94 protein-coding genes and 1 tRNA gene (2 of these 95 running past the window's edge) are annotated in these 115,343 nt (G+C 59.3%); 54 read left to right on the plus strand and 41 right to left on the minus strand.

Annotated features, from left to right (window positions below; translation table 11 throughout):
• A protein-coding gene (locus QRN60_RS18085) for a tetratricopeptide repeat protein (RefSeq protein ID WP_080864741.1) crosses the window boundary here: on the plus strand, window positions 1–124 show its 3' portion. It extends 497 nt beyond the left edge of the window; the window shows 124 of its 621 coding nt (coding positions 498–621); its start codon lies off the left edge, out of view; its stop codon occupies window positions 122–124.
• Window positions 125–192: 68 nt separating this feature from the next.
• Here the strand turns inward: QRN60_RS18085 and QRN60_RS18090 are convergent, their stop codons facing one another.
• The 3 genes from QRN60_RS18090 to QRN60_RS18100 form a co-directional block, all read right to left on the minus strand.
• A complete protein-coding gene (locus tag QRN60_RS18090) occupies window positions 193–450 on the minus strand; it encodes a DUF2312 domain-containing protein (protein WP_020812069.1) in 258 nt (85 codons plus the stop codon).
• Window positions 451–597: 147 nt separating this feature from the next.
• Window positions 598–903, minus strand: coding sequence for a DUF1244 domain-containing protein (locus QRN60_RS18095; RefSeq protein WP_003506151.1), 306 nt, complete (start codon window positions 901–903; stop codon window positions 598–600).
• A 15-nt stretch (window positions 904–918) separates the two neighbouring features.
• Window positions 919–1,707: an N-formylglutamate amidohydrolase gene (locus QRN60_RS18100; RefSeq protein ID WP_003506149.1), complete on the minus strand. Its 789-nt coding sequence runs from the start codon at window positions 1,705–1,707 to the stop codon at window positions 919–921.
• Window positions 1,708–1,998: 291 nt separating this feature from the next.
• On the opposite strand from QRN60_RS18100, the gene QRN60_RS18105 reads away from it, so the two are divergent.
• Both QRN60_RS18105 and pyk read left to right on the plus strand, forming a co-directional pair.
• The gene (locus QRN60_RS18105) at window positions 1,999–2,385 is read left to right on the plus strand and encodes a DUF1036 domain-containing protein (RefSeq protein ID WP_020012242.1); all 387 of its coding nucleotides are present in this window, start codon (window positions 1,999–2,001) and stop codon (window positions 2,383–2,385) included.
• Window positions 2,385–3,824 carry a pyruvate kinase gene (pyk, locus tag QRN60_RS18110; protein WP_003506145.1) on the plus strand — a complete coding sequence of 480 codons (1,440 nt, stop codon included), beginning with the start codon at window positions 2,385–2,387 and terminating at the stop codon, window positions 3,822–3,824. Before QRN60_RS18105 ends, pyk begins: the two co-directional genes overlap by 1 nt.
• A 74-nt stretch (window positions 3,825–3,898) precedes the next feature.
• Here the strand turns inward: pyk and QRN60_RS18115 are convergent, their stop codons facing one another.
• Both QRN60_RS18115 and QRN60_RS18120 read right to left on the minus strand, forming a co-directional pair.
• The gene (locus tag QRN60_RS18115) at window positions 3,899–5,803 is read right to left on the minus strand and encodes a peptidoglycan L,D-endopeptidase MepK (protein WP_035212958.1); all 1,905 of its coding nucleotides are present in this window, start codon (window positions 5,801–5,803) and stop codon (window positions 3,899–3,901) included.
• Between the two features lie 175 nt (window positions 5,804–5,978).
• Window positions 5,979–7,526 carry a sigma-54-dependent transcriptional regulator gene (locus tag QRN60_RS18120; protein WP_099087334.1) on the minus strand — a complete coding sequence of 516 codons (1,548 nt, stop codon included), beginning with the start codon at window positions 7,524–7,526 and terminating at the stop codon, window positions 5,979–5,981.
• A 169-nt stretch (window positions 7,527–7,695) separates the two neighbouring features.
• On the opposite strand from QRN60_RS18120, the gene QRN60_RS18125 reads away from it, so the two are divergent.
• A complete protein-coding gene (locus tag QRN60_RS18125) occupies window positions 7,696–9,546 on the plus strand; it encodes a M3 family oligoendopeptidase (RefSeq protein ID WP_129564710.1) in 1,851 nt (616 codons plus the stop codon).
• Between the two features lie 100 nt (window positions 9,547–9,646).
• Window positions 9,647–10,282: an aminotransferase class IV family protein gene (locus tag QRN60_RS18130; protein ID WP_020809348.1), complete on the plus strand. Its 636-nt coding sequence runs from the start codon at window positions 9,647–9,649 to the stop codon at window positions 10,280–10,282.
• On the opposite strand, the gene QRN60_RS18135 is transcribed toward QRN60_RS18130, so the two are convergent.
• Entirely contained in the window at window positions 10,279–11,187 is a 909-nt protein-coding gene (locus tag QRN60_RS18135; protein WP_129564709.1) for a sensor domain-containing diguanylate cyclase, read from the minus strand. The two genes, QRN60_RS18130 and QRN60_RS18135, sit on opposite strands and share 4 nt — an antisense overlap.
• Before the next feature lie 258 nt (window positions 11,188–11,445).
• Between QRN60_RS18135 and QRN60_RS18140 the strand changes: the two genes are divergently transcribed.
• From QRN60_RS18140 to QRN60_RS18165, 6 genes are all read left to right on the plus strand, one after another.
• A complete protein-coding gene (locus tag QRN60_RS18140; RefSeq protein WP_129564708.1) occupies window positions 11,446–12,891 on the plus strand; it encodes a homospermidine synthase in 1,446 nt (481 codons plus the stop codon).
• Window positions 12,892–13,040: 149 nt separating this feature from the next.
• Window positions 13,041–13,415: an outer membrane lipoprotein Omp10 gene (gene omp10 / locus QRN60_RS18145; RefSeq protein ID WP_003506132.1), complete on the plus strand. Its 375-nt coding sequence runs from the start codon at window positions 13,041–13,043 to the stop codon at window positions 13,413–13,415.
• A 217-nt stretch (window positions 13,416–13,632) separates the two neighbouring features.
• The gene (locus tag QRN60_RS18150) at window positions 13,633–15,549 is read left to right on the plus strand and encodes a 5'-nucleotidase C-terminal domain-containing protein (protein WP_080864736.1); all 1,917 of its coding nucleotides are present in this window, start codon (window positions 13,633–13,635) and stop codon (window positions 15,547–15,549) included.
• Between the two features lie 351 nt (window positions 15,550–15,900).
• The gene (hemH, locus tag QRN60_RS18155) at window positions 15,901–16,935 is read left to right on the plus strand and encodes a ferrochelatase (RefSeq protein WP_112488851.1); all 1,035 of its coding nucleotides are present in this window, start codon (window positions 15,901–15,903) and stop codon (window positions 16,933–16,935) included.
• A 57-nt stretch (window positions 16,936–16,992) separates the two neighbouring features.
• Window positions 16,993–18,042: an SPFH domain-containing protein gene (locus QRN60_RS18160; RefSeq protein WP_111780728.1), complete on the plus strand. Its 1,050-nt coding sequence runs from the start codon at window positions 16,993–16,995 to the stop codon at window positions 18,040–18,042.
• Between the two features lie 2 nt (window positions 18,043–18,044).
• A complete protein-coding gene (locus tag QRN60_RS18165) occupies window positions 18,045–18,509 on the plus strand; it encodes an NfeD family protein (RefSeq protein WP_003506125.1) in 465 nt (154 codons plus the stop codon).
• Between the two features lie 22 nt (window positions 18,510–18,531).
• Here the strand turns inward: QRN60_RS18165 and QRN60_RS18170 are convergent, their stop codons facing one another.
• Together QRN60_RS18170 and QRN60_RS18175 are read right to left on the minus strand one after the other, a co-directional pair.
• Window positions 18,532–19,527 carry a KpsF/GutQ family sugar-phosphate isomerase gene (locus QRN60_RS18170; RefSeq protein ID WP_003506123.1) on the minus strand — a complete coding sequence of 332 codons (996 nt, stop codon included), beginning with the start codon at window positions 19,525–19,527 and terminating at the stop codon, window positions 18,532–18,534.
• A 112-nt stretch (window positions 19,528–19,639) separates the two neighbouring features.
• Complete coding sequence (locus QRN60_RS18175) at window positions 19,640–20,005, minus strand: PAS domain-containing protein (RefSeq protein WP_020809342.1); 366 nt, start codon at window positions 20,003–20,005, stop codon at window positions 19,640–19,642.
• Between the two features lie 92 nt (window positions 20,006–20,097).
• Between QRN60_RS18175 and QRN60_RS18180 the strand changes: the two genes are divergently transcribed.
• Together QRN60_RS18180 and uppP are read left to right on the plus strand one after the other, a co-directional pair.
• Window positions 20,098–20,418: a hypothetical protein gene (locus QRN60_RS18180; RefSeq protein ID WP_153315100.1), complete on the plus strand. Its 321-nt coding sequence runs from the start codon at window positions 20,098–20,100 to the stop codon at window positions 20,416–20,418.
• A gap of 6 nt (window positions 20,419–20,424) precedes the next feature.
• Window positions 20,425–21,918: a polysaccharide biosynthesis protein UppP gene (gene uppP, locus QRN60_RS18185; protein WP_129564707.1), complete on the plus strand. Its 1,494-nt coding sequence runs from the start codon at window positions 20,425–20,427 to the stop codon at window positions 21,916–21,918.
• 57 nt (window positions 21,919–21,975) lie between these two features.
• Here the strand turns inward: uppP and galU are convergent, their stop codons facing one another.
• Entirely contained in the window at window positions 21,976–22,863 is an 888-nt protein-coding gene (gene galU / locus QRN60_RS18190) for a UTP--glucose-1-phosphate uridylyltransferase GalU (RefSeq protein ID WP_003506117.1), read from the minus strand.
• 195 nt (window positions 22,864–23,058) lie between these two features.
• Between galU and QRN60_RS18195 the strand changes: the two genes are divergently transcribed.
• From QRN60_RS18195 to QRN60_RS18210, 4 genes are all read left to right on the plus strand, one after another.
• On the plus strand, window positions 23,059–24,282 hold the full coding sequence (locus QRN60_RS18195) for a lytic murein transglycosylase (protein ID WP_003506115.1): 1,224 nt from the start codon (window positions 23,059–23,061) through the stop codon (window positions 24,280–24,282).
• A gap of 63 nt (window positions 24,283–24,345) precedes the next feature.
• The gene (locus tag QRN60_RS18200; RefSeq protein ID WP_129564706.1) at window positions 24,346–25,581 is read left to right on the plus strand and encodes an SGNH/GDSL hydrolase family protein; all 1,236 of its coding nucleotides are present in this window, start codon (window positions 24,346–24,348) and stop codon (window positions 25,579–25,581) included.
• Window positions 25,582–25,832: 251 nt separating this feature from the next.
• Complete coding sequence (locus QRN60_RS18205; RefSeq protein WP_129564705.1) at window positions 25,833–26,507, plus strand: response regulator transcription factor; 675 nt, start codon at window positions 25,833–25,835, stop codon at window positions 26,505–26,507.
• Entirely contained in the window at window positions 26,504–27,859 is a 1,356-nt protein-coding gene (locus tag QRN60_RS18210) for a sensor histidine kinase (RefSeq protein WP_129564704.1), read from the plus strand. Before QRN60_RS18205 ends, QRN60_RS18210 begins: the two co-directional genes overlap by 4 nt.
• A gap of 85 nt (window positions 27,860–27,944) precedes the next feature.
• Here the strand turns inward: QRN60_RS18210 and QRN60_RS18215 are convergent, their stop codons facing one another.
• Genes QRN60_RS18215 through gltB form a run of 3 tightly spaced genes read right to left on the minus strand, consistent with a single transcriptional unit; the run spans window position 27,945 to window position 34,327 of the window.
• On the minus strand, window positions 27,945–29,399 hold the full coding sequence (locus QRN60_RS18215; protein ID WP_020809064.1) for a glutamate synthase subunit beta: 1,455 nt from the start codon (window positions 29,397–29,399) through the stop codon (window positions 27,945–27,947).
• A gap of 15 nt (window positions 29,400–29,414) precedes the next feature.
• Window positions 29,415–29,573: a hypothetical protein gene (locus QRN60_RS18220; protein ID WP_020809065.1), complete on the minus strand. Its 159-nt coding sequence runs from the start codon at window positions 29,571–29,573 to the stop codon at window positions 29,415–29,417.
• Between the two features lie 8 nt (window positions 29,574–29,581).
• The gene (gltB, locus tag QRN60_RS18225) at window positions 29,582–34,327 is read right to left on the minus strand and encodes a glutamate synthase large subunit (RefSeq protein ID WP_129564703.1); all 4,746 of its coding nucleotides are present in this window, start codon (window positions 34,325–34,327) and stop codon (window positions 29,582–29,584) included.
• Between the two features lie 369 nt (window positions 34,328–34,696).
• On the opposite strand from gltB, the gene QRN60_RS18230 reads away from it, so the two are divergent.
• Window positions 34,697–35,749 (plus strand): threonine aldolase family protein, encoded by a 1,053-nt coding sequence (locus QRN60_RS18230; RefSeq protein ID WP_003506102.1) that lies wholly within the window; start codon window positions 34,697–34,699, stop codon window positions 35,747–35,749.
• 31 nt (window positions 35,750–35,780) lie between these two features.
• On the opposite strand, the gene QRN60_RS18235 is transcribed toward QRN60_RS18230, so the two are convergent.
• From QRN60_RS18235 to QRN60_RS18275, 9 genes are all read right to left on the minus strand, one after another.
• The gene (locus QRN60_RS18235; RefSeq protein ID WP_129564702.1) at window positions 35,781–36,470 is read right to left on the minus strand and encodes a response regulator transcription factor; all 690 of its coding nucleotides are present in this window, start codon (window positions 36,468–36,470) and stop codon (window positions 35,781–35,783) included.
• Window positions 36,471–36,518: 48 nt separating this feature from the next.
• Window positions 36,519–39,221 carry a DUF4118 domain-containing protein gene (locus QRN60_RS18240; RefSeq protein WP_003506098.1) on the minus strand — a complete coding sequence of 901 codons (2,703 nt, stop codon included), beginning with the start codon at window positions 39,219–39,221 and terminating at the stop codon, window positions 36,519–36,521.
• 55 nt (window positions 39,222–39,276) lie between these two features.
• A complete protein-coding gene (kdpC, locus tag QRN60_RS18245; protein WP_003506097.1) occupies window positions 39,277–39,843 on the minus strand; it encodes a potassium-transporting ATPase subunit KdpC in 567 nt (188 codons plus the stop codon).
• A gap of 12 nt (window positions 39,844–39,855) precedes the next feature.
• Window positions 39,856–41,940: a potassium-transporting ATPase subunit KdpB gene (gene kdpB, locus QRN60_RS18250; RefSeq protein WP_003506095.1), complete on the minus strand. Its 2,085-nt coding sequence runs from the start codon at window positions 41,938–41,940 to the stop codon at window positions 39,856–39,858.
• A gap of 44 nt (window positions 41,941–41,984) precedes the next feature.
• Window positions 41,985–42,149: a hypothetical protein gene (locus QRN60_RS18255; RefSeq protein ID WP_020012266.1), complete on the minus strand. Its 165-nt coding sequence runs from the start codon at window positions 42,147–42,149 to the stop codon at window positions 41,985–41,987.
• A gap of 9 nt (window positions 42,150–42,158) precedes the next feature.
• Entirely contained in the window at window positions 42,159–43,862 is a 1,704-nt protein-coding gene (gene kdpA / locus QRN60_RS18260) for a potassium-transporting ATPase subunit KdpA (protein WP_060723125.1), read from the minus strand.
• 33 nt (window positions 43,863–43,895) lie between these two features.
• A complete protein-coding gene (gene kdpF, locus QRN60_RS18265; RefSeq protein WP_003506089.1) occupies window positions 43,896–43,985 on the minus strand; it encodes a K(+)-transporting ATPase subunit F in 90 nt (29 codons plus the stop codon).
• Window positions 43,986–44,303: 318 nt separating this feature from the next.
• Window positions 44,304–45,257 carry an asparaginase gene (locus tag QRN60_RS18270; protein WP_112293153.1) on the minus strand — a complete coding sequence of 318 codons (954 nt, stop codon included), beginning with the start codon at window positions 45,255–45,257 and terminating at the stop codon, window positions 44,304–44,306.
• Window positions 45,254–46,711, minus strand: a complete 1,458-nt coding sequence (locus tag QRN60_RS18275; RefSeq protein WP_003506083.1) for an amino acid permease — start codon at window positions 46,709–46,711, stop codon at window positions 45,254–45,256. The genes QRN60_RS18270 and QRN60_RS18275 overlap by 4 nt, the downstream gene beginning before the upstream one ends.
• Before the next feature lie 270 nt (window positions 46,712–46,981).
• Here QRN60_RS18275 and QRN60_RS18280 point away from each other — a divergent pair, with 270 nt between their 5' ends.
• Complete coding sequence (locus QRN60_RS18280) at window positions 46,982–48,409, plus strand: aspartate ammonia-lyase (RefSeq protein WP_223569055.1); 1,428 nt, start codon at window positions 46,982–46,984, stop codon at window positions 48,407–48,409.
• Here the strand turns inward: QRN60_RS18280 and QRN60_RS18285 are convergent.
• From QRN60_RS18285 to QRN60_RS18300, 4 genes are all read right to left on the minus strand, one after another.
• On the minus strand, window positions 48,378–49,094 hold the full coding sequence (locus tag QRN60_RS18285) for a FadR/GntR family transcriptional regulator (RefSeq protein ID WP_003506080.1): 717 nt from the start codon (window positions 49,092–49,094) through the stop codon (window positions 48,378–48,380). The two genes, QRN60_RS18280 and QRN60_RS18285, sit on opposite strands and share 32 nt — an antisense overlap.
• Before the next feature lie 197 nt (window positions 49,095–49,291).
• Window positions 49,292–52,363: an efflux RND transporter permease subunit gene (locus QRN60_RS18290; protein WP_020808555.1), complete on the minus strand. Its 3,072-nt coding sequence runs from the start codon at window positions 52,361–52,363 to the stop codon at window positions 49,292–49,294.
• Complete coding sequence (locus QRN60_RS18295; protein WP_020808556.1) at window positions 52,360–53,445, minus strand: efflux RND transporter periplasmic adaptor subunit; 1,086 nt, start codon at window positions 53,443–53,445, stop codon at window positions 52,360–52,362. Before QRN60_RS18295 ends, QRN60_RS18290 begins: the two co-directional genes overlap by 4 nt.
• Window positions 53,445–54,521 carry an efflux RND transporter periplasmic adaptor subunit gene (locus tag QRN60_RS18300; RefSeq protein WP_003506077.1) on the minus strand — a complete coding sequence of 359 codons (1,077 nt, stop codon included), beginning with the start codon at window positions 54,519–54,521 and terminating at the stop codon, window positions 53,445–53,447. The genes QRN60_RS18295 and QRN60_RS18300 overlap by 1 nt, the downstream gene beginning before the upstream one ends.
• 301 nt (window positions 54,522–54,822) lie before the next feature.
• On the opposite strand from QRN60_RS18300, the gene QRN60_RS18305 reads away from it, so the two are divergent.
• A complete protein-coding gene (locus QRN60_RS18305; protein ID WP_003506076.1) occupies window positions 54,823–55,437 on the plus strand; it encodes a TetR/AcrR family transcriptional regulator in 615 nt (204 codons plus the stop codon).
• 26 nt (window positions 55,438–55,463) lie between these two features.
• On the opposite strand, the gene hutC is transcribed toward QRN60_RS18305, so the two are convergent.
• A complete protein-coding gene (hutC, locus tag QRN60_RS18310) occupies window positions 55,464–56,204 on the minus strand; it encodes a histidine utilization transcriptional repressor HutC (protein ID WP_020012277.1) in 741 nt (246 codons plus the stop codon).
• Between hutC and QRN60_RS18315 the strand changes: the two genes are divergently transcribed.
• The 5 genes from QRN60_RS18315 to QRN60_RS18335 all read left to right on the plus strand — a co-directional run bounded on the left by QRN60_RS18315 (window position 56,191) and on the right by QRN60_RS18335 (window position 61,083).
• Window positions 56,191–56,676 (plus strand): hypothetical protein, encoded by a 486-nt coding sequence (locus tag QRN60_RS18315; RefSeq protein ID WP_236734553.1) that lies wholly within the window; start codon window positions 56,191–56,193, stop codon window positions 56,674–56,676. The two genes, hutC and QRN60_RS18315, sit on opposite strands and share 14 nt — an antisense overlap.
• A gap of 91 nt (window positions 56,677–56,767) precedes the next feature.
• Window positions 56,768–57,805, plus strand: coding sequence for an ABC transporter substrate-binding protein (locus QRN60_RS18320; RefSeq protein ID WP_060723120.1), 1,038 nt, complete (start codon window positions 56,768–56,770; stop codon window positions 57,803–57,805).
• 96 nt (window positions 57,806–57,901) lie between these two features.
• Window positions 57,902–58,759, plus strand: coding sequence for an ABC transporter permease (locus QRN60_RS18325; protein WP_060723119.1), 858 nt, complete (start codon window positions 57,902–57,904; stop codon window positions 58,757–58,759).
• The gene (locus QRN60_RS18330; protein WP_003506071.1) at window positions 58,752–59,582 is read left to right on the plus strand and encodes a quaternary amine ABC transporter ATP-binding protein; all 831 of its coding nucleotides are present in this window, start codon (window positions 58,752–58,754) and stop codon (window positions 59,580–59,582) included. Before QRN60_RS18325 ends, QRN60_RS18330 begins: the two co-directional genes overlap by 8 nt.
• Window positions 59,575–61,083 carry an HAL/PAL/TAL family ammonia-lyase gene (locus QRN60_RS18335; protein WP_129565488.1) on the plus strand — a complete coding sequence of 503 codons (1,509 nt, stop codon included), beginning with the start codon at window positions 59,575–59,577 and terminating at the stop codon, window positions 61,081–61,083. The genes QRN60_RS18330 and QRN60_RS18335 overlap by 8 nt, the downstream gene beginning before the upstream one ends.
• A gap of 216 nt (window positions 61,084–61,299) precedes the next feature.
• Here QRN60_RS18335 and QRN60_RS18340 read toward each other — a convergent pair whose 3' ends face one another.
• A complete protein-coding gene (locus QRN60_RS18340; protein ID WP_284766188.1) occupies window positions 61,300–62,340 on the minus strand; it encodes a LacI family DNA-binding transcriptional regulator in 1,041 nt (346 codons plus the stop codon).
• A 148-nt stretch (window positions 62,341–62,488) separates the two neighbouring features.
• On the opposite strand from QRN60_RS18340, the gene QRN60_RS18345 reads away from it, so the two are divergent.
• From QRN60_RS18345 to QRN60_RS18380, 8 genes are all read left to right on the plus strand, one after another.
• Entirely contained in the window at window positions 62,489–63,454 is a 966-nt protein-coding gene (locus tag QRN60_RS18345) for a substrate-binding domain-containing protein (RefSeq protein ID WP_060723116.1), read from the plus strand.
• A 104-nt stretch (window positions 63,455–63,558) separates the two neighbouring features.
• On the plus strand, window positions 63,559–64,563 hold the full coding sequence (locus QRN60_RS18350) for an ABC transporter permease (RefSeq protein WP_165001486.1): 1,005 nt from the start codon (window positions 63,559–63,561) through the stop codon (window positions 64,561–64,563).
• Between the two features lie 9 nt (window positions 64,564–64,572).
• Window positions 64,573–65,391, plus strand: a complete 819-nt coding sequence (locus QRN60_RS18355; protein WP_284766190.1) for an ATP-binding cassette domain-containing protein — start codon at window positions 64,573–64,575, stop codon at window positions 65,389–65,391.
• 23 nt (window positions 65,392–65,414) lie between these two features.
• Window positions 65,415–66,317 carry a sugar phosphate isomerase/epimerase family protein gene (locus QRN60_RS18360; RefSeq protein WP_131860935.1) on the plus strand — a complete coding sequence of 301 codons (903 nt, stop codon included), beginning with the start codon at window positions 65,415–65,417 and terminating at the stop codon, window positions 66,315–66,317.
• Window positions 66,318–66,400: 83 nt separating this feature from the next.
• Window positions 66,401–67,573, plus strand: coding sequence for a Gfo/Idh/MocA family protein (locus QRN60_RS18365; RefSeq protein WP_080864716.1), 1,173 nt, complete (start codon window positions 66,401–66,403; stop codon window positions 67,571–67,573).
• A gap of 78 nt (window positions 67,574–67,651) precedes the next feature.
• Complete coding sequence (locus tag QRN60_RS18370; RefSeq protein ID WP_129565452.1) at window positions 67,652–68,593, plus strand: sugar phosphate isomerase/epimerase family protein; 942 nt, start codon at window positions 67,652–67,654, stop codon at window positions 68,591–68,593.
• Between the two features lie 55 nt (window positions 68,594–68,648).
• Window positions 68,649–69,578 (plus strand): sugar phosphate isomerase/epimerase family protein, encoded by a 930-nt coding sequence (locus QRN60_RS18375; protein ID WP_129565245.1) that lies wholly within the window; start codon window positions 68,649–68,651, stop codon window positions 69,576–69,578.
• 153 nt (window positions 69,579–69,731) lie between these two features.
• Window positions 69,732–71,462 (plus strand): AIPR family protein, encoded by a 1,731-nt coding sequence (locus tag QRN60_RS18380; RefSeq protein WP_284766197.1) that lies wholly within the window; start codon window positions 69,732–69,734, stop codon window positions 71,460–71,462.
• Window positions 71,463–71,558: 96 nt separating this feature from the next.
• Here the strand turns inward: QRN60_RS18380 and QRN60_RS18385 are convergent.
• The 6 genes from QRN60_RS18385 to QRN60_RS18410 all read right to left on the minus strand — a co-directional run bounded on the left by QRN60_RS18385 (window position 71,559) and on the right by QRN60_RS18410 (window position 77,798).
• Window positions 71,559–71,648: transfer RNA gene (locus QRN60_RS18385), tRNA-Ser, on the minus strand.
• 197 nt (window positions 71,649–71,845) lie between these two features.
• Entirely contained in the window at window positions 71,846–72,727 is an 882-nt protein-coding gene (locus tag QRN60_RS18390) for a dihydrodipicolinate synthase family protein (protein WP_060723112.1), read from the minus strand.
• Window positions 72,724–74,367, minus strand: a complete 1,644-nt coding sequence (locus QRN60_RS18395; RefSeq protein WP_129565244.1) for an ABC transporter ATP-binding protein — start codon at window positions 74,365–74,367, stop codon at window positions 72,724–72,726. Before QRN60_RS18395 ends, QRN60_RS18390 begins: the two co-directional genes overlap by 4 nt.
• Entirely contained in the window at window positions 74,360–75,283 is a 924-nt protein-coding gene (locus QRN60_RS18400; protein ID WP_060723110.1) for an ABC transporter permease, read from the minus strand. The genes QRN60_RS18395 and QRN60_RS18400 overlap by 8 nt, the downstream gene beginning before the upstream one ends.
• A 15-nt stretch (window positions 75,284–75,298) precedes the next feature.
• A complete protein-coding gene (locus tag QRN60_RS18405) occupies window positions 75,299–76,213 on the minus strand; it encodes an ABC transporter permease (protein WP_129565243.1) in 915 nt (304 codons plus the stop codon).
• Window positions 76,214–76,289: 76 nt separating this feature from the next.
• Window positions 76,290–77,798: an ABC transporter substrate-binding protein gene (locus QRN60_RS18410; protein WP_129565242.1), complete on the minus strand. Its 1,509-nt coding sequence runs from the start codon at window positions 77,796–77,798 to the stop codon at window positions 76,290–76,292.
• Between the two features lie 321 nt (window positions 77,799–78,119).
• Here QRN60_RS18410 and QRN60_RS18415 point away from each other — a divergent pair, with 321 nt between their 5' ends.
• The 3 genes from QRN60_RS18415 to QRN60_RS18425 are packed head-to-tail and all read left to right on the plus strand — an operon-like array spanning window position 78,120 to window position 81,393.
• Window positions 78,120–79,316 (plus strand): sialidase family protein, encoded by a 1,197-nt coding sequence (locus tag QRN60_RS18415; protein ID WP_080864710.1) that lies wholly within the window; start codon window positions 78,120–78,122, stop codon window positions 79,314–79,316.
• Window positions 79,313–80,269 (plus strand): 4-hydroxythreonine-4-phosphate dehydrogenase PdxA, encoded by a 957-nt coding sequence (gene pdxA, locus QRN60_RS18420; RefSeq protein WP_129565241.1) that lies wholly within the window; start codon window positions 79,313–79,315, stop codon window positions 80,267–80,269. The genes QRN60_RS18415 and pdxA overlap by 4 nt, the downstream gene beginning before the upstream one ends.
• On the plus strand, window positions 80,266–81,393 hold the full coding sequence (locus QRN60_RS18425; RefSeq protein WP_129567361.1) for an iron-containing alcohol dehydrogenase: 1,128 nt from the start codon (window positions 80,266–80,268) through the stop codon (window positions 81,391–81,393). The genes pdxA and QRN60_RS18425 overlap by 4 nt, the downstream gene beginning before the upstream one ends.
• A 40-nt stretch (window positions 81,394–81,433) precedes the next feature.
• Here QRN60_RS18425 and QRN60_RS18430 read toward each other — a convergent pair whose 3' ends face one another.
• The 4 genes from QRN60_RS18430 to QRN60_RS18445 all read right to left on the minus strand — a co-directional run bounded on the left by QRN60_RS18430 (window position 81,434) and on the right by QRN60_RS18445 (window position 86,222).
• Entirely contained in the window at window positions 81,434–82,141 is a 708-nt protein-coding gene (locus QRN60_RS18430; protein WP_003506041.1) for a FadR/GntR family transcriptional regulator, read from the minus strand.
• Between the two features lie 4 nt (window positions 82,142–82,145).
• The gene (locus QRN60_RS18435; RefSeq protein WP_113083058.1) at window positions 82,146–83,186 is read right to left on the minus strand and encodes a four-carbon acid sugar kinase family protein; all 1,041 of its coding nucleotides are present in this window, start codon (window positions 83,184–83,186) and stop codon (window positions 82,146–82,148) included.
• Window positions 83,187–83,419: 233 nt separating this feature from the next.
• On the minus strand, window positions 83,420–85,663 hold the full coding sequence (locus QRN60_RS18440; RefSeq protein WP_129565239.1) for a polysaccharide deacetylase family protein: 2,244 nt from the start codon (window positions 85,661–85,663) through the stop codon (window positions 83,420–83,422).
• A 169-nt stretch (window positions 85,664–85,832) separates the two neighbouring features.
• On the minus strand, window positions 85,833–86,222 hold the full coding sequence (locus QRN60_RS18445) for an acyl-CoA thioesterase (RefSeq protein WP_003506036.1): 390 nt from the start codon (window positions 86,220–86,222) through the stop codon (window positions 85,833–85,835).
• 134 nt (window positions 86,223–86,356) lie between these two features.
• Here QRN60_RS18445 and QRN60_RS18450 point away from each other — a divergent pair, with 134 nt between their 5' ends.
• Window positions 86,357–86,590 (plus strand): hypothetical protein, encoded by a 234-nt coding sequence (locus tag QRN60_RS18450; protein WP_080570294.1) that lies wholly within the window; start codon window positions 86,357–86,359, stop codon window positions 86,588–86,590.
• A 31-nt stretch (window positions 86,591–86,621) separates the two neighbouring features.
• On the opposite strand, the gene QRN60_RS18455 is transcribed toward QRN60_RS18450, so the two are convergent.
• Entirely contained in the window at window positions 86,622–88,430 is a 1,809-nt protein-coding gene (locus QRN60_RS18455) for an ABC transporter ATP-binding protein/permease (RefSeq protein ID WP_111834220.1), read from the minus strand.
• A gap of 293 nt (window positions 88,431–88,723) precedes the next feature.
• Between QRN60_RS18455 and QRN60_RS18460 the strand changes: the two genes are divergently transcribed.
• From QRN60_RS18460 to QRN60_RS18490, 7 genes are all read left to right on the plus strand, one after another.
• Window positions 88,724–92,050 carry a transglutaminase family protein gene (locus QRN60_RS18460; RefSeq protein WP_003506029.1) on the plus strand — a complete coding sequence of 1,109 codons (3,327 nt, stop codon included), beginning with the start codon at window positions 88,724–88,726 and terminating at the stop codon, window positions 92,048–92,050.
• A 1-nt stretch (window position 92,051) separates the two neighbouring features.
• Window positions 92,052–94,457, plus strand: a complete 2,406-nt coding sequence (locus QRN60_RS18465; RefSeq protein WP_129565238.1) for a circularly permuted type 2 ATP-grasp protein — start codon at window positions 92,052–92,054, stop codon at window positions 94,455–94,457.
• A gap of 4 nt (window positions 94,458–94,461) precedes the next feature.
• Window positions 94,462–95,340 carry a transglutaminase family protein gene (locus QRN60_RS18470; RefSeq protein WP_060723102.1) on the plus strand — a complete coding sequence of 293 codons (879 nt, stop codon included), beginning with the start codon at window positions 94,462–94,464 and terminating at the stop codon, window positions 95,338–95,340.
• A 169-nt stretch (window positions 95,341–95,509) separates the two neighbouring features.
• The gene (locus QRN60_RS18475) at window positions 95,510–96,748 is read left to right on the plus strand and encodes a vWA domain-containing protein (RefSeq protein WP_112294043.1); all 1,239 of its coding nucleotides are present in this window, start codon (window positions 95,510–95,512) and stop codon (window positions 96,746–96,748) included.
• A 141-nt stretch (window positions 96,749–96,889) separates the two neighbouring features.
• Complete coding sequence (locus QRN60_RS18480) at window positions 96,890–98,512, plus strand: ABC-F family ATP-binding cassette domain-containing protein (RefSeq protein WP_003506023.1); 1,623 nt, start codon at window positions 96,890–96,892, stop codon at window positions 98,510–98,512.
• 60 nt (window positions 98,513–98,572) lie between these two features.
• Window positions 98,573–99,583 (plus strand): 2-hydroxyacid dehydrogenase, encoded by a 1,011-nt coding sequence (locus tag QRN60_RS18485; protein ID WP_003506021.1) that lies wholly within the window; start codon window positions 98,573–98,575, stop codon window positions 99,581–99,583.
• A 144-nt stretch (window positions 99,584–99,727) separates the two neighbouring features.
• Window positions 99,728–100,480, plus strand: coding sequence for a FadR/GntR family transcriptional regulator (locus tag QRN60_RS18490; protein ID WP_020810734.1), 753 nt, complete (start codon window positions 99,728–99,730; stop codon window positions 100,478–100,480).
• 55 nt (window positions 100,481–100,535) lie between these two features.
• On the opposite strand, the gene QRN60_RS18495 is transcribed toward QRN60_RS18490, so the two are convergent.
• Both QRN60_RS18495 and QRN60_RS18500 read right to left on the minus strand, forming a co-directional pair.
• A complete protein-coding gene (locus tag QRN60_RS18495; RefSeq protein WP_060723098.1) occupies window positions 100,536–101,333 on the minus strand; it encodes a hypothetical protein in 798 nt (265 codons plus the stop codon).
• A gap of 10 nt (window positions 101,334–101,343) precedes the next feature.
• Entirely contained in the window at window positions 101,344–103,131 is a 1,788-nt protein-coding gene (locus QRN60_RS18500; protein WP_129565237.1) for a heparinase II/III domain-containing protein, read from the minus strand.
• A gap of 245 nt (window positions 103,132–103,376) precedes the next feature.
• On the opposite strand from QRN60_RS18500, the gene QRN60_RS18505 reads away from it, so the two are divergent.
• The 9 genes from QRN60_RS18505 (at window position 103,377) to QRN60_RS18545 (ending at window position 114,310) form a co-directional block, all read left to right on the plus strand.
• Complete coding sequence (locus tag QRN60_RS18505; RefSeq protein ID WP_236773383.1) at window positions 103,377–104,306, plus strand: carbohydrate ABC transporter permease; 930 nt, start codon at window positions 103,377–103,379, stop codon at window positions 104,304–104,306.
• 3 nt (window positions 104,307–104,309) lie between these two features.
• Entirely contained in the window at window positions 104,310–105,146 is an 837-nt protein-coding gene (locus QRN60_RS18510) for a carbohydrate ABC transporter permease (RefSeq protein WP_003506013.1), read from the plus strand.
• Window positions 105,147–105,150: 4 nt separating this feature from the next.
• Window positions 105,151–106,329 (plus strand): glycoside hydrolase family 88 protein, encoded by a 1,179-nt coding sequence (locus QRN60_RS18515; RefSeq protein WP_129565235.1) that lies wholly within the window; start codon window positions 105,151–105,153, stop codon window positions 106,327–106,329.
• Between the two features lie 13 nt (window positions 106,330–106,342).
• A complete protein-coding gene (locus QRN60_RS18520; RefSeq protein ID WP_112294047.1) occupies window positions 106,343–107,452 on the plus strand; it encodes an ABC transporter ATP-binding protein in 1,110 nt (369 codons plus the stop codon).
• Window positions 107,453–107,471: 19 nt separating this feature from the next.
• Window positions 107,472–108,176, plus strand: coding sequence for a YesL family protein (locus tag QRN60_RS18525; RefSeq protein WP_129565234.1), 705 nt, complete (start codon window positions 107,472–107,474; stop codon window positions 108,174–108,176).
• Window positions 108,177–108,290: 114 nt separating this feature from the next.
• Window positions 108,291–109,505 (plus strand): ABC transporter substrate-binding protein, encoded by a 1,215-nt coding sequence (locus QRN60_RS18530; protein ID WP_404977917.1) that lies wholly within the window; start codon window positions 108,291–108,293, stop codon window positions 109,503–109,505.
• A 70-nt stretch (window positions 109,506–109,575) separates the two neighbouring features.
• Entirely contained in the window at window positions 109,576–111,441 is a 1,866-nt protein-coding gene (locus tag QRN60_RS18535) for a DUF2264 domain-containing protein (protein WP_129565232.1), read from the plus strand.
• Window positions 111,442–111,446: 5 nt separating this feature from the next.
• Entirely contained in the window at window positions 111,447–113,114 is a 1,668-nt protein-coding gene (locus QRN60_RS18540; protein WP_113083047.1) for an acyltransferase, read from the plus strand.
• A 50-nt stretch (window positions 113,115–113,164) separates the two neighbouring features.
• Window positions 113,165–114,310, plus strand: coding sequence for an alpha-hydroxy acid oxidase (locus QRN60_RS18545; RefSeq protein ID WP_003519654.1), 1,146 nt, complete (start codon window positions 113,165–113,167; stop codon window positions 114,308–114,310).
• 40 nt (window positions 114,311–114,350) lie between these two features.
• Here QRN60_RS18545 and QRN60_RS18550 read toward each other — a convergent pair whose 3' ends face one another.
• Window positions 114,351–114,695, minus strand: coding sequence for a hypothetical protein (locus QRN60_RS18550; RefSeq protein ID WP_129565231.1), 345 nt, complete (start codon window positions 114,693–114,695; stop codon window positions 114,351–114,353).
• 234 nt (window positions 114,696–114,929) lie between these two features.
• On the opposite strand from QRN60_RS18550, the gene QRN60_RS18555 reads away from it, so the two are divergent.
• Window positions 114,930–115,343: the start of a bifunctional helix-turn-helix transcriptional regulator/GNAT family N-acetyltransferase gene (locus QRN60_RS18555; protein WP_087746153.1), read on the plus strand. 528 nt of this gene lie beyond the right edge of the window; 414 of the gene's 942 nt are visible here — the first part of the coding sequence; its start codon is at window positions 114,930–114,932; its stop codon lies off the right edge, out of view.

The raw sequence follows: 115,343 nt of genomic DNA on the forward strand, positions 1-115,343 counted from the left end.
CTCGGGCCGCGACGAGTTGGCGCTGAAGGCCTGGGAGCGTTATCTGGCGCTTTATCCTGCGGACAAGGACGCCCGCAAGGAAGCTGCCGACCTTTCGGAAAAGCTCGCCGGCACGCGCGGCTGAATTGGGCAGAGGCCCAAACAAAAATCGCCGCAGAAGCGGCGATTTTTCATTGAGACGTTCTCAACCGATCATTCCATACCGAGCGCGGCCATATAGGTCTGGAGAATCGTTTCTTCTTCGATGCGCTCATTGGCATCCTTCTTGCGCAGACGGATGATGGTGCGGATCGCCTTGGTGTCGTAACCACGACCCTTGGCCTCGCCCATGACATCCTTGATATCGCCCTGAATGGCGGCCTTTTCCTCTTCAAGGCGCTCAACGCGCTCGATGAACTGACGCAGTTCTGCGGCGGCGACGGTTTCGGTGGTGCTGGTATCGTCCATCATATCATCCTTTATTGGCGGCCCGCATGGGAGCCTTGTTCATCATTCCGGACGAAGCCTTCGCCGGCCGCTGCCAGCGGGCAGCAAAATTCAGGCCTGTGAACTGCCCACTGAAAGGCGTCCCGTCAAGTCGTTTCCGTCGATCAGAGGTTATTCCCTCGGCCGGTTCTGTTCAAAGGCGGCTTTCTGGGTATCACTCGCCTCCGCCTGATATTTCTCTTTCCAATCCTCATATGGCATGCCGTAGACGATTTCGCGGGATTCATCCTTGCTGAGCGGAACGCCAGCCTCTTCGGCCGCTTCCCGATACCAGTTGGAAAGGCAGTTGCGGCAAAAGCCCGCGAGATTCATCAGGTCGATATTCTGCACGTCGTGACGTTCACGAAGGTGCCTGACGAGGCGGCGGAAGGCGGCCGCTTCAAACTCGATCTGCCTGTTGTCGTTCTCTTTCGTCATGGCAAAACTCCAGGCTCAATAGGGACCGGTGCGGGAGGAGAACATCTGATATTCATGCAAAACGGGATCGTCATTCATTGCGGCGAAAATGGGAGCGAGCCGATCCGACCATTCGGCGATCCCCTTCTCATCCGCGATCAGGTCCTGCCGAACCTCGAGAAGCGCATGCGGCAGGCCCTTCATCATGCAATGACGATACATGGTGTCGCCCTTCAGCGCCCCGTCATAGGGTTCGTTGTCACCCACAAGGATATCGCCGGTGGCACGCAGATGCGCCAGAAGCGGATCGACCGCACGATGATCCGTGTCCCACAGAACCGCCGCATGCCATGGCCGCGGCGTTTCCTTCCAGAACGGCGTGTAGGAATGCAGCGACAGGACGAGCGGCGCTTCTTCCGAGGCCTCGGCCACGCCGGTCAGCACACGGTCCACGGCATTGTGATAGGGCCGGTGAAAAATCTCGATTCGCCTTTGCCATTCCTCGTCCGAAATCGGATGGTTACCGGGGATGATCGCCCCGTCCGAGATCTTCATGATGAGAGTGGGATCATCCTCGCCGCGATTCGGATCGATCAGGAGCCGCGAAAACCGCCCGAGCACCGCCGGTACGCCCAGGCGCACGGCAAGCGAGCGCGTCAACCCCTCTATACCGATATCAAATGCGATATGGCGATGAAAAGCGGTTTGCGGAAGGCCAAGTTTGCCGTAGTGTGCCGGCAGGAGGTTCATGGCATGGTCCGCCAGAAGAACCATGCCTTTGTCATATTCGCCTTCTATGATTTCATAGGGTATGAAGTCGTTCATCGATGATTTTCTGGGGCAGGATTGAGGAGAGAAGCTTGATGGCATGGCTTGAGGCCGGGCGCAAGTTACGGCGAAAGAACAGCCATCTACCTTATCGCACTCATGATCCCACGAACAATATAATCGATTAAACTCGCGTTGACTTTCTTGGGCGGCCACGCCAAGAAGTGTGTTCATTATAACCATGGAATCCGGATGGAAGCCGTGACTCAGTCATCTCTCGCTCTTCCTCGCCACTTCAGGCATATCGCCCGTCTTTTTTCCGCAGCGGCATTGTTTTTGACCCCGTTCATGATCGCGGCACCCGCGCATGCGGATTTTCGCGTGTGCAACAGCACGCAGAACCTCGTGGGGGTCGCAATCGGCTACCGGGCACAGGAGGGCTGGGTCAGCGAAGGCTGGTGGCAGGTCCCCTCTTCGACCTGCGCGACGCTGATCGAGGGCGAGCTGCAGTCACGTTATTATTATCTCTATGCCGAAGATGCCGCTCATGGCGGCCGCTGGACCGGTGACGTCAACATGTGCGTGGCGGAGAACGAGTTCAAGATCAACGGCGTGGACGATTGTTTTGCCCGCAGCTTCCAGAGAATGGGTTTCAAGGAATATGACACGGGCAGACAGGGCAGCTGGATGGTCCAGCTTTCCGATACGCCAGGCACACAGGGAAATCAAAACTGATGAAGCGTAACCGCAAAGTCAAAATTCTTGCAACTCTCGGCCCGGCCTCTTCCGAAGAGGCCATGATCGAGAAGCTGCATCTTGCTGGCGCTGATCTTTTCCGGATCAACATGAGCCATGCGAGCCACGACGTGATGCGGACGCTCATTCAGCGCATCCGCTCCGTCGAGAGCCGTACCGGTCGTCCCATCGGCATTCTGGCCGACCTGCAGGGTCCCAAGCTGCGCGTCGGAAAATTCGCCGAGACGAAGGTCGATCTGGTTCCGGGCCAGACCTTCACGCTTGATAACAACGACACCCCCGGCGACAACACCCGTGTTTTCCTGCCGCACCCTGAAATTCTTGAAGCGGTCAAGCCCGGCCACCGCCTGCTGATCGATGACGGCAAGCTGCATCTGCGCGCTGAAAAGAGCGACGGCAAGAGCATCGTCACGACAGTCATTTCCGGCACCCGCATTTCCGACCGCAAGGGCATCAGCCTGCCGGATACGCTGCTCGGCGTCGGCGTTCTGACCGACAAGGACCGCGTCGACCTCGATGCAGTCCTCGAAACCGGTGAAGTCGACTGGGTGGCGCTTTCCTTCGTCCAGCGTCCGGAAGACCTGGCGGAAGTGCGCAAGATCGCACGCGGCCGCGTCGGCCTGATGTCCAAGATCGAAAAGCCGCAGGCTGTCGAGCGCATCGAGGAAATCATCGAGCTTTCCGACGCGCTGATGGTTGCCCGCGGCGACCTGGGTGTCGAAATGCCGCTGGAAGCCGTTCCCGGCATCCAGAAGCAGTTGACCCGCGCCTGCCGCCGCGCCGGCAAGCCGGTCGTGGTCGCCACGCAGATGCTGGAATCGATGATCACTGCACCTGTACCGACACGCGCCGAAGTCTCCGACGTCGCGACCGCCGTCTTCGAAGGCGCAGACGCCATCATGCTGTCGGCTGAATCCGCCTCCGGCGACTACCCGGTCGAAGCGGTTTCCACCATGGCCTCCATCGCCAGCACGGTGGAGCAAGACCCCTATTATTCCAATATCATCTATGCGCAGCGCGCCCAGCCGGAACCGACTGGCGCCGACGCCATTTCGCTTGCCGCCCGCCAGATCGCCGAAACGCTGAAGCTTGCGGCGATCGTCACCTATACGTCCTCGGGCACGACCGGCCTGCGCGCCGCGCGCGAACGGCCGCAGGTGCCGATCATTGCGCTGTCGCCGATTATCCAGACTGCACGCCGCCTGTCGGTCGTCTGGGGCCTGCACTGCGTCGTCACCGGCGATGCCAGCGACCTCGACGACATGGTGAACCGCGCTTGTCGCATCGTGGTTTCCGAAGGCTTCGGCAAGCCGGGCGATCGCATCATCATCTCCGCAGGTGTGCCGCTCGGCACCCCCGGCGCGACCAATATGGTGCGCATTGCCTATATCGGCTCGGACGGCCAGAGCGGCGTCTGACGCCGCGCAATATACAGCATGAAAAAACCCGCCGTCGCCGGCGGGTTTTTTATTGGTCATCTGATAGAACTGGCTCAGTGCATCTTCACCGGCGTGCTGAAGCGGCTGGATTCGATGGCCACGGCACCCGGCTTGAAGCTCGCCGAAGTGGCGGAAGCCGACATGTCGTTGCTGAGCATGCGGTTGGCGACAACACGCGGTGCCTTTACCGAGCGTCCGGTCGTGCCCTTGTTCTGGTTGAGCGCCCAGTCCGAAATAAGGTCCTGCGTGAGGCGTCCACCACCCACCATGGCCTGCTGGGAAACGGCGGCATCCTGCCTGCTTGGACGCGAACCCTTGGTCGGCATGCCGGCGCTGAGGCCGCCATTGATGGCGGGCTTCAGGTCAAAAGCATCACCGAAGCCAGCCTGCGGTTCGGCCTTGGCCGTTTCGGCGGGTGCGACGGTAACCTTGTGGTTGACGGCAGCCGGGAATGGCGCGGCTGTCGGCATGGCAGCCGACTGGACCTGCGACCGGGCAGCCTGACCGCTCTGTTCAAGAGCGGCAACCACCGTCGGCGAAAGCGTATCCTGCTGCGCCTCGGCGAGATCGTCTTCACCTTCCGGATCGGCATTTGCAGCCGCGAGCAGGGCTTCTGCCACGGCCGGACGGTTGGCGGGAACCGGAACGGAAGCAAGCTCGCCGGTCGCAGCCGGTGTCGCACCGTCGGCGGAAGCCGTCAGGATAGACCCTTCCGCATCACCCTTCATGCCACGCGGGCCGAGAAGTGTGGGCACGGGCACGGAAACCTCAGCGAGATCGGCAAATTGCTGGCGCTCGGTCGGAGCTGACGTCGGCGTCGGCGTGGTCGCTGCCTGCAGAGCATCCTGCGCAGCATTGCGGGCCGGAGAATAAAGGGCCGTCGCAAGGCCGGTATTGGCAGGCGGCTGGTTGCCGAATGCGGGACGAGCCGTCGGCAGCGGCGCATCATTCACGCCGGGAAGTGCCTGTGCCGAAGCAACTGCAATGGTGGGTTCAGGCTCGGGAGCTGCCTGCTGCGGAGCCGCCGGGCGAGCGACAGCCGGGCGTTCTGCGGGCTCCGGCGCTGCGATGCTATCGGGATCTTCATCCTCGTCGCCACCGCCAAAGAGGGCCTGCAACAGGGTCTTGCGCTTGCCGCCGCCGGAAGAGGCAGGGCCGGCACCGGCGCTGGAAGCAACCTGAACGGAGGAGGAGTTGACGCGCTTCTTGTAATCGGCGAGCGCCTGCTCATAACCGGGAAGCGGCTTGCCGTCGGACGGAAGGTGCAGCGTATTGCCGTTCGGGAAGATGCGGACGAGTTCCTGGCGGCTCATGCGCGGCCAGGCGCGAACGCCACCGACATCCATGTGCACGAAGGGAGACCCCGAGGTCGGATAGAAGCCGACGCCGCCGATCTGCATCTGCATGCCGATTTCACGAAGGCGGGAAAGCTTCACGCCGGGGATATAAAAGTCCATGGCCTTGCCGAGCATATGCTGGCTTTTTTCGGCGACGCCTTTGGTGCGCGTCCGCAAGAGACCGTTGGTCTCCGGCGAGCGGAAGGCCGAAACGACGTTGATGTAATCGGTCGCGCCACTGCGGCGATAAACTTCCCAGACGAGATCGAAAAGGCGCGGGTCCATGCGTGTCGGCTGGTTGCGACGCCAGTCGCGCAGGAATCGATTCAGCTCCTGCAGGCCCTTCTGGTCATATTTTCCATTGCGCTTGAAGGTGATGACCGCCTTCTCGCGTGTATGGATATAATACAGTTTGAGGCTGCGCGTCTCGGCGGCGGCTTCCGTCGCCGAAACACCTACGAAGGGCATTGCGGCGAGCATCAGGCAGGCAAAGGTGACAGCGCGCGCCGACAGCTTCGTGCATATATCCTTGATCAAGCCGCGCGCGATCCTGGTCGAAAGCGCGTTATTCCGATGCAGATATGGCAATTCGATCCCCGCCTGGAAGACAATTTCTGTCACATTGCCTCAAATGAACGTCAAATACGGTGACACGATGGCAAAATTGCCACACACATACAACCTTCCTCTACATAGTGAATCAGCCACTAACAAGAGGTTTATAGACGGTAAGCGGATATCCTTGCTCAGAAGTTAACGAATTTGCGATCTGCCTTCGAATACGCGGTCTCTGCCTTCAGGCTGCATCTCGAAGGGGATCGTCGGGATCAATGCCATAATCCTTCAGCTTGCGATAAAGCGTCGAGCGGCCGATGCCGAGCTTTCTGGCGACCTGGCTCATCTGCCCGCGATAGAAGCGCAAAGCGAAACGGATGAGTTCTTCCTCGATTTCTGCCAGTTTGCGGATATTGCCCGACTCATCCATGCTGGAGATCAGGTTTCCGCCCCGATAGATGGTGGTGGAAATATCCGACGGCTCCTCGATGACGGCATGGCTTTCGGCAGCCGCCGGCGGGGGCGGTGAATAGGCCGCTAGCTTCAGCGACGCCCCTGAAGGCGCACGGATGAGATCATCCGCATCATCGCCGGTCGAAAATTCCGGCAGCTGCAGCGCGATCTGCGGAAAATCGGAATCTGACAGTTCCTCGCCCTGCGACAACACCACGGCGCGGAAAACGGCATTTTCAAGCTGGCGGATATTGCCCGGCCAGTCATAGGCCGTCAGCAGTGCCAGCGCGCTGGCATTGAGGCCGACGGGATTGGGCAATTTCTGCTCCGCCGAAAAGCGCTCGGCGAAAACCCGTGCCAGATGGGGAATGTCTTCCTTGCGGCGGCGCAGCGCCGGAATGGTGATCGGAAAGACGTTGAGGCGATAATAAAGGTCTTCGCGGAAGCGGCCTTCCTTCACCTCCTCGATGAGGTTCTTGTTGGTGGCGGAGATCAGCCGGACATTCACCTTCTGCACCCGTGCGGAGCCGACGGTTTCGATTTCGCCCTGCTGGACCGCGCGGAGCAGCTTTACCTGCACGTCGAGCGGCAGATCGCCGATTTCATCGAGGAACAGCGTGCCGCCATCCGCCTCCATGAACTTGCCTACATGTTTTTCCGTAGCACCCGTGAAGGCTCCCTTCTCATGGCCGAAGAGAATGCTTTCCACCAGATTATGGGGAATGGCGCCGCAATTGACTGTTATGAAGGGCTTGTTCGCCCTGTCGCCGGCAGACTGGATGGCCCGGGCGACCATTTCCTTGCCCACGCCGGATTCACCTTCCAGCACCACGGGGATGCTGGACTGGGCGGCACGCTGCGCGAGCTCAATGACCCTCAGCATTGCGGGGCTTGCGGAAACGATATCGGTAAAATTCACTGCATTGCTCCGTCCGCGCCTTCCCGTGCGGGCTTTTGCCTCTCTCCTGTCAAGCTTGAGCGCATTGGAGATGGCGGCGCCGATCCTTTCCGGCGAGACCGGCTTCACAACGAAATCGAAGGCGCCGGCGCGCATGGCCTGCACGACGGTATCGATGCCGCCCTGCCCCGTCTGTACAATGACGGGAACGTCTGTGCCGAGTTCGCCGACGGCTTTGAGAAAGGTAAGCCCGTCCATTTCCGGCATCATCAGATCAAGGACGACGACATTGATCTCGCCACTATATTGCTTGAGCAGTTCCAGCCCCGCCTTGCCGTTTTCGGCAAGCAAGGCGAGATGCCCATAACGTTCCACCGCATTTTTGAGCAGGCGGCGCTGGACGGGATCATCGTCTATCACGAGAACATGCGCGGTCATTTTTAGCTCCGGTTTCCGGTTTATGGACCTGCTTCATGCGGTCCGTTATTCCGCACTCTGGCATGGGAGACTTGAACATCCAGTTTTGAGAATTGCTTGCATTTTATCCATTGCCGCGGGAAACAAGGTCCCCATATGCTTCGCACGCATAATCAGAAGGACACGTTGGATGACCCTCAACCGCGCTACCCCGCAACCCGTATTCTCCCTTGCCGAAACCTCCGGCCCGGCGCTTGGCGATCTGCCCGGCTGGAAGCTCTCGGATCTCTATCCGTCGGGGGATTCACCGGAATATAAGGGTGATCTCGAGAAGGCGGCATCGATGGCGGCGGCTTTCGAGGAGAAGTGGAAGGGAAAGCTCGAAGCCGCCGCGAAGGCCACGGGCGAAAAGGGCATCGGGGCCGCGCTGAAGGAATATGAAGCGCTGGACGATCTGATCGGCCGCATCGGCTCCTTTGCCGGGCTCACATATTTTTCCGATACGTCGAACCCGGCAAACGGCAAGCTTTATGGTGACGCCCAGGCAAAGCTGACGGATATTTCGGCGCATCTCCTGTTTTTCACGCTTGAACTCAATCGCATCGACGACGCCACAATGGACGCCTGCATGGTCAATGATGCCGCGGCAGGCCATTACCGTCCCTGGCTGGTGGATTTGCGCAAGGACAAACCGCACCAGCTCGATGACCAGCTGGAGCAGCTGTTCCTCGAAAAATCCATGACCAGCGCGGCGGCCTTCAACCGCCTGTTCGATGAGACGATGGCCGACCTGCGTTTCGATATAGACGGTGCGAGCCTTCCGCTGGAAGTGACGCTAAACATGCTGCAGGAGCCGGAGCCGGAAACCCGAAAGAAAGCGGCGGAAGCGCTGAGCACCACTTTCAAGGACAATCTGCGGGTCTTCACCCTCATCACCAACACGCTTGCCAAAGACAAGGATATTTCCGACCGCTGGCGCAAGTTCGAGGATATTGCCGATAGCCGCCATCTGGCGAACCGCGTCGAGCGCGACGTAGTCGATGCCTTGGCGGCAGCGGTCAAAAAGGCCTATCCGCGCCTTTCGCACCGATATTACGCCATGAAGGCGAAATGGCTCGGCATGGAGCAGATGAATTATTGGGACCGCAATGCGCCGCTTCCCGATACGTCGAACACGATCATCCCCTGGGATGAGGCCAAGGATACCGTGCTTTCCGCGTATGGCAATTTTGCCCCCGAGATGGCCGATATTGCCCGCCGTTTCTTCGATGAAGAGTGGATCGACGCGCCGGCCCGTCCCGGCAAGGCGCCGGGCGCATTCGCGCATCCAACCGTACCCTCGGCTCATCCTTATGTGCTCGTCAACTATCTCGGCAAACCGCGCGACGTGATGACACTTGCTCATGAGCTTGGTCATGGCGTTCATCAGGTTCTGGCTGGCGAACAGGGCGCCCTGATGTGCGCCACGCCGCTGACGCTGGCCGAGACAGCCTCCGTTTTCGGGGAAATGTTGACCTTCCGCAAGCTGCTTGATGACACCAAGGATATCAGGGAACGCAAGGCCATGCTCGCCCGCAAGGTCGAGGATATGATCAATACGGTCGTGCGCCAGATCGCTTTCTACGAATTCGAGCGAAAGCTGCACACCGCCCGCAAACAGGGAGAACTGACCTCCGAACAGATCGGCGAATTGTGGCTTTCCGTTCAGGCCGAGAGCCTGGGTCCGGCGATCCGGATTTCCGAGGGCTATGAGACCTGGTGGACCTATATCCCCCATTTCATCCATTCGCCCTTCTACGTATATGCCTATGCCTTCGGCGATTGCCTGGTGAACTCGCTTTATGCGGTCTACCAGAAGGCCGAGACCGGCTTTCAGGAAAAATATTTCGAGCTTCTGAAGGCGGGCGGCACCAAGCACCATTCGGAGCTTCTCAAACCCTTCGGCCTCGATGCGACCGATCCCTCCTTCTGGGACAAGGGACTTTCGATGATCGAAGGACTGATCGACGAGTTGGAAGCGCTGGATAACAAACAGGCTTAATCTCTTCCGCCGGCAGGGCTATCCTATTTCGGACAAGCTTTGCCGGTTGATATTGCCGGCAGAAGACACCGGTTGACAATTCAGGCGACGAGCAAAGGCAATGAAACGCAAACCCGCCGATCTGACCTTGAGGGAAACCCTGCGCTGGGAGCCGCAGACCGGCTTTCAGCGCATCGACCAGCATATGCGCCGATTGTTGCGCTCCGCCGACGCGCTCGGTTTTCGCGCGCCGGTCAACGCAGTGCAGGTGCTGGAAAAGAAGGTGGGCGGCGAAAATCCGCTCTGCGTCAGGCTGGTGATGAACTACAAGGGCGAACTCGATATCGAAACGGCCGATTTCCAGCCCTTGCAGCAGGATGCGGTCTGGCGGGTTCGCATCGCCCGGCAGACCAAGCTCGATTCCTCCGACACCTTCTATCGCCACAAGTCCTCCCGCCGGGAGCCCTATGATGCCGCCCGAGCCGAATTTTCAGCCGGGGAGGCAGACGAGGTGCTGCTGCTCAACGAGCGTGGCGAATTGTGCGAAGGCTCATCGACCAGCATTTTCGTCGAAATGCCGGATGGGCAATTGCTGACGCCGCCGCTCGACAGCGGCATCCTGCCGGGTGTGCTGCGCGCCGATCTGATCCGCGAACGCAGGGCGCGCGGACAGGCGCTGAAACCGGAAGACATCGCCGGCCGGAAGCTGTTCGTCGGTAATTCGCTGCATGGGCTGATTGCGGCAGAGCTTGTTTAAACCGTCACCGCCAGAAGCCGGTCCCGTCCTCTCTCCTTGGCCGCATAAAGGGCCTGATCGGCACGCAGGAAAACATCGTCGGCGCTTTCCGCCACCTGATAGGCGGTCATGCCCGCCGAGCAGCTATAGGAAAAATCCGGGAATTCGGAAAGAGGTCTGGAAAGGCGTACTTTCTGCAGCAGCCGCTCAACAATCTCCTGGCCTTCGGCAACCGAACTGCGCGGCAAAATCAGCATGAATTCCTCACCGCCGATCCTGCCGAAACAATCCACCCGCCGGATGACGGAGTGGGCGATGGTGACAAAATCGCGCAATACCGCATCACCACATTTGTTACCGAAACGATCGTTGATCTGCTTGAAAAAATCAATGTCGAGCGTGCAGAGGCAAAAGGGCGCCTCAAGCCCCTTGGTGACCTGCTCCACCTGCAGAGCGAGCTTGGCGAAGACGAAACGGCGGTTTGCTGTTCCCGTCAATTCATCCGTCTGCGAGGCGCATACCGCCAGATCCCTGTCCTGCCGCAGGGTTCTATAACCCTGGCGCAGTTCAGTGACGTCGCTTGCGACGCACAGCATCCAGCCATCTTGCTGCACCGTCTCGGTCATCCAGAACCAGCGGCCGTCATACAGGTCCATCTCAAAGGCGCGATAGGGCAGCTTGCCGCGCCGGGACTGCGCCGAGAGCAGCCATCCCTCGAAATCATTGTTGCGGATGACGACACCGGTGCGCAGCCGATGGTTCAGCCGCATGATATCCGCCCAGGTTGGCAAATCACCGGCGGCAAGCTGAAAGCTTTCCCGAAACGACGGATTGGCATGGCGCAACCGGTCCTCGGAATCGTAAAGGGCAATAAGGACGGGGGTGGCACTCTGAAGAGCTGCGACACGCTCTAAAAGATCATTCAACAGGCAACTCCCCTGAGATGGCGACCCCCCCCCTGTCGTCATCCGGCCAAAGTCCCCACGCCTCTGGACGCACAAAACGAAAAGAAGAATTTAATTATAAACGCACTCTCTAAAATGCGAAGAGGCAGAAATGGTGGAAACAATGCGTTCGCCCGTCTCGCCGTCATTATCGTCATATGTCCGTCATCCACCTGCCCTTTATTGTGGCACGCTTTTATGATCTAGCTTACTTATTGGCTGAAAAAGGAAAATTGACGAATGACGGACGCAAACCACCCGATTTACGGCGATATTGACGGCCCCATCATCATGATCGGCTTCGGCTCCATCGGGCGCGGCACTCTTCCGTTGATCAAACGTCATTTCAATTTCGACAGGACCCGGCTCGTCGTCATCGACCCGCGCGAGGATATCGCCGCCTTTCTGGCCGAGAGAAACATCCGCCACGTCCAGAAACATCTGACCAAGGAGAACTATAAGGAAGTTCTCAAGCCGCTTCTCAAAGGCGTGCAGGGCCAGGGCTTCTGCGTCAATCTTTCGGTTGATGCCGCCTCCGTCGACCTGATGCGGATCTGTCGCAAGCACGGCATGCTTTACATCGACACCGTGGTGGAACCGTGGCCCGGTTTTTATTTCGATGCCGATGCCGACAATGCGGCCAGAACCAATTATTCGCTGCGCGAAACCATGCTGAAGGAAAGAGCGCGCAGGCCCGGCGGCACGACCGCGGTTTCCACCTGCGGCGCCAATCCCGGCATGGTGTCCTGGTTCGTGAAGCAGGCGCTCGTCAATCTCGCCAAGGATACCGGTCTCGACATCGAGGAGCCGCAATCACATGACCGGGAAGGCTGGGCAAAGCTGATGAAGCAGCTTGGCGTCAAGGGCGTGCATGTGGCCGAGCGCGATACCCAGCGGGCGAAAGAGCCGAAGCCCTTCGGGGCTTTCTGGAACACATGGTCCGTGGAAGGTTTTATCGCCGAAGGTTTCCAACCCGCCGAACTCGGCTGGGGAACGCATGAAAACTGGATGCCGAAAAACGCGAAAAAGCAGAAAAAGGGGAGCAAGTCGGCGATCTATCTCGATCAGCCCGGTGCCAATACGCGGGTGCGCACCTGGTGCCCGGGGCTCGGACCGCAATATGGATTTCTCGTCACCCACAATGAGGCGATTTCGATTTCGGACTATTTCACCGTCCGCAACGATGATGGCGATGTGACCTACCGGCCCACCTGCCATTATGCCTACCACCCCTGCAACGACGCCATTTTGTCCCTGCATGAGCTGTTCGGCAATGGCGGCAACCCCCAGCCGATCCAGCATGTGCTCGGTGAAGACGAGCTTGTCGACGGCGCCGACGAGCTTGGTGTCCTGCTTTATGGTCATGACAAGAACGCCTATTGGTATGGTTCGCGTCTCACCCTGCAGGAGGCGCGTTCGCTTGCCCCCAGCCAGAATGCCACCGGATTGCAGGTCAGTTCCGCAGTATTGGCCGGTATGGTCTGGGCGATTGAAAATCCGCAGGCCGGCATCGTCGAAGCGGACGAGGTGGATTACCGCCGCTGCCTCGAGGTGCAACGCCCCTATCTCGGTCCCGTCGAGGGACATTATACCGACTGGACGCCGCTCGACGGCCGCCCGGGACTGTTCCCCGACAATATCGACACGTCCGATCCCTGGCAGTTCCGCAACATCCTTGTGCGCTGACGCGGCAGAGTCTCATATTTGCCACGCCGGGGCTTTCCTGAACGACGTCAGGAACCGGGGAGAGCGAACAACGTTGCCTTGAAATAAAGAACGCTTCACGGCATGGTCGAAGCACAGAAGGTTTCATCGAATCGCAGGAGAACAGGCTCATGAACTTCAAGACAAGCGCTGCTTTGCTTTCAGCCGCCATCGCGGTGTCTTCATGCGTCGCGCCGGGCCCCTCCCAGCAGACCTCGATGGCGCCTTCGCTTTCCCGCGGCCCGGCAGTCGACGGCCGCTGGATCGACCGCAACGGCATCGTATCCACGTTCCAGAACGGCGCTTTCTCCACGCGTTCGACAGACACCAACACGCTTCTGGCCTCCGGCACCTACGTGACGATTTCGCCGACGCTTTATGAAATCAACATGACGTCGCTGGTGCGCAACACGCAGTCACGCGTCAACTGCGCCCTCGTCTCCCCGTCACAATTGAACTGCACAACCGACACGAACAGCCAGTTCTCGCTGACGCGTCAGGGCTGATAATATCGCCTTTTCAATAGGATGACCTTCTGAAACGCACGCCTTCGGCGTGCGTTTTTCTTTATTGCTCATCTGTCATAATTTCGCTTGCGGCAGCTGCCGCTAAATGGAAACATCCGGTTTTCGAAAGACTGAGATGTTTTCGGATTAAAGAATGAGCGCGGTCGGAGAATGATCAGCCGGCCTGGACTTCCGCTTTGAACAGGAGAGAGGGACCATGAAGAAAATTTGGGGACTGGGCATGCTGAGCGTTTCGGTAATAACGCTTTCAGCTGGAGCGGCTCTGGCCGATTACGAGCTCAACATTCTTCACATCAACGATTTTCACTCCCGTATCGAATCGATCAACAAATTCGACTCGACCTGCTCGGCGGAAGAAGAAGGCAAGAACGAATGCTTCGGCGGCGCCGCGCGCCTGCTGACCGCAATCAACCAGACCCGTGACGCGCTGAAGGCGGAAGGGAAAAATGTCCTGCTGCTGAATGCCGGCGACAATTTCCAGGGATCGCTGTTCTACACCACCTATAAAGGCACGGTGGAAGCGGAAGTGCTGAACGCCATGAAGTTCGACGCCATGACCGTCGGCAATCATGAATTCGACGATAGCGAAGACGGCCTTGCCGGCTTCCTCGACAAGGTGCAGTTCCCGGTCGTAACCGCCAATGTGGTGGCCACTGCCGCCTCGAAAATCGGCAACCGCGTCAAGCCGTCCATCGTGCTCGAAGTCGGCGGACAGAAAATCGGCATCGTCGGCGCCGTTGCCAACGATACGGCGGAACTGGCAACGCCCGGTCCCAATATCACCATCGCCGAAGATGTCGCAAAAATCAGCGAACAGGTGCAGAAGCTGAAGCAGGACGGCGTCAACAAGATCATCGCGCTGACGCATGTCGGATATCCGCGCGATCTCGAATTCATCGCCAAAATTCCTGATGTCGACGTCGTGGTTGGCGGCCATACCCATACACTGCTGTCCAACACCGACCAGAAGGCCGAAGGCCCTTATCCGACCCTCGTCGACAATCCCGGCGGCTACAAGGTTCCGGTGGTGCAGGCCGGCCAGTACAGCAAATATCTCGGCGACCTCAAAGTGGTCTTCGACGACGGCGGCGTCGTGAAGGAAAGCAAGGGCGACCCGATCCTTATCGATTCCTCCTTCAAGCCCGATGAAGCCACGCTGAAGCGCATTGATGAGCTGAAGGCGCCGATCGAAGCGCTGAAATCCAAGGTCGTCGGCACTTCGGAAGGCCCGATCGAAGGCGACCGCAAGGTTTGCCGCGTGAAGGAATGCTCCATGGGCAATCTGGTGGCCGATGCGACGCTGGCCCGCGTCAAGGATCAGGGTGTCACCATCGCTTTTGCAAACAGCGGCGGCCTGCGTTCCTCCATCGATGGCGGCGATGTCTCGATGGGTGAAGTGCTGACGGTTCTGCCGTTCCAGAACACCGTTGCAACCTTCCAGCTCAAGGGCGAGGATATTCGCGCTGCGCTCGAAAACGGCGTCAGCCAGATCGATGACGTCGCGGGCCGCTTCATGCAGGTTTCCGGCATGAAATATTCCTTCGACCGTTCCAAGCCGGCCGGTAGCCGCATCGTTTCGGTCGACGTCAAGGAAGGCGATGCTTTCGTGCCTCTTGACCCCGCCAAGACCTATATCGTCGCAGCCAATAACTACGTGCGCACCGGCGGTGATGGCTTCAAGGTCTTCGCGACCAAGGCGATCAATGCCTATGACTTCGGCCCTAACCTTGAAGAGGCAGTTGCGGCTTATATCACCGCCAACAGCCCCTATAAGCCCTATACCGACGGCCGCATCAGCGAAGTGACGCCTGCCGGTTATGTCGCTCCGGCAAAGCCTGCGGCACCGACACCAGCCGCAACCGCGCCTGCCCCGGCTGCTGCTCCAGCACCCGCGGCCACCGCACCCGCTGCACCCGCGCCAGCATCCCCGGCACCTGCTGCGGCCGCTGCCGCCGTCAGCAAATACGTCGTCGAAAAGGGCGATTCGCTCTGGAAGATCGCAGCGGAGAAATATGGCGACGGCGCTCTCTGGCACAGAATTGCCAAGGCAAACACGCTGAAGCAGCCGAACCATATTGAAATCGGCGAGGAGCTGGAACTGCCGGCCCAATAAGCCGGGCGGGAACGAACAGGGCAATTTGCCGCAGACACAACGCCGGCCCCGGCACATCGGGGCCGGCTTCTTATTTTCTATTTAAAAACAAAGCGCTACGGATAAAATTTTGCCAAGGGCGAGCCTGCGCCTCCCCTCACCCCGGAAATTGCCGCCGCCGATGGTTCAATCCTGAAGAATTTCGTCTAGAACACGATGAACAAAATGACGGCCAGAGCGTATAGCTCGGGCATTCCGGCCAAACCTCATCGGTTTGCGTTCGGGCAGATAAACAGAAGATGGAGCGTTTCCGGCCTTTATCTGCGGCGGGCCGCTCCTTATACAACCAGTCCGAGTTTCAGGGTATCATTCATGGCGACAGAACTATCCCCTCTCCCCACAAACCATCCCCGTGTAACTTTTGGCAAGGTGGGCGTCCTGCTCGTCAATCTCGGCACACCTGACGGCACTGACTATTGGCCGATGCGCCGTTATCTGGCGGAGTTTCTGAGCGACAAGCGCGTGATCGAGTGGTCGCGCCTCTACTGGTATCCGATCCTTTATGGCATCGTCCTCAACAAGCGCCCGCAGAAGGTCGGCAAGGCCTATGAGGAAATCTGGAACCACGAGCGCAATGAAAGCTACCTGCGCACCTATACACGCAGCCAGGGCGAGTTGATGGCGGAAGCGTTGAAGGATCTGCCCAACGTCGTGGTCGACTGGGGCATGCGCTACGGCCAGCCCTCAATCGCCTCGAAGATCGACGCCCTGAAGGAACAGGGCTGCGAAAAAATCCTGCTTTTCCCGCTTTATCCGCAATATGCCGCATCGACCACCGCAACCGTGAACGACAAGGCTTTCGAGCATCTGATGAAGCTGCGCTGGCAGCCCGCCATCCGCACCGTGCCGCCCTATCATGACGATCCCGCCTATATCGAGGCGCTCGCGGCCTCCGTCAAAAATCATCTGGCGACACTGGACTGGGAGCCGGAGATGTTGATCACCTCCTTCCACGGCATTCCGCAATCCTATTTCAAAAAGGGCGACCCCTATTATTGTCATTGCCAGAAAACCGCCCGCCTGCTGCGGCAAGCGCTGGGGCGGACCGAAAAGAACTTCATGATCACCTTCCAGTCGCGTTTCGGGCCGGAAGAATGGCTGCAGCCCTATACCGACAAAACAGTGGAAAAACTGGCTTCCGAGGGCGTGAAGCGCATCGCCGTCATGAATCCCGGCTTCGTTTCGGATTGTCTTGAAACACTGGAAGAAATTGCCGGTGAAGCCGGGGAGATATTCCTGCATAATGGCGGTGAGAAATTTACCCATATTCCGTGTCTCAACGACAGCGTCGAGGGCATGAATGTTCTCGAAACGGTTGTAAGACGGGAGTTGCAAGGCTGGGTGTAATCTTGCCATAAGGTTGTTGGGATAAATCCCCGATAGTTCTGATTTGGAGGGAAAGTGATGATTGCATTGGGCGGTTTCGACATCGTCGTCATAGCGGCGGTTGTTCTGGTTATTCTGGTGCTGTTTGCCGGCATCAAGACCGTGCCGCAGGGGCATCGTTACACGGTTGAACGGTTCGGGCGTTATACCCGCACGCTCGAACCGGGCCTGAACCTCATCGTGCCGTTCTTCGAGAAAATCGGCTCGAAAATGAATGTGATGGAGCAGGTGCTCCACATACCGACGCAGGAAGTCATTACCCGCGACAATGCGAGTGTTTCTGCCGATGCCGTCACCTTCTATCAGGTGCTGAACGCCGCACAGGCGGCTTACCAGATCGCCAATCTGGAAATGGCGATCGAAAACCTCACCATGACCAATATCCGCTCGGTGATGGGCTCGATGGACCTCGACGAGCTGCTGTCAAACCGCGACGCCATCAATGACCGCCTGCTGCGCGTGGTCGATGAGGCAGTAGGCCCCTGGGGCATCAAGGTCACCCGTATCGAAATCAAGGATATCGCGCCGCCGAAGGACCTCGTCGATTCCATGGCGCGGCAGATGAAGGCGGAGCGCGAAAAGCGCGCGCAGGTGCTGGAAGCAGAAGGCGCCCGCAACGCCCAGATCCTTCGCGCGGAAGGCGCCAAGCAATCCGCCATTCTGGAAGCGGAAGGCCAGCGCGAAGCGGCGTTCCGCGATGCCGAAGCACGCGAACGTCTGGCCGAGGCCGAAGCCAACGCCACCCGCATGGTGTCGGAAGCCATTGCCTCCGGCAACGTCCACGCCATCAACTATTTCGTCGCCCAGAAATACACCGAAGCGCTTGCCGAAATCGGCACGGCCAAGAATTCCAAGATCGTGCTGATGCCGATGGAAGCCTCAGCGCTGATCGGCTCCCTCGGTGGCATCGGCACGATTGCGCGGGAGGTATTCGGCGACAAGGGCGATGCACCGAGCGCGCCCGCCGCCCCCACGTCATCCCGCTCCGTGCCGCCGACCCGGTCTTCCGGCCAAAACATCAATGTTACCATCCCGGGTAATCCCTTCGGTTCTTCATCGGAGAAGTGACGATGTTGCAACGGCTTGCCACTGAGCTGGGACCCTGGAGCTGGTGGATCGTCGGCTTCGTGCTGCTCGCCGCAGAACTCATCGCGCCCGGCGTCTTCCTGATCTGGATCGGCATTGCTGCGCTGGTCATCGGCGTCTTTTCGCTGTTCTTATGGGATGCCGCAATCTGGGCCTGGCAATTGCAACTGGTGCTGTTTGCCGCGCTCTCCGTCGTCTTCGCCCTGCTCGGCCGTAAATATTTCGGCCGAAACCGCGGCGCAAGCGACGAGCCATTCCTTAATCAGCGGGAGGCAAGCCTTGTCGGCCGCACCGCGACCCTTCAGGAACCTATTGTCGAAGGGCGTGGCCGGATCAGGCTGGACGATACATGGTGGCCGGTAAACGGCGAAGACATGCCGGCCGGAACCCGCGTGAGGATCGCTTCTGCGCGCGGACGCACGCTGACAGTCGAGCCGATTGACCGATAGGTTTTCAGGATCGGCGGTAGCGTCAAGCCACGCCGATCCTCAAGAGATCGTGGAAATGCACCAACCCGATCGGTCGATTGTCGTCATCAATGACAATCAGCGCGCCGATGTGGAATTTTTCCAGCGTCGCCAGTGCGCTGGTTGCCAGCACCGATTTTTTGACGGTCTTCGGCGAGCGGGTCATGATGTCGTCGACCGTCATTTCGGCGAGGTTGCGCGACAGGTTGCGCGCCATGTCACCCTCGGTGACGATGCCGCACAGACGGCCATCCTCATCCAGAATGCCAACACAGCCGAAATGCTTGCGCGAGAGAACACCAACCGCTTCCGGCATGGCCGTTCCCTTATTGACCAGCGGCACGCGATCACCGGTATGCATGATATCGCTGACCAGTGTCAGGCTAGCCCCCAGCTTGCCGCCGGGATGAAACACCTTGAAATCGCCCGCTGTGAAATTGCGCGCCTCGAGAAGCGCAACGGCAAGGGCATCGCCCAGCGCCAGCTGCATCAATGTGGAGGTCGTCGGTGCAAGTCCGAGCGGGCAGGCTTCCTGCTCATTGGGAACCAGCAGCACAATATCTGAAGCCTGGGCCAGCGATGAATTTTCCGAGCAGGTGAGCGCGATCAGCGGAATGGAAAAACGGCGCGAATAATTGATGATGCTGCGCAATTCCGCGCTTTCGCCGCCTTTGGAGATCGCCAGCACCACGTCATCGCCGCCGATCATGCCGAGATCGCCATGGTTGGCTTCCGCCGCATGCACAAAAAAGGCAGGCGTGCCGGTGGAGGCGAAGGTGGCCGCAAGCTTCGCGCCTATGTGGCCGCTTTTACCGACCCCGGTGATGATGAGGCGGCCGTTCGACTGGCCGATGGTCTCGATCGCCTTGCAGAAGGGCTCGGAAAGACCGTTCTGGAGAGCGTCCTCAAGGGCGGCAAGGCCAGCCCGCTCCATCGAAATCGTCCGCACGGCGGATTCGATGGCATTGTCTTCGACCAGTTTGACGGCGCGCGTAATCATGGCCGACTGTTACTCTTTCAGCCGGAATAAGTCCACTCTTCAGCCGGCAAGCACCGAGTTTTAGTAGATGCCACCCGAAAATGTTCAGCGGTTTCGGTACGACGGCATGTCGTTAATGACGCCGGTCCGGTGGAGAAATCTCCTCGATCGTTCCCAGCCGCTTGAAAGGGATGTTTTCCTCATCGACCAGATATCGCCCGAGCGTCCTTACCCATGAGACCGAGCCGTCGCTACGGCGCACGGCATATTCCTGATTATAAAAACTCGCGGCCTTCAGGGTGATCAACGCCGTTTCGATCACACGGTTTCGATGATCCAGGTCCACTTTTTCGAGCATCTGAAAAATGCTGATGCCCTGCATCGCCTGTCTTAGTGGAATCCCGAAGAGATCAGCACATACTTCATCTAAATAGAAACGGTCATTGGTAATATCCCAACAATAAAAGCCAACCTGCTTGATGTTCAAAACGGGATTCATGAAACGACGCTGTCACACAAAATAAATTTAATACGGCTTGCTGAGCAATAGAAGATCAGCCCTGTTAGATCATAGGGCGATTCCGTGCCAAATTGAAACGTTTTAATCTTCTCATATTAGAATTTTTTTGCATTTATGACTATTTTTCTCCAGTCATCGGAGCGGACGAAATCGAGCCGTCGGTTTCGGTGATGGATGCCGCTGCTTTTCCGCCGCCCGCCATAACGCTGAAATCCCGGCGATCTTTATCAACTGTTAACCATAAAAAACCTATTGTTAAAGCGATGTTAAAACTTGCGTCGCCTGTCTGGTCCCTGGTTTCTTCATGTCATTTCATCGGCCTGTCACTCATCGGGTCCGAGGAGATGCCCTGGCGGGCCTTCGATCCGGCATCGGCCAAACTCGCCGGGTGAAAAGGAATGAATGTGAAGGGCACCGCCACACGTCTGCCGACGTCGCGGAAAGCAGCAACCCTGCTGCTCGCCTGTACGATTTTTTGCCCGCAGGGAAGTGCTTTCGCGCAGACTGCAACGACGGCCACGCCCGTATTACCGGGCGCCGCTTCTGCCGGAGACGGAAGAACCTCACCCCCGCTGGCGACGGATGGAGGGGTGAGCACAGGCACGGTTCAGGCCACGGCTACGCCCGCACCACAACTCTGGCGTCCGTCCAACAATCCCGGTGACCCGATTTACGAACAGCAGGACGACGCGGGCCAACCCTATGCCGACGCCGAAAACCCCTATGAGCCGACGATGGACGGCGGCGAAAATCCACGGATAGCGACCCAGCCCGGACAGACGCCCGGCATCCGGCTCGGTACATTCCTGCTGCGGCCTTCGATCAGCCAGACGATCAATACGGAAAAACAAACGAATACCGGCGGCCCTTCCAGACGCAACTATCTGACGACGGGCATACGCGGCACGCTCACCAGCGACTGGTCCCGCCACGCTTTGACGGTGACAGGCGACGGTGCCTGGGAGAGAAACTTCGGCAGCGACAAGGATGGCGAAGAGCCCCGGGCAAGAATAGAGGCCGATCTGCGCCTTGATCTCGGCGAAGAAACGACAGCCAATCTCAAGGCCGGTTACGAATTCAGCCGTGAGGACACGACGGACCCCAACGCTCTGACTGGCGCTGCCGTACAGGGCGGCGAACACCGCTTCACCACGAGCGCGTCGATAGAGCGGGATTTCGGCAAGCTGCGCGGCCTGGCGGCGCTCGATCTCTCGCGCACGGTCTATACGGATGCAAAAGGCATAGACGGACGGCCGATCAGCCTCAGCGACCGCGACCAGAACGGTGCCAACCTGCGCGGACGCATCGGCTATGAATTGTCACCGGCGCTCATCCCCTTCCTCGAACTGAACGCTGGGACGAGCAAATATGACAGGCGTCTCGACAATTCGGGCTATGCCCGTTCCTCCAATGCCTATGGGGCAAAGATCGGCGCGGAAGTCGATCTTGGCGAGAAGACACGCGGCGAGGCCGCCATCGGTTATCTGCGCAAGCAATATGATGACGATCGCCTCGCCTCGATCGGCGCATTGACACTGGATGGCGAACTCAACTGGTCACCCCAGCGCGGCACGAATGTCAATCTCGGCCTGCGCACGACGATAGAGGACTTTGCCGGCGGGCCGCAGGGTGGCTGGATTTCCTACCGGCTGGATGCCGGCCTGACCCACGAATTGCGCAACAACCTTGTCGCCCGCCTGACGGGACAGATCGTGCACCGCACCTTCCCCTCTTCCGACACAGAAAATGCCGTGGAATATACCGCGGGTGCCGGCCTGACCTGGGGTCTCAACCGCTATCTCGACCTGACCGCGGACGTCAGCTACCAGTGGACGCCGGTTTATGACAGCAGCGAGCTGCGCGTCGGCGCAGGACTTGTCCTGAAGCGATAATGGCCACAAACGAAAATCCCGGCGCAAAGGCCGGGATTTCCTTATATGCTCGGTCGATTATTTCAGACCGTCGATCAGAGCCTTGATCGGCTCTTCGATCGCAGGGCGAATATCGCCACGCTCGAGCGCGAATGCGACGTTGGCAAGAATGAAACCATCCTTGGCGCCGCAATCGAAGGTCTGGCCACGGAAATGATAGCCGGCGAACTGCTGCGACTTGGCAAGCGACAGCATGCCGTCCGTCAGCTGGATTTCATTGCCGGCGCCACGCTCCTGATTTTCGAGAATGTCGAAAATCTCGGGCTGAAGAATATAACGGCCGTTGATGTAGAAATTCGACGGCGCCGTACCCTTGGCAGGCTTTTCGACCATTTCAGTGATCTTGAAACCTTCGCCGACGGCGTCGCCCACGCCGACGATGCCATATTTATGCGTCTGATCAGGGGCGCATTCCTGCACCGCGATGACATTGCCCTGGGTCTGGTCGTAAAGTTCGACCATGCCCTTAAGGCAGCTTTTCTGCGAATGCATGATCATGTCGGGCAAGAGCACGGCGAAAGGCTCGTCGCCGACGATATCACGTGCGCACCAGACCGCATGGCCAAGACCAAGCGGCACCTGCTGGCGCGTGAAACTTGCCGTGCCCGCCTTGGGCAGAAGGCCGGCCAGCAATGTCAGCTCGGCATTCTTGTTGCGCTCGCGCAGCATCTGTTCGAGTTCAAATTGAATATCAAAATAATCTTCAATCACAGCCTTGCCGCGGCCGGTGACAAATACAAAATGCTCAATGCCCGCTTCCGCCGCCTCATCAACGACGTATTGAATGACAGGCTTGTCGACGACGGTGAGCATTTCTTTCGGAACCGCCTTGGTGGCGGGCAGGAAACGCGTACCGAGACCTGCGACCGGAAATACAGCCTTCCGAATTTTCTTCTGTTCTACCACATATCCCTCCTGAGAGATAAAACTTGATCACAATCCCCGCACGCTGTTGTTATTTCAAAAATAACAACGTTTTGTAAAGGGTGACGCTACCATCTATTAATGGTAAAGAATTTGTTGACGTTCTTTTGTTATCCATGACGACGCCCGATGCGTTTTCGCAATCGAAATGACATTCGAGAGAACGAAAGACTGACGATGACAAAGATGATCCTTTCAGGTGTCCGCAAATTCGGCTGCATGATGGTTGCAGGTTTGGCAATCTCGCTGGCGCCCGTTTCTGCTCACGCAGATGCGGGGTTCAGACAGTGGATCAACCAGTTCTACGCAACAGCCGCGAAAGAAGGCATTAGCAAGGCGACCTATCAGAAGGCTTTTTCCGGTGTCAGCGAGCCGGACCCGGATGCGCTGCGCAAGGCCACCTTCCAGCCGGAATTCACCACGCAGATCTGGGATTATCTCGATTCCCGCGTCAATCCGTACACGGTGCGGATCGGCCGCGAAATGAAGATGAAGCACGCGACGACCCTCAACTGGATCGAGCGTAACTTCAATGTCGACAAGCACATCATTCTCGCCATCTGGTCGATGGAATCGAATTACGGCGCGGTTCTCGAAAAGCCGGAGCGGCTGCACAATATTCCGCAGGCGCTGGCAACGCTCGCCTACTCCGATCCCAAGCGCGCCAAATTCGCGCGCACGCAACTGATCGCCGCTTTGAAGATTCTTCAGGCGGGCGACGTGACACCGAAACAGCTGACGGGTTCCTGGGCGGGCGCGATGGGTCACACCCAGTTCATCCCCACCAGCTACCTGCTTTATGCCGTGGATGCGGATGGCAACGGCAAGCGCGATATCTGGCATTCCGTTCCGGACGCGCTGGCAACCGCTGCCAATCTTCTTTCCAAGAACGGCTGGGAGCCCGGCCGCACCTGGGGTTACGAAACCGCCGTTCCGCGTGGCGGCGCCCGTTATGAAGGGCAGACGAAGACCATTGCGGAATGGGCAAAGCTCGGCTTCACCCGTCCGAACGGCAAGAATTTCACCCGCGGTTCCGATCGCGCCATGCTGAAATTGCAGGGTGGCGCAAACGGCCCCGGTTTCCTGGTGATGAAAAACTTCTTCACCATCAAGAAATACAACGCTTCCGACAGCTATGCGCTGGCTGTCGGCCTGCTTGCGGATGAGATTGCCGGTTATGGCGGCATGCAACAGAAATGGCCGCGTCCCGACGGAACGCTGGATATTCGTGAAAAATTCGAACTCCAGACCCGCATGAAGGAACTCGGCTATTATGATGGCGAGGTTGACGGGAACTTCGGCTCCGGTTCGAAAGCCGCCATCAGCGCCATCCAGTCGCGCATGGGTATGGAAACCGACGGTCAGCCGTCGCAGCGGTTGCTGAGAGCCCTGCGCAATTGATAATGTGCCGGCGAATTCGGCGGCGTCATGGGCGCCGTCGATGCATCCGGAAAGGTTGATGTCATGAGTAGGAAACCTGCGGCGAAAAACGGAAGAACCGGCTGGCGTTTCTGCGCCGTCCTTCTTTCCGCTGCGCTTACACTGCCGCTCGTTCCTTCCGAAAGCCTCGCACAGGAGCAACGGCGCACCCTGTTTGAAATGCTCTTTGGCAAACCTGTGGGCCGCGATGGCGGATCCGGCCGCGAATACCAGCCCCGCAACCGCCGGGATTTTCCCTCTGCTCCGCGTGAACGATCGGTCACCCGCCCGCAACCCGCCAGAAAAGCGCCCTCGGTGGTGCAGATGCGGACCGCAAAACCGGAACCGGCAGCCAAGCTTGAAAATGCAAGGCGCGTTCTGGTCATCGGCGATTTTCTCGCCGGCGGCATGGGGGAAGAGTTGGTCAATGCCTTTGCCAGCTCGCCGGCAATCACCGTCGATGTGCGTGCCAACGGCTCTTCCGGCCTCGTCCGCACCGATTATTACGACTGGTTCAAAAACCTGCCGCAATTCATCAGCGAGACCAATCCGGCCACCATCGTCATCATGATGGGATCGAATGATCGCCAGCAGATGCAGATCGGCGATATCAGGGAGAAATTCGGCACGGAGGCCTGGTTCAAGGAATATGAACGGCGGATCGACGAACTTTTGACCCTTGCCGGACGCCAGAAGGTGCCGCTGCTCTGGGTTGGCGTTCCGGCCTTCCAGTCGCCATCGCTTTCGGCCGATCTCGTCGGCTTCAACCGGCTTTATCGCAGCCATGTCGAAAAATATGGCGGTGAATTCGTGGATGTCTGGGACGGTTTCGTCGATGAGGCGGGAAAATTTGTCATAACCGGCTACGACATGAACGGCCAGCAGGCCCGTCTGCGTGAGGCAGATGGCATCGGCATGACACAGGCCGGCAAGCGCAAGCTTGCATTTTACGTCGAAAAATTCGTGCGCCGGCACCTTGATAGCGCCGGACCGGACCTCGTGAAACTGGACGGCAGCAATCTGCCGGCGCTCACCTCCCTGCCCGCACTTGGCATCGATGCGGGGCAGGTACGCACCCAGCCGATCAGCCTGACCGATCCCAATCTCGATGGCGGCGACAAGCTGCTGGGCGACGCCCCTTTGACCGCCGGACCGACACGCGTATCCGTTGTGGAATCGCCGCGCGAAAGGCTGACCAAGCGCGGCGAGATGGCCGATGCACCGGCAGGCCGCATCGATGATTATCGTGTGGCGCCGGATACCACACAGGCCAAACAATAAGCACTTTCGCAGCGGCCTGACCGCCCCGCAGCGGGCGTAATGTTTAGGCAATCCGCGCATGACAGGGTAGGTACAGCTTTGCAGGAATGCGGGGTTGGCCATCCACCACCCCCGGTCCCCCTTTTGCATGGCGATATTTATTTGACGGCGACGCCTCGCTTGTCCGTAGCGTCAGCGGCGCCGTCTTTTTTTGCCTTTCGCCCGCGCCCCTTCCTGCCGGAAGGTACGCCGGACAATGCCGAGATGAATTCATGCGCCTGCTGCTTGTTGAAGACGAACGCGAAATGGCAGCAGCCCTGTCCGCCGCGCTCCACCGGTTCGATATTATCGTGGATACCGTCGGCACGCTCGATCTTGCCCGTCACGCCATCATGGATGGTGTTCACGACCTCGTTGTGCTTGATCGGCAATTGCCTGATGGCGATGGTATCCAGCTGATAGAAGATTTGCGCCTCCTGCCCATCACCCCGCCCGTCATCGTGCTGACGGCGCAGGGTTCGCTTGCGGATCGGGTCAATGGCCTCAATCTCGGTGCGGACGATTATCTGGCCAAGCCATTCGCCGTCGAGGAATTGCTTGCTCGCATCCGGGCCCTGATGCGCCGGCCGGCGGGTGCGGTCACGATGACAGCAAAGCTCGGCAGGCTGGAATTCTGCTTCGAAACCCGCGAAGTGCGCATCATGGGTGAATTTCTTCCGCTGACAAGACGGGAACTGCTGATCCTCGAAGCCCTGTTGCGGCGGCAGGGCAGAACGGTGCTGCGCTCATTGCTCGAGGAAGCCGTCTATAATTTCGACGATGAGATCCAGTCCAATGCGCTCGATTCCCACATTTCCCGCTTGCGCCGCAAACTGGCGGCCGCAGATGCGGGTCTCGAAGTCCACGGCATTCGTGGCGTCGGTTATCTCCTGAGGGCCACCTTATGAAACCGGCCAAAAGAAAATCGCTCAAACGCCGCCTCACCATTCAATTGCTGCTATTCCAGATCGGCAGCCTTTTCATCGTTACCGCGGCCATCATCACCTATATGTCGAGTGGCGGTGCGGGCAGCGCACTGCTCAGCCCCGAGGCGGCCCAGATAACCGCCAATGCGATCGTGCGCGATAGGGATAATCGGCTGGTTCTGAAGGAAACACCTGAGTTCATCAACCTGCGCAACGGCACCTCTGATTTCTGGTTTGTCGCCGTCAGCGAAAAAGGCGATATCGTTCAGGGCGGGCAGGTGCCTGAGGCCTTCAGCAATATGGATCAACAGCTTAGCGACGTCAGGATATCGGACGTGCGCGACGCGGCGCTTTCTTATTCCTATCTTGCCGTGGTGCGCATCGCCGTCGTTCGTCGCGCCTCCGGGCCAGCGGGAGAATTCGTCATGATCGGCAAGGGCGGCCCGTTCAGCATGACTTTCCCCGTCCTGCTGTTCTCCAACATACTGATCATGCCCGTCCTCATTCTCATGTCCATTGTGACGATCGTCGCCATTCCCTGGCTCATCCGCAGGGAATTTCGCGCCCTTTCCGCCATTGCCCGCACAGCGGAAACCATAGATATCGACAGACGTGGATATCGGCTGCCGGATGGCGATATTCCACGAGAGGTGCAGCCGCTCGTGCATGCCGTCAATGGCGCGCTGAAACGGCTGGATGACGGCTACGAACGGCACAAGCGTTTCATTCTCGATGCCGCCCATGAATTGCGGACCCCCGTCGCCATTCTCCAGACCCGCGTTGAAACGCTGCTGGACGGCCCGGCCAGAAACAGAATTTTGGCGGATGCCAGCCGCATTGCCGTGCTGGCCGAACAATTGCTGGATCTACAACGTCTCGGCGGGCAGAAGGCGCCTCTGGTGCCGCTTGATCTTGTCGGCCTTTGCAGGTCGGTCGTCGCCGATATGGCTCCGCTCGCCATATCACAGGGATATGCGCTCTCCTTTGAGCCGGAGGAAGAGCCGATCCTCGCCCTTGCCGACGACGCCTCGTTGCAGCGCGCCCTGATGAACATCGTGCAGAATGCCATCGAACATGGCGGCAATCGCGGAACGATCACGATGAGGGTCGCGGCGAACCGGGTGATCGAGATAGCTGACGAAGGCAATGGCATTCCCGAAGAGGAACGGGAGCTGATTTTCGAGGCCTTCCACCGCCTGCGGCCTAAAGATCGCGGCACCGGGCTCGGGCTCAACCTCGTGCAGGAAATCATGCGCTATCACGGCGGAGAGATTACCATCAGCGATGCTTCCACCGGTGGCGCCTGCTTCCGTATCACCCTTCCCTATTGCTGACGAAGAAGTCCTCATTTTCGAAGCCAAAAAGAAAAGGCCTGTTGCAACCACAACAGGCCTTTTCCGGTCGTATTATCTTCGGTGCTTAGCGCGGAAGAACGGTCGCCCCCATCAGCGCCTCATCGATCGCCCGTGCAGCCTGACGGCCCTCGCGGATGGCCCAGACCACCAGCGACTGGCCGCGGCGCACGTCACCCGCCGCCCACAGCTTGTCGACCGAGGTCCTGTAATCCGTTTCGTTGGCGACCACGTTGGTGGAGCCACGGCGGTCAGTATTCAGCGTCAGCTGGCCTTCCATTTCCTTCAGCACGCTATCGGTGAAGGGACCGGAGAAGCCAATGGCGATGAAGGCGAGATCAGCCTTGATGATGAATTCTGTGCCGGCGATCGGCTTGCGACGATCATCCACCTGACAGCACTTCACACCCGTCAGAACGCCGTCTTCACCGACGAATTCCAGCGTGGCAACCTGGAACTCGCGAACGGCGCCTTCGGCCTGCGAGGACGAGGTGCGCATCTTCGTTGCCCAGAAGGGCCATACCGCAAGCTTGTCTTCCTTTTCCGGCGGCATCGGGCGGATGTCGAGCTGTGTGACTTTCACTGCACCCTGACGGAAAGCCGTGCCGACGCAGTCAGACGCGGTATCACCACCACCAACGACGACGACATGCTTGCCGCCGGCGAGGATCGGATCGGCCGGCCAGCCGATGCTGTCGATGTTTTCGCGGCCGACACGGCGGTTCTGCTGCACGAGATAAGGCATGGCATCATAAACGCCATTAAAATCGGCACCGCCGATACCGGCCGGACGCGGGGTTTCCGAACCGCCGCAATAAAGAACCGCATCGTGATCGGCCAGAAGCGCCTCAACCGTCACATCCACGCCGACATTAACGCCGCAATGGAAGGTAACACCTTCACCCTTGATCTGCTCGACACGGCGATCGATGAAGTTCTTCTCCATCTTGAAATCCGGAATGCCGTAACGCAGCAACCCGCCGGGCTTCGTTTCGCGCTCGAAGACATGAACCTCGTGGCCGGCGCGGCCAAGCTGCTGCGCAGCCGCCATGCCGGATGGGCCGGAACCGATGATGGCAACCTTCTTGCCGGTGTGGATCGTCGCCGGCTTCGGCACGATAAAGCCCAGCTCGTAAGCCTTGTCGGCAATCGCCTGCTCGACGGTCTTGATGGCGACCGGCGCATCCTCGAGGTTCAGCGTGCAGGCTTCCTCGCAGGGTGCCGGACAGACGCGGCCGGTGAATTCCGGGAAGTTGTTGGTGGAATGGAGGTTGCGGATCGCCTCTTCCCAATTGTTGTTATAGACCAGATCGTTCCAGTCGGGGATCTGGTTGTGCACGGGACAGCCCGTCGGACCATGACAGTATGGAATGCCGCAATCCATGCAGCGTGCCGCCTGCTTCTGCACCTCGGCATCCGACATCGGAATGGTGAATTCGCGGAAATGGCGGATACGATCCGATGCGGGCTGATACTTGCCCACCTGCCGGTCGATTTCCAGAAAACCTGTTACCTTGCCCACGTATATGTCCTCACATCAAAGCGGAGCGCCGGTCGGGCCCCAGTACCAGGTGGCGAAACCAATAACCGCCCCCAATACGATGAACTCAAATCCGGTCTCGCCGCTCGTCCAGTAGATCGCCGTGGGAACGGCGACCGCGATCATCAGCGAGACCAGTTGGTGTAGTGTCCTCACGCGGCGGATTACTCCGCCGCCACGCCCATGCGCATGCGCTCCATTTCCTCAAGCGCACGACGGTATTCGACCGGCATGACCTTGCGGAACTTCGGACGGAACTCGCTCCAGCGGTCGAGTATATCCTTGGCACGCGACGAATTCGTGTAGTGGAAGTGGTTGGAGATGAGCTGGTAGAGACGCTCCTCGTCGTGGCGCGTCATGTCCTCGGAAACGTCGACACGTCCCTTGTGCATGAGGTCGCCGCCGTGATGGTGCAGCTTCTCCAGCATGTCGTCCTCTTCCGGAACCGGCTCCAGCTCAACCATGGCCATGTTGCAGCGGGTGGCGAAATCGCCCTTCTCATCGAGAACGTAAGCCACACCACCGGACATGCCGGCCGCGAAGTTACGACCCGTTTCACCGAGAACGACCACGATGCCGCCCGTCATATATTCGCAACCATGATCGCCGACGCCTTCGACAACCGCGACGGCGCCGGAGTTGCGCACCGCAAAGCGCTCACCCGCAACACCGCGGAAATAGCACTCGCCGGTGATGGCGCCGTAAAGAACAGTGTTGCCGACAATGATCGAGTTTTCCGCGACGATACGGGTGTTTTCCGGCGGGCGCACGATGATGCGGCCACCCGAAAGACCCTTGCCGACATAGTCGTTGCCGTCACCTACCAGATCGAAGGTGATGCCGCGAGCGAGAAACGCGCCGAAGGACTGACCGGCCGTGCCGCGCAGCGTCACGTGGATCGTATCGTCCTTCAGACCCTTATGGCCCCAGCGCTTGGCAAGCGCGCCTGACAGCATGGCACCGGCGGAACGGTCGACGTTCTTGATCGGCACTTCGAAAACGACAGGCTCGCGGTTTTCCAGCGACGGTAGCGACTTCTCGATCAGCTTGCGATCGAGAATATCGTCGATCGGGTGCTTCTGACGCTCGGTCCAGAAGGTTGCCTCCTTGGGAGCCTCTACCTTGTGGAAGATGCGGCTGAAATCCAGACCCTTGGCCTTCCAGTGCGCCAGCATCTCATCCTTTTCGAGAAGTTCGGAAGCGCCGATGATCTCGTCCAGCTTGGTAACGCCAAGCGAGGCGAGGATTTCGCGCACCTCTTCAGCCACGAAGAAGAAGTAGTTGATGACGTGTTCCGGCGTGCCCTTGAAGCGCTTACGCAGAACAGGATCCTGCGTTGCGACGCCGACCGGGCAGGTGTTCAGATGGCACTTGCGCATCATGATGCAGCCCGCAGCAATCAGCGGCGCGGTGGCAAAGCCGAATTCATCCGCACCAAGCAGCGCGCCGATGATGACGTCGCGGCCGGTCTTCAGACCACCATCCACCTGCAGCGCGATGCGCGAACGAAGGCCGTTCAGCACCAGCGTCTGCTGGGTTTCGGCAAGGCCGATTTCCCAAGGCGAACCGGCATGCTTCAGCGACGTCAGCGGCGAAGCACCGGTGCCGCCATCGAAACCGGCGATGGTGATATGGTCGGCGCGCGCCTTGGCGACACCGGCGGCAACCGTGCCGACACCCACTTCCGATACCAGCTTCACCGAAACATCAGCTTCCGGATTGACGTTCTTCAGATCGTAGATCAGCTGCGCCAGATCTTCGATGGAATAGATGTCATGATGCGGCGGCGGCGAGATGAGGCCGACACCCGGTGTGGAGTGACGGGTCTTGGCGACCGTCGCATCCACCTTGTGGCCGGGCAATTGTCCGCCCTCGCCGGGCTTCGCACCCTGCGCCACCTTGATCTGCAGCATGTCGGCATTGACCAGATATTCGGTCGTGACGCCAAAACGGCCGGATGCGATCTGCTTGATGGCCGAGCGTTCCGGGTTCGGCTGGCCGTTCAACAGCGGCATGTAACGGTCGGATTCTTCGCCGCCTTCGCCGGTGTTGGACTTGCCGCCGATGCGGTTCATGGCGATGGCAAGCGTCGTATGCGCCTCGCGGCTGATGGAGCCGAAGGACATGGCGCCGGTCGAGAAGCGCTTGACGATGTCAGCCGCCGGTTCGACGTCGTCGATGGAGACCGGCTTGCGGCCGAGAGCTTCCGCAGACTTGACCTTGAACAGACCTCTGATGGTGTTCATGCGCAGCGCCGTCTCATTCACCATGCCGGCGAATTCGCGGTAGCGATCCTGGCTGTTGCCGCGCACGGCATGCTGCAGCGAGGCAACGGCATCCGGCGTCCAGGCGTGGCTTTCGCCGCGCATGCGATAGGCATATTCGCCGCCAATATCGAGCGTGTTGGCAAGGATCGGATCCTTGCCGAAGGCAGCCGTGTGGCGGGTTACGGTTTCTTCGGCGATTTCAGTCAGACCGACGCCCTCGATGGAGGTGGCGGTGCCGAAGAAATATTTCTCGACGAATTCCGAAGACAGGCCGATGGCGTCGAAGATCTGCGCGCCGCAATAGGACTGGTAGGTGGAAATGCCCATCTTGGACATGACCTTGAGGATGCCCTTACCAACTGCCTTGATGTAACGATAAACGACTTCGTCGTCGGACACTTCCTTCGGGAATGCACCGTGCTTGTGCATGTCGAGAAGCGTATCGAAGGCGAGATAGGGGTTGATCGCCTCCGCGCCATAACCGGCGAGCAGACAGAAATGGTGGATTTCGCGCGGTTCACCGGTTTCCACGACGAGACCGACCGAGGTGCGCAGACCCTTGCGGATCAGGTGATGGTGCACGGCGGCCGTCGCCAGAAGTGCCGGGATCGCGATGCGGTCCGGGCCGAGCTGACGGTCGGAGAGAACGATGATGTTGTAGCCGCCGCGAACGGCGGATTCCGCCCGCTCGCACAGGCGGTCGAGCATTTCAGGCATGCCTTCCGCACCGCGCTCCACATCATAGGTGAAGTCGAGCGTCTTGGTGTCGAAACGGTCTTCCGTGTGGCCGATGGAGCGGATCTTTTCCAGATCGCCATTGGTCAGGATCGGCTGGCGAACTTCCAGACGCTTGGCGCGGGCCGCACCTTCGTGATCGAGAAGGTTCGGGCGCGGACCGATGAAGGAAACGAGGCTCATCACCAGTTCTTCACGGATCGGATCGATCGGCGGGTTGGTGACCTGTGCGAAGTTCTGCTTGAAATAGGTGTAAAGCAGCTTCGACTTGTCCGACATGGCCGAAATCGGCGTATCGGTGCCCATCGAGCCGATAGCTTCTTGACCCGTCGTCGCCATAGGCGACATCAGGAGCTTCGTATCTTCGCTGGTGTAACCGAAGGCCTGCTGACGGTCGAGCAGTGACACGTCGCGACGCAGCGCACGCGGCTCCACGGGCTTCAGATCCTCAAGAATGAGCTGGGTGCGGTCGAGCCAGGTGCGGTAAGGATGCTTGGCGGCAAGCTCGTGCTTCACATCCTCATCGGAAATGATAGAGCCCTTTTCCATGTCGATCAGCAGCATCTTGCCCGGCTGCAAACGCCACTTCTTGATGATGCGCTCCTCCGGCACCGGCAATGTGCCGGCTTCGGACGCCATGATGACGCGATCATCATCGGTGACGAGATAACGCGCCGGGCGCAAACCGTTACGGTCGAGCGTCGCGCCGATCTGCTTGCCATCGGTGAAGGCGACGGCGGCGGGGCCGTCCCACGGCTCCATCAGCGCGGCATGATATTCGTAAAACGCCTTGCGTTCCGCCGACATGGACAGGTTGCCCGACCAAGCTTCCGGAATCAGCATCATCACGGCATGCGCCATGGAGTAACCGCCGCGCACGAGGAATTCGAGCGCGTTGTCGAAGCAGGCGGTGTCCGACTGACCTTCATAGGAGATCGGCCAGAGCTTGGAGATGTCATCGCCGAACAGCACGGAGGAAACAGACGCCTGACGCGCCGCCATCCAGTTGACGTTGCCGCGCAGCGTGTTGATTTCACCGTTATGGGCGACCATGCGGTAGGGGTGCGCCAGCTTCCACGAAGGGAAGGTGTTGGTGGAGAAACGCTGATGCACCAGCGCAACCGCGGATTCGAAACGCGGGTCCGCCAGATCCTTGTAATAGGCGCCAACCTGATAGGCGAGGAACATGCCCTTGTAGACGATGGTCGAGGAGGACAGCGAGACGGGATAGAAATCCTGCGTTTCCTTACCGCCGCCCTCGTCGTAGATGCGGTTGGAGAGAACCTTGCGGATCAGGAACAGCTTGCGCTCGAAGTCATGATTGGTCGCGGCATCGCGGCCGGCGCCGATGAAAACCTGAACATGGTGCGGTTCGGTGCCGGCGATATCGGGTGCCTTGGAAAGGGAAGAATTGTCGACTGGCACGTCGCGGAAGCCGAGGAACTGCTGTCCCTCCTCGCCGATCACGTCGACAATGACCTTCTTGTAGTGATCAATACGGGACGGATCGCGCGGCATGAAGATGTGGCCAACGGCATATTCGCCAGCTTTCGGCAGGGTCACACCCTGGCTCGCCATTTCCTCGCGGAAAAAGCGGTCGGGGATCTGCACGAGAATGCCCGCACCATCGCCCATCAGCGGATCAGCGCCGACAGCACCGCGATGCGTCAGGTTTTCAAGAATGAACAGGCCGTCCTTGACGATCTGGTGGGATTTCTGACCCTTCATATGGGCAACAAAGCCGACGCCGCAGGCATCGTGCTCATTGCGCGGATCGTAAAGACCCTGCTTTTCCGGCAGGCCGCCCGCGAAACGCCCCTTCGCAGAAACGGGTGCGGCCGCAGCCGCGGTGGGACAGTCAGTGGTCAGGGCGGCGGCTGCAATCTCTGCCTGCGGCTTGTTCATCATTTTTGTCCCTCCTGCAAAATTACTTGCATGGTTTCATGCGAAGATCCGGCTCGACACGAATTTTCGCTTCCCGCAAAATCCGTATTCAACCCGGCTCGATCAAATTTAGGACAGCAAAGCTGTCTCAATTCACGAGGATTTTGACAGAAACGGGCGAATTTTGCAAGGGTGCGAATCCAATTAGTGAAAGCCCCATTTTGCAGCGAAGTTTCGATACTGACCTATTGTGCGAAACTTTCTTGTCGCAAAGCAGCCCGACCCGTTGCTTTCATTACCGGATTTGCCAATCTCAATGTTCCGACCTAGAACTTTCCCGTTATCGCTTCGAACAGCCCGAACAGAACCTCAGCTATCGGAAAGCCTTCAGAGATGTTTTTTGCTTCAGACAATTGGGCTGGCGCCCATCCGGCCGTCAACGAACGGCTTTCGCGGGAATCCACACGCTTTGCCGCAGCTTATGGCACCAGCGAACTCGATCTCTCCATCGAAAAACGCTTCAACGAGATTTTCGAACGCGAAGTCGCGGTATTTTTCGTCGCGACCGGCACGGCGGCCAATTCGCTTTCGCTGGCCAGCATTGCCCGCGCTGGCGGCCTGACCTTCTGTCATTCCGAAGCGCATGTGATCGAGGACGAGTGCGGCGCGCCAGATTTCTTTTCCGGCATGCGCATGGTGGCAGTCGAGGGACCGAACGGCAAGATGCTGCCGGAAAACCTGATCGAACGCATTGCCCGTTATCCGCAGGATGCCGTGCACCACGGCCGCGCCGCGGCCATCACCATGACGCAGGCAACCGAAGCCGGCACCGTCTATACGCTCGATGAAATCGACGCCATCGCCAAAATCGCAAAAGACAACGGCCTGCCGCTACACATGGACGGCGCGCGTTTCGCCAATGCGCTTTCCGCACTCGGCACCACGCCCGCCGAAATGACGTGGAAACGCGGCGTCGACGTCCTGTCTTTCGGCGGCACGAAAAACGGCTGCTGGTGCGCGGAGGCAATCGTCTTCTTCGATCCCTCGCTCGCCCGGGACTTTTCCTTCCTGCGCAAACGCACCGCCCAGCTTTTTTCGAAATCACGCTTCATTGCCGCACAGTTCGAGGCCTATCTGCAGGACGACCTGTGGCTCGGTCTCGCCGGCCACGCCAATGCCATGGCCAACCGGCTCCGCGCCGGTTTCGCTTCGCTAAACAGCGCCCGCCTTGCCTGGCCGACCACGGCGAACGAAGTTTTCGCTATTCTGCCGAAGGCCGCCGCCGAAGCTGCCACGGCAAAGGGTGCGAAGTTCTATGACTGGCTGGAACCGCGCGACATGCCGGAAGAAGTCGGCAAGGACGAGGTGCTCATCCGCATGGTCACCAGCTTCGCGACAACTGAGGCCGATGTGGACGAATTCCTGTCGATCTGCGCTGCCGTCTGACAAATATCGGAGGGCGCTCATAACCGCGCCCTCACACCTCCTGTAACCGGTAACCGACACCGGTTTCCGTCAGGATATAACGCGGCTGATCCGGATTTTTTTCGATCTTCTGGCGAAGCTGGCGCACATAAACCCGCAAATATTGCACGTCGGTCAGTTCGTCCCACACATGCTCCAGCAGGAAACGGTGGGTCAGAACCTTGCCGGCATGCTGCACGAGAACCCGCAGGATGTCATATTCCTTCGGCGAGAGCTTCACCTCCCGGTCCTCCACCCGGACGATGCGTCTGACCAGATCGACGGAGAGGTCGCCGGTCTGAAACACCGGCCTCTCTCCCTGGCTTTGCAGACGATGGCGCAGAGCGACACGGATGCGGGCGACGAGTTCGTTCATGCCGAAAGGCTTGGTGATATAATCATCCGCCCCCAGTTCCAGCGCCTTGACGATACCCGCCTCATCCGTGCGGCTGGAGAGAATGATAACCGGCAGCGCCAGGCCCTCGCCGCGCCATTTCGCCAAGAGATCATGCCCCGACATGTCCGGCAGGCCGAGATCGAGAACGACGAGATCGGGCTTGTCCTCACTGACCAGCTCCATGGCGACCTTCGCATTCATCGCTTCGCTCACCGAATATCCCTGAGTCGACAGCCCCACGCGCAAAAGCTTGCGGATCGGCGGTTCGTCGTCGATGATCAGAATACGAACGGCGGAATTGGTCATTCCCGATCTCCTTCAGCGGCATAGCCGCTTGTCGCCGGCAATCGTGCCTTAATCATGATCTATCACAGGCGCATCGGCAGGAACCGGCAGACTGACGGTAAACTGCGCACCGGTGCGACCCGGCCTGTTTTCCGCGCGGATCGACCCGCCCATGGCCTCGATAAACCCCTTGCAGATGGACAGTCCGAGACCCGTTCCGGCCTGCACATGGTCCGCCTTGCGCACCCGGTAGAAACTGTCAAACACCCGCTCGGTATCATCGGGTGGAATACCCGGCCCCGCATCAGCAACGGACAGGAAGATATTCTTGCCATGTCGCCAGCCGCGAATCTCGATGGTCGTATGTTCGGGAGCGTATTTGGCGGCATTGTCGATGAGATTGAACAGAACCTGTTCGAAAAGCACGGGATCGACCTTCAGCATCGGCAGGTCGGATGGAATATCCAGAACGATCTCATGCCTGACGACGATTTTAGCTGCGCGCGACAGCGCTGTTCCGACCATATCGCCCAGGAAATGCAGACCATAGTTCGGCTCCATCGCGCCCGAACCGATCCGCGTCATATCAAGAAGATTAGAGATGAAACGGTTCAGCCGCTCGGATTCCTCGACAATCGTTGAAAGCAGTTCGGCACGCGCATCCGGCGGGATGTCCTCGGCGAAATCCTTCAGTGTTCCGGCCGAACCCAGGATGGCCGCAAGCGGCGTCTTGAGATCATGGGAAATGGATGTCAGCAGCGCGGTGCGCAGCCGGTCGGTTTCCGCAGCAAGCCTTGCCCGGTCGACGTCAGAGACGAGCTGAATCCGCTCGATGGCGAGTGCCGCCTGATCGGCCAATGCGTCAAACAGCCGTTGCTGCTCCGGCGTCAGAAGCGGGCCGAGCCGGTCATCGTCCAGCCCCACCACGCCGACGGCGCCACTGCCAGTGCGCAAGGGCAGATAAAGACGTTTGGCGCCGGGAAGCGTATCTGCGCCCCTGCCCGCAGCCTTGTTGTGTTCCCAGGCCCACTGGGCTGCAGCAATATCGGCATCGACAAGCGTATCATCAGGCGGATATCCCGCCTTGACCGCTATCGTATTGTTTTCCGGCAGAAGCAGAACGATCCGAACCTTCAGCATCGAGGCCATCTGGAAAGCGGCTGCCCACAACACGTCGTCCAGCGTTCCGGTCACCGAAAGCTTCTTGGAGAACAGATACAAATCTTCCGTCGTTCGTGCCCTTGCCCGCGCGGAGGCCGCCTGCCGCTGCACCGCGACGGTGAGGTTGGAGGCGACGAGCGCCACGCCGAAATAAAACAAAAGAGCGACAAGGCTGTCTGGAGAACTGACCGTCAGCGTGTAACGGGGCTCCAGAAAGAAGAAGTTGAAGGCGACCGCGCCAAGCAGCGAAGCATAAAGCGCCGGGCCCAAACCGCCGCGCACGGCGGCCGCCAGAACGGCCATCAGGAAAACAAGCGCGAGGTTCTGCACATCGAGCGTCTGATCGAGCACGATGCCGACCACGATCGCCAGCCCGACAAACAGGGTGCTGTTGAGATAGGACCGGAAGGACTGGCGTGACCGCGCCGGTGCGGGCTTTACGGCTTGACCCTGCTTTTCTTCCCTCTTGTCGCCGGAAATGACATGCACGCTGATATCGCCCGCGTGGTCGATCAGATCATGCGTTAGCGAACGCTGGAAAATTCGCTGCCACCAGGATTTTCGCGGGCGGCCGATGATGATGTGCGTGAAATTATTGGCATTGGCGTAGGAGATGATCTCACGGGTCAGGTCCAGTGCCGGCAGGGTCACCGTCTCGCCGCCAAGCTGCTGCGCGAGCCGCATGGTGCCCGCCAGCCGGTCTTTTTCCGCCTCCGACAATTGTTGCGAACGCGGCGTATCGAGATGCAGCGCCGTCCAGGGTGCACGCAGGCGATCCGCCTGTCGGCGGGCGTAACGCACCAGCCCCGGACCATTGCCGCCATGATCGAGACAGACCAGAACCCTGTCTCCCGCCGCCCAGGGGCCGGAAATGGCATGGGACTGCATGTGGTTGAGCAATTGCTCATCCACCCGTTGGGCAGTGCGCCGGAGGGCAAGCTCTCGCAGGGCCGTCAGGTTACCGCGCGAAAAATAATTCTCGATGGCGCGCCGGGCGGTGCGGGGCAGGTACACCTTGCCATCCTGCAGGCGTTTGATCAGATCGTCAGGGGTAATATCGATGATTTCGACATCGTCGGCCCGGTCGATGATGCTGTCAGGCACCGTTTCACGAACACGGATGCGGGTGATCTGCGCAACGATGTCGTTCAGGCTTTCGACATGCTGGATATTCAGCGTCGTATAGACGTTGATGCCCTGCGCCAGAATCTCCTGAACATCCATGTAACGCTTGGGATGGCGGCTGCCGGTGGCATTGGTGTGAGCCAGTTCATCGACCAGAACCAGAGCGGGACGACGGGCCAGAATGGCATCGAGATCCATCTCCTCCAGCACCTGACCCCGATAATCGATGCGACGGCGGTGGATGATCTCGAAACCCTGCACCAGCGTTTCGGTTTCCCGGCGGCCATGGGTTTCAACGACGCCGATGACGGCATCCACACCATCCGCCAGCTTCGCCCGGCCGGACATCAGCATTTCATAGGTCTTGCCGACGCCGGGCGCTGCGCCCAGAAAAATCTTCAACCGGCCCCGCGCCTCGCGCCGGGCGTTTTCCAGCAGCGCATCGGGCGATGGTCGGCTCGGCATATCACGATTGTCGTCAGGCATTTAACCCACCAGTGGTCGAGGCTATGGCTTGCGAACAAGCCATAGCCATTTCAATTCATGAGCCGGCTGCGTCAAGGGCCATGTTGAGTGCCAGCACATTCACGACAGGCTCTCCCATGAAGCCGAGTTCCGGTCCTTCGACATGGCGCTCGATGATGCTACGCAGGGACGCCTCATCCATGCCCCTCGCCTTGGCCACGCGGGGAACCTGAAAATAGGCGGATTCAGGCGAAACATGTGGATCAAGGCCGCTGCCCGAAGCCGTTACCAGATCGGCGGGAACCTCGGCCTCCGGATTTTCGGCTTTTGCGGCCTCGTAATCCTGTTTCACCCGGTCGATGAGCTTGGCGCTCGTCGGCCCGAGATTGGAGCCGGAAGACGAAGCGGCATTATAACCATCGCCGGCAGCGGACGGCCTTCCGTGGAAATATTTCTCACCGGTGAAGGCCTGCCCAATCAATTGCGAACCCACCACGGCACCACCTTTTTCTACCAGGCTGCCATTTGCCTGAAAGGGGAAGATCGCCTGCGCGAGACCTGTCATGCCCAAGGGATAGGCAAGGCCGGTGATGGCGGTGGTGGCGAGGATGAGCACCAGTGCGGGACGAAGCTGTTTAAACATTGTCTTTACTCCTCAGGCGAGACCGAGCGCCGTAATAGCGAGGTCAATGGCCTTGATGCCGATGAAGGGAACGATGATGCCGCCGAGGCCATAGATGACCAGATTGCGCGACAGCAGCGCGCCGGCGCCAATCGGACGATATTTAACGCCCTTCAGCGACAGGGGGATCAGCGCGATGATGATGAGCGCGTTGAAGATGATGGCTGACAGGATGGCGCTCTGGGGTGTCGAAAGCCCCATCACGTTCAGAACGCCAAGCTGCGGATAGAGCGCCAGGAACATTGCCGGGATGATGGCGAAATATTTGGCGATGTCGTTGGCAATGGAGAACGTCGTCAGCGCACCGCGCGTCATCAGCAATTGCTTGCCGATTTCGACGATCTCTATGAGCTTGGTCGGATCGCTGTCGAGATCGACCATATTGCCGGCCTCGCGGGCCGCCACCGTGCCGGTGTTCATGGCAACGCCGACATCGGCCTGGGCCAGCGCGGGAGCGTCATTGGTGCCGTCGCCGCACATCGCGACAAGCTTGCCCTTAGCCTGTTCCTCGCGGATCAGATCCAGCTTGTTTTCCGGTGTCGCCTGGGCGAGGAAATCATCGACGCCTGCTTCCGCCGCTATTGCCGCGGCCGTCATGGGATTATCGCCGGTGATCATGACGGTGCGGATGCCCATGCGACGAAGCTCCGCAAAACGCTCGCGAATGCCGCCCTTGACGATGTCCTTCAGCTGCACAACGCCGAGCAGCTTGCCATCGCGAACGACGGCGAGCGGCGTGCCGCCGGTCTTGGCGATCTCTTCGGCAATTGTCCGGATGCCGCGCGTGGCGTCCGTTTCAGTTTTAACGGCAAGCGCCACATTGCCCTGTTGCGGAGCGCCGCCATCAACATAGGCAAGAACGGCGTCGACCGCGCCCTTGCGAATGGAAGCACCTTCGAAATCGACACCGCTCATGCGGGTCTGGGCGGTGAAAGGTACGAAATTCGCATGGAGTTTCTGCATGTCGCGGGCGCGGATACCGTATTTTTCCTTGGCCAGAACCACGATCGAGCGGCCTTCCGGCGTTTCGTCGGCAAGGGAGGCAAGCTGCGCCGCATCGGCCAGTTCCTGCTCGGAAACGCCGGCAACGGGACGAAACTCGGTCGCCTGACGGTTGCCAAGGGTGATGGTGCCGGTCTTGTCGAGCAGCAGCGTATCCACATCGCCGGCCGCCTCGACGGCGCGGCCGGACATGGCCAGCACATTGAAACGCACCAGCCTGTCCATGCCGGCGATGCCGATGGCGGACAGAAGCGCACCGATGGTGGTCGGGATGAGCGTCACGAACAGTGCCACCAGCACGATAATCGGGATCGAACCTCCGGCATAGGCCGCGAAACTCGGAATGGTGGCTGTGGCCAGAACGAAGATCAGCGTCATGCCGGCCAGCAGGATATTGAGCGCGATCTCGTTCGGCGTCTTCTGGCGTTCCGCGCCTTCGACGAGCGAAATCATCCGGTCGAGAAAGGTGGAACCGGCAGCGGCAGTGATGCGAACCCTGATCCAGTCCGACAGCACCTGCGTGCCGCCGGTAACCGCCGAGCGGTCGCCACCGGATTCGCGGATGACGGGGGCGGATTCGCCAGTGATGGCCGCCTCGTTGACGGAGGCGACACCTTCGATGACCTCACCGTCGGAGGGGATGATATCGCCCGCCTCGACGAGAACGACATCGTTCACCTTCAGGCTGGTGCCCGCCACCATTTTATATTGGCTGCGGTCATCGCCGGTCAGCAGTTTCGCCTGGGTCTCCGTGCGGGTCCGGCGCAACGAATCCGCCTGCGCCTTGCCGCGCCCTTCGGCGACGGCTTCCGCGAAATTGGCGAACAACACGGTGAACCAGAGCCAGAGATTGATCTGGAAGGAAAAGCCGAGATTGGCGCCACCGGTGATGAGATCGCGGATGAACAGCACTGTCGTCAGCACCGACACTGTCGCCACCACGAACATGACCGGGTTGCGCGCCAATGTGCGCGGGTTGAGCTTTTTGAATGCGGCGGCAATGGCCGGCACGAGAATGCGAGAATCAAGGATGCTCGCTTGTTTGGACTGGCTCATGAAGAGGCTCCAGTGTTTGAAACAGGGCGACCGATAAGGGTCGATCAGCCCGTGATAACTTCGAGAGCGACGACGGCGGCGAACAGAGCCGCCATCATCGCAAGAATGAGATTGGAGGCGCACCAGCCGCCGGGCGTGGCGCTCCCCTTGCCGGGAGCGCCCTTGCGGGCGGAGACGATGCGGTTACTTCGAGACTTTTCGTCATTCATGGCATCACCTCAGAAGAGCTGGCCCGCCGCCATGACAAGATGTTCGGCAACGGGGCCGAGTGCGAGCGCTGGCAGGAAGGTGAGACCACCGACAATCAGGATCGTGCCGGCAAGCAGGCCGACGAAGAGCGGACCATCCGTCGGGAAGGTGCCGGCTGAGGCCGGGACGGTCTTCTTGGCGACCAGCGAACCGGCAATGGCAAGCGCCGGAATGATCACCAGAAAACGACCCATCAGCATGCCAAGGCCAAGCGTGATGTTATACCAGGTGGTATTGCCCGTCAGCCCGCCGAAGGCGGAGCCGTTATTGGCGGCCGCGGAGGTATAGGCATAGAGGATTTCGGAGAAGCCGTGCGGTCCCGCCGTACCGATCGACGCCACGGCCGAGGGAAGGACGGTGGCCGTTGCCGTGAAAGCCAGCATGGCGAGCGGCAGGCAGAGAATGGCCAGAACCGCCATTTTCATTTCCTTGGCCTCGATCTTCTTGCCGAGATATTCCGGCGTGCGTCCGACCATCAGACCCGCCACGAAGATGGCGATGACGATGAAGAGCAGGATGCCGTAAAAGCCCGCGCCGACACCGCCGACGATCACCTCACCCAACTGCATGTTGATGAGGGGAACAAGACCGCCCAGCGCCGTGAAGCTGCCATGCATGGCATTGACCGCGCCGCAGGACGCAGCTGTGGTGATGACCGCGAAGAGCGACGAGAGCGCCACGCCGAAACGGACTTCCTTGCCTTCCATATTGCCGCCAGCAAGGCCGAAGCTGTGCATCAGCGGATTTCCGGCCGCTTCCGCCCAATAGGTAACGGCGACGCCGGCGATGAACAGAACGCCCATGGCGGCGAGGATCGCCCAGCCCTGGCGCTGGTTGCCAACCATGCGGCCGAAAACATTGGTGAAGGCGGCGCCGATCGCGAAGATCGACACCATCTGGATCATGTTGGAAATGGCGTCGGGGTTTTCAAAGGGATGCGCGGAATTGGCGTTGAAGAAACCACCGCCATTGGTGCCCAGCATCTTGATCGCCAGCTGCGACGCCACGGGACCGACGGCAATCGTCTGCTGCACGCCTTCCAGCGTCTGCGCATTCACATAGGCGCCAAGGGTCTGCGGCACGCCGAGCCACACATAGATGAGGGTCAGCACGATGCAGAGGGGCAAAAGCACGTAGAGCGTTGAGCGGACCATATCCACCCAGAAATTGCCGATCGCCTTGCCGGAGGCGCGTGAAAAAGCGCGGATGAGGCCGATGGCGATTGCCATGCCTGTCGCCGCGGAAACGAAGTTCTGCACGGTGAGACCGGCCATCTGGGTCAGATAGGACAGCGTGCTTTCGCCGCCATAATTCTGCCAGTTGGTGTTGGTGACGAAGCTGACCGCCGTATTGAAGGAGAGTTCCGGCCCAACCGCCGCCATTCCCTGCGGATTATAAGGTAGCACGGCCTGAAAACGCATCAGGGCATAGAGCAGGGCAAAACCGAGGAGGTTGAAGAGAAGCATGGAGAAGGCATAGGTCGTCCAGTGCTGCTCCTCGCGCTCGCTTGTCCCGGCAAGGGCATAAAGGCCGCGCTCGACGGGTGCGAGAACCGGCGACAACAGGGTGCGTTCGCCATTAAAAACACGCGCCATATAGAAGCCGAGCGGCTTCACCAGCGCAAAAATGATCCCGCAGAAAAGCAGGACCTGAAACCATCCATTGAGGGTCATGGTATTGAACTTTCAATAGCCGTCGTTTCCCGATCAGAAACGTTCGGGGCGAATGAGAGCATAGGTGAGATAGGCGGCGATAAAGACCGTGACGGCGCCGCTCAAGATATAGTCGAATGTCATCGCAGCCTCCCGTCTAAAGCCGGTCGCAGGCGCGCGTATAGGCAAAGCAGAGGGCGAAAAACACCGTGGCTGCACCGATCAGAACAACATCCATCATCGATGGGACTCCTTTTTATTCGAGGAGCCGGACAGGAAGAAAAGCGCCGTCATGTGGGACGTCGCTTTTCAATCTTTCTGGCTGAGAAGGGAACACCATCCCTTCCCGCACAGAAGAATGCACCCGAACCGCATAAAGGTTCGAGACGGCCACAGAGGCAATAAAATAGGAATCCTATAGGAATTTCGACGCCCGCCGGTCGCGGACATCGCTGCCGCTACTTAAGAGAGCGGGCTGTCGCTGAAAGCGGACATGATGGTTTCCGCCGGACTTTTATCGGCCAGCAGCGCGGCCAGCAAAATGCGGGCCTGTCCCGGACGAAGCGTGGATGAATGTACGGCGCCCGCCGCGACAAGATCATGCCCGCCGCCGCCGCCGCCGTAACTTGCCACGAGCCGCCCTTCGGGCACACGGCTGGAAACGATGACGGGAACGTTGCGTTCGGCGCAGCGCTTCACGGCTTCAGCGATACGCGGATTGGCGTTGCCGGAACCAAGCGCCGCAAGAACGATACCTTTCGCTCCCGCCTGCAGGCTTGCATCAATATGGGTGGCATCACAGCCGGGATGAATGGCGACGATATCGACGCGCTGATCGGTTACCCGGGCGGAAAGCCGCAGCGTTGCGGCAGCAGCCAGCGGCCGGGCCGAGCGGAAGGCGTCCGCCTCGTCCGCGCTCAGCTTGTAAAGCCCCCAGGCAGGCAGACAGCGGCCGCCGAAGGAGAGAAGCACGCCCTTCCCGGCATTCGCCTGATCGAGCGCTGTTTCTATGGCCCGGGCCAGATTGGCCGGCCCGTCCGCGTCCTTATGGTCTGCCGTAAACTGCGCGCCGGTGAAGACCACCGGCTTTGTGATGGCCTGCTGCAAATGCACGAGCAGCGAGGATTCTTCCATGGCGTCGGTGCCATGCAGAACCACGATGCCGGCAACGGCGGGATCATCAAGCTCTGCCCCCACCGCATCGCTGATGCGCTGCATGTCTGCCAATGTCAGGCTGGAGGAATCCTTCGCCATCAGATCGACCGGCTTCAGCCGGGCGCTGATTTGCGGAACCAGCGTCAGCAGGTCCTCACCCGAAAGGCTGGGCGTGCTGACGCCATCGGCGCTACGCCGGCTGGCGATGGTGCCGCCGGTGGCGATGACCGCCACCAGAGGCGTTGCGCCCTGCCCGCTCAATGCGACGCTCCTGCACCGGCACGCTCGGCCGCCAGACGGTGGATGCGCTCACGCAAGAGATACCAGCCAATGACAAGCGCCGGGATGATGACGAGCAGCGAGGCGATGGTCCAGGAGCCGACGGGATAGTCGAAGGCCATCAGAACCAGCACGCCGAACAGGAAGATGAGCGTGAGAATGCCGGTGTAGGGCGCGCCGAACATGCGGAAATCCGGACGTGCAAGCTCGCCACGCCTGGAAAGCTGCCAGAGCTTCAGCTGGCAAAGCACGATGACCGCCCATGCGCAGATGATGCCGAGCGCCGACAGGTTGAGCGCGATTTCGAAAGCGGCGGAGGGAACGACCGCATTCAGGGCCACGCCGAGAACGGTGACGACGGCCGTGACCGCAATGCCGCCATAAGGCACGCCATTCTTGTTCATCTTCGCCAGCGCTGCCGGAGCAGAGCCGGAAACCGCCATGGAATGCAGGATGCGGCCGGTGGAATAAAGACCGGCATTGAGCGAGGACAGCACGGCGGTCAGAACGACGAGGTTCATGATCACGTCAGCGCCCTCAACGCCGATGGAACCGAAGAAGGTGACGAACGGGCTCTCGCCGGCCTTGTAAGCGGTATAGGGCAGAAGCAGCGTGAACAGCAGTACCGAGCCGACATAAAACACGACGAGACGCAGAACCACGGCGCGGATGGCGCGCGGCATGACCTTGCGCGGGTCTTCAGTTTCGCCCGCCGCCGTGCCGATCAGCTCAATCGAGGCATAGGCGAACACCACGCCCTGTATGATGACGAAGGCTGGAAGAATGCCGTTCGGGAAGAAGCCGCCATTATCCGTAATGAGGCTGAAGCCGGTAACGTGGCCTTCGATCGGTGTGCCGAAAATGACGAAATAGACGCCAACGACGAGGAAAATGGCGAGCGCGAGCACCTTGATCAGGCTGAACCAGAATTCCAGCTCGCCGAAGACCTTCACCGACAGCATGTTCATCGCCAGCACGACGACCAGTGCCGTCATCGCGAACACCCACTGATCGATACCCGCCAGCCACGGCACGTATTGCTTGAAGAAATTCATGTAGAGGGCGACGGCGGTCACATCAGCCACAGAGGTCATGGCCCAGTTCAGCCAATACATCCAGCCGGCCGCGAAGGCCATCTTCTCGCCGTAGAACTCGCGGGCGTAGGAGACGAAGGAACCGGAACTCGGGCGATGCATGATAAGCTCGCCTAGCGCGCGCAGCACCAGAAATGCAAAGAAACCGCAGAGCGCGTAAACGAAAACTAGCGCCGGACCGGCCTGCGCTAGACGCCCGCCCGCACCCAGAAAGAGGCCCGTGCCGATAGCGCCGCCGATGGCGATCATCTGGATCTGGCGCGGCTTCAAGGCCTTATGGTAACCGAGGTCCTCTTCGATGAAGACCTCACGTTCGGCGGGTGCCGTTTTTCCAGAATGCATGGATTTATCCTCCCGATAAAACGCTTGTAATCGGCAATAAGCCGGAAATCAAAGTGGAACTGGCGTCGTCCCCAAGGCTGGAAATATGGCCAGCGAATGCGCGCATGCTGTAAAGCTGCATGACAGATTTTTGCCCTCTTAATTGCAGAGACTGGCTTTCGTCAAGAGCCACCGGGCAATATTGACCTTCCCCCTCCTTGGGAATATGGTTATCAAATCTGTAAGACAGCCTTACAGATTTTGCAACGCTTAAAGCCAGTGGAGGACACAGTGAGCGTGACGCGCAGGGAGCATGATTTGCTCGGAACGAAGGAAATTCCCGCGGATGTCTATTGGGGCGTGCACACCGCGCGCGCTGTGGAAAACTTCAAGATCACCGGGGTGACCATTGGCCACAACCCCTATCTCGTCCGGGGACTGGCCTATGTGAAGGAGGCGGCGGCACGCGCAAATCACGAGCTCGGCCTGCTCGACACCGAACGAATGGAAGCCATCGCCGAGGCCTGCCGCGAAATCCGCGCCGGCGCGTTGCATGAGCAATTCGTGGTGGATGAAATTCAGGGCGGAGCCGGCACCTCTACCAACATGAATGCCAATGAGGTCATCGCCAACCGCGCGTTGGAACTGCTTGGCCACGAAAAAGGCGATTATGCCCGCCTTCACCCGAATGATCATGTCAATCTCAGCCAATCGACCAACGACGCCTATCCGACCGCAATCAATGTCGGGCTGATCGAGGCGATCGATGATCTGGCGGCTTCCATGGGCGTTGTGAAGGACGCTTTCGACCGCAAGGCGCAGGAATTTGCCGGCTTCATCAAGATCGGCCGCACGCAATTGCAGGACGCCGTGCCGATGACGCTCGGCCAGGAGTTCCGTACTTTCGTGGTGATGCTTGGCGAAGATCAGGCGCGCCTGATCGAATCCGTGGCACTACTACACGAGATCAACCTTGGCGCCACCGCCATCGGCACCGGGCTCAATGCGCCGCGCGGTTATGCCGAGCTTGCCTGCCAGCATCTGGCGGAACTGACGGGGCGACCGCTGGTGACGGCCGCCGACCTGATCGAGGCCACGCAGGACCCCGGCGCCTTCGTGCATCTCTCCGGCGTGCTGAAACGCGTTGCCGTCAAGCTGTCGAAAACCTGCAACGATCTTCGGCTGCTCTCTTCCGGCCCGCGCGCCGGGATCGGCGAAATCACCCTGCCCTCGGTTCAGGCAGGCTCCAGCATCATGCCGGGCAAGATCAACCCGGTCATTCCCGAAGTGGTCAACCAGGTGGCCTATGCGGTGATCGGCAACGACATCACCATCACCATGGCCGCCGAAGCCGGGCAGCTGCAGCTGAACGCCTTCGAGCCGATCATCGTGCGCGCGCTTTCACAGAGCATCAGCCAACTCAGCGCCGCCTGCCGCACCTTGGCGGAACGCTGCGTCGACGGCATCGTGGCCAATCCGGTCATCATGGCGCAGCGTGTGGAAGAATCGATCGGTCTCGCCACCGCGCTCAACCCGCTAATCGGTTATTATGCGGCAACGGAAGTAGCCAAGGAAGCGCTTGCCAGCGGCCGCACGGTGCCACAGGTGGTTCTGGAGCGCGGTTATCTCACCGATGCGCAATTGCAGCAGGCGCTGAGCCCGCGGCACCTTGCCAACCTGCCTGCCGTCACGGCTGGCGAAGCCGATCTTCGCCAATGATCGTCGTCACCACCTGCTTCACCTGCCCAAGGTGAAGCTCCATCGCCTCCCGCGCCTCTGGCGCTGAACCCCGTCGGATCGCCTCGACGATCCGGCGGTGCTCGAAATTCGACGCGACGCGGCGGCCGGCCATCAGGTTCACCATCTCAGATTGCTGGGATAGGGCCTCACGGGCATCGGCCACCACCTTGGCGAACAGCCTGTTGGCCGAAGCTTCCGCAATGGCGCAATGAAACTGCCCATCCAGCAGCACCCAGGGATGCGGCCTTTCTTCGGCTTCCATCCGATCACAGAGGTCAAGCAAGACCTCCAGCTGGGCATCGGTCCGCCTCAACGCCGCCCAACCGGCTGCCGGCACCTCGATGAAGGGGCGGGCCTCGATCAGATCGCGGGCGGAATAGGCGCCGTAATTTAATTCGGAAGGTGGCGTCGGCGTCATCACATAGGTGCCGCTTCCAGTGCGGGTCTGCGTCAACCCCAGGGTCTGGAGCGAGCGCAGCGCCTCGCGAATGATCGGCCGGCTGACGCCATATCGCGCTGCCAGATGGGCTTCCGAAGGCAGCCGGATGCCGACCGCAAGCTGCCCCGAGGTGATGGCGGAACGGATATCATCGAACACCGCTTCTGCGGCATTCTTGCGATTGATCGGCTGCCCATCCGCAAGCCAATCCGACAACCCGCCCATCTTTAAACCCTCCGCACTCTCAATATGTCCGCAATATCAACGCAAAACCAGACAACCGTCCAAACGCAAAAGGACGGCCGCCGCTCTCGCAGCTAAGCCGACCTTCCTAACATTATCCTGACCGCGGGAACAACGACGGTGGATATTTTTGTTGGAGCGAGGGGACAACGACGCCGTACCCTCGCCCCGCACCGATGTCACGCCTTGATTTCTGTTCCCTCCGGCTTGTCATCCTCACGCGGAATGCGGAACCAAGCGACATAGAGCGCGGGGAGGAAAAGCAGCGTGAGCGCCGTACCCACCACGATGCCGCCCATCATCGCATAGGCCATCGGACCCCAGAATATCTCCCGGGAGATGGGGATGAGGGCAAGGGTGGCGGCCGCCGCCGTCAGCATGATCGGCCGCATGCGGTGCTCGGTCGCCTCGATGACGGCATGCCATGCCGAGACCCCTTCGCTTCTCAGATGCTCGATCTGCACCACCAGAATGACCGAGTTGCGGATCAGGATACCGATCAGCGCCAGCACGCCGAGAATGGCAACGAAGCCCATCGGCGCATTGGAGAAGAGCAGCGCCACCACGACGCCGATCAAGGCCGTCGGCGCGACGGCGAAGACCAGGAACAGCCGGCTGAAGCTTTGCAGCTGAACCATCAGGATCGTCGCCATCGCAAACAGCATCAAGGGCACCACGGCAACGATCGGAGCCTGCGAATCCGCGCTGGATTCCACGGAGCCACCGACTTCCATCTTGTAACCGACGGGAAGCGTTTTCTCGAAAGCCTCGAGTTTCGGCTTCAGCTGCTCCACGATCGTGGCTGGCTGTGTTGGGCCGATAATCGCGGCCTTGACGGTGACTGTCGGGATCCTGTCACGACGCCAGATGGTCGGCTGCTCCAGTTCGTAGCGGAAATTGGCAATCGCCGAGAGCGGCACGGCCTTGCCGTTTGTCGCCGGCAGTTGCAGGTTCTGTAATGTCTCGATGGACCCCCGCTCTGCCAGTTGCGCGCGCGCCACCACGTTGACGAGGTAAATATCGTCCCTGACCTGGGTCACGGTAGAACCCTCGACAATGCTGTTCATGGCATTGGCGATATCTTCCGAGGAGACGCCGAGCTGCCGGGCCTTGTCCTGGATGACATCGACCTTCACCACGCGCGTCGGCTCGTTCCAGTCCATCACGAGGTTCGAGAGCAGCTGATGTTCACCGACGATACCGGACAATTGCTGACCGAGTTCGCGGACCTTCTGGATATCAGGACCGCTCAGGCGATATTGGACCGGTTTCCCGACGGGAGGACCGATATCGAGCAATTTCACGAAGGCGTCGGTGCCGATGAATGTCCGGTCCAGATAATCCTGCAGCTCGGCACGCACCTTGTCGCGCACATCCAGCCCCTTGGTGACGATGACCGTCTGGCCGAAGGTGACGTCAGGTGTCTGCACGTCGAAGGACAGGATGAAACGCGGTGCGCCTTCGCCGACATAGGTCGTCCAATGGTCGATATCCGTATTTTTCGCCAACATTTCCTGCTCGAACTGCGCCATCTGCCGGTTGGTTTCGGCAATCGAGCTGTTCTGCGGCAGGTTCCAGTCGACGATCAACTCCACACGGTCGGATGACGGGAAGAACTGCTGCTGCACGAGGCTCATGCCGCCGACGGAAAGGCCGAAGAGGGCAATGGTGAGGATGATCGTCACCCAGCGCCAGCGCAGCGCCCGCCCGAGGAGCCAGGAAAAGGCGGAGGCGAACCGGCCCTTCTTTTCATGGTGCGATTTCATCGTCTTCGGCAGGATCGTGACGCCGAGAAGCGGCGTGAAAAGGACGGCGACGATCCACGATACGATGAGCGAAACGGCGATCACCACAAAAAGCGTGAAGGTGAATTCACCCGCCGCGGAGTTGTTGAGACCGACCGGAATGAAGCCTGCCACGGTGACCAGCGTGCCCGTCAGCATCGGGAAAGCGGTGGAGGTGTAAACATAGGTCGCCGCTTTTCTGAGATCGTCTCCGACCTCGAGCCGCGCGACCATCATCTCGACGGCAATCATCGCATCGTCGACGAGAAGCCCGAGCGCAATGATAAGGGCGCCGAGCGAGATACGTTGCAGCGAAATGCCTGTGTATTCCATGTAGACGAAGGTGATCGCCAGCACGAGCGGAATGGAAACGGCAACCACCATGCCGGCTCTGAGGCCAAGGCTGATGAAGCTTATGACGAGAACGATTGCAATCGCCTCGAACAGCGCCGAAGTGAAGCCGGAGACCGCTTCATCGACCACGGCCGGCTGATCGGATACACGATGCACATCGACACCAACAGGCAGATCCGCCACCACACGCTTCATCTGTGCATCCAGCGCCTCGCCGAAATGCAGCAGGTTCGCGCCGGTTTTCATGCCGATCGCAAGGCCGATAGCCGGCTGGCCGTTAAAACGGAACAGCGATGATGGCGGATCGACATAACCGCGCCTGATCGTCGCCACTTCCGTCAGTGGGAAGAACCGGTTGTTGACCCGCAGATTGATGGACCGCAGGCTGTCTTCAGAGGTGAACTGGCCGCTGACGCGCAGCGCCACACGCTCAGGCCCGGCATTAACGAAGCCGGATTGCGTGACGGCGTTCTGGGATTGCAGCGTCTTGATGATCGACTGTTGATCGATGCCGAGGGCTGCGATCTGCCGCGTGGAGAACTCCAGATAGATCGTCTCGTCCTGCGCGCCGATGACATCGACCTTGCCGATATTGTCGACGGTCAGCACCTTTGCACGGGCATCCTCCACCAAATCGCGCAATTGCCGCTGGCTGAGACCATCGCTGGTGAAGGCGTAGATATTGCCATAGACATCTCCGAAACGGTCATTGAAGAAGGGGCCGACCACGCCGGAGGGAAACTCCCCTTTGATGTCGCCGATCATGTTGCGCACCCGCACCCAGGTCGGTTCGACATTGCGTGCCTTGGTTTCCGGCACCAGTTCCACGAAGATTGTGGTGCGGCCAGCCACCGTCTGGCTGCGCAGATGGTCGAGATTGTCGAGCTCCTCGAGCTTCTTCTCGATCCGGTCGGTCACCTGCCGGGCCACTTCCTCCGCGGAAGCACCGGGCCATTGCGCGCTGATCACCATCGTCTTGATGGTGAAGTTCGGATCTTCCTCACGGCCGAGGTTGAGATAGGAGAAAACGCCGGCGAGAACGAAGACCAGCATGAAGTACCAGACGAGCGAACGGTGTTCGAGCGCCCAGTCGGAGAGATTGAATTTCTTCACTGACGGACCTCCTGATCGATCCTGATGGCCTGTCCATCCTTGAGCTTGTGAACACCGGCGCTAGCGACGCGCTCGCCGGGCTTGACGCCGTCGGTGATACGCACGCTGCCGCCCTCAGTCGGCTCACCTTCTATCGTGACAGGGCGCAACGTCACCGTTGCCTTGTCGGCATTGACGATCCAGACACCCCACCCACTATCTGTTTTCAGCAGGGCTGATGCGGGAAGCATGATCTGCGGTTCGGATGCGGCAAGCACCGAGGCCGTGACGACGGAACCCAGCCTGAATGCCGGCGGCGCATCCTGCAGGCTGATCTTCGTGCGGCGCGTGCGCGTTGCCGTTTCGGCTTCCGGAGCGATCTCGCGCACCACGCCGGTGGTGCGGATTTTCGGGTCAAGCTGCAGGGCGATCTCGAAGGCGGAACCGATCTCGAGCCGCTGCGCCGCAAATTGCGGAACATCGACCACCACATCGCGCACTTCCGGCCGGGCAATCGTCACGACCGTTTGGCCGGCCGAAACAACCTGACCGATTTCGCCTGAGGTTGCCGTCACCACGCCGTCAAATTCCGCATGCAGCTGCGCATAACCCAGCTGCTCCTCGGCCTTGTCCAGATTGGCGCGGGCCTTGGCGACGGCGGCGTTGGCGGTGCGTGTTGCCTGTTCGGCTTCTTCCAGTGCGGCTTCCGTGCCGCTGCGGGCTTCAGCCAGCACGCGCTGACGCTGTTCCGTCGTGACCGCGTTGGCCAGCTGCGCTTCCGCATTGGAAAGATCGGATTGCGCACTCTTCACCGCAAGCTCGAGCGCCAGCGGATCGATCGACGCGACCACATCGCCTTTCTTGACCAGATCGGCCACATCGACATTGCGGGCGATGATCCGACCGAGAACACGAAAACCGAGATCGGTCTGAATACGCGATTCCACCGTGCCGGTCAGCCGCAGCGCATCGGCGGGCTTCTCTTCCACGACGACGGAAAGTACCGGACGCGGCGCCTCGGCGGCGGCTTCCTGCTTCTCCTCGCAGGAGGAGACCGCAATCGCCACAGCCACCAAAAACAAGCTTCTGTATATACTGGACATTATTGTGCCTGCCCCTTTTCATAGGCGACTTTTTCACCGGTGCGGAGAAATTTGGTCCCGACGGTGACGACGAGATCGCCGGGATTAAGTCCTTGCGCGATGACGAATTGACCGGTCTCGTAGTCAGCGACCTCGACGCGCCGCATGGCGATTTCCGAGGATTGCGGATCGACCACCCAGACGGCGGGAAAGCCGTCCTGCGACGTCATCGCCGACCACGGAAGCTCAATCGCATCGACCTGCTTGAAGCGGAAATGGCCGGATACAGGCGCCCCGAGCGGCATGGTCAGATCACCGTTCAGACCCACCTTGACCCTGATCGTTCCATTGTCGGGGTCGATCGTCGGAGAAATCTCCCGCACTGGCGCCGCAACGCTGCGGGTGGGATCCGACAGGAGGCTGACATTGACGAGATTGTCGATGTCGCGCTCGAGAAACAGGGATTCATAGACATCGAAGACCGCATCGCGCGGTCCGTCATGCGCCAGCGTGAAGACAAGCTGGGCGGCCTGCGCCACCTGGCCGACTTCGACGTTGCGCGCCGTGATCACGCCGTCCGCATCGGCCCTGAGTTCGGTGTAGGACAAGGCATCCCGTGCCGTGTCGAGCTGCGCCTGCGCCGATCTCACCGCGCCCTGCGTCGTCAGCAGGGTTTCCTGGGCCTTGTCGACCGCTGAACGCGAGGTCACCTGCGTCCTGAACAGGCTTTGCTGACGGTCGAACGTCAATTGCGCCTGCGTCTGCTGCGCTTCTGCGGATTGCAGGTTGGCGAGCGCAACATCGAGATCGGCCTTTTGCTCTTCAGGATCCATGCGGGCAAGCAATTGCCCGGTCTTGACCCGTGTACCCACATCCACCAGCCGCTCGGTGATCTTGCCGCTGACCCGGAAAGACAGGTCCGTCTGGACCCTTGCTCTCACTTCACCCGTTATGACGCTGCCGCGATCGACGGGCTTCTTCTCAGCCGCGACCACGCCGACGGTGCGCAGCGGCTTTTCCGCAGGCGGCTCTTCATTGCTGCAGGACGACAGGGCGAAAATGCCGCCAAGCGCCGCCGCGATAAGGATGGTTTTCATGGTGACCTCTTGATCTTCGCCTCATCCTATAATATTTGACTGACTGAATAGTCAATGAAATTCTTATGCCGCCGATCGGGATCTGTCCGGAACATCGGGCCAGCCTCCCGAATGATCATTCCACTTCGTCCGGCATATCCTTGCGGGCGCATCGGCAATGTTCCGGCATATTGAAGCATGCGCGCCTTCACAAAAATCCATTCCGGTTTTTGCGCCGGTGCTATAGGCAAACCATCTCTCATTTCCGCCTATCGCGACGGACAGAAGGGCACGCGCCGAAAAAACAAAGGGATCCGGGGCCATGGCGAAAGCAAAACTGACACGTGCTGAACAGAAGATACAACGTCCGTTGCAAATTCTCGATGCCGCATTCGAGGAATTCACCAAAAGGGGATTTACCGCGACACGGGTAGAAGACATCGCGGAACGGGTGGGTGTGACGAAAGGGACGGTTTACGTCTATTTCGAAACCAAGGAGGCGCTCTTCGAGGCAATGGTCAAGCACGCCTCCCAGCCATTCCAGGAAGCGTTCAAGGCCTATGCGCATACATCCGACGACCCCGTCGAGGAGCTGCGCCTGTTACTGGAATTCATGTTCGACGCACTCGTCGACAACAAGAAAATGCGGGAACTGTTCCGCCTCATCCTTGCGGAAGGCGCAAAATTCCCCGATCTCATCGACCAGCATCATGACACGTTGATGGCGCCGGTCTTCGAGCGCATCAATACGATCCTCGAGGAAGGCGTGGCGAAAAAAAGGTTCAGGGCCAATCCCCCCGAACTCGCCAAGGTCGTGATGTCGCCCATGGTTGGAACATTGGTGTTTCGGCTGATTTTCAACGACCGGCGCATTTTAGACAGGCAGGCCGTTCTGAAGATTCATCTCGAACTGATCATGCGCGGGCTGCTGGCATAGGCATCACTGCACGCGGCCGCAGACCTCTATTCCTGACTTTCAAGCCGGTATCGGGAACCGGGATAGAGCAGCCGCACGGACGTGACGGCACGGCTCGACGACCAGGTTCTGCGGCGCACGAGAAGGCAGGGCTCGTTTCGGCTGATGGCCATCAGCTTGCATTCCCAGGGCTGTGGCGACGCCGCCTCGATGAACTGCTCGGTCCGGGAAATAGGTGCCGCCGCCGTCAGATAGGCATTCGGCGTGAGCGTATTGAAATCCTGCATCAGATAATCCGGAGCGATCTCCGCATTGACGAAGCGATCTTCGAGCTGGATCGGCACGTCATCTTCATGGTGCACGATGATGGAGTGGAAAACTTTCGCTCCCACGGCGATCTCGAGCGCCGTTGCGAGATCCGGACCGCAAACTTCCGTCTGGGCGAGGATCAGGCTTGGCCGATGGGTTGAACCGCGCTCCTTGATCTCGTCGGCGATGTTACGCACGCCCATCATGCCGGCGCTTCGCTTTTTAGGAGCGACGAAAGACCCGCGCCCCTGCACGCGAACAATCACCCCCTCGGTTGCCAGCTCCCGCAAGGCGCGGTTTGCCGTCATGCGGCTGACACCCAGCATGTCGACCATCTCGTTTTCTGAGGGTATCCTGTGGTTCGTCAACCACTCTCCGCTGGCGATCTTTTCCTTGATCTGTTCCTTCACCCGCTCATACAGCGGCAGGGAGGAGCGATCGCCCGAGACAGAAAACTCGCTTTCGATGACGGGCAGCATTAAAACTCCTAAAAATCGGGCGACTGCACAAAACGCAGCCAGAATCCGCGCAAGCACAAAATTATCACATCCTATCTTGCTTGTCTTTCGCAAATATGTGAAGTTACATATACAACTTGAGGGGAAAATAATGGCGAGCGAAGACTCGATCTCTGGCAGCCGCAAGTCTCCCGCCGACGGTCGGAGCGATATTCAAATGCCCGCTCAGCGCAAGGGCAGCAGCTGCCATGCCGGAGCTAAAGCTGTATTTGAAGGCTCGCTTGGGCAATATGCGCTGAAAGCTCATCCTTTTCAGAACCGGCCAGCCGCAGGCGCGTTCGACCCAAAGTCGCCGATACGCGCACCCCATGCGAATTTCCCAAAGTTGTATAGTGAACTTCCGGCACGCCGCTTCGAGGTGAACATCGAATTCCATATTGATTCGACGAGCGCCCGGCCGCCGATTTTGACGGGATATGAAATGCATCAATGACCACCGGGCTCAGGGGCAAACACCTGCCCAGGGCGCGCCCGGTTCACGCATGCCAGCAAATTGCCAATCATCAAACCAAAAGGGGAATGCAATGCTGAATTCAAAACTGAAAATCGCGCTGGCCACCACCGCGCTCATCATGGGAGCGTCCGCAGGCGCGGCCAAGGCGGAAGGCTATTGCAGCGCAGGAAAGACCATCACCTTCGCCGGCATCGACTGGGAAAGCGGCGCTTTCATCACCGAAGTCATGAAGGAAATCCTTTCCAAGGGCTATGATTGCAAGGTCGATTCCATTCCCGGCAACTCCGTGACGCTGGAACAGGCAACCGCCAATAATGACGTGCAGATCTTCGCTGAAGAATGGATCGGCCGCTCCGACGTCTGGAACAAGGCTGCGGAAGCAGGCCAGGTCACGTCAGTTGGCAAGACCTTCGTCGGCGCCGCCGAAGGCTGGTTCGTGCCGGAATATCTGATCAAGGGCGACCCCGCAAAAGGCATCGAAGCCAAAGCTCCGGACCTGAAGAGCGTCGACCAGCTTTCCGATCCGAAGATCGTCGAACTGTTCAAGGACCCGGAAGAGCCTACCAAGGGCCGCTTCCTCAATTGCCCGTCGGGCTGGACCTGCGAAGGCGTCAACACCGCCAAGCTGCAGGCATACAAGCTGGAAGCAAACTATGTGAACTTCCGCCCGGGCACCGGCACTGCGCTCGATGCCGCAATTGCCGCCGCCTATCTCCAGGGCGAGCCGATGCTGTTCTACTACTGGAGCCCCACGGCAATCATGGGCAAATACAAGCTCGTCCAGCTGCAGGAGCCGGCCTATAGCGACGCCTGCTGGAAGGAACTGACAAGCGCGGATGGAAAGCGCGACGCCGGTTGCGCCTTCCCCTCCGTCGAGGTGGCCTATGGCGTGAACAGCACCTTTGCCAAGGAAGCGCCTGAGATCATCGCTATCCTTGAAAAGGCAACCTTCCCGCTGACGGAAATCAACGCCAGCCTCGCCTACATGACCGACAAGCAGGTCGATGCGACAGCCGCCGCCAAGACCTTCCTTCAGACCAAGGCCGATATCTGGAGCAGCTGGGTTTCTGCGGACGCCAAGGCGCGTATCGAAGCCGCCGTCAAGTAAACATCGCAGGCGCGCCGGACTTCCGGCGCGCATTTTCCCGTCAGGACAGGGGCCGGCCTCCCGGAAATGGGGTCGGCAGGCGCGAGGACGACACCAATGTTTCCTGAAGTTTTCCATATTTCCATCCGCGGCCCGATCAATGAGATCGTGCGCTCGCTGGTGGTAAACTACGGCTACCTTTTCAAGGCGATCTCACAGACGATCCTGCAGGCGATCCTCTTCGTGGAATGGGCGCTGCGCGGTCTGCCGTGGTGGGTCATTTTTCTGGTCTTCCTGGTGCTCGCCTGGTTCGCGGCGAAAAAGATTTCGCTCGTCATCATGGTGGCGGTGATGCTTTTCATCGTCGGTGCGCTCGGTCTCTGGGACCTGACGATGCAGACGCTGGCGCTGATGCTGATTGCCAGCGTCATCTCCATCGTCATCGGCGTGCCAATGGGTATCCTGCTTGCCAAAAGCGAATGGGCCCGGCGTATCACCCTGCCGATCCTCGATGTCATGCAGACCATGCCGAGCTTCGTGTATCTCATCCCCGCCATCATGCTGTTCGGCCTCGGCAAAGTCCCGGCCGTACTTGCCACCATCGTTTATGCCGTGCCGCCGTTGATCCGCCTGACCGATCTCGGCATCCGGCAGGTGGACCGGGAAGTGGTGGAGGCGGCGACCGCCTTTGGCGGCAGCCCGAGACAGATCCTTTTCGGCGTCGAATTGCCGCTTGCCACACCCACGATCATGGCCGGTCTCAACCAGACGATCATGATGGCGCTTTCCATGGTCGTCGTCGCCTCGATGATCGGTGCGCGCGGTCTTGGCGAACAGGTGCTGAACGGCATCCAGACGCTTGATGTCGGTAAGGGCCTCGAAGCGGGTCTCGGCATCGTTATTCTCGCAATCGTGCTCGATCGTATCACCCAGGGTTTTGGCCGATCCAGCCGGAAGGAAATGGGCAATGACTGATATCCATATCCGCAACGTGTCCAAGATCTTCGGCGGCAACTGGAAGGCTGCGCTCGCCATGGCGCAGCAGGGCGCGGAAAAGAGCGAAATCCTGGCGAAGACGGGATGCAGCGTCGGCCTCGACAATGTCAGCCTCGATATAGCGGGCGGCCGCATTTTCGTGATCATGGGCCTCTCCGGCTCCGGCAAGTCGACGCTGGTGCGCCACATCAACCGTCTTATCGAGCCGACGAGCGGCGAGATTCTCGTCGGAGACGACAATGTTCTCGCCCTCAAGGCGAAGGAGCTGCGGGATTTCCGCAACCGGCGCGTCAGCATGGTGTTCCAGAATTTCGGCCTGATGCCGCACCGCACCGTCTTGCAGAACGTCGTTTATGGCCAGCGCGTGCGCGGGCTGACCAAGGCCGACGCACGACCCATCGGCATGAAGTGGATCGAGACTGTCGGCCTTTCAGGCTACGAGGACAAGTTTCCCCACCAGCTTTCCGGCGGCATGAAACAGCGCGTGGGTCTCGCCCGCGCGCTGGCGGCCGATACCGACGTCATCCTGATGGACGAGGCCTTTTCGGCGCTCGATCCGCTGATCCGCGCCGACATGCAGGACCAGTTGCTGCAGCTCGAAAAGAACCTGCACAAGACCATCGTCTTCATCACCCACGATCTTGACGAGGCGCTCCGCATCGGGGCGCAGATCGCGATCCTGAAGGACGGAAAACTGGTGCAGGTGGGAACACCGGACCAGATCCTCAACAGCCCCGCAAACGACTATGTCGCCCGTTTCGTGGAGCGCCGCGCAGGTGCGGGGGAAGCCCAGCATGGCTGATACGGTCACCATTGATCGTCCCCTTACCTGGCAAGAGATCGCCGCCGTCGCAAAGGGTGCGACGCTTTCCCTGTCGGATACGGCGTGGCGGCGCATCGCCAAGGCCCGCGCCATCGTCGATGCGCTCGTTGAAAAACGCGTGCGCGGTTATGGCATCAATACGGGTGTCGGTGCGCTCTGCGATGTGATCGTGGATAGTCCGCAACAGCAGGCCCTCTCCCGAAACATCCTGCTCAGCCATTCCTGCGGCGTCGGAGAACCGCTCGGGCGCGAAGAAACGCGCGCCATCATGGCTGCCCAGATCAACAACTTCGCGCATGGTTACTCCGGCGTGCAGGTCAAAACGGTTGAAGCGCTGCTGGCCCTGCTGAATGGCGATATTCTTCCCGTCATTCCCTCGAAGGGGTCGGTGGGTTACCTCACCCATGCCGCGGCCATAGGCCTCCTACTGATCGGCGAGGGCCAGGCCCGCCACGGGAGCGAATTGATCAGCGGCAGACAAGGGCTGGAAAAGCTCGGCCTCGAACCCATGGTCCTGCAGGCAAAGGAAGGGCTGAGTCTCGTCAACGGCACACCCTGCGCCACCGGTCTCGCCAGCCTCGCACTTGCCCGCACCACTTCCCTTATCGACTGGGCCGATGCGGCAGCTGCTATGAGCTATGAAAATCTTGGCGCACAGGCGGACCCCTTCGCCGCAGAGCCGCTTGCGCTACGCGCCTCGCCCGGCATCCAGACCGTCGGCGCGAACCTGCGCCAACTCCTGGCCGGAAGCCCGCTTCTTGCCCGGTCGGCCGGATCGCGCACGCAGGATCCGCTCAGCCTGCGCGCCGTGCCGCAGGTGCACGGCGCCGTTCGGGATAGCGTCGCGCAGATCGCCGACGTCGTGAACCGCGAGCTTGCGAGCGTCACGGATAATCCTGTTGTCACCGGCACGCCGCAGGCGCCCGAGGTCCATTCCCAGGCCCATGCAGTTGGCGCGGCACTCGGGCTTGCCATGGATGGGCTGGCAACGGCCGCAGCCGAACTTGCCGCGATTTCCGAGCGCCGTATCGACCGGCTCGTCAACCCGCTTGTCAGCGGGCTGCCTGCCTTTCTGGCAGAAAGTGACGGTGTCTGTTCCGGTTTCATGATCATCCAGTACACGGCCGCAGCGCTTGCCGCAGAAAATCGCCGCCTTGCCGTTCCCGCCAGCCTCGATGGCGGCATCACCTCCGCTCTGCAGGAGGACATACTCACTCATGCCACCGCCGCTGCCGACAAGACACTTTCGATTATCGGCAATCTGGAAACCATTCTGGCGATCGAGATCATGAGCGCGGCGCAGGCTTACGACATGCAGCCAGACAAAGCCGGCCGTGCACCCGGCACCGATACGCTCCACCAGCGTATCCGGACGACAGTGCCCTTTTACCGTGACGACCGGCCGCTCAACAACTTGGTGGCTGCTGCGCGGGAAATACTGCAGACCACGCATGCAGGGATACGCGCCGACGCGGGTTGACTGCTGCGGTAGAAATCTGGCTGAACAGGATGTGGAAGAGGTTACTCTCTGCCGGTCTTGTGGGCGATGAGAACGGTTTCCGCAATCGCGCTGGCGACATGGTGCGGAGCCGCCTCGAGGCGACGCTCCGTCCAGTCATCATGCTGTGCGCTTTTGCCGAAAGCCCGTGGACGATCTTGCCCGGATGAGCCTCCAAATTCCGGTGAGCATGCCGAGCTAGGTCCAGATGCTTTCGGGTGTCAGGATTTCGAAGGGCACAATCCGCTGTTCGACGGAGGACGAACCACCGTTTTCGATGCGCCGTAACATTACGTCGATCAACTGCTGCGGCATCCTGTCGAGGGGAAGCGGCAGCGATGCGGTGATCAGCCCTTCGTTGAGGCCCTTGCGCGTTTCCGGGCCGATATCGTTACAGATGATTTTTATGCCGCGCTGCCGCTCGACAGGCAGTTCTCGAAGTGCGCGCAGAACACCAGATATGCCGCCGCCATTGACATAAATCCCCCTGAGCCCGTGTTCGGCAGCAATCATGTCCCGAACGATGACATAGGCATTTTCCGGCTCCTCGTGGGTCAGCAGCGTTTCCGCGACCTGAAGTTCGGGGGTGTTCTCCCGCATATAGGAGCGAAAACTCGCATCAGAAACATCCTGACACTGGTAACGATTGCTGCCAATCAGCGGCACGACCGTTCCCTCGCCCTTCACCGTCTGGCTAAGGAACCACGCCGCCGTGCGGCCGCGTTTCCAGCTATCGGTCCCGACAAAGCCCGCCCGGCTCGCCGCGGACAGATCGGACACATAAGTCACCACGGGAACGCCCCTGCCCCGCAGTTCGTCGATCGCCTGGCTGACAAGCGGGTGGTCGGCCGTCACCACCGCGATTGCGCTGCAGGATTGCCCCATCTTCAGGAGATTGGCGGAGACGGCCTCCGGCGAAAGATCGTCCTCGAAAACAACGTCCGGCTCGATAATGCTATCCGGCCGCTGGCGTGCGGCGGCAATGATCCCTTCCGCCCAAAGCCGATAGAGCGGCCGGTGGGATTGCTGCATCAGAAAGCCGAGCCTGTGGTGAGGCATAGCCTCGCGACGACGGTCCTTGATGGTGCCGAGACCATAAAAACCGATTTCCTCCGCCGCCTTGAGAATCTGGTCGATCGTATCCTGTCGCACGGCGGTCGAACCGTGCAGCAGCCGGTTCGCCGTGGAGATGCTGACGCCCGCGGCCTTCGCAAGATCGGTGATGGTCGGTCGGTTCATGGCGCCTCACAATCCTATCATTCCTGAATGACATATAATGATACGAAATGCAACATTAAATGAAATACAAATTCCATTCTTATGAAAATGAAAGATATAAATCATCCCATCATGAGGGCCCGTTGGGAGAATGGGCAGGGAGGAAACAATGGCATTTTTCAGGAAATTTCTGGTCGCGGGCGCTGCGTCGCTTGTGATGGCATCCGGTGCGTTTGCGGCCAATATCGCCGTTGTCGGCGGCAAGAATGACGATGCGTTCTGGAACCTCATCAAAAAAGGTGTCGACGACGCACGCCTCGTGGTCGAGGCGAATGGTGGCAAGGTCAACTATCTCCGCCTGCAAACCTACGACAACTTTGCACCCGATGTGGTGCAGCTGATCCAGACCGCCATCAGTCAGAAGGTCGACGGCCTCGTCATTCCGAACTGGGTTCCGGAAGGCGAGGACCCAGCGATCCGGGAAGCCATCAATGCCGGCATCAAGGTCATTCTCATGAATGCCGGGGGGCACGAGAAGGCCAGGGAACTTGGCGCGATCAATTATGTCGGCTCCGATGAATATCTGGCCGGTGTGGCCGGCGGCGAATATTTCGCCAGGCAGGGCAAAAAGAACGTTATCTGTGTCAACACCGTTCCTGGCGCCGCCAATCTCGAAGCACGATGCAAAGGGGTCCTTGACGGCATCACCAAGGCCGGCGGCACCGGCAAGCAGCTGCCGCTTCCCGCCACCAGCTTCGGCGATGCCACCGCCGTCGCCGAAGCGATTAAGGCCACGCTGCTTCAGGACGGCAAGATCGACGGCGTCCTTACCATTTCGGCAGGTGACGCGGATTCGGCCGCCATCGGCGTCATGCAGGCCGGCAAAACCGAAACCGCCCTGCTCGGCACTTTCGATCTCAACCAGTCCGGCCTCGACCGCATCAAGGACGGAACGCAGGGTTTCGCAATTGACCAGCAGCCCTATCTGCAATCGCTGCTGGCGGTGACGCTTCTGGCCTCGGCCATCGATTTCGGCACCGATCTGCCGACCGCCCCGCTGCTGACCGGACCGAGCATTGTCGACAAATCCAACATCGAAGCCACGCTTGCCGGCGTCGCCAAGGGTGCGCGCTGAGCGGTGAGACACGCCCTGCCCCGACCCCCGCCGTACCGGGGATCGGGACCTGACGGGTAAAGGACACCGCCTCGAAACCTTTGACTAATAGTGGAGTGAACGACGTGAAAAATCTCTCGTTGGGCGACCTTTTGCGCCGTCCGGAATCGGGCGCCTTTCTCGGCCTTGTTTTTGTTCTTGCCTTTTTTGTTGTCTTCGGCAGCATCGAATTTCTGAAACCCGCCGGCGCCGCAAGCTGGCTGAATGTCGCTGCCAATCTTGGTATCGTCGCCATTCCCGTCGGGTTACTGATGATTTCCGGCGAGCTGGATATTTCCATCGGCGCAATGATCCCGGCCGGCGCGCTGACGGTCGCCATTATCTCCGGTTATTACGGCATGCCGATCTGGCTCGGTATCATCGGCGCGCTTTGCCTTGGTGTACTAGTCGGGCTGATCAATGGCTTTCTGGTCATAAGAACCGTGGTGCCATCCCTGATCGTGACGCTCGGCACGCTCTTTGCCGTGCAGGGTCTGATCCTCGGTTTTTCGGTGCTGCTGACCGGAACGACCAGTGTGGCGCTAAGTCCGGCCCAATCCGGTCCAATCGCCAAATTCCTGTTCGGACAGTTCATCGGCGGCAGTTTTCAGGTCAGCATCGTCTGGTGGCTGCTGCTGACGGCGATCTATGTCTTCTATGTCCATTATTCGCCCTTCGGAAACTGGATCTTCGCCATGGGCGGCGACCGCGTGAGCGCTCGCAACGCCGGTATTCCCACCGACAAGTTGACGGTGACGCTTTTCGTCCTTTCCTCTGTCAGCGCCTCCTTCGTCGGTGTCTGTCAGGCCATATTGTTCAATGTCGCCCAAGTCTCGGCAGGCATGACCTTCATCTTCAACTCCATCATCGCGGTCGTCGTGGGCGGGGTGTTGCTGACCGGCGGCTTCGGTTCGGTGATCGGCATTTTTCTCGGCACCATCACCTTCGCCATCGTCAATCAGGGTATTTATTTCACCGCCTTCGACCGCAACTGGTCAAGCCTCATCATCGGCGTCATGCTGCTCTTGGCGGTGCTGATGAACAACACCTTCCGCGTCATGGCGCTCACCTATTCACCGAAGAAGAAGTGAGGACGGACGATGACGACACCCATTCTCGAACTTAAGAGTGTCAATAAATCCTTCGGCCCCATCGATGTTCTGCACGATATCTCGCTGAAGGTGCGCGCGGGCGAGGTGCTGTGCCTGCTGGGAGACAATGGCGCTGGAAAATCCACGCTGATCAAGACGCTGGCTGGCGTATACCAGCCCAGCTCAGGCGAATTGTTGATGGATGGAAAGCCGATCAATTTCGACGGGCCGCGCGACTCACAGCGCATGGGGATTTCCACTGTTCATCAGTTCGGCGGAACCTTTCCGTTGATGAGCATCGGCCGCTCCTTCTTCGTTGGCGCCGAACCGACCAAAGGTTTCTGGCCCTTCCGGATTTACGACCGCAAGAAAGCCAATGAAATCGCCGTCAAGGCCGTGCAGGAATTCGGTATCACCCGCATCGATGACGGCGACCGCCTGATCGGCGGGCTCTCCGGCGGCGAACGGCAATCGCTCGCCATCGCCCGCGCGGTGCATTTTGGCGCACGTGTTCTCATCCTTGACGAGCCGACGGCAGCGCTGGGCGTGAAACAGGCGTCCCACGTTCTGCGCATTGTGCTGGCAGCGCGCAAGCGCGGGATAGCGGTGATCTTCATCACCCATCAGGTCACCCATGCCATCGCCGTCGGCGACCATTTCGCCGTGCTTATCCGTGGCGCGGTCGCCGCCAACTTCCGCAAGGGCGAGAAATCCCGCGAGGAAATCACTGATCTGATGGCCGGTGGTGAAGCGCTCGCCGATCTAAGCGCAGAGGTGGAAAATTACATGGCCGGTCATGACGACCATCCGCCGCCGCCATCCAATTGAAACATTGAGAAGGATCAAGACCGATGAAAATCGCCATCGACCCCCACATGCACCGTTTTAGCAGCCTCGAAGCCCTCCCAGCCAAAGTGAAGGAACTCGGCTTCGACTGGATCGAGCTCAGCCCGCGCGCCGATTTCCTCGAATGGTTCAAGGCGCCGCGTGTGTTTCCCGAGCGCATCCGGTCCTTCAAGAAGGCTTTGAAGGAGGCCGATGTCGGCATCGCCTCGCTGCTGCCAATGTATCGCTGGGCCTCCAATGACGAGACCGAACGGCAGGCGGCGGTCAAACACTGGAAACGCGCCATCGAGATCGCCATCGAACTGGAGGTCGACACGATGAACTCCGAATTCGGCCGTGGACCGCATCCCGACAAGGGCTCCTGTTATTGCTGCCATACCGGCTCGATGATCGAGGCCTGCGAGGATGCCTGGTGGCGCTCGATGGAAGAGCTGGTGCCGATCTTCGAACGCGAAGGTATCAGCCTGCATGTCGAGCCGCATCCGGAAGACTGGTGCGAGACGCTGCAGCCGGCGCTCGACATCATCCGCACCGTCAATTCGAAGAACGTCAAATTCCTCTATTGCGCGCCGCATACCTTCTATTTCGGCGACGACACCAAGGCGATGCTGCGGGAAGCCAGGGATGTGCTGGCGCATGTGCATGTTGGCGATACCTTCAACCACAAGGCCAGTTCCGGGCTTCGCTACATTCTCAACCCGCCCGGCACGCAGGCGCGAGTGCATCAGCATCTGAATATCGGCCAGGGCGAAGTGCCGTGGGACGACTTCTTCGGCACGCTCTCCGAAATCGGTTTCGACGGCATCATGACCTCCTGCGTCTTCGCCTGGGAGGACAGGGCGGATGAATCGAGCAAGTTCATGCGAGCCAAGATGCAGGACTATATCGACCTCTATTTCAAGAAATAACGCGGCAAACCGGCGCTGATGACGAGGCAGGCCTTGCCTCACGCGACAGACCATTCGGAACATCAAATTGAAAGGCGATTGACATGATCAACGGAGAAAGACTGATTTCACGCCCGCTGCGCTGGGCCATGGTGGGCGGCGGACGCACGGGACAGGTAGGTTACAAACACCGCACCGGCGCATTGCGCGACGGCAACTACCAGCTCGTCGCGGGCGCCTTCGATCTCGATGCCGAAAGGGGCCGCGATTTCGGCGTCAATCTCGGCGTGGCGGCGGAGCGCTGCTATGCGGATTACAAGGCGCTGATCGCGGGTGAAACCGCCCGTGAAGACGGCGTGGACGTCGTCTCCATCGCCACCCCCAATTTCACCCATTATGAGATCACCAAGGCCTGCCTCGAAGCCGGGCTGCATGTCGTCTGCGAGAAACCGCTGTTCTTCACCGTGGCGGAATGCGATGAAGTGGCGCGGCTCGCCGAACAGAAGGGCCTGATCGTCGGCGTCACCTATGGCTTTACCGGCCATCCACTCGTCCACCAGATGGCGGCCATGGTCAAAAAGGGAATGCTGGGCGACATCCGTATCGTTGACCTGCAATATACCCACGGCTTCAATGCCGGTGACGATGTGGGCGCGGGCGAGGCCGTCAAATGGCGCACCAATCCCCGTACCGCCGGCCCGACCTTCGTGCTGGGCGATATCGGCACGCATCTTTATTATCTCTCGGAAGTCGTGCTGCCGCATATGAAGGTGGAACGGCTGCTCTGCGACCGTAAGGCCTTCATCCCCACCCGCGCCCCGCTGGAAGACCACGCCACCGTTCTGATGCACTATGACAATGGCGCACGCGGCCGCCTCTGGGTCTCCTCCGTCAATGCCGGCAATATGGGATCGCAGCGTTACCGCTTCGTTGGCTCCAAGGCCTCGCTTGAATGGTCTGATTCCCACCCCGACCAACTGATCTACGAGGTTCAGGGCGAACCCGGCCGCATCCTGCACCACGGCATGCCTTATCTGGAACAGGAAAGCCTCGCCATCGATCGTATGGGCGCGCTGCATACCGAAGGCCTCGGTGACAGCTGGTCGAACATCTACCTCTGGATCGCCCAGGCGATCGACGCAGCAAATCGCGGTGACAGGGCCTTTCTGAAAACCCACCATTATCCCGGCATCACGGCCGGCACCGAAGGCGTTCGCTGGCTGGAAAACTGCGTCCGCTCGGCCGATGCCGGCGCCGCCTGGGTCGACTTCGCATAACCAGTTCGGGGGCGCGCCGGACCACTCTCCCGTCCTCCTCCTCACGCGCGTCCCCATATTTTTCGGAAAGACAACACAATGAAACTCGCGATTTGTACTGATGTCATGGCGAACCTGTCCTTCACAGATATGCTCGACAAATGCGTCGCGCTTGGCGTCGAAGGCATCGAGATGACCGGAGGCGGATGGTCCAGTGGCCCGCATTTCCGGGCGGACGAACTTCTGGCGAACAAGGGGCTTCTCAAATCCAAGCTCAAGGAAATCGAGGCTCGCGGCCTCGAAATCGCCGCCCTCAATTGCTCCGCCAACCCGCTCGATCCCGGCGATATGGGCAAGCGCCACTTGAAGGAAATGGAGGACACCGTTCGGCTCGCCGGTGAAATCGGTGTGACGAAGATCGTCACCATGTCCGGCCTGCCGGAGGCGGCGCCCGGCGATACCGTGCCGAACTGGCTTGTCTACACCAAGAGCTGGCCGAACGAGATGCCAGAGCGCGACCGTTACCAGTGGGAAGATCGCGCTTTCCCCCTCTGGCATGGGCTCGTGAAGCTCGCGAAAGAAGCTGGCGTCGAAAAATATGCGCTCGAGAATTTCTCGGCCATGCTTGTCTGGAACCCGGAAACCCTGCTCCGCCTGCGCAACGAAGTCGGCCCGACGGTGGGCATGAATCTCGATCCGTCGCATCTGATGTGGATGGGGGCTGATCCCATCGCGTCGGCCCGTGCGCTGGGCGGTGCAATCCACCATTGCCATGGCAAGGACACCCGCATCGAACGCGGCCTGGCGGATGTGAACGGTCTGCTGGAGCTGAAGGAGGTGACTGACGTCGCCAACCGCAGCTGGAACTATGTGGCGGTAGGCGCCGGCCGCGACCTGCAATGGTGGAAGGAGTTCTTCTCCGTCGTGCGCATGGCCGGTTACAATGGCTGGGTGAGCCTCGAAATGGAAGATTTCACCATGTCCACCGAGGCAGGCATCCAGTCCTCCATCGACGCCCTGCAAGCCACCATCAGCCGCTGAAACCTGCTCCGGGCCGCAGAAGGCGGCCCGGCGTCAATTGCGCCACGAGGATGCCATGACCAACCAGATCACCATCACCACCGCTCCCTGCTGCTGGGGCGTCGACGACGTCAAAAATCCCCATCTACCCCATTGGGAAAAGGTGCTGGGCGAGGCGAAGGCCGCCGGTTTCGGCGGTCTGGAACTCGGCCCCTACGGTTATTTGCCGCTCGATCTCAAGCGTGTTTCACAGGCGCTCAATGAGCGCGGCCTGAAGATCGTCGCCGGTACGATCTTCGACGATCTGGTCTCACCGGAAAACCGCCGCAACCTGTTGCGCCAGACCGACGAGATCTGTGCGTTGATCACCCGCCTGCCAAAACCCGAAACCCATGCCGGCCAGCGTTTTCCCGCCCCCTATCTGACGGTGATGGACTGGGGACATGACGAGCGGGACTATGCCGCCGGCCATTCCGACCGCGCGCCGCGCCTCGATGGAAACGCCTGGAACGGCATGGTGGAAAACATCCGCGCCATCGCAACGCTCGCCCGTGAAAAATACGGCGTGCGCGCCACCATCCATCCCCATGCCGGCGGCTACATCGAATTTGCCGATGAGTTGCAGCAGATCGTTGAGGACATTCCCGCAGATCTGGCTGGCCTCTGCCTCGATACCGGCCATATGGCCTATTCCGGCATGGATCCCGTCGCCACGCTTCGCCGCTATTGGGATCGTGTCGATTATATTCATTTCAAGGATATCGACGCCGCGGTTTTTGACGCGGTTATAGGAGAACGTATCCGCTTCTTCGACGCCTGCGCCAAAGGCGTCATGTGCCCGATCGGTCGCGGCTCAATCGATTATCCGACCATCCGCAGCCTTTTGACGGAACTCGGCTATGGCGGCTATATCACCATCGAACAGGAGCGCGATCCGCGCAATGCCGGCGGCATTCTGGATGATCTGGCGGCCAGCAGGGCGTTTCTCGCTGAGAATGGGTTCTAATATCAAGCCGCAAATAGCCTTTGTTACGTCCATTCTGTCTTCCGGGGACAACGCGATTCCCCGCAAAACGGCAAGATTTTTACTCACTCCCGATATTTACAACCCTTGCGCTAAAATCATATGCTGCATAAACTTAAATTGAATCGTTGCGCAATGAGGACACTGCACTATGCATTTGTAACAAAATCATATTTCAACACCTTTTGTCAGAACTTCGGCGCGCCATATTCGGACAGCAAGAATTTCGAAGCATTTGCAAATTATTGCATTTTCTCAAAATATACTGGCGATAGTGTTGAAATTTCTGATCTTGTCTACGATGGCGCTGATCCGGGCATCGACGGAGCTTTTCTTTACCTTGACGATCGTGCCGTAATGTCTCTTGACGAATTAAGCGAGATATTTGACGGCTCAAGGCGCGAGTATTCTGTATCGGTTGTGTTTACACAGGTAAAATCATCAACCTCTTGGAGCAAGATGGAGGTAGACTCCTTTATAGCCGCCGTGGTTGATCTTCTCTCGGATGAACCTGCACAGCCACATGCACCGCATCTTGCAGAATTTCGATCGATGTTCAAAACTGTGTTCGATAACATAGGCCGAATAAAAAATGGCCTCCCTGATCTACACGTCTATTTTTTGACAGCGGCACCGGATACGGATGCTCCTGAGATAAATGCGGCATTTTCGATAGGAGAAAACTCACTAAAGAAGCTGGGCTATGCCCATGACACGCGATATGTCAAAGATCACAGAGACTTTATTCACGATCTTTGGCTCTCTGCTGATGGACCAGTCGAAGCGCGGCTCCCAACTATCGGATACGCACCCTTTCCTGCTGCACCAAATATAAACAACGCCTATGTTGCGACAGTTCAGGCCCGAAACTTCATAGACACCGTCTTAAAAAGCGCAGACGGAACACCGAGAAAAAAACTCTTCGAAGAAAATGTTAGAGACTTCCTTGGGGTTGATGCAGACGTCAATTCTGAAATTGCCAGTACCCTTGATGAAGCAGACAAAAAGTCGCGCTTTGGCTTGATGAATAACGGAATAACGATCGTCGCGTCCAGCGTACGACCAGCAGGCCAGGAAATCTTCATACGCGATTTTCAAATCGTCAATGGCTGCCAGACTTCTAACGTTTTGATCTCGCTAGATGAAAAGGTCGACGCGAGTGTTAGCCTCATGGTGAAGCTTATTGAAGCAGATGAGCCCTCTGTAATCGATGACATAGTAAGAGCAACAAACAGACAGTCAAAAGTCGAAGATGCGCAATTTATATCGACTCTTGATGTACTGAGAAAACTTGAGCAATATTTTAATGCTCGAGGTGCTTCTGAAACGAACCGCTTATATTTTGAGCGCAGAAAGGGGCAATACGCACCGGAAAATGTTGTGCCTGTTAGGGTATTTGACGTGCGAGAGACGGCGAGGTGCTACGCTGCGATCACAATGATGCGTCCGGATTTGGCAAGCCGTTATCCAAATCGATTGACGGGCGAACTGTTAAACGACGTCTTCAAGCCGGGATCACCAGAAGAAACCTATTACACCGCTTGCTTTGCTCACTATCGCCTAAAGATGCTTATTTCCAATAAGAAATTTGATGGCAGATACTCTAAGTTGCGTTGGCATTTGATGTGTGCCGCTGCAAAATATTGCTCTGAGAACTATAAAAATCTTGGTTGCAAAACAAAGAACGAGGCCATTTATAGCTTATTTTCCGCAAACGAAGGTGTCTGGTTCGATCGACTAAACGCTTTGGTCACAGCAGCCATTCCTGATCCGGACATCTCGCGGGATCTACTGAAATCACCGCCGCTAACCGCTACTATTCTTTCAAATGTGGATGCATTGCAGGAAAATGCGTCATTCGCTTAGCAGGAAGCCTCGGCGCAAAAAACGCGGGCATTGCCGCCCCGATAGCCGCCTCCTCGAAGACCTTCTAATCGAGACGACATGGGAATTATTCGTAAATGGCGGAGAGGGTGGGATTCGAACCCACGATACCCTTGCAGGTATGCCGCATTTCGAGTGCGGTGCATTCGACCACTCTGCCACCTCTCCGCATGCGCGAACGCTTGCGTTGCGCGCTCCTCTTAAACATCAATGGCGTGACTGACAAGGGGAATTTCGTGTTTGTGTCACAAATTATTCGTCATGGATGAGGTTGGGGAAATGCTTAGGCTTGTGGCTGTTTTGGCGGATGTTTTGGGGGTGACACGCACGAACTGCGGCGGTGCGCGTCATATTCGATAGCGACGTCAGAGCCGTCGATAAAGCCGCAAGATTTCCACGATTCTGGCATCCTGCTCTTTATCCGGCAGAAGGGCCGGTTGGCGGCTGGCGCCGACGGAAGAGTCCTGAAGATAAAGCGAGCGTTTGACCATGGCCGGTGCGAAACCGAGTGCGTAGAGATCGGTGCGGAAGTCGGCGTAGATTGCCTGCTGGCGTTCGGCCTCAGCGATGTCACCGGCGTTGAAAGCACTGAGAATGCCGGCGAGCACATCCGGCAATGCGTTGCCGAGGCCGGAAATGCAGCCTGCGGCACCGTTCTGCAACGACCAGAGAACGAGGTGATCCGGGCCGGAATAGACCTCGAAACCTGGCATCTCCTTCGCCACCTGAAGATAAGCTTCGAGCGTCTGCTGTGCACCGCCGGAATCCTTGATGCCGGCGATATTGCCGTGGGCGGCGAGTTTGCGGGCGGTTTCCGGCTCTATGTGGTTCTGGGTTCGGGCGGGAATGTCGTAGAGATAGACCGGCGTTTTGACGGCGTCAGCCACCGTCGAGAAATGGCGGATCAGCCCATCCTGCGTGCAGGCGATGAAGAAGGGCGTGATGACGGCGATGCCGTCGACGCCGATACGGTCAAAGGCTTTGGTCAATTGCAGGGTCTCAAACGTGGCGGGCATGCCCGCATTCACGATGACTTTGGCACGGCCGGCAACTTCATCCACCACCTCTTCCGTCAGCCGGATTTTTTCCTCATGCGTCAGCGCGGTGAAATCGCCATTGGTACCGGCGCACATGATGTTGTTGCCGGCCGCCACCTGGCGGCGCACCTGCGCGCGTGTCGCCTCGTAATTGATGGTTTCGTCTTCGTTGAAACAGGTGACGAGCGCGACGAAGGCTTGTTTGGTCATGAAAGAACTCCGCTTGGATTTCCAATAGTGTGATCGGCACCGGCCGGACGACGCGTAGGCTGCATATCGGGGTCGGGATCGAGGCTGGCCGAAAGGAGCGCACGCGTATAGGCCTCGCGCGGCGCCTCGAAAACCTGCCGAACCGTGCCGAACTCCACCACCTCTCCCCGCTGCATGACCATGACGTGATCGGCAAAATCCCGGACCACGGGCAGGTCATGAGCGATGAAGATGAAAGAAAGGCCCATCTCGCGGCGAAGCTTGTCCAGAAGCGCAATAACCTGCGCCTGAACCGAAACGTCGAGCGCCGAGACCGCCTCGTCGCAGATGATGAGCTTCGGCTCCAGCGCCAGCGCACGGGCAATGGCAATCCTCTGCCGCTGGCCGCCGGAGAACTGATGCGGATAACGGCGCATATGTTCCGGCGAAAGGCCGACCTGATGCAGCAATTCCGCGACCCGTTCGCGCCATTTCGCCTTGGGTAATATATCGGGATGGATGACCCAGGCCTCGGAAATAAGCTGGAACACCGTCATACGGGGATTGAGCGACTGGGTGGGATCCTGAAACACCATCTGCAGATCACGCCGGAGCGCAAAGAGTTCCGCAGGCGAAAGCTTGAAGAGATCGCGACCTTTCCACGAGGCGCTGCCCGCATCCGGCTCGTCGAGCCGAAGGAGAATGCGCGCGAGCGTCGATTTGCCGGAGCCGCTTTCGCCGACAACGGCAATGGTTTCCCCGGCCATGAGATCGAAGGAAACACCCTTCAGCGCCTCGAAGGCGCCGTAACGCTTGCGCACGTCGCGCACGCTGAGCAGCGCTTCGCCCGCCGCCTGCGGCTCGTGCATTTCGCCTCTGCCGGGTGCGGCGCTGATGAGCTTGCGGGTATAGGGGTGCTGCGGATTGCGATAGACCTCACGAACCGTGCCGGCCTCAACCAGAACGCCCTTTTCCATCACTACCACCCGATCAGCAATTTCGGCGACAACGCCGAGATCATGGGTGATGATGAGCACGGCCATGCCGGTCTCCCGCTGCAATTCCTTGAGCAGCGAAAGCACTTCTGCCTGCACCGTCACGTCAAGCGCGGTGGTCGGCTCGTCGGCGATCAGGAGATCAGGCCGAAGCGCAAGCGCCATGGCGATCATCACACGCTGGCGCTGGCCGCCGGAAAATTCGTGCGGATATTTCTTGAGCGCCCGGTCGGGATCGGGAATGCCGACGCGCGCGACCAGCCGCCTCGCCTCCGCTTCGGCCTTTGCCTTGTCCATGCCATGGGTGGTCATCGCCTCGCGGATCTGCCAGCCGACGGTATAGACGGGATTGAGATGGCTGAGCGGGTCCTGAAAGATCATGGCTATACGCCGGCCGTTAATCTCGCGGCGCGCTTCAACCGGCATTGTCAGAAGGTCCTGACCGTCGAGCAGTATCTGGCCGCTGCTGATATGCCCGGGCGGCATGTCGATAAGGTTCATGATGGCCGACGATGATACCGACTTGCCCGAACCGCTTTCGCCGAGGATAGCCAGCGTTTCGCCGCGGTCGATATGGTAGGAGACATCCTTCACCGCATGGACGATACCGCTTGCGGTGTGGAACTCCACGGAAAGGTTGCGCACGTCGAGAAGATGGTCAGCCATGCTTGCGGCCTTTCATTTCCAGCCGCCAGCGCTGCACGGGATCAAGCGCGATACGCAGCCAGTTGGAAAGCAGGTTGAGCGACAGGGTGGTGAGGATGATGGCGAGCCCCGGCCAGAACGACAGCCACCAGGCATTGGTGAGATATTGCCGCCCCTGCGAAATCATCAGGCCCCAGGTGATTTCCGGCGGCTGAATGCCAATTCCGAGGAAGGAGAGAGCACTTTCCGCCAGCATCACATAGGCGAAATCCAGCGTTGCGAGCGTCGTCAGTGTTGGCAGCACGACGGGCAGGATGTGGCGGAACAGAATGCGTTTGCCTGATGCGCCCATCACACGCGCTGCCTGCACGAACATGCGTTCGCGCACCTCCAGCACCTCGGCCCTTGTGGTGCGGATGTAAACGGGAATGCGGGTGATGGCGAGAACCAGCATCAGGTTGAGGATGGAGGAGCCGAGCAGATAAAGCACGATGACCGCGATCAAGAGCGACGGGAACGACATGATCACATCCGCGAGCCGCATGATGATCTGGCCGACACGGCTTGAGGAAAAACCGGCAATCAGGCCGAGCACGGTGCCGGTTATGGCGGAAAGAAGCACTGCGCCGGCCGCAATCATCATCGTATTTTGCGTGGCGGCGACGATGCGCGCGAGAAGCGAACGGCCGAGCGCATCCGCCCCCAGCCAGAAATACCACTCGCGCTGCCAGTCGAACGGGGCGAGATTGCGTCCGCGCAGGTTCTGTTTCGTCGCGAGATCACCGAGCCATGCCGGGCCGACAAAAGCGAGGATAACGACGATGATAAGGAAGACCGCGGCACAGAGCGCGAATTTATCCGCCCACAACATGCGCAGCATGCGCGTTGCGAAGGAGGGTTCGGCTATGATCTCGGTGTCGGCGTTGGAAAGGCTCATGGCTGAAGGGCCTCCTCAGTGCCGGATACGCGGATCGAGGAGCGCATAGGCGATATCGATCAGAAGATTCATCAGGAAGATCGCCAGCGCGGTCACGAGAATGGCGGACAAAACGACGTTGAAATCGCGCTGAAGAATGGAATCGATCATCAGCTTGCCGACACCGGGAAAGCCGAAGATGGTTTCGACGATGACCGCACCGTTGAGAAGGCTTGCCGCCTGGTCGCCAATGACGGTGATGACCGGCAGCATGGCGTTTCGCAAGGCATGGATGAAAATGATCGGACCCGACTTCACGCCCTTGGCGCGCGCCGTTTTGACATAGGCCGAGGACAAAGCGCCGATCATCGAGCCGCGCACCACCTGCACGATAATACCGAAGGGGCGCACGAACAGGACCGCGATCGGCAATATCCAGTGCAGCACGGAGCCCGTGCCTGACGTGGGCAGCCAGGCAAGATTAACGGAGAAGACGACGATGGCAACGATCGCCAGCCAGAAATCCGGCACGGATGCACCGATGAGCGAGATGCTCGAGGCCATGCGGTCGAAAAAGCCGCCGGAGCGGAAAGCCGCAAGCGAACCCACGACGATTGCGGCGGTTGTGACCAGCGACATGGTGATGACCGCAAGCCACAGCGTCCAGACGAAAGCCTCCAGCACAACATCCAGTGCCGGGCGGGCTTTTCTGAGCGATTCTCCCAGATCCCCCGTCATCACATCGCCCGCATAACGCAGAAACTGCACCATCAGCGGATCATTCAGCCCGTGCAGCGCCCGAAACTGCTGCTTCAACTCCTCCGAAGCCTCCACCGGCAGAAACAGCGCGGCCGGGTCCCCCGTCAGGCGGGACAGGAAGAAAACCATAACGATGAGGCCGATCAGGGAGATCAGGCTCGCAACGGAACGTTTTCGGATGAAGCTCAGCATGGTTGCCTCCGGTTTTTCAATGCGGCAGCGTAGCTTTCGCTGCGCCGCCGCTTCTCAATTGACAAGACGCGGGGTCTTATTTGATGCCAATTTCCGAAAGCTGCAGCATCGAGTTCGTTGCAATGGTGGGCTTGAAGTCCAGCCGTTCCGAGACGCGGGAGAAGCCGACCATGTGGAACAGCAGCACATCAGCCACCACGTCGTCATGCAGATAAGCGATGAGTTCCGACCAGAGCTTGGCGCGTTCGTCACCCACGGCTGCGGATGCACGTTCGATCAGATCATCCACCTTCTTGTCCGAGAAGCCAGACTGCGTGCCCTTGGTGGCATATTTGAAGAACATGGTGAAGGACGGGTCGCCCTTTGAATTGTCGTGCATGGCGGCGACAATCTGCGGACCGCGGCCTTCCTTGAAGGGCTTGGAATAATAGCTTTCGTGCTCGGCCACTTCCACGAATTTCAGGTCTATCTTGAAGCCGACTTCCTGCAATTGCTGCTGGATTGCTTCCATGATCTCGGTGACATTAGGGAAATTCGCCGTGCGCGCGATGATGGTGATCGGCGTATCCACCTTAACGCCGGCAGCCTTGGCTTCCTCGAGCAGCTTCTTTGCGCCATCGGGGTCATAAGGGAAGACCTTGACGTCAGGGTTCCAGCCAAGCGTGGTCGGCGGAACGAGCGCGGTGGCCAGCACGGCACCTTCCGGAACCAGTGTACCGAGGAAGGCCTGCCGGTCGATGGCAAGGTTGAGCGCGCGGCGCACCCGCACATCGTTCAGCGGCGCTATATTGTGATCGAGACGCATATAGACCGTCTCGCTGTCGAGATAGGAAAAGTCGGTCTTTGCATTGGTGGCGTCGAGCTGGGAAATGGAAGGCGAAAGATCGGCTTCGCCGGTTTGCACCATGGCGGCGCGAACCGAAGGATCGGCGCGGAAAAGATAGGTCGCTTCCGTCACCTGCGGCTTGGAGCCCCAATAATCGTCGCGCGCGGTGAGAACGATCTGCTGGCCCGGCGTCCAGTTGGTCAGCTTGTAGGGCCCAGTGCCCACAGGTTCGCGAATGAATTCCATCTTGGTTTCTTCGGGAACGATGGTAACGAGCGACATCAACAACGGCAGAATGGGCTGCGCCGGTTCAGTCTTGAAGTCGATCGTGTGGTCGTCGACGATCGACGGGGTCACGGTCATGCCACCGAAATAACGGCGGGACTCGCAGGCGTTCTTGTCGCTCATGATGCGTTCGAAGCTGTGCTTCACATCCTTGGCGTCAAATGTCGTGCCGTCGGAAAACTTCACGCCTTCACGCAGGTGGAAACGCCAACTTCCGTCGGCATTCTGCTCCCACTTCTCGGCAAGGCGCGGCTGAACGCCCTTCTTGCCGCGCACATCGAGCTCGGTCAGCGTCTCGCTGACATTTTCCATGATGATGCGACCGATATTGGAGCGGGTGGCCATGCAGGGCTCAAGCAGGTCCGCCTCTTCCGCCAGCACGATCTTGATCGGCCCCGATGCCGCAAGCGCCGGCGCAACCGCGGCGCTGAGGGAACCCAAGACAAGGGCGCCCGCAATCAATGACTTCTTCATTCCGTTCTCCTCCCAGATCAGAAATTCAGCAACATGGCGGCGCACCGCAAGGGACGTTCTAAAAGCCCCGTCTCCTGCATTGAGGAGCATGGCGTGCGGATGATCGTCTCCTCCATCCGTAAACAGAGCATCGACGTTATCGAATTTTTTGTCAATTTATTTTTCAAAAGCAGTTTTTATTCAGGTCAAATCTGTTGATTTTATCATTTAAAAACATGTAGTTAATTTCGTAAACCAAAACCAACTACGCGTCTTTTTTCATCAAATAAACTTGACAACTTTTTGAATATGCCATTTTCATCAGGACAAGAGGAGACCACGATGACCCCTGATGACATCGCTCACGCCATGACCGGAGCCATGCATGCCGCGTCGGAAAACCGGCAGGAAGCATTCCTGCCATCACCCATGATCCAGAACCATGCGAGCTTCCTGCACCTTCTGGATGACGGCACCCTGCTCTGCGCCTGGTTTGGCGGCACATTGGAGGGAAAATCGGATATTTCGATCTTCGCATCCGTGTTGACGGCAGGTGCGACCCGCTGGGGTCCGCCGCAGCGCCTGAGCCATGACCCCGCCCATTCCGAACAGAACCCGGTTCTTTTCACCGCACCGGATGGCGTTCTCTGGCTGTTTCACACAGCCCAGCCCTCCGGCAACCAAGATGAGTGCCGCATTCGCATGGCGCGGGTCACACGCGACCCGACAGCACCGGAAAAGCTCGTCTCCGAGGAAGGACGGTTTCTCGATCTCCCGCAGGGCTGCTTCATCCGCGCGCCGCTGCGTATTCGGGATGACGGCGCATGGCTGCTGCCAATCTTCCGTTGCGTCCAGCGTCCCGGCCAGAAATGGAACGGCAGCCACGATACGGCGGCGCTCGGCATATCCACAGACAATGGCGCGACTTGGCAATTGCAGGAATTACAGAAATCGACCGGCTGCGTGCATATGAGCCCGGTCGCGGTGACGAATGGCCACTACGCCGCCTTCTTCCGCCGTCGTCAGGCCGATTTCGTTTACCGCACGGAAAGCGCCGATGGCGGCCGCTCATGGTCAAAGCCGCAGCCGACCGACGTGCCAAACAATAATTCCTCCATTGCCGTGATCAGGCTCGGCGATGGCAGGCTGGCAATGATCTGCAACCCCGTCAACGCCGCGCAGTCGAGCGATCGCCGCGCCTCGCTTTATGACGAATTGGGAGAGGAAGACGACAGGCCGGATGCCGATCCAAGCGGTGGCTGTGTGCCGGTCTGGGGCGTGCCGCGCGCGCCGGTTTCGATCTGCCTCTCCAATGATGACGGGCGCAGTTTTGCCACCCGGATTCTGATCGAAGACGGACCGGGCACCTGCCTGTCGAACGATTCGACGGATGGCCGCAATCAGGAAATGTCCTATCCATGGCTTCTGGAAGCGCCGGACGGTACGCTGCATGCGAGCTACACCTATCATCGCCGCGCAATCAAATATGTCCGGCTGGCGCCCGGCTGGGCTGACGAGAACGACGGGAGACAAAGATGAGCAATATCATTGGCATCACCATGGGCGACCCCTGCGGCGTCGGCCCAGAAATCACTGTGCGGGCGCTGGCGGAAATGTCCGCGCCGGATCGCGCGGCGACGCGGATTTACGGAAATCTCGCCACGCTGGAAGCGGCGCGGGATGCGCTTGGCGTTGATATCGATCTCTCTCAGCATGTCGTCGACCTGCCCGTGGAAGGCGCGCCACTGCCCTGGGGTACATTGTCGCCGGTGGCTGGAGGCGCCGCTTTCCGTTTCATCGAAAAGGCGGTTCGCGATGCCGAAGCGGGCGCAATCGGCTGCATCGTCACCGCGCCGATCAACAAGGAAGCCTTGAATCTCGCCGGCCACCATTATGATGGGCACACCGGCATGTTGCGCAGCCTGACCGGCTCCTCGGCGGCCTATATGCTCCTCGCCTCGGAACGGCTGAAAGTCATTCACGTCTCGACCCATGTTTCCCTGCAGGAGGCCATTCGCCGGGCAACGACGGAGCGGGTACTGGCGACCATCCGCGCCGGCAACGCGCATCTTAAGCGCATCGGTTACGAGCGGCCGCGCATCGCGGTTGCCGGCATCAATCCGCATTGTGGTGAAAACGGGCTGTTCGGCACTGAGGATGACGACCAGATCGCACCGGCGGTCGCCGCCGCCCGTGCCGAAGGCATCGAGGTGCAGGGGCCGATTTCCGCCGACACGGTGTTTCACCGGGCTTATTCCGGCGCTTTCGATCTTGTCGTCGCGCAATATCACGATCAGGGCCATATCCCGATCAAGCTTGTTGCTTTCGATACCGCCGTCAACGTTTCCGTCGATCTGCCGATAGACCGCACCTCCGTCGACCATGGCACGGCCTTCGATATCGCCGGCAAAGGCATCGCCAATCACGGCAACATGAATGCGGCCATTGCCTATGCGCGCAAGCTCGTGGCGGGCAAGGAACAGAAGGGATGAGTACAATGTCTACAGCTCCCATTCTCATCTACCAGCCACGCCGGCTCGCCGTTGGCGCAGGCACCATTTCACAGGTCGGCGCCTGGGCGGGAAAAACCACCTCGACCCTTATTATCGCCACACCGCTGACCGCGAAATTTGCCGACCGGCTGCAATTGCAAGGCCCTTTCACCATATTCGATGCCATTCCCGGCGAGCCGGACACCACAACGCTCGATGCCGCCCTTGCCGCGACCCGCGCCGCCAAACCGGATCTCGTTATCGGCCTCGGCGGTGGTTCGGTGATGGATGTAGCGAAACTGGTCGCGGCACTCTGGAATTCCGGTCAGACGCTTGAGGATGTGGCGGGGCCGAACAGGGTTGTCGGGCGCGACACGCGGTTGGTGCAGATCGCCACCACCGCCGGCACCGGTTCGGAGGCTGGCATCCGTTCGCTCATCACAGATCCCGTCAAAGGCAACAAGATCGCGGTCGAAAGCCCTTATCTGATTGCGGATTTCGCCGTACTCGATCCGGAACTCACCTATTCCGTGCCTTCAGCGGTTACAGCGGCCACGGGGGTGGATGCCATGGCCCATTGCGTTGAAGCCTTCACCAACCGCAAGGCCCATCCGATGATCGACGGTTTCGCCCGCATGGGCTTTGCGCTGGTGGGCAAATATCTGGCGCGCGCCGTCCGCGATGGCGCGGATACCGAAGCGCGAGAAGGCATGATGCTCGCTTCCTATTATGGCGGCATCTGTCTCGGCCCGGTCAATACGGCGGCCGGTCACGCCATTGCCTATCCGCTCGGCACGCTTCTCAACCTGCCGCACGGGCTGGCGAACGCCATCGTCTTCCCGCATGTTCTGGCCTTCAACCAGCCTGCGGTTTCGGCGAAAACCGCAGAAGTAGCGGGAGCGCTCGGGCTCCGCGAACACCTTTCGCCTGATGATCTGCGCAAGGCGGCGACGGATTTCTGTGCCGGGCTCGGCATCGAAATGTCGCTCGCACGGCACGGCGCGACTGAAGCCGATCTTCCCCGCTACGCTGAGGATGCGCACGCCATCCGCCGGCTGATGGACAATAACCCCGTCGATATGAGCGTCGAAGACGTGCTCGGGATTTACCGCCACGCCTTCTGAGCAAAAATCCGGTACGCGGACACGCGCATCGGCCTTCCGCTTAATCCGTATGCGAAGACTCAAACAGGCGGTCGCGCGATCCGGTCAGGTGCTGGAGCATAAGCTGGCGTGCCGCCTCTGCATCCCCATCGGCGATCGCCTTAGCGATTGCCTCATGCTCGGCAAAAACACGCGTCAGACCGGATGCCTCCCGCTTCACCGACATGCCGTGGAACTTCATTCCCACTGCAATATGGTCTTTCAGCGCTTCCATCGCGGTGGAGAAATAACTGTTTCGCGCCGCCCGCGCGATGGCAAGGTGGAACTGATAATCGGCATCCTCGCGGTGAGACTGGCGATTGGTCGCGTCCCGCATCAGTTCGAGCGCCTTCCTGATCGCCGCAAGCCTTTCGCCATCGTGCCGCAATGCCGCTGCTGCGGCCGCCGCCGGCTCCAGCGTCAGCCTGAATTCGTAACAGTTGAGAAGATCAGCAACGTTTTCGAGCTGCCCGAAGCCGAGCGGTTCACGCAGACCAAAGGCCCTGACATAGCTGCCGGAGCCTCTGCGGGAATAGATGAAACCCTGCTCGCGCAGCCGCCGGAGTGCTTCACGCACCACCGGTCGCGATACTTCGAATTCCATGGCGAGTTCATGTTCGGTCGGCAGCCGCTCATCCGGCTTGTAGGCGCCGGATTTGATCGCCCGGTGCATTCTCTCGAAAATAATGTCCGGAAGTGCCTTGCGCGCCGTTTCTTTCATCAGCCCCATCTGGTCAGCTCTCTCCAGCGTCATTGTCGCCAAGCATCATTTTCGCGATCCGTTTCAACGTGTCAGCTTGCCCAAAACCGCCGGACTTCGCAATGATGCATTGGTCTCCGGACCAGCCGACGCCGAGACCCGGCAGGCATTCGCCGGCAAGACGCAAGCGCGAAATGCCCATGGCTCGCAGCACGGCTTCGGCCGTGGCTCCACCAGATAACAGCAGTCTTGCCGCCCTGTCGGTAAAATGCGGCACGACGCCTTCCGCCAGCCGGTCTGAAACCGCAAGCGGCGACAGATTTTCCGCACCCTGCGTTGCTTGAACCAGCGTCAGGCCGGCACCCTCGTCGGCATGACTGGGCACAATACCATTCGGCGCCTCAACGATCGAGACAGGCCCAACACTCCCAAGTACGTCAATCTGCTCCACCGTGATCGGATCGCGGGACCCGATGACAAAAAGCCCCTTGCCGGCTGGAACGGCCGCCGCCTCAGGGACAGTCTGGCCCGTCATCGCCTCAGCCAGCGCCTCGGCAAGCCCACGCGCGCCGACCAGAAGATCGGCCCCCTCCGTCTGCGCGGCGGCGAGAGCTTCCCTGATATCGCCCTTCGATCGCGTATCGGGTACCGTGCAGCGGCCGGCGTGTCCGCCCAGTCTGTCATAAACAGGAATGGCAATTTCGACGCCAAAGCCGGAAACGGCTCCGTCAACAACGACACGGTCAAAGTCCGGAATGGCGGGCGCGACAAGCGCGTGGCGATAGGAAATCGCATCCATTTCCGCTGCAATATGCCCCTTCAGGCGGGAATCGATCTTCTTGAACAAAATTGTACCGGCCGGAACCAGCGCCAACAGTTCCTGCGTGCGGCGGCAGGCTTCATCTGCCTTGCCATCGCGACAGCCGAGATTGACGCTGAGGACGGCAGGCGCATCCGCGAGCGCTGCACGCACACCGTCAAGCCCGATCGCAACCTCGGTCGCCAACCCACGCCCGGCGAAGGGGGCGGCGGCGTCGAGCGCTCCGGTCAGATCATCGGCAAAAATCAGCAGCACCAACGAGACCTTTATAAAAGTTGTAATGTTTTACATCGATAAATTGATTTATAATCAATAGATAATGGAATGTGAATAACAAAAATCGCAGCACGGCGTTTCGAATTGACCAAACGGCCGCGAAGAGACCCGCAGAGCGACTGCAGAATTCGGAAATAGTGGCAGGCGATGTCAAATGCGGACCGCAGCGACACATGGCTGGACGGGGCAAAGATGACAAACCGCCGAGGTTGCTAGATGAACCGGAAGGGCAGGCCCGAGATGAGCGCTTTGACAAAACGTTTTTTCTGAAAGCGTCCGTTCAGCGATACCCGTGGCAGCTGCGTCGGCTTTTCGAGGCTGTGGGGACCAATAACGCCGGCCTGCGTGGTCACGGCCGCGGAAAATCCCGCGTCTTGAACAGCTTTCGCTTCGCGTTCTCCCACCGCCCTTACCCAGCCATAGGGATAGGAAAAGGACCGTGGCCGATGGCCGACATAGGCTTCCACCCGACGTGCCGATTCTGCGATCTCATAAGCCAGGCGCGCCGCATCGACCTTGCGCATATTCACATGCGTCATGGTATGGGCACCAAAATGAACCAGAGGATCTTCCGACAGCGTCCTGAGCTCATCCGTATCCATGACGAGTTCGTCCACGATCGCGATGGGATCGACGCCATGTTGCCTCGCCGCACGGTCAATTCTTTCCACCGCCTCGTCTTCCGAAAAGTTCTGGACGAAATCTTCAAGCCGCGTGAATGCCTCCGCTTTCTGCGAAGGGTTGGCGCATGCCACCTGCTCCGGCCCCGCCCCGAAATCGAATTCGAAAGACGCGGCCTTCTGCGTCAGGGCAGCGGCGGTTTCCCACCAAAGGCTGCGTGTTCGCTCGACAAAACCCGGCGTGATGAAAATCGTGTAAGGCACGGCATATTTGCGGAAGATCGGCGCTGCATGATCGGCATTGTTGCGATAGCCATCATCAAGCGTGAAGGCGCAGAACGACCGACCTTCGTGGTTATCGGCAAGCAGAGCCGGCAGATCGTGCAGATGGACCGGAACGAGGCCACATTCGAGCGCGGCCTGTATCGCCTCTTCCAGAAATTGCGGCGTAACTGACAATTGAACGTTCGGTGCAAAGGCCGAAACAGCCCTGCCCGGGCGCACATGGTGAAGTGTAAAAATCACACCACGCCCCGCCAAGGACGGAAACGCCGACCGGACAGGCGGGAAAGAACTCACTTCCAGCCCCGCCCTTATGGCCCCATATTTTCCGAGGCGTTTGAGCGGCGGTAAAAATCCCGTTTTCGATTGCCCTGACGCCAGACCGGGAAGGATGCGTTTTTTTATGACCCGCAAGACCGTCAATGGCAGATCGATCAGGCCCGGCAAGGGATCGTTCAGCGCAAAAGAGGCCCAGCTGCGGATTTTGCCCAAAGAGGCGAAATAGTCTCCAATCCTCGTCTCACCCCTCCGGGCCAGAGTGAAAGCCGCAACGGTATCGCGGACAAGATAAGACCAGGAAACGCCCTGCCGCGCGCTGACGGGCTGGCCAGTCTGCTCGTCATTCGCGACCCGCCACAGCAAAGCACCAAGATCGACGCCCGCGGCCGAACAGAGGCCGAACCACGACCATGGGCGCGGATTGACATCGAGAAGTTTCAACTCGCCATCCCGGCCGTCGAGCTTGAACTCGACCTCGACAAGCCCGCTATGGCCTGCGGATTTCAGCATTTTTCGAGCCGCATCGATCGCTTGCCCATTATCGACAACCTCGACACGGGTGCTGGTATAACCGAAATCGACGGGATATTGCCGGGCGCGCCGAGCCGTGAATTCGGCCATCGGCTCTCCATTGAGCCACAGTGCCGCGTAGGAAAACTGACTTTCTCCGCCGCCGGGAATGAGTTCCTGCACAACGACGTTGCCAGCGCCGATCTCTCCACTCGCATCGGCGAAAGCAGTCTTCAGCGCCTGGCGATCATCCGCCCGGATCACTTTCGCCCGGGCAATCGTGGTATCACCGCCCCCCATGTTGGGCTTGAGAATGACGGGAAACATCACATCCAGCGCATCGATGTCGGCGTCCGATGTCAATGCATAGGTCCGGGGAATGCTGACACCAAGCTCCGCCGCACGCTTGTAAAGCAGCGGTTTTTCACACAGCCATTGCAGAGCCGCCCAATCCGGCAGAACGATTTTGTAAAGAGCGGAAAGCTCCTCACGGTGCTGCGAAATGAGCTGGACCTCACCATCGCCGGACGGCACCAGCAGACAGCCCTTCAAACCGTGCTTCTCGGCCATTTGACGCAGGAACGCGATCGCCCCGGCATCATGCGGGCCAGCCCAGCGAATTGTTTCCCGCACGAAGCGCGACCAGCCCGGCAAGGGGGAATCGTGGGTGAGATAATAGACGGGCACATTCAGGACGCCGAGGCTGCGCGCAAGGGCAAGCGTGCCGTGAGCGCCGCCGACAATAACAACACCTGGAATGGTCAAAGCCTGATCCCCGTCCTATTCCATATCTTGATCGCAAAAATTGATAAATAAATTCGATATTTCGAAAGTATTGAGCGGAGAGATATCGAATGGCGCGGAAGGCCAAAGCGCCTGTGCTCTTTATTCCTTTGGTAGGCGCTTTGTCGTTGCTTTGAAAAGACGGCGACCTTCAAGCCTCTTTGCGGACGGGGCGCGGCTCACCATTGTCATCCACCGCGACCATGATGAAGACGGCCTCCGTCACCTTTTCGCGTGAATCCTGATAATGCCTGCGGGTCCAGGCTTCGATCTTGAGCGTGACGGAGGTGCGGCCGATCTTTTCGATCCTGGTATAGACGCACAATGTATCGCCGATCTTGACCGGCTTCTTGAAGACGATCTCATTGACTGCCACGGTGACGGTGCGGCCGCCGGCCACATCATTGGCGCGAACGAAAGCGGCAAGGTCCATCTGCGACATGACCCAGCCGCCGAAAATATCACCGGCCGGGTTGGCGTCGGCGGGCATTGCAAGCGTTCTGAGCGTGAGTTCCATGTCGGCGGGCGGTTGCTGGTCCATGTCTCAAAATCCTTTCACAAACCTCCCGCTGCCGGACTTAAACAACGGCGCCCTATCCGCCAATAGCCGATTTTTCGCGGCAGCCCTTCCAAAACAGCAAGGAATCACAGGGCCATCGTAAGCTTCGGTTAACCATGATGGGGCACGATTCCAAAAAACGCGAGGGCGTGCGAATGGCCTATGACTGGAGTGGAAACAACACAATACAGCAGCGCTACGACCGTATCGTCCTGGCGGTCGCAAGCGTCGTGGCCATCAGCCTGGCAACAGGCACACTTGCCCTGCGCTCACAGGTGGAGCCGGAATCCGCGATAAGCCTCGTCAAACAGCAACGGCTCGCTTCAGACAGCTGGCATTTGCGGCTCTGATCCGCTCCCATCAGGCTCAGGGCCCGACGATCTACTGCGGAGCACTATCGGGCCTGGAAGTATTTTCCTTCGGAAAGGTGTGGTCGAGATGGGCCACTTGAGGCGTTAGGATCGACAGGAATGTTTCCGACCGGCCGATATAGATGATCGCCGCGCCGCCGATCCCGTTCAAAACCTCCGCCAGCGTATCCTGCGTCTGTTTTTCCAGCCCTTCCAGCAAATCGTCGATCACGAGGAATTTCGGCTTCAAAAGCAGGGCATTGGCAACACGGATGCTGGCCTGCTCATCCGAATCGAGTTTCTTGTCCCAACGGATATTCTCATCGAGACGCGAGGCCATTTCTCCAAGCCCGCATGCGGTGAGCACCGCGAGATAATCCGCATCCGTAAACCGGTGCGGCGCGCGCGGATAGGCGAGGATTTCGCGCAGTGAACCCGACGGCAGATAGCCGTGCTGGGCGATGAAAAGCGTGTCGGATTGTTCGGGCATCTCGATCCTGCCCTGCCCCCAGGGCCAGAGCCCCGCCATGGCCGCAAACAGCAGCCGCCTGTTCACGCCCTGCTCGCCGTTTATCATCAGCCGTCCGCCCGGCCCGACCTCGATCTCGGCCTCGCGCAACCTGAACCCACGCTCCATATCCTGTCCGCCCGCATCACGGCAGATCGTGACCGACTGCAAACGAACCCTCTCATTCTCCGCGCTGCGTTGCAGATCAATCGTCAGGCCGTGCTGTTCAACGCTGTCCATCTGGATAAGGGCATTCCGGAAGACGGAAACGCGCTGCAATGTCGCCTTCCAGCTGGCGATAGGGCCGAAATTGTCGATATACCAGCGCAGCGCCGTATTGACCTGGTTGAAGGCGCCGACGGCCATCATCAGCCCACCGAAGGTGAGGTTGCCGGAAAAATAAACCGGCGCCGCGATCAGGATCGGCGCCACCACCGCCAGCCAGCCATACCCTGCCGAGACCCATGTGAGATGCGTCAGCGCCATGGCAAGGCCCCGGATGACGCCGAGCACCGCGTCAATATCGATACCGATCCGACGCCTTTCGTTCTTCTCACCGCGCGCAAGGGCAATGGCGGCAAGATTTTCGCTCGCCCGCATCAATGAAAAACGCAGTTCCGCTTCTTTGGAATAACGTTCGGCATTCAGCCCGACCAGCCGATAACCGACGAGATTGCTGAGAAGCGAGGCGGAACCGGCATAAAAGATCGCCGCCCAGACCATATAGCCGGGGATAGCATAGGTATCGCCGCTGATGGTGATGGTAAAACCGGCCGAGAGCGACCAGAGGACGCCGATAAAGCTGACGAGCAGGATCGTCGCGTTCACGAGACCGATAGAAAGCGCCGTACTGCTTTCCGCAAGGTTGCGGACATCGTCATGCAGGCGCTGGTCGGGGTTGATGGCGATCGTGCCGAAACCTGCAAGACGGGCGGCGCGACCCGGTTTCAGCCATTGATCCACCATATCCTTGGCAAGACCTTCGCGCATGTTCAGCGCCGTCATCTGGTTCAGCCAGGTCTGGATGACGTTGAGCAGCAGCAGCAGTCCCGCGATGATGGCGAAGACCTCGAGCTGATGAATGAATGCATCAAGATCGCGCCGTTCCAGGGCATTGTAAAACGGCGCATTCCATTCATTGAGCCTGATCTGCCCATAGGCGGTAAGCAATATCACCGTGAGCAGCGCGATCGACAGCAATATCAGCCGGGTGCGCACCGGCGATGTCCAGAAGGCGCGCCCCATCATCCGCAGCTGGGCGGGAAAATCGAGATCGAAACCCGAAAGATTAGCCGCGCTCTTGCGCTGATCGTCGGTCACGGTTGTTGCCATTCATTCCATTCCGAAACGTCAGTCGGCAAAGAAAGCGGATCGCGATTCTGCGCCTTGCGATGCCAAGCAATAACATGCTGTTTAACCTTGTCCACAATCCCGGCGAAATCTCCGCGACGGTGATTGAAAAGCCCGGGCAATTCTTCGTTCGGGCAAACATCGTGGTCTCAACCAACAATGCGATTGCCCCCGGAAATGATCCTTGCTTTCTTTTCCTGCATTGCACAAAATCCGAATAATTTCAGAGGGGCGGACAAACCGCATAAACCGGAAAAACCGGGCAAGGCAGATTAATGGCGATCAAAGCGAGCATTTATCATCTGACGCATTATAAATACGACAACCCGGTTCGCCTTGGACCACAGATCATAAGACTAAAGCCCGCCTCGCACTCCAGAACCCGCGTCATCAGCCATTCGCTCAAGGTTTCACCCTCCAATCACTTCGTGAACCTTCAGCAGGACCCCTACGGCAATTACCTCGCCCGTTTCGTTTTTCCCGAACCGGCCACGGAGTTTAAGATCGAGGTCGATCTTGTCGCCGATATGACGGTTTACAATCCGTTTGATTTCTTCGTGGAGGAAGAAGCGACAAAGTGGCCCTTCGATTATCCGCAGGAATTGCGTGACGATCTCTCCATCTACATGAAGCCGGAACCGACCGGCCCACTGCTCGCCGCCTTCATGGCCACCGTCGACCGCACACCGGGGCAACCGACTGTGGACATGGTCGTTGGCCTCAATGCCCGCCTGCAACAGGAGATCGGCTACGTCATCCGCATGGAACCCGGCGTCCAGACGCCGGAAGAAACGCTTGCCTCCGGCAAGGGGTCGTGCCGCGATACCAGCTGGCTGCTCGTGCAGGTTCTGAGGCACCTTGGCCTCGCCTCCCGCTTCGTGTCGGGATACCTCATCCAGCTGACACCAGACCTCAAGGCGCTGGACGGCCCATCCGGCACCGAGGTGGATTTCACCGATCTTCACGCCTGGGCGGAAGTCTATATGCCCGGCGCAGGCTGGATCGGCCTCGACCCCACCTCAGGTCTTCTGACCGGCGAAAGCCATATTCCGCTGGCGGCAACGCCACATTATCGCAATGCCGCACCGATTTCCGGCGGCTATTTCGGCCATGCCAACACGGAATTCGCCTTCGATATGCAGGTCCGCCGGGTTGCCGAAACGCCGCGCATCACCAAACCTTTTTCGGATGAAAGCTGGGAGGAACTCAATGCGCTCGGCCAGGAGGTCGACGAGGTTCTGAATAGCCATGATGTCCGGCTGACGATGGGCGGCGAGCCGACCTTTGTTTCCATCGACGATTTCGAATCCGACGAGTGGAACACCGGCGCGGTCGGGCCGACGAAGCGTGAAAAGGCCGACGCCCTGATCCGCCGCCTGCGTGAGCGTTTCGCACCGGGCGGCTTTTTGCATTACGGACAGGGAAAATGGTATCCGGGCGAAAGCCTGCCCCGCTGGACCTTCTCGCTCTATTGGCGAAAGGACGGCCTGCCGATCTGGCAGAACCCGGCGCTGATCGCCGAAGAGGGCGCCAATACGGGCGTCAGGGCGGAGGATGCGCAGAAATTGCTGGACGGCATAGCCAACCACCTCGGCATCGAGCCGGAACTGGTGCTGCCGGCCTATGAGGATCCAGCCGAATGGATCATCAAGGAAGGCAGCCTTCCCGACAATGTCGACCCGTCCAATTCCAAACTGAAAGATCCGGAAGAGCGAAACCGCATTGCCCGCGTCTTCGAGCGGGGACTGACGACACCGACCGGCTATATTCTTCCCGTTCAGGCGTGGAATGCACGCGCCGCCGGCAAGCGCTGGATCAGCGAAAAATGGAAAACACGACGCGGTAAAATATTCCTCGTTCCCGGTGATAGCCCGGTGGGTTACCGCTTGCCGCTCGGCACCCTGCCTCATGTGCCGCCATCCGCCTATCCCTATATTCATGAGGCCGACCCTTCGATCCCGAGAGGTCCGCTTCCCGATGTCCTGACGCCATCGGGCCGCGCCATGCCTGAGGCTTCCTTCCAGGCGAGCGAGGGGGCGGGACAGGAGCGCATAGAGCAGACGCTCGGCGAAATCGGCGGCGCGGTGCGCACTGCCCTGTCCGTCGAGCCGCGCGATGGCCGGCTCTGCGTCTTCATGCCACCGGTCGAGCGCATCGAGGATTATCTGGAACTGATCGCCGCTGCGGAAGCGGCAGCAGCCAATCTTGGATTACCCGTCCATATCGAAGGTTATGCGCCGCCCCATGACGAGCGTATCAATGTCATCCGCGTCGCGCCCGATCCCGGTGTCATCGAAGTCAACATCCACCCCGCCGCGGGCTGGAAGGACTGTGTCGATATCACCACCGCCGTTTATGAAGAAGCGCGCCAGTCGCGTCTCGGCGCCGACAAGTTCATGATCGACGGCCGCCACACCGGCACCGGCGGTGGCAACCATGTGGTCGTGGGCGGCGCTAACCCCAATGACAGCCCTTTCCTGCGCCGTCCTGACCTTCTGAAGAGTCTCGTCCTGCACTGGCAGCGACATCCGTCGCTCTCCTACCTCTTTTCCGGCCTGTTCATCGGCCCGACAAGCCAGGCGCCGCGCATCGACGAGGCGCGCCATGACAGTCTCTACGAGCTGGAAATCGCGATTGCGCAGGTGCCCGCACCCGGCGAGGGCGTGCCGCCGCTGCCGTGGCTGGTCGACCGCCTGTTCCGCAACCTGCTGACAGACGTGACGGGCAATACTCACCGCGCCGAAATCTGCATCGACAAGCTGTTTTCGCCTGACGGGCCGACCGGCCGCCTCGGCCTTGTGGAATTCCGCGGCTTTGAAATGCCGCCGAACGCACGCATGTCGCTTGCCCAGCAATTGCTGGTGCGTGCCCTCATTGCCCGCTTCTGGAAAAACCCGGTCGCCGGCAAATTCGTGCGCTGGGGCACAGCGCTCGCCGATCGTTTCATGCTGCCGCATCATATCTGGGCGGATTTTCTGGATGTGCTCGCCGATCTCAGGGAAAACGGCTTCGACGTGAAACCGGAATGGTTCACCGCCCAGCAGGAGTTCCGTTTCCCCTTCTTCGGCGAGGTGGAATATGAGGGCGCGAAGCTGGAACTGCGCCAGGCGCTGGAACCCTGGCATGTGATGGGCGAACAGGGCGCCATTGGCGGCACCGTGCGTTTTGTCGACAGCTCCGTCGAGCGCCTGCAGGTGCGGCTGGAGACCTCCAATCCCGCCCGCTACACCGTGGCGTGCAACGGCCGCGCCGTTCCGCTGACGCCGACGGAAAACCGCAGCGTTGCGGTGGCCGGCGTCCGCTTCAAGGCATGGCAGCCCGCCTCCGGCCTGCATCCCGTTCTGCCCGTCAATTCACCCTTGACCTTTGACATTTATGATACATGGTCGAGGCGATCGATCGGCGGATGCATCTACCATGTTGCTCATCCGGGCGGGCGCAATTACGAGACCTTTCCCGTCAACGGCAATGAGGCCGAGGCACGCCGCCTCGCCCGTTTCGAACCATGGGGGCATACGGCAGGGCAATATCCGCTACAGGCGGAAACCGTGTCGCCAGAATTTCCGCTGACGCTCGATCTGCGTCGGCCTTACGGAGTGTAAATTGTCCAAAGCCCCGGCAACGGAACGCAAAACGGAAACGAGCGCGCAACCGCGCGGGCTTGAATATTCCCCCTTGCCGGGCGTCGCTGACGAAATGCTCGATACCAACGGCAAGGTGAGGCCGGTCTGGAAAAACCTGCTCGATGCCCTGTCGCGCATGTCTGAACGGGAACTGCACGAGCGTTTTGCCCGCACAGACCGTTATCTGCGCGATGCCGGCGTGTTCTACCGCGATTACGGCAAGGGCAGCAGCGAAAGAAACTGGCCGATCTCCCATATTCCCGTGCTGATCGACGACAGGGAATGGGCCGTCCTTTCCGAAGGGCTGAAACAACGCGCCGATCTTCTGGAAGCCATGGTCGCCGATTTCTACGGCGAAAACCGGTTGGTGAAGGAAGGTTACGTGCCGCCGGCACTGATCGCTTCCAATCCGGAATATCTGCGGCCCATGGTCGGCGTAAAACCGGCAAGCGGCCATTATCTGCATTTCTGCTCGTTTGAAATCGGCCGCGGCCCCGATGGAAACTGGTGGGTGCTGGCCGACCGGACGCAGGCGCCTTCCGGTGCGGGTTTCGCGCTTGAAAACCGGGTGGCGACCACCCGCGCATTGTCCGACATCTACGCGGAAACCCATGTGCACCGTCTGGCGTCGTTTTTCGGCGCTTTCCGCGATACGCTGCAGGCGCACCGGAAACACCCTGACGACCGCATCGCGGTGCTGACGCCCGGCCCCGCCAACGAGACCTATTTCGAACACGCCTATATCGCCCGTTATCTCGGCTTCATGCTGCTGGAGGGCGAGGACCTCTCCGTCGTCAACGGCCGCGTCATGGTCAGAACCGTGGCGGGGCTCAAACCCGTCGGCGTTCTCTGGCGGCGTCTGGACGCTTCCTATTCCGATCCGCTGGAACTCAACCAGCAATCCCATATCGGCACGCCGGGCATGGTGCAGGCGCTGCGCAATGAAGCGCTGACCATCGTCAACGCACTTGGCAGCGGCATTCTCGAAACGCGGGCGCTGCTCGCCTTCATGCCGCGCATCTGCCGCCACATTCTGGGCGAGGAACTGAAGCTGCCCTCCATCGCCACCTGGTGGTGCGGGCAGGAGGCCGAGCGCCGCCATGTTGCCGGCAATATCGAAGGCATGGTCATCGGCCCGGCCTATTCGCGGATGCCTTTCTTTGACGATAACGGCCAATCCGTGCTCGGCTCTTCGCTGCGGGAAACGGCAAAGGAATCGATCAGCGACTGGCTTGCCTCCGACGGCCACAGGCTGGTCGGGCAGGAAGTGGTAAAGCTTTCAACCACCCCGGCCTATATCGGCAACAAGCTCGTGCCGCGCCCGATGAGCCTTCGCGTTTTTGCCGCCCGCACCCAGGATGGCTGGCAGATCATGCCGGGTGGCTTCGCACGGATTGGAAGCGGCGACGACGTTTCCGCAATCGCCATGCAATCTGGCGGAAGCGCGGCGGATGTCTGGATCGTCAGCGACAAGCCGGTGGAACGCACCACGCTTCTGCCCGCAGAGGAGAGCTTCACCCGCAACATGCCCGGAAGCCTGCCAAGCCGTGCGGCCGACAATCTCTTCTGGCTTGGCCGTTATATCGAACGCTCGGAAGGCGCCCTGCGCATCCTGCGCGCCTGGCATGGACGTTATGCCGAATCCGCTGATCCACGCCAGCCGCTGCTCGCCCATGTGACGCATTATCTCGAAGCGCTGGACGTGGAGATGAACGATGCCGTGCCGGAAAGCCTGTTGAACAACATCAACAGCGCGCTTTATTCCGCCAGCAATATCCGCGACCGCTTTTCGCCTGACGGATGGCTGGCGCTGAACGATCTTGCCAAGACTGCCCGCCGCTTCCACGCGAAAGTGGCCCCCGGCGATGATGCCACCCATGCCATGACGATCCTCTTGCGCAAACTTGCGGGCTTTGCCGGTCTCGTGCACGAAAACATGTATCGCTTTACCGGCTGGCGTTTCCTGTCGATCGGCCGTTATCTCGAACGTGGCCTGCATATGACACGTCTTCTCGGCCATATGACCGGCCCGGATGCGCCTGACGGTTCCTATGACATGCTGCTCGAAATCGGTGACAGCGTCATGACCCATCGCCGCCGCTACAATGTCAGCACGGCCGGCCTGACCGTGACCGATCTTCTGGCGCTCGACCCGCTCAATCCCCGTTCGATCCTGTTCCAGCTGAACGAGATCCGCACCGAGGTGGAGCAGCTTCCGAACGCCTTCGTCAATGGCCAGATGTCGCCCTTCTACCGCGAGGCGATGCGCCTGCATTCCGGGCTGGCGGTCATGACGCCTGAAAACATGAACGGCGCGATCTATCGTCAGCTCGAAACCGATATGGAACATCTCTCCGATGTTCTTGCCCGAACCTATCTCGGATAATCCTATGCTCTACGACCTTTCCCTGCATATGGGTTACACCTACGACACACCGGCCCACGGCGCGCGCCACATCATCCGCGTTCTGCCGCTCTCCATTCCCGGCCGGCAGCGGCTTGTCGCCGGTTCCATCGATGTTTCGCCGACGCCGGAAGAACGTGTCGCCTTCGATGATTTCTTTCATCAATCGGCGACCTCGGTGCATCTGCGCGCGCCGCATGAAAAACTCGACATCCGCATGCAGGCCCGCGTGATGGTGGAGGCACCGGCGCTGACAGCGGATTTCTCTCCAGAACTTTACCGCCTGCCGCAGGAGCTTGCCGATGTCTGGTCGCTCGATTCCCAGTCGCCGCACCATTTCATTGGCGCGAGCCCGAGGATTGGAATGGACGCGGCGATATCCGCCTATGCCCGGGAGCTGCTGAAACCCGGAATGACCATTCGCGAAATCGCGCGCTCTCTATGCAAACGCATCCACAGGGATTTCACCTATGATGGCGAGGCGACGACGGTGGATACGACGCCATCGGAAGCCTTCAAGCTGAAGCGCGGCGTGTGCCAGGATTTTTCGCATATCATGATCATGGCGCTGCGCAGCCTCGGCATTCCCGCCGGATATGTCAGCGGCTTCCTGCGTACCATTCCTCCACCGGGCAAGGAACGGCTGGAAGGCGCCGATGCCATGCATGCCTGGGTTCGCATCTGGTGCGGCGAGGCAGCCGGTTATCTGGAGCTCGATCCCACCAATGATATCGTCGCGGGAAGCGACCACATCGTCGTCGGTTATGGCCGGGATTATTCCGATGTCGCCCCGGTCATCGGTGTCTTGAAGAGCTATGGCAACCAGCAGATAAAACAGGCCGTCGACGTCATCCCCGTCCAGTAATGATACGATGTGTATTATTGCGGCCATCGCGCGAAACAATTCTTGAAAATACTTTGAAAACTGCACCAAATTGAACGCTGCGTAAAATTGAACCGATCACGTTAGCGGATTCTACATCGTTTGCGGGTTTCCTGCGCTCAATCGAATATTCTAATCGGTGAGCACCACTATGACCGCCTCCGCACCTCACAAATTGAAGCGCCGTTTCCTTGCCGATAAGAGCGGCAATTTCGGCATGATGACGGCCATTCTGCTGCCGGTCCTGCTGGGTTTTGCCGGCGCCGGCATGGAGTTGGCGAATGTGATGCAGGTGAAAGCCGATCTGCAGAATACCGCGGATTCTGCAGCCCTTGCGGCGGCGACCGAGGCCCGTTTGAAAATGGGCGACCTGACGGACGAGCAGATCAGGGCAATCGCCAAGAACTTCATTGCGGCCCAGATGGAAAAGAACCTGACCGTGGAAGAGAAAAAGGAACTGGAGCAGAACTCTCCAACCGCTATCACGACGACGGAAAATGCCCGCGGCAAGACCTACACCGTCGAGACGACGATCAACCACCGGGTACAGCTCAACCCACTGCTGGGGTTCATTGGCGCAAAAACACTCGATCTTTCGGTAACCGGTACCGCAAAGAGCACCGTCAACAAGGGCGCACCGATCTCCATGTATCTGGCGCTTGACCGTTCCGGTTCGATGTCATTCAAGACGGATACCATCGATACGAAAAAAACGTCATGCCAGAACTATACGGCTGACAACTGGATCAAATATCCCAATCTGGGCAAGACATCGCCCTGCTATGTCAACAAGGCCACATCGCTCAAAACCGCCGTCGGGTTCCTGGTCGCGACGTTGAACAAGGCCGATCCGACCTATACCGCCAACGGCGGTTCCGAGCTCGTTCGCACGGGTGCGTCGGTCTATACCCATGAGACCTATACCGCGCAGACCATCAGCTGGGGCACCAGCAGCGTTGCCAGCTATGTCGACAAACAAATCCCGGAATTTCCGTCCGGCGGCACCGACGCCCGCAGCAGCCTGAACGCCGCATATAACGCCCTTAAAAAAGCCAACCCGGATGAAGCGAAAGCACATAAAACGAAGGGGAGTGAATCCTTCGAGCGCTATATCGTTCTCATGACCGACGGTGAAATGACGGGAAACAGCGCCGCGTGGAATTCGAGCATCGACCAGTCGGTACGCACCACCTGCGAGACTGCCAAGAAAGATGGGATCAAGATTTTCAGCGTCGCTTTCATGGCGCCGGACAAGGGTAAGTCGCTGCTGCAATATTGCGCATCCAGCATCGACAATTATTACGCCCCTGAAAACATGGAGCAGATCGTCACCGCATTTGGTGAAATCGCCCGCAAGGCAGCCGGCAGCATGGCCACGCTGACCAACTGACAAGCGCACAAGGAAATCCCCGGGGCGATATTGCTTCGGGGCTGATGTTGCCAGACTGCATGGCTGGCAAGACACGCACGGCAGGTGACAGCGGCGGCGGCCCGTGGCATAGGAGGGCCGCTCCCATTCACAGGCCCTGTCATGATCCGCATCGAAAATATCAGCAAGTCGAACAGTCACCGCATTCTCTACATCGAGGCCTCCGCCGCGCTCAATCGCGGCGAGAAGATCGGTCTTGTCGGTCCGAACGGCGCCGGAAAGACCACGCTGTTCCGGATGATAACGGGTGAAGAGCAGCCCGATGAGGGCCAGGTCGTTGTCGAGAAGGGCATGACGGTCGGTTATTTCGATCAGGATGTCGGTGAAATGTCCGGCCGCTCTGCCGTCGCCGAAGTCATGGAAGGCGCAGGCCCGGTCAGTGAAGTGGCAGCCGAACTTCGCGAATTGGAAGCAGCCATGTCCGATCCCGACCGGATGGACGAGATGGACGCCATCATCGAACGCTACGGCGAAGTGCAGGCGCGTTATGAGGAGCTGGACGGCTACGCACTGGAAGGCCGCGCCCGCGAGGTGCTGGACGGGCTGAGCTTCAGCCAGGAGATGATGGACGGCGATGTTTCCAAGCTTTCCGGCGGCTGGAAGATGCGCGTGGCGCTTGCCCGCATTCTTCTGATGCGCCCGGATGTGATGCTGCTCGACGAACCCTCGAACCATCTCGATCTTGAAAGCCTGATCTGGCTCGAGGACTTCCTGAAGAATTATGACGGCGCGCTGCTGATGACCTCGCATGACCGCGAATTCATGAACCGCATCGTCACCAAGATCATCGAAATCGATGCCGGCAACCTCACCACCTATTCCGGTGATTACGGCTTTTACGAACAGCAGCGCGCGCAGAACGAAAAGCAGCAGCAGGCGCAGTTCGAACGCCAGCAGGCCATGCTCGCCAAGGAAATCAAGTTCATCGAACGCTTCAAGGCCCGCGCTTCTCACGCTTCGCAGGTGCAGAGCCGTGTGAAGAAACTCGAGAAGATCGACCGCGTCGAGCCGCCAAAACGGCGTCAGACAGTTGCTTTCGAATTCGCGCCGGCGCCTCGCTCCGGCGAGGATGTCGTGGCGCTGAAGAAGGTCAACAAGGCCTATGGCAGCCGCACGATCTATGGTGAGCTGGACTTCATGGTGCGGCGCAAGGAGCGCTGGTGCATCATGGGCGTCAACGGCGCTGGAAAGTCGACGCTGCTGAAACTGGTGACCGGCACGGCGGAACCGGATTCCGGCAATGTCACCCTCGGCGCCAGCGTCAAGCTTGGCTATTTCGCCCAGCATGCCATGGATGTGCTGGATGGCGACAGCACCATTCTCGAATGGCTGGAGGAGCGTTTTCCGAAGGCGGGTCAAGCGCCGTTGCGCGCCCTTGCTGGCTGTTTCGGCTTTTCCGGCGACGACGTGGAAAAACGCTGCCGTGTTCTTTCCGGCGGTGAAAAAGCCCGTCTCGTCATGGCCGCCATGCTGTTCGATCCGCCGAACTTCCTCGTGCTGGACGAGCCGACGAACCACCTTGATCTCGACACCAAGGAAATGCTGATCAAGGCCCTGTCGGGTTATGAAGGCACGATGCTCTTCGTTTCGCACGATCGCCATTTCCTGGCTGCGCTCTCGAACAGGGTGCTAGAACTGACGCCTGATGGTATCCACCAATATGGCGGCGGCTATACCGAATATGTCGAAAGCACGGGACAGGAAGCGCCGGGCCTTCGCAGCTAGGCCACCTGCCGGATCCACCGCCCTGTAACGGCAGCTTTCGTTTGGAGACTGGAGAAACAGATGCGGATCGTGGTCTACAGCGCCAAACCCTATGACAGGCAGTTCCTTGACGCCGCCGCCCGCCCTGGCATGCGGATGCAATATTGCGAAGCACGCCTCTCTCCCGAGACCGTGGCGCTGGCGGAGGGAGCGACGGCGATCTGCGCCTTCGTGAATGACGACCTGTCGCGACCGGTGCTTGAGAAGCTGGCGGAAATGGGTGTTCGGCTCATTGCTCTACGTTGCGCCGGTTTCAATCAGGTCGACCTCGCCACTGCCGAAAAGCTCGGCCTGACCGTTGCGCGCGTCCCGGCCTATTCGCCCTATGCGGTTGCCGAACACACCATGGCGCTCATCCTGTCGCTCAACCGCAAGATTCACCGCGCCTATAACCGTGTCCGTGAAGGAAACTTCGCCCTCGATGGGCTGCTTGGCTTCGATCTTCACGGCAAGACCGTCGGCATTGTGGGTACGGGCAAGATTGGGGCGATTTTCGCGCGCATTGTGGTCGGTTTCGGCTGCCGTCTCGTCGGCCACGATCTCCGGCCAAATCCCGATTGCGAGGCGCTGGGCATGGAATATGTCATGCGCGAGGAACTGTTCCAGACATCGGACATTCTGGCGCTGATGTGCCCACTCACACCGGAGACCCGTCACCTCATTCGCAGGGAGACACTGCCGCTGCTGAAAAAGGGCGTGATGCTCGTCAATACCAGCCGCGGCGCCATCATCGACACGCAGGCCGCGATTGCGGGTCTGAAAGACGGCACGATCGGCAGCCTCGGCATCGATGTCTATGAAGAAGAAGCCGATCTCTTTTTCGAGGACCTTTCCAACGACGTGCTGCGCGATGACGTTTTCGCCCGATTGCTGACCTTCCCCAATGTCCTGGTGACCGGCCATCAGGGCTTCTTCACGCAGGAAGCCCTCACGAACATCGCGGACACCACGATCGGCAATATCGAGAGCTTTTTCAGAACCGGCAGGGCGTTGCATGCCGTTTCCACGGAGCAGTTTGCCGGCCCAGCCTAGCGTCTCCTGCCAGAGTCGGGAAGATTTTAATGCCATCTTGCCCGACTTCTGCAGGAAAGCGGGTAAAATTGGTATGATCATTGAGTTTTATTGAAATTCATCATACATATTTGACAGGCTCCACGCCTGCCTCGATTTTAATGCATGGTGACCGACGTGCCTGAACAGCAAAAACAGCGCAGCAAATCCTCCGGTTCTCTGGTCAGCAGAGTTAGCCTCAGTTTGAGAAACGCGATTGCATCAGGGCAATACGGACCCGGTGACCGCTTGCCCAGCGAAATCGAGATGACGGAAACCCATGGTGTCAGCCGCACCGTTGTGCGCGAGGCGGTCACGGCGCTACGCTGCGACGGGCTGGTGGAAGTTCGCCAGGGGGCAGGCATTTTCGTGCTGAAGCGTGAAAAGGAAGCGTCACCCACGCCCGGTATCGACCGCGCCCGCCTCTCTTCCGATCTGGAAGTGCTGGAAATCAGGACGCCGCTCGAAATCGAAGCGGCGGGGCTCGCCGCCCTTCGCCGCTCGCCATCACAGGAGGAGGCGATTTTCGACTGTCACGCCCGGCTTCTGCAATGTATCGAAGAAAACCGATCCATTCGCGAAGCCGATCTCGCGCTGCATCTGGCCATTGCGGCCGCCACCAACAATCCGCTCTTCACACAGTTTCTCGAACTGCACGGCCAGGCCGTGATTCCACAATCGCGCGTGGTTTCCGAAACCGTGGAGAACGACCAAACAGCTTACCGGCGATTGATCCACAAGGAGCATGAAGCCATCGTCATCGCCATATCCGACCGAAACGAACAGGCCGCGAAGCTTGCGATGCAGGCGCATCTGCGCGGCAGCCAGCACCGCTACCGCGACATGATGCGAGACCTGCGCGGCATCGCGCACAGCTAAGGGATTTCCGGTAAACTGCGTCGTCGCTCTATGCTCTGAAAGGCGCGATCAGGAACTACGGTGCTTCCCGCAGATCCGCACCCCAGACCTCGATCTGCGTCAGTGCGGGAAAGGGCGAAGGATCGTCTGCTTTCTTGAGATCATGGAGACGGATCCACTCCACCCGGCGCGGCACGACCGGAAAACTCTGGGCAGCCCCGGTTTTTTGCAGGGAAAAGCTCGCGCTTTCACCGTCGGAAAAAGTGACGCTCGCCTTTTCCCACCAGGCATCATGGGGGAAATCCGCTCTCAGATAAAAGGTCAGCTGGTCGATGAGGACTGCGCGGCCGAATACGAGCGTCAACGAGGCTTCGGGATCGCGGTTGATGCCCCAGCTGGTATAGGGCCAGAAACCATGACCGGCGCTCGCCTTTTCGCCATCAATGACGTTGCGGGCTGCAAAGGCCGCCTCCCCACGCGTTTCGGTGCTCGCATAGACATGCGGAAACAGCGAGGTGTTTTCATGATCATCAAACGGGTTCAGGGCCAGATTCCTGCGAACTCCAATCTCGCCAGCAAGTGTGCGGCGGGCAGCGATCCGGTGAAGGTTACCGCTGAAGGCCTGCGGCGGATAGGATTTGCGCTTTGCAGCGGAAGGAACAGGCAGGATGAACTCGTTCCCGTGCAAGAAAACCAGCGTCGGCGGCATGCCGGCATCGAGCGCGAGCCAGATGTGGCCTGGCTGCGAGACCGCGACGACAAGCCTGTCTCCCTCGCAATATTCTGCGCGATAGACCAGCAAAGCTTCATCCTCCGCTCCGGCTTCCGCCAGAACATCTCCCGCCGCATTGACGACCTTGAGTGTGAGCTTCATCGGCACTTCCTTAACTGATCGTCAGGCACAGACGTCCGGCTTTGATGGGAATGAGAATGCGATAGATTTCCTGCGACCAGGACTGGCGAAGGCGGGCATCGTTGATTGTTATGGCTTCGATGACAGGTTCTTCTGCGCCTTCGCAGGCTATCTCTCCCAGCCCCGCAAAGACCAGGCCACCCGGCATGAGGGCAGGTTTTTCGGCGACCATCAGCGACAGAACCGCCTCCCGGCCACCCTGATAATCGTCAAGGACTTCCACATGGCGGCCGCGCAGCAGTCGGACACGGCGACGATAATGTTCAACACCCGCGACGCTGGGATAAGCCCCGGCCATATCGAGAGAAAATTCCGCCTCTTCTTCAGAAAACCTGGTCACAAAATCTGCAGCTGCAAACTCTGCCCCGGCGACCTGCATGACGCCGCCGAAAGTCGGCAGATTGTGAAAGGCCGACTGCATCGTCCAGATGTCATAGCGCTGCGGCGAGAAGGTTTTTGCAGTGTAGGTTTCCACCCCGACATCGATGATGAACGGCCTGCCGTTCTTATAAAGCGTGAAGCTGCCGACATCGTTGTGGTTATGGCTCTCGCCATTATTGCCCGCCTTCACGGCAAGATCGAAAACCCCGTCGCGGGCAATCGCCAGACCGATGCCGGGATAGACGATGTCGGTCTTTGCGGGGTCGGCGGCAGTGAGCGCAGACAATTCCTGTGTGGCCAGAACCGCCTGGACACGATACCAGAGGTTCCACTCCTTGTGCATAAGCCGGTCCGGCGAGCGGTTCCAGCAGGCGGTAGCGAAAGTCTGGAGTGACGGCGAAGAAACGGCCTTGCCGAAAAGATATTCCCGCACGCCGGATGTCTCGATCTTCGCCGGCGCATCGGCGAAGTTGAAAAACTTGTCCCCCGCCACATGCATGTTGACGATGAATTCGGCCATGTTGCGAAGCTTCGGCGCATGAAAGAGCGGCGCCATGGAGCCGGGCGCGGAGGTTTCGAGAATGCTCATCGCCCCGAACATACAAAGTGCTGCATGACCGTAATAAAGAACGCCCTCTTCGCAGGCGCCGTCTTCTGCATAATCCTTCTGAAAGGCATCTAGACTCTTGAGCGCCTTTTCGACGACCGAACGTCTCGTCGGCTGGTCAGTGGGAGATAGCATGGTCGAGAGAAGAACATTCTGAGTGATCCAGGCCGTCCAGTTGTTCATCCGCTCGTCACCATTGCCCATCCACCAGAAATGCCGGGCGAGATAAGGCCGCGTGATACGCTGGTCGATCTCGGCGTAGACCCGCGAAACGAGATTTGCATTTGCCCGCGCCAGTTCCGGTGCAAGCATGTGCAGGCACAGCGCCAGATTGGCGCCCGTTTCAGCCGCGAAAAGATCGATTACCGGGTTTTCCCGATCGGGCAGCGGGTCGCGCGGCCCGCCGCGAACATAGGAATTGTGGGCGGGCAATTGCCAGCCGCTTTCCTCGCATATCAGCCAGAGGCCGTCGATGATGGCATCCAGAAAGCGGCCCTGACCCTCGGCGCACTCCCCCAGAACCAATGCATTCAGCTTCTGACGCCGGGAAAAATAGAGCCCTTCGAAACGATCACGATTGCCGCTTCGGCTAAAGTCCCGGTAATCGCCTGCCAGAATGACTGACCAGGGCTCGCCAAGAGCCTGCTCCGCCGCCTCGATGAGCCTGCGGGAAACCGCGCCCGATACTGAAGACTGTATGTTCTGTGCCGTCAACTCCACACCAAAATCGGCGAGCCGATCGGGCAAGAACCGCATCATTTCGACAAACACGCCCTGAACCTCCCGCGCGTTCCATAGTCCGATATGCGGCTCCTATCATACGTATTTTTGAAAAACCAGAAAATTTGTCTGACTTTATGCAAAGTTGTTTGACCAATATCGATATTGTGTTATCCAGAGCGCGGGAGGCGGCAGGGTGAAGACCTTGGCCGTAATGGAAAACGCAGCAGCCGATACCGATGATGCGGTGAAACGGCAGCAATGGGAGGTAGGCTGTGGCAATCGCAACTGCGACCATGTCCGACAAGCAGGCGGCTCCGTATCGCAGGAAAAAAGTCCGCGTCGTTTCCAAGCGGCGACGCAGGATCGAAAATGCGCTCGTCGCGTATTCCTTCATTGCGCCCAATTTTCTCGGTTTTGCGATTTTTACGCTCGGACCAATTATCTTCGCCTTCGCGCTGGCCTTCATGCATTGGGATGGTTCCAATGCGATGCGTTTCGCCGGTCTCGATAATTTCTGGCGGCTTTTCGAGGACCGGGCCTTCATCGCGGCCTTCTGGAACACCGTCATCTATACCGTCGCCTCGGTGCCGGCGACACTCGCCTGCGCACTGGGGCTAGCAATCCTGCTCAACCAGAAAATCCTCGGCCGCAATTTCTTCCGCACGGCGATGTTCTTTCCCTATGTCGCATCGCTGGTCGCCGTGGCCGTCGTCTGGAACATGATTTTCAATCCGGAGATGGGTCCGGTCAACATGCTGCTCTATACGCTCGGCCTCGATCCCGCCGACATGCCGGGATGGGCGGCCGACCGGCATTGGGCCATGGTCACGGTCATTCTCTTCGGTGTGTGGAAGAGCATGGGCTATTACATGGTCATCTATCTCGCCGGGTTGCAGGGCATCAATTCGGAGCTTTATGAAGCAGCAGGGCTGGATGGCGCCAATGCCTGGCAGAAATTCATCCACGTCACCCTGCCCCAGCTTGCGCCGACGACCTTCTTCGTCACCGTCATGCTGACGATCCAGTCCTTCAAGGTTTTCGATCAGGTCTACATGATCACGCAGGGCGGCCCCGGCACCTCGACGCTCGTTCTCGTCTACCACATCTACAATGAGGCCTTCATTTCCTGGGATCTCGGCTATTCCAGCATGATCGCCCTCGTCCTGTTTTTCCTGGTCCTTGTCGTCACCATCGTCCAGTTCAAACGGCAGCGGGAGGATTGATCCATGCGCATCATGGGCCGTAAAATCCCCACCGCGACGATCGGCATCTATCTGACCGTCATCGTCGTCACCATCGTCATGCTTTTGCCCTTCGCATGGATGCTGTCGGCATCGCTGAAGCTCAGCCGTGATGTCTTCGCCTTCCCGATCGAATGGATACCCTCTCAGCCGCGCTGGGAGAACTACGTGGAAATCTGGACGAAGATCCCGCTGGCGCTGTTCATCTACAACACGTCGAAGCTGACGATCATCGTCACGCTGCTGCAATTGCTGACATCGAGCTTTGCGGCCTATGCCTTTGCCAAGCTGCATTTTCCCTACAAGAACACGTTGTTTCTCGGCTATATCGCCACCATCGCCATGCCCTGGCAGGTCTATATGGTGCCGCAATTCCTGCTGATGCGCGAATTCGGCCTCAACAATACCCATCTCGCTTTGATTTTCCTGCAGGCCTTCACTGCCTTTGGCGTCTTCCTGATGCGGCAGTTCTACATGTCGATCCCGAACGAGCTATGCGAGGCGGCCCGCATCGACGGCATGAACGAGTACCAGATCTGGGCGAAGATCATGCTGCCGCTTTCCAAACCGGCGCTTTCCACATTGACGATCTTCACCTTCGTCACAACCTGGAACGATTTTCTCGGGCCGATGATCTATCTCACCAAAACCGAGCTGAAGACCATCCAGATCGGCCTGCGCATGTTCATTTCGCAATATTCGGCCGAATACGGGTTGATCATGGCCGCCTCGGTCGTCGCCCTCATCCCGGTTCTCGTCGTTTTCCTGGCATTGCAGCGCTTCTTCGTCGAAGGCGTCGCTTCCACTGGCCTCAAGGGGTGATTTCATGCTCGATTTGACCACGTCCCTTCCAACCCCGATCACCATAGCGGAAATCGATGCTGCGCTGACGGCCGCCATCGCGCAGGTCAGGCGCAATCTGCCGCAATTCACCTACGCGGCGCAGAACCATTCGAGCGTGAAGAATTTTTACCCGGCAGTCGCCAACGACCAATGGACCGCCGGTTTCTGGCCGGGCCAGATATGGCTCGCCTTCGAACATACCGGCGACAGGACCTTTCAGCATGCGGCGCAAATACAGGTGCAGAGCTTCCTGCACCGTATCGAAAACCGCATCGAGACCGACCATCACGATATGGGTTTTCTCTATTCGCCCTCCTGCATCGCCGCATGGAAACTGGTGGGAGACGAAGACGGCAGGCGCGCGGCGCTTATGGCGGCCGATCAGCTGATGGAGCGGTTCCAGCCCGTCGGGCAATTCATTCAGGCCTGGGGCCGCAGGGACAACCCCAACGAATATCGCTACATCATCGACTGCCTTTTGAACCTGCCGCTGCTTTATTGGGCTAGCCGCGAAACGGGCCGGGAAGACTACCGGACCGTCGCACTCGCCCATGCCCGCACCACACTTGCCCATTCCGTCCGGCCTGACGATTCCACCTATCATACATTTTACATGGACCCGGAAACCGGCGCGCCGGTGCGCGGCGTCACGAAGCAGGGTTATAGCGACGAGAGCTACTGGGCCCGTGGACAGGCCTGGGGCATCGCCGGCATGGCCATCTCCTATCGTTACGAGCGGCTGCCCGCGTATCGCGACACGTTCGAGCGGCTTCTCGCTTTCTATCTCAAACGCCTGCCCGACGATCTCGTGCCCTACTGGGACCTGATCTTTGCCGATGGCGATGGCGATGGAGAGCCGCGCGACAGTTCGGCAGCGGCCATCGTCGCCTGCGGCCTCCTGGAAATGGCGGAGCTGGAGACGCCGGAAAAGGCAGAAGAATACCGCAATCTGGCGAGGCGCATGGTGAAAAGCCTTGCCGATATCTATTCGGTTCGCGATCCCGCGATCTCCAACGGGCAGCTTCTGCACGGCACCTATTCCAAGAAGACGCCCCATAATACCTGCCGGGGCGAAGGCGTCGATGAGTGCGTCTCATGGGGCGATTATTATTATCTGGAAGCGCTGATCCGGCTTTCGCGCAACTGGTCTTCCTATTGGTGAGCGCGAGGAACAGATGGCTAGCATTTCCCTGAAAAAACTCAACAAAACCTTCGGCGCACTCAAGGTCGTTCACGATATCGATCTGGATATTGCCGACAAGGAATTCATTATTCTGGTCGGCCCTTCCGGATGTGGAAAATCCACCACGCTCAGGATGATCGCCGGGCTGGAGGAAATTTCCGGCGGCGAGTTGCGCATCGGCGAAGACGTGATGAATGACGTGCCATCCAAGGATCGCGATATCGCCATGGTGTTCCAGAATTATGCGCTTTATCCGCATATGACCGTCTACAAGAACATGGCCTTCGGCCTGGAACTTAGGAAAGCGCCGCGCGATCTCATCGATACCAAGGTCAAGGAAGCGGCGAAAATTCTCGACATCACCCATCTGCTGAACCGCAAGCCCAAGGCGCTGTCCGGCGGCCAGCGCCAGCGTGTCGCTCTCGGCCGGGCGATGGTGCGCAATCCGGAAGTTTTCCTGCTCGACGAACCGCTTTCCAATCTGGACGCCAAGCTGCGCGGCACCATGCGGTCGGAAATTTCCAAGCTGCACAAGCGGCTGGACGCCACCTTCATTTACGTGACCCATGATCAGGTGGAAGCCATGACCATGGCGGATCGCATCGTGGTGATGAAGGACGGCCATATCCAGCAGGTGGATACGCCGCAAAACCTCTACGACCGGCCGATCAACATGTTCGTCGCGGGCTTCATCGGCGCGCCGCAGATGAACATGCTCCCCGTGACGCTGCGCCGTGACGGCGACCGTTTCACCGCCCTGTTCAACGGTACTCCCCTACCGCTGCCAACCGATATCGATGCCGGGCGTCTGCGACCTTACGAGGGAAAGGACATCATTCTCGGCATCCGACCGGAAAATTTCCACGAATTCGCCCCCGCGGATATCGATGCCAGCAATGTTTCTCCCTTTGCGGCCGCCGTGGAACTGGCGGAGCCAATGGGATCGGAAGTGCATCTCAACCTCGTCTCCGGCGGCAGAAACCTCGTTGCGCGCGTCTCGCCGCGTTTCAGGGCCAAGATCGGTGATCCCGTCGAACTGGTGGCCGATCTGACGAATGCGCAGCTTTTCGATCCTGTGACCGAACGATCGATCCTTTACTGACGCGGCCGGGAGAAACGCGATGCAATGGCTGGAAGGGTTATGGACGAAGGAAGGAGCCGGGATCGACAAAAACGCCCGACCGCTGACGGGCCTTGCGCTCTTCCTGGATATCCTCAAACGCGAATGGTGGGAGATGGTGAAGCTCAATCTCCTGTTCCTCATCGCCAGTCTGCCGGTGGTGACGATGCCGGCGGCGATGTTCGCCATGGCCCGCATCTGTGTTTCCTTTGCGGACGACAAAAATACCTATCTGCTGCGCGACTTTCTCGAAGCCCTGCCAAAATTCGCCCTGCGCGGCACCGCGCTTGTGGTCTTGAGCGCATTGCTGGTGAGCGCCGGTACTTATGCGACTGTCAGCTATGCCGGGGCCGCGCGGCTTCAGCTCGCTTACAGCCTGCCATTTGCGATCAGCCTTGCGGTAACTCTATTCCTCATCCTCCTCAGCGCCTATGCCAGTGTTGTTCTGGCCAGGCAGGACCTGCCGCTTTCGGAAACCCTGCGGCAGGCGGCACTTCTTGCACTCACGAAACCGTTGCCGATGCTGGCGGCGCTGGGTTTCGTCGCAGCGCTCTGGCTCGCACATATCCTCTTTTATCCGGTGTCCGTGTTCATGCCGGCCACCATCAATTTTTCGCTCGGCATGTTCGCCCTGTGCTTCGCGGCGAGAAACGCCGCCGCGAAAACGCGTGTGCGGATGCCCGAACCGGCGGGGAGCGGCGCTTAAGGCAGACCAAAATCAAAACGACATCAGTCAGGGAAGGAGAAACGGGCTATGGAGTTTACGACAACCAGACGTGCATTTGCTTTCGCAACCGCCGGTCTCGGCATTGCGATCGGCATGGGAGGAACCGCGCTTGCTGCGGGTGATGCACCCGTCACGCTTAAATGGGCGTTGTGGGATCTGGATAAGGGCGCTTATTTCAAGCCTTTGATGGAGGCCTACAAGCAGAAGCATCCGAATGTGACGTTCGAGGTGGTGGACCTCGGCTCGCAGGACTATACGCAGATGATATCCACGCAGCTGACCGGCGGCTCCAAGGATATCGACGTCGTCACCATCAAGGATGTGCCCGGCTACGCCAATCTGGTGCGCGCCGGCAACATCACCGATCTCAGTGGTTTCATCAAGGACCAGAAGATCGAGACGGCCCCCTATGGCGGCCTGATCGAGGAACTGACCATCGATGGCAAGATTTATGCTTTGCCGTTCCGCTCGGATTTCTGGGTGGTCTATTACAACAAGGATATTTTCGACAAGGCGGGCGTGCCTTACCCCACCAATGACATGAGCTGGGCGCAATTCGATGAAATCGCGGGCAAGCTGAAAGGCGGCATGGGCGCCAACCGCGTTTATGGCGCGCTGCTGCACACCTGGCGTTCGACGGTGCAACTGCCCGGCATTCAGGATGGCAAGCACACGCTGGTGGACGGCAATTATGAATTCCTGAAACCCTGGTATGAGCGGGCACTTGCCCTGCAAAAGAGCGGCGCGATACCGTCCTATGCCTCGCTGAAAACATCCAACACCCATTATTCCGCCCTGTTCTTCAACGGAACGATCGGCATGTTGCCGATGGGCACATGGTTCGTCGGAACCCAGATCGCCAAGGTGAAATCGGGCGAGTCGAAAAGCGTCAATTGGGGTATCGTGAAATTCCCCCACCCGGATGGCGTGGCGGCAGGCGCAACGGCCGCGCAGATCGCCGGACTGTCGGTGAATACCAATTCCGGCCACAAGGAAGCGGCGCTGGATTTTATTCAGTTCGTCACCGGGCCTGAGGGTGCGGCGATCATCGCCTCCACCGGCACTTTCCCCGCGCTCAGAACCGACGATGTGGCTCAGAAGATCGCAGCGCTGCCGGGCTTTCCGCAGGATCAGAACAGCAAGGACGCGCTGCAGGCGGGCAAGGCCTATCTGGAAATGGCGGTCAATCCGAATGCGGCCAAGATCGAGGTCGTTCTGAACCGCGTGCATGACGCGCTGATGACCGACAATATCTCCATCGATGACGGCATCAAGGACATGAATGACGGCGTCAAAGCCATCAAATAATTATCGCGGGGGCCGTGGGCGATAAGCCCGCGGCCCTTCCTTTGATCATGAATTCCGGACATTCATAACCGTGCCTCACGAGACCGCCACAGCCAATCCGCTCTTTCACAATCCGCTGCTCAGCAGGGACGATCTCGCAAAGGCGGTGATCGATCTCTTCAACCCGCTGCTTGCCTGTTTTTCGCCCGGCGGCGCGCGTGTACGGCTCGGTGCAACCGGGGCGATTTTCGATTTTCCTGCGGCGGAACTGGAGGGTTTTGCCCGGCCATTATGGGGCATCGTCCCGCTTGCCGCCGGTGGTTATGACTTTCCGCATTGGGATCTCTATCGGCGTGGACTGGCCAATGGCGCCAACCCGGCTCACCCCGAATATTGGGGCGATACCGCCGACCGTCATCAGCGGCTGGTCGAACTGGCGGCCATAGGATTTGCGCTCGCCATGGTTCCCGAGCATATCTGGGAGCCACTCGCCGAAACGGACAAACAGGCTGTCGCCGCCTATCTGCTGGCCGCCCGCGAGCGGGAATTCGTCGACAATAACTGGAAATTCTTCCGCGTCCTGATCGATCTCGGACTGGAAAAGGTGGGTGTGGAATTCGACCGCGCTAAGACCCAGACCTATCTCGATGAGCTCGAGGCTTTCGATATCGGCAATGGCTGGTATCGAGACGGGCCCGTGCGCCGGGTCGATCATTATATTCCCTTCGCCATGCATTTTTACGGTCTGATCTATACCGTGCTGGCGAAAGGGGACGACGCGCGAAAAACACGGTTGCTGGAACGCTCGCACATCTTCGCCCGCGACATGCGCCACTGGTTCGGGCCGGACGGAGCCTCGCTCGCCTTCGGGCGCAGCCAGACCTATCGTTTTGCTGCAGGCGGTTTCTGGGGCGCTCTCGCCTTTTCAGGTTTGGAAGCGCTGCCGTGGCCGGAGATAAAGGGCTACTACATGCGCCATATCCGCTGGTGGTCGAAGCGGCCTATCGCCGATCGCGATGGCGTCCTGTCAGTTGGATACGCCTATCCAAACCTTCTGATAAGCGAGAGCTATAATTCTCCCTGTTCGCCCTATTGGGCGCTTAAATTTTTCCTGCCGCTGGCGCTGCCCGCCGATCATCCCTTCTGGGCTGCGGAAGAAGCCGAACCGCAGGCGTTTAGCGAACCGGTTGCCTTACCGGAGCCGGGCATGGTGGCCTTTCATACACCCGGCAATATCGTGGTTCTATCCTCCGGACAGCAGCACGACAGGATGCGCGGCGCGCAGGAAAAATACTCGAAATTCGTCTATTCCACCCGTTATGCCTTCAATATCGAAGCGGATGACCGGCATTTTGCCGCCGCGAGTTTCGACGGCATGCTCGGCCTTTCCGACGATGGGGTGCACTTCCGCACCCGCGAGGCGATGGAAGAGGCGTTGATTGCCAAAGACTGCCTCTATTCCCGCTGGCGGCCATGGGCGGATGTCGAGATCGAGACCTGGCTCGTGCCGCAAAACCCCTGGCACATAAGGCTGCACCGCATCCGCACCCCACGCCCCTTGCAAACATCAGAAGGCGGATTTGCCATAGAGCGGGCCAATTTCAATAGCGACCGCACCGAGGCGGGCGAAGGTCGCGCCGTCTGTTACGGACAGACTGACACCAGCATCATCGCCGATCTTTCGGCCGGTATTCGGCGCGAAGGCCTATGCCATCAGGCAATCGCCAATACCAACCTTATCCACGCCAGAACCCTTGTTCCGCAATTGCGCGGCACCGTCGCCTCCGGCGAAACGCTGCTGGTGACGGCGGCCATGGCACTGCCGGTCGGCAAAGAGGCAGAGGCTGCATTGGCTGCCCTTCCCGATATTCCTGATCTTGCAGGGCTGGAAAAGATGTTCAAGCGGAAAGGACGGCGCGTTCCCGCCCATGCTCTCGATGAAAACCGCGCAGGCTGACGGAGATGACCGACGACACACCGGGTGTCTCCCAAAGGCCGGATCGGCTGAACATCCTGACCTGGGAGCGGAAGCAGGAGGATATCGACAGCCCCGACCATCAGGCGCGGCTGCGCGGCCTTGAGCGCTCCGCCAACGCCGTTTTCGGGCAGGGCGTTTACATTGCCGACAAGGCCGAGGTGCATACGGACAGGTTATTGATGGGTGCGCAGTCGTGGGTCGCCGGTTATGCAATCGTGCGCGGCAATATCGAACTGGGTGAAAATGTCTCGATCAATCCCTATGCCTGTCTTTCCGGCAAGGTGACGATCGGCAACGGCGTGCGTATCGCCTCACATGTCAGCATCGTCGGCTTCAACCATGGTTTCGACGACATTGAAACTCCGATCTATCGCCAACCGCTGACCTCGCTCGGGATAGAGATCGGTGACGACGTCTGGATCGGCGCCAATGCGGTTGTGCTTGATGGCGTGAAGATAGGACGCGGCGCTGTTATCGCCGCAGGCGCGGTGGTGGCGAAAGACATTCCCGCCATGGCAATTGCAGGCGGCGTTCCCGCCCGGGTTCTGCGATACCGCGGAGGAAAAGCGGCCGCACCGAAGCTGACGGAGCCCGATCACCTGCTGCAAAAACTCGGCCAGGAGATTGCCGGCGACTGGCTTGCCGCCATCCGCTCCTATGGCGCGGATGGCATCTATCGTTCCGCCGATGCATCCGGACATGAGGTCGAAAGCATCAGGCATCTGTGCGATGCCATAGAGATCGCGGCGGCCTTCGGACAGGAAGGTATCGCTTTCGACGCCGTAAAAACCGTGGCCAGCCTTCAGGCCCTGCAGGATCAGGAAACCGGACTGTTTTTCGCCGGTGACCACCGCCCCTCGACGCCTCCCGAGAAGGACCCTGCCGTCCTCTATAATATTCTGGCTGTCGGATATGCGCTTGAATGTTTCGGTGCTGCGCCGAAACAGCCGATCGCTTTCGTGGAGCGTCTGCGCGCCGACGAACTCGTCCTCCTGCTGGAAGAGTTGCCATGGCAAAGCCGGGCATGGCATTGCGGCGCCACCATAGATGCCATCGCCACCGCGCTTTATTTCAACAGGCGCTATTTCACATCCGGCGACAGCCTCACCGTTCTCTTCGGCTGGCTGGCGATGAATGTGGATAAAACCACCGGGCTTTGGGGTGAGCCGACTGCCGCACAGGGCCTGCTGCAACCGGTCAACGGCTTTTACCGGCTTACCCGCGGCTCTTACGCACAATTTGGCCTGCCCCTTCCCTATCCGGAAGCAGCAATTGACTCCGTTATCGCCAACTATCGCGCCTATGGCGGTTTCCATGGCGCGGATTTTAATGCCTGCAACCTGCTCGATACGATCCATCCGCTTCTTCTGTGCCTGCAACAGACGGATCACCGGCAGGACGAAGCAAAGGAGATCGCCCGCGAAATTCTGAGCCGAAATGAGGGGCGCTGGCAAAGAACCAAGGGCTTTGCCTTCGCAGAGGGGCACCCGGCCGGGCTGCAGGGCACGGAAATGTGGATGTCGGTTCTCTGGCTTTCAGCGAAGCTTCTCGCTGCAGAACAGCTCTTGCCGTTCCGACCTCGCGGCATCCATCGCTTTGAGCCTGCGGAAATCGTCCACGGCATGATTGCCCGCCCTAAATCTCCGGTATAGGTTTCCGACACTCTTTTGCAAGCTTTCAAACCGGACCGGTCGGGTAACAGATGCAACTCAAAGACTGCTATAATTTCCACGATTTTCGCCGCATGGCCAAACAGCGTCTTCCCGGACCGATCTTCAATTACATAGACGGTGCTGCCGATGACGAGGTGACGTATCGGAGAAACACGGCCGCCTTCGAAAAATGCGATCTCGTTCCCGATGTGCTGCGGGGCGTGGCAGATGTGGATATGTCGGTCACCGTCATGGGGCAGAAGCTCTCCATGCCGGTCTATTGTTCCCCGACGGCGCTGCAACGCCTTTTCCATCATCAAGGGGAACGGGCGGTTGCGGCAGCGGCAGGGAAATACGGCACGATGTTCGGCGTCTCTTCGCTCGGCACCACGAGCCTGGAAGAAGCGCGCCGGATCAGCGGCGGCCCGCAGGTCTATCAGTTCTATTTCCACAAGGACCGCGGCCTCAACCGCGATATGATGGCGCGCGCCAAGAGCGCCGGCGTTGAGACGATGATGCTGACCGTCGACAGCATCACGGGCGGCAACCGCGAGCGCGACAAGCGTACCGGCTTTGCCATTCCGTTCAAGCTCAATCTTTCCGGCATCGCGCAATTCGCCATCAAGCCGGCCTGGGGCATCAATTACCTGACACATGAGCGCTTCAGCCTGCCGCAGCTCGATGACCACATCAAAATGGACGGCGGCGCTCTTTCCATCAGCCGCTATTTCACCGACATGCTCGACCCTTCGATGAACTGGGACGATGTGGCGCAGATGGTGCGTGAATGGGGCGGGCCGTTCTGCCTTAAAGGCATCATGTCGGTGGATGACGCCAGACGCGCCGTGGAAATCGGCTGCAGCGGCATTGTGCTTTCCAATCACGGCGGGCGCCAGCTCGATGGCTCCCGCAGCGCCTTCGATCAACTGGCCGAGATCGTCGATGCGGTCGGCGACCGGATCGACGTGATGATGGATGGCGGCGTGCAGCGCGGCACCCATGTTCTGAAAGCACTGTCTCTCGGCGCGAAAGCCGTGGGGCTCGGCCGCTATTACCTTTTCCCCCTTGCCGCCGCCGGGCAACCGGGCGTGGAACGGGCGCTTGAGCTGATGCGTATCGAAATCGAGCGCGGCATGAAGCTGATGGGCTGCACCTCCGTCGATCAGCTTACACGCCGAAACCTTCGGTTCCGTTGAGCAGGCAGGACGGTTACAGAAGGACTTGAGCGGAGCGCGGTCACAATCGACCACTGAGACCGCATGCCATTTCAGCCGCGTTTCGTCGCTGCTCCTGAAGCGCCATGCCGATATTCCAGACGAGCGCCAGGCACACAAGTCCACAAAAACAGGCTGAAATCAGCGACCGATGGCGTTTGGCTCCGGAGAGAAACATCCAGCCGATAATTGCATAGACCGCAAGCGCCGGCACGGCGGCAATCAGAACGGATATGGGGCCATCGCAATCGACAGCCTTCATGCCGATGGCGCGATATTCGTTCGGAGTCGCCACCAGGCCGAGGACGGCCACGGGAAACATGGCGGCTAAAACCGCATAACGGAAAAATCGGGGCGTGTCGGGCATGCCTGCTCCATAGCCGGATAATCAACTGCCGCGAACGCGGCCGGGAAATTCCACCGTACGGTCTCAGCGACCATCCATCTTGCCGATGATATCGGTTTAGCCACCATTGTCGGCGACCGGGAGAGCAGATTGCCCGCTTTTGCTGAGAAAGCCAGCCTTTTACGTTGGCAGCAATCTTGGCAAGCGAAGCAGAATGTGATTATGGTTGCATGATGCAACCATAATGGATCAACCGTGTCCCAGCAACCTGTCCCCGTAAGCGATATCCGCTCCACCTCGCGCCGGCTCGTCCGCGAACTCGGCTTCATGGGCGGAGATTTTGCCGGCACCGATCTGCCGCCCTCCGCCGTGCATGCACTGATCGAGATCGAGACATGCCCCAACATCACGGCGCGGGATCTGGGAAAGCTGCTGCGGCTTGAAAAATCGAGTGTCAGCCGCATGCTGCGCAAGCTCGTGCTTTCCGGCGATGTTCGCGAAGAAACGGATGAGGAGGATAGCCGTATCAAGCGGTTGCGTCTGACGGGGAAAGGGCAGGAGAAGGTGGGCGCCATTCACGGCTTTGCGAACCGGCAGGTCTCTGACGCCCTGACGCAGCTTACGTCGGCGGATGCCCACACGATCCTCCAAGGGCTCCGTCTTTACGCC

Origin of the sequence: Agrobacterium sp. CFBP2214, from assembly GCF_030209895.1 — a bacterium.
Lineage (GTDB): Bacteria > Pseudomonadota > Alphaproteobacteria > Rhizobiales > Rhizobiaceae > Agrobacterium > Agrobacterium radiobacter.

Bases quoted from the DNA above. Each gene is read 5' to 3' on its own strand.
- QRN60_RS18480 (WP_003506023.1), top strand. From the start codon at position 96,890: ATGATCCGCATCGAAAATATCAGCAAGTCGAACAGTCACCGCATTCTC.
- QRN60_RS18540 (WP_113083047.1), top strand. From the start codon at position 111,447: ATGACCGACGACACACCGGGTGTCTCCCAAAGGCCGGATCGGCTGAAC.
- QRN60_RS18095 (WP_003506151.1), bottom strand. From the start codon at position 903: ATGACGAAAGAGAACGACAACAGGCAGATCGAGTTTGAAGCGGCCGCC.
- QRN60_RS18295 (WP_020808556.1), bottom strand. From the start codon at position 53,445: ATGTCCAGTATATACAGAAGCTTGTTTTTGGTGGCTGTGGCGATTGCG.
- QRN60_RS18305 (WP_003506076.1), top strand. From the start codon at position 54,823: ATGGCGAAAGCAAAACTGACACGTGCTGAACAGAAGATACAACGTCCG.
- QRN60_RS18495 (WP_060723098.1), bottom strand. From the start codon at position 101,333: ATGAAGCTCACACTCAAGGTCGTCAATGCGGCGGGAGATGTTCTGGCG.
- QRN60_RS18330 (WP_003506071.1), top strand. From the start codon at position 58,752: ATGACTGATATCCATATCCGCAACGTGTCCAAGATCTTCGGCGGCAAC.
- QRN60_RS18320 (WP_060723120.1), top strand. From the start codon at position 56,768: ATGCTGAATTCAAAACTGAAAATCGCGCTGGCCACCACCGCGCTCATC.
- QRN60_RS18405 (WP_129565243.1), bottom strand. From the start codon at position 76,213: ATGCTGAGCTTCATCCGAAAACGTTCCGTTGCGAGCCTGATCTCCCTG.
- QRN60_RS18455 (WP_111834220.1), bottom strand. From the start codon at position 88,430: ATGGCAACAACCGTGACCGACGATCAGCGCAAGAGCGCGGCTAATCTT.
- kdpA (WP_060723125.1), bottom strand. From the start codon at position 43,862: ATGACCCTCAATGGATGGTTTCAGGTCCTGCTTTTCTGCGGGATCATT.
- QRN60_RS18375 (WP_129565245.1), top strand. From the start codon at position 68,649: ATGACCAACCAGATCACCATCACCACCGCTCCCTGCTGCTGGGGCGTC.
- QRN60_RS18400 (WP_060723110.1), bottom strand. From the start codon at position 75,283: ATGAGCCTTTCCAACGCCGACACCGAGATCATAGCCGAACCCTCCTTC.
- QRN60_RS18100 (WP_003506149.1), bottom strand. From the start codon at position 1,707: ATGAACGACTTCATACCCTATGAAATCATAGAAGGCGAATATGACAAA.
- QRN60_RS18505 (WP_236773383.1), top strand. From the start codon at position 103,377: ATGTCCGACAAGCAGGCGGCTCCGTATCGCAGGAAAAAAGTCCGCGTC.
- QRN60_RS18325 (WP_060723119.1), top strand. From the start codon at position 57,902: ATGTTTCCTGAAGTTTTCCATATTTCCATCCGCGGCCCGATCAATGAG.
- QRN60_RS18360 (WP_131860935.1), top strand. From the start codon at position 65,415: ATGAAAATCGCCATCGACCCCCACATGCACCGTTTTAGCAGCCTCGAA.
- QRN60_RS18450 (WP_080570294.1), top strand. From the start codon at position 86,357: ATGATGGGGCACGATTCCAAAAAACGCGAGGGCGTGCGAATGGCCTAT.
- QRN60_RS18160 (WP_111780728.1), top strand. From the start codon at position 16,993: ATGATTGCATTGGGCGGTTTCGACATCGTCGTCATAGCGGCGGTTGTT.
- QRN60_RS18415 (WP_080864710.1), top strand. From the start codon at position 78,120: ATGACCCCTGATGACATCGCTCACGCCATGACCGGAGCCATGCATGCC.
- QRN60_RS18275 (WP_003506083.1), bottom strand. From the start codon at position 46,711: ATGCATTCTGGAAAAACGGCACCCGCCGAACGTGAGGTCTTCATCGAA.
- QRN60_RS18240 (WP_003506098.1), bottom strand. From the start codon at position 39,221: ATGCCTGACGACAATCGTGATATGCCGAGCCGACCATCGCCCGATGCG.
- QRN60_RS18430 (WP_003506041.1), bottom strand. From the start codon at position 82,141: ATGGGGCTGATGAAAGAAACGGCGCGCAAGGCACTTCCGGACATTATT.
- QRN60_RS18425 (WP_129567361.1), top strand. From the start codon at position 80,266: ATGAGTACAATGTCTACAGCTCCCATTCTCATCTACCAGCCACGCCGG.
- pyk (WP_003506145.1), top strand. From the start codon at position 2,385: ATGAAGCGTAACCGCAAAGTCAAAATTCTTGCAACTCTCGGCCCGGCC.
- uppP (WP_129564707.1), top strand. From the start codon at position 20,425: ATGAATGTGAAGGGCACCGCCACACGTCTGCCGACGTCGCGGAAAGCA.
- kdpC (WP_003506097.1), bottom strand. From the start codon at position 39,843: ATGTTTAAACAGCTTCGTCCCGCACTGGTGCTCATCCTCGCCACCACC.
- QRN60_RS18355 (WP_284766190.1), top strand. From the start codon at position 64,573: ATGACGACACCCATTCTCGAACTTAAGAGTGTCAATAAATCCTTCGGC.
- QRN60_RS18345 (WP_060723116.1), top strand. From the start codon at position 62,489: ATGGCATTTTTCAGGAAATTTCTGGTCGCGGGCGCTGCGTCGCTTGTG.
- QRN60_RS18485 (WP_003506021.1), top strand. From the start codon at position 98,573: ATGCGGATCGTGGTCTACAGCGCCAAACCCTATGACAGGCAGTTCCTT.
- QRN60_RS18530 (WP_404977917.1), top strand. From the start codon at position 108,291: ATGGGAGGAACCGCGCTTGCTGCGGGTGATGCACCCGTCACGCTTAAA.
- QRN60_RS18335 (WP_129565488.1), top strand. From the start codon at position 59,575: ATGGCTGATACGGTCACCATTGATCGTCCCCTTACCTGGCAAGAGATC.
- QRN60_RS18340 (WP_284766188.1), bottom strand. From the start codon at position 62,340: ATGAACCGACCGACCATCACCGATCTTGCGAAGGCCGCGGGCGTCAGC.
- QRN60_RS18545 (WP_003519654.1), top strand. From the start codon at position 113,165: ATGCAACTCAAAGACTGCTATAATTTCCACGATTTTCGCCGCATGGCC.
- QRN60_RS18520 (WP_112294047.1), top strand. From the start codon at position 106,343: ATGGCTAGCATTTCCCTGAAAAAACTCAACAAAACCTTCGGCGCACTC.
- QRN60_RS18490 (WP_020810734.1), top strand. From the start codon at position 99,728: ATGGTGACCGACGTGCCTGAACAGCAAAAACAGCGCAGCAAATCCTCC.
- gltB (WP_129564703.1), bottom strand. From the start codon at position 34,327: ATGATGAACAAGCCGCAGGCAGAGATTGCAGCCGCCGCCCTGACCACT.
- QRN60_RS18525 (WP_129565234.1), top strand. From the start codon at position 107,472: ATGCAATGGCTGGAAGGGTTATGGACGAAGGAAGGAGCCGGGATCGAC.
- QRN60_RS18140 (WP_129564708.1), top strand. From the start codon at position 11,446: ATGACGGACGCAAACCACCCGATTTACGGCGATATTGACGGCCCCATC.
- QRN60_RS18410 (WP_129565242.1), bottom strand. From the start codon at position 77,798: ATGAAGAAGTCATTGATTGCGGGCGCCCTTGTCTTGGGTTCCCTCAGC.
- QRN60_RS18195 (WP_003506115.1), top strand. From the start codon at position 23,059: ATGACAAAGATGATCCTTTCAGGTGTCCGCAAATTCGGCTGCATGATG.
- QRN60_RS18120 (WP_099087334.1), bottom strand. From the start codon at position 7,526: ATGACCGCGCATGTTCTCGTGATAGACGATGATCCCGTCCAGCGCCGC.
- kdpB (WP_003506095.1), bottom strand. From the start codon at position 41,940: ATGAGCCAGTCCAAACAAGCGAGCATCCTTGATTCTCGCATTCTCGTG.
- QRN60_RS18315 (WP_236734553.1), top strand. From the start codon at position 56,191: ATGACGGGCAGCATTAAAACTCCTAAAAATCGGGCGACTGCACAAAAC.
- QRN60_RS18125 (WP_129564710.1), top strand. From the start codon at position 7,696: ATGACCCTCAACCGCGCTACCCCGCAACCCGTATTCTCCCTTGCCGAA.
- QRN60_RS18300 (WP_003506077.1), bottom strand. From the start codon at position 54,521: ATGAAAACCATCCTTATCGCGGCGGCGCTTGGCGGCATTTTCGCCCTG.
- QRN60_RS18395 (WP_129565244.1), bottom strand. From the start codon at position 74,367: ATGGCTGACCATCTTCTCGACGTGCGCAACCTTTCCGTGGAGTTCCAC.
- QRN60_RS18205 (WP_129564705.1), top strand. From the start codon at position 25,833: ATGCGCCTGCTGCTTGTTGAAGACGAACGCGAAATGGCAGCAGCCCTG.
- QRN60_RS18370 (WP_129565452.1), top strand. From the start codon at position 67,652: ATGAAACTCGCGATTTGTACTGATGTCATGGCGAACCTGTCCTTCACA.
- omp10 (WP_003506132.1), top strand. From the start codon at position 13,041: ATGAACTTCAAGACAAGCGCTGCTTTGCTTTCAGCCGCCATCGCGGTG.
- QRN60_RS18090 (WP_020812069.1), bottom strand. From the start codon at position 450: ATGATGGACGATACCAGCACCACCGAAACCGTCGCCGCCGCAGAACTG.
- QRN60_RS18515 (WP_129565235.1), top strand. From the start codon at position 105,151: ATGCTCGATTTGACCACGTCCCTTCCAACCCCGATCACCATAGCGGAA.
- QRN60_RS18365 (WP_080864716.1), top strand. From the start codon at position 66,401: ATGATCAACGGAGAAAGACTGATTTCACGCCCGCTGCGCTGGGCCATG.
- QRN60_RS18175 (WP_020809342.1), bottom strand. From the start codon at position 20,005: ATGAATCCCGTTTTGAACATCAAGCAGGTTGGCTTTTATTGTTGGGAT.
- kdpF (WP_003506089.1), bottom strand. From the start codon at position 43,985: ATGACATTCGACTATATCTTGAGCGGCGCCGTCACGGTCTTTATCGCC.
- QRN60_RS18460 (WP_003506029.1), top strand. From the start codon at position 88,724: ATGGCGATCAAAGCGAGCATTTATCATCTGACGCATTATAAATACGAC.
- QRN60_RS18105 (WP_020012242.1), top strand. From the start codon at position 1,999: ATGATCGCGGCACCCGCGCATGCGGATTTTCGCGTGTGCAACAGCACG.
- hutC (WP_020012277.1), bottom strand. From the start codon at position 56,204: ATGCTGCCCGTCATCGAAAGCGAGTTTTCTGTCTCGGGCGATCGCTCC.
- QRN60_RS18510 (WP_003506013.1), top strand. From the start codon at position 104,310: ATGCGCATCATGGGCCGTAAAATCCCCACCGCGACGATCGGCATCTAT.
- QRN60_RS18230 (WP_003506102.1), top strand. From the start codon at position 34,697: ATGTTTTTTGCTTCAGACAATTGGGCTGGCGCCCATCCGGCCGTCAAC.
- QRN60_RS18255 (WP_020012266.1), bottom strand. From the start codon at position 42,149: ATGAATGACGAAAAGTCTCGAAGTAACCGCATCGTCTCCGCCCGCAAG.
- QRN60_RS18380 (WP_284766197.1), top strand. From the start codon at position 69,732: ATGAGGACACTGCACTATGCATTTGTAACAAAATCATATTTCAACACC.
- QRN60_RS18200 (WP_129564706.1), top strand. From the start codon at position 24,346: ATGAGTAGGAAACCTGCGGCGAAAAACGGAAGAACCGGCTGGCGTTTC.
- hemH (WP_112488851.1), top strand. From the start codon at position 15,901: ATGGCGACAGAACTATCCCCTCTCCCCACAAACCATCCCCGTGTAACT.
- pdxA (WP_129565241.1), top strand. From the start codon at position 79,313: ATGAGCAATATCATTGGCATCACCATGGGCGACCCCTGCGGCGTCGGC.
- QRN60_RS18445 (WP_003506036.1), bottom strand. From the start codon at position 86,222: ATGGACCAGCAACCGCCCGCCGACATGGAACTCACGCTCAGAACGCTT.
- QRN60_RS18165 (WP_003506125.1), top strand. From the start codon at position 18,045: ATGTTGCAACGGCTTGCCACTGAGCTGGGACCCTGGAGCTGGTGGATC.
- QRN60_RS18170 (WP_003506123.1), bottom strand. From the start codon at position 19,527: ATGATTACGCGCGCCGTCAAACTGGTCGAAGACAATGCCATCGAATCC.
- QRN60_RS18235 (WP_129564702.1), bottom strand. From the start codon at position 36,470: ATGACCAATTCCGCCGTTCGTATTCTGATCATCGACGACGAACCGCCG.
- QRN60_RS18285 (WP_003506080.1), bottom strand. From the start codon at position 49,094: ATGGGCGGGTTGTCGGATTGGCTTGCGGATGGGCAGCCGATCAATCGC.
- QRN60_RS18130 (WP_020809348.1), top strand. From the start codon at position 9,647: ATGAAACGCAAACCCGCCGATCTGACCTTGAGGGAAACCCTGCGCTGG.
- QRN60_RS18150 (WP_080864736.1), top strand. From the start codon at position 13,633: ATGAAGAAAATTTGGGGACTGGGCATGCTGAGCGTTTCGGTAATAACG.
- QRN60_RS18470 (WP_060723102.1), top strand. From the start codon at position 94,462: ATGCTCTACGACCTTTCCCTGCATATGGGTTACACCTACGACACACCG.
- QRN60_RS18210 (WP_129564704.1), top strand. From the start codon at position 26,504: ATGAAACCGGCCAAAAGAAAATCGCTCAAACGCCGCCTCACCATTCAA.
- QRN60_RS18475 (WP_112294043.1), top strand. From the start codon at position 95,510: ATGACCGCCTCCGCACCTCACAAATTGAAGCGCCGTTTCCTTGCCGAT.
- QRN60_RS18550 (WP_129565231.1), bottom strand. From the start codon at position 114,695: ATGCCCGACACGCCCCGATTTTTCCGTTATGCGGTTTTAGCCGCCATG.
- QRN60_RS18390 (WP_060723112.1), bottom strand. From the start codon at position 72,727: ATGACCAAACAAGCCTTCGTCGCGCTCGTCACCTGTTTCAACGAAGAC.